This window comes from Cellulosimicrobium cellulans, assembly GCF_024124905.1.
In the GTDB taxonomy this organism is placed as follows: Bacteria; Actinomycetota; Actinomycetes; order Actinomycetales; family Cellulomonadaceae; genus Cellulosimicrobium; species Cellulosimicrobium cellulans_G.
In genome coordinates, this window is record NZ_JAMXST010000001.1 from 115344 (window position 1) to 229042 (window position 113699).

The window sequence follows — 113699 nt, forward strand, 5'->3', positions numbered from 1 at the left end:
TCACCCAGCAGGTGCTCGACGCGATCAGCGTCCCGTTCGTGTCCATCATCGACACGACGGTCGACGCCGCCCGGGCGCGGGTCGCGGACCTGCGCGCGGTGGGGCTGCTCGCGACGGCGGGGACCGCGGCGTCGGGCGTCTACCAGGACGCCTTCGCGCGTCACGGCGTCGACGCGCTCGTCCCGGACGAGGCCGACCAGGCGCTCGTCTCGCAGATCATCTACGAGCAGGTAAAGGCCGGCCGGCCGGTCGACATCGAGACGTTCCGCGCCGTCGCGGGGCGGCTCGTCGAGCGGGGTGCCCAGGTGATCGTGCTGGGCTGCACGGAGCTGTCGGTCGTCGCCGTCGACCACGACCTGCTCGCCGACCCGCTCTACCTCGACTCGACCGACCAGCTCGCCCGCGCGACCATCCGTCGCGCGGGGCACCGCGTGCGCGCGGGCTGACCAGGCCTCGACCTCGGCGGACCAGGCCTCGACCTCGGCAGCGAGGCTCGACGCGGGGTCAGCCGAGCTCGCTCGTGCCCGAGTACAGGTGCAGCACCGGGACGTGGAGCTCCTCGCGCGCGCGGGACGCCCAGTCGGTGTGGAACGTGTCCTCGACCGCGTGCGGGTAGGTCACGACGACGATCTCGCGCACGCCGTCCGCGGCGACGGCCTTGTGCAGCGCGGGCAGCGGGTCGTCGTCGACGACGGCGCCGTCGGCCTCGCGGCCCGCCGCGCGCAGCTCCGCGACGCTGCGCTCGAGCTGCTCGCCCGCCGTCGCCGTGGCCTGGACCGGCGAGGGCTCGCGACCGAGGACCTCGTCCCACGCCTCCTTGAGCTCGCCCACGCTGAGGTGGTCGATGATCCCGGAGATCACGTTGCGCTCGGTGTCCGCGGGCACGAGCACCCGGTAGGCGAGCTGCTCGCCCTCGTGCAGCGACAGGATGTGCTGCACGTCGGCCGGGTTCAGCGTGTCTTCGGTCAGGACGAGGATCGTGTCGGTCACGCGGGTCAGCCTATCGGCAGGAGCCAGCGCGCGGCGGTCGTACCGGCGGGGGAGCCGGGCCGGTCCTCGGGGCTGTGCAGCAGGTGCGCGAGGCGGGCGCCCCGGGGCGGGAGCGCCGTCGTGCCCGACGGCGCCGCCCCGGCCACGATGCGGCCCGGGCCCTGCCCGACGACGCTCGGCGTCGTGGTGACGCACAGCTCGTCGACGAGGTCCGCCGCGAGCAGGTCGCCCAGCAGCGTCGGCCCGCCCTCGGTGAGCACGCGGGCCAGCCCGCGCTCGGCGAGCGCGGCGAGCCCCGCGGCGAGGTCGACGGCGGCTCCCGGCGCGTGCCCGTCCCGCGTGCCCGCGGCGTCCTGCCCGACGACGAGCACCCGGTCCGCGGGCACGTCGCCCGTCGCCGTGGTCGCCCCGGCGGGGCCGGTCAGCACGAGGGGCGGCCGGTCGCCGCGGGCGAGGGCCTCGGGGACGCGGCCGGTCCGCGTCACGATCGCGAGCTCGAGCGGCGCGTCGTGCAGGTGCCGCAGCCCGCGCGGCCGGTCGAGCGCGGTGTACCCCTCGGCACGGGCCGTCCCTGCGCCGACGAGCACGACGTCGGCGAGCGCGCGCAGCACCCGGAAGACGCGCCAGTCCGCGTCGTCGTTGATCGACCCCGAGCGGTGGTCCGGACCCCACGCCGCGCCGTCGACGCTCGTGACCATGTTGGCGCGCACGACGTGCGCCCCGCGCGTAGGCGGGCCGTACGCGTAGAGCGCCGCGAGGCGTTCCTCGCGCGGGTCGGGCGGCAGGTGCTCCGCGGCGGGCAGGAGCACGTCGAGCGGGGGCAGGTCCGTGCGTCCCGCGGGTGGCCTGGCGGGTGCCGCAGGGGGCTCGTCGGAGGGTGCCGTGGTGGAGGTCACAGCGGCCAGGCTAGCCGCAGGCGTAGGCTGGATCCTCGTGACTGCGCCCGTCGCCGGTGGCGCCTCGGCCCCGGCAGCCCTCCCCGGCACCGCCCGCGCGTCGGCCCCCGACGCGACTCCCGACGCGCCCGGACGCACGCGCGCCCTCGCGGACGTTCGACCGTCCGTCCCGCCCGCGCGACTCCTGGCCGACCTGCTGCCGCCGCGGCACTTCGCCGACGCCCGCTTCTCGACCTACCGCGCGAACCCCGCGTACCCGAGCCAGGCGCGCACCGTCGCGCGGCTCGAGGAGGTCGCGGCCGCCGTCGCCAAGCCCGCGCGCAAGGGGCTCTTCGGCACCCGGAAGCAGACCGCGCCCGCGGTGTACATGGACGGCGGCTTCGGCGTCGGCAAGACCCACCTCCTCACGTCGCTCGCGCACGCCGTGGGCCTCGACGTGAGCGCCTACGGCACGTTCGTCGAGTACACGAACCTGGTGGGCGCGCTCGGGTTCCAGGCGACGGTCGACGCGCTCGCGACGAAGAAGCTCGTGTGCATCGACGAGTTCGAGCTCGACGACCCGGGCGACACCGTGCTCATGTCGCGCCTCCTGCGCGAGCTCGCCGACCGCGGCGTCGCGCTCGCGGCGACGTCGAACACGCTGCCCGAGGCGCTCGGCGAGGGCCGCTTCGCGGCGGAGGACTTCCTGCGCGAGATCCAGGCGCTCGCGGCCCGGTTCGAGGTGCTGCGCGTCGACGGCGAGGACTACCGCCACCGTGCGGTCGTCACCGACTCCGCCCCGCTGCCCGAGGACGCGGTGCGGGCCGCGGCCGTGGGCCGCACCGGCACGACGCTCGACGCGTTCGACGACCTGCTGGCGCACCTCTCGCACGTGCACCCCAGCCGTTACCGCGCGCTGCTCGACGGCGTCGAGGTCGTCGCGCTCACCGGCGTGCACACCGTGACCGAGCAGTCCGCCGCCCTGCGCCTCGTCGTCCTCGTCGACCGCCTCTACGATCGCGACGTGCCCGTGCTGCTCGCCGGGTCGGGCGACTACACGGGGGAGCGGAGCCTGTTCACGGAGGAGATGCTGCGCGGCGGGTACCGCAAGAAGTACTACCGCGCGCTCTCGCGCCTCGGCGCGCTCGCCGAGGACGGCCGCGCGGTCGCGCGCGCCTCCGCCTGACGGCCGGCCCGAGCGGGCACGTCGCCGCCCGGGCGGCTCATGTCGCGGCGAGGCGCTTCTTCTCGACCTCGATGTCGAAGTCGGCCGGGGGCCAGCCGAGGTCGAGGCGGCGCAGCGCGTCGAGCAGGAGCTCGCTCACCGCGAGGCGCGCGAACCACTTGCGGTCGGCCGGGACGACGTGCCACGGCGCGACCTCGGTGCTCGTCCGGTCGAGGACGGCCTGGTAGGCCTCCTGGTACGCGGGCCACTTCTGGCGCGAGTCGACGTCGTTCGGGTTGTACTTCCAGTACTTGTCCGGCCGCTCGAGGCGCTCCATGAGCCGCGCGCGCTGCTCCTCGTAGGACACGAGCAGCGCGACCTTGACGATGGTCGTGCCCGCCGCGACGACCTCCTCCTCGAACCGGTTGATCTCGTCGTACCGCGCCTCCCAGACCTCCGGGGGCACGAGCTCGTCGACGCGCGCGACGAGCACGTCCTCGTAGTGCGAGCGGTCGAAGACGCCGATGTACCCGGGCGCGGGCAGCGCCCTGCGGATCCGCCACAGGTAGTCGTGCTCGCGCTCCTCGGGCGTCGGGACGCCGAACGACCGGTGGGCGACGCCCTGCGGGTCGACGAGCCCGACGACGTGCCGCACGATGCCGCCCTTGCCCGCGGTGTCCATGCCCTGCAGCACGAGCAGGACCGAGCGCGACCCGCCCGAGCGGCCCTCGGCGAACAGGCGCTCCTGCAGCTCGGAGAGCTCGTCCGCGTGCCGCGCGACGAGCGCCTTGCCGGCCGCCTTGTCGCCGGCGAACCCCGGCGTGGACCCGCGGTCGAACGCCGCGAGGTCGAAGCCGGCGGGCACGCGCAACGACTCCGTGGGAGCGACCTCCCAGTCGGCGTCGAGCGCCGGCACGGATCCTGAGCCGGACCGCGCGCCCTTGCCGTGCTTCTTCTTCGGCTTCTTCGTCGTCGACATGGGCGTGAGCGTAGTCACACCCAGGACAGGACGGCGACCGAACGCGCGGGCAGGTCCACGTGGCGCCGGTGCACGGTCGTCTCCGGGTCCCACGCCGCGAGCAGGCGCGGCGTGCCGCCGAGCGCGAGCCGGAGCCGACGGCGCTCCTCGCCGAGGTTGACCGCGACCGCGACGGTCCGACGGTCCACGACGAACGCGGGACCGCCGCGCGGCGCCGACGCCGACGCCGTCTCCTCGCCCGAGGCGTCGTCGTCCACGCCCCCGGGGCCGTGCACGCGCACGACCGAGAGGTCGCCCGAGCGGACGTCCGGCCGCGCCCGCAGCGCCACCAGCGTCCGGTACCAGGCGAGCAGGCGCGCGTGCTCGCCGCGGTCGCGCTCGGACCAGTCGAGGACGCTCGCGTCGCGGGTCGCCGGGTCCTGCGGGTCGGGCACGGGCGCGCCGTCGCCCCACCCGTGGTCGGCGAACTCCGCGGCCCGCCCGCGCCGGACCGCCTCGGCGAGCTCCGGCTCGACGTGGTCGGTGAAGAACTGCCACGGCGTCGACGCGCCCCACTCCTCGCCCATGAAGAGCAGCGGGGTGAAGGGCGAGACCAGGACGAGCGCCGCGGCCACGGCGAGCCCGCCGCCGTCGAGCGTGGCCGACGTCCGGTCCCCGGACGCGCGGTTGCCCACCTGGTCGTGGTTCTGGGAGCTCACGACGAACGCGTGCCCGTCGGTCCCCGCCGGGACGGGGTGGCCCCAGGAGCGACCGCGGAAGGTGGAGAACGTGCCGTCGTGCACGAACACGCCCGTGAGCGCCTTGCGCAGCACCGCGACGGAGCCGAAGTCGACGTAGTAGCCCTGCCGCTCGCCCGTGAGGAGCGCGTGCACGGCGTGGTGGACGTCGTCGGCCCACTGGGCGCGCATGCCGCGACCGCCCTGCTCCACGCCCGTCACGGTCGCCGGGTCGTTCTCGTCCGACTCGGCGACGAGCGTGAGCGGGCGCCCCAGCTCCTGCTCCACGCGGTCGACGCGTCGCGCGAGCTCCGCGAGCAGGTGCGTGGGGGAGTCGTCGACGAGGGCGTGCACGGCGTCGAGGCGCAGCGCGTCGACGTGGAACTCGACGAACCACCGCTCGGCGTTGTCGATCACCCACTCGCGCACCTCCCGGCTGCCCGGCCGGTCGAGGTTCACCGCCGCGCCCCAGGGGGTCGTGTGCGCGTCGGTGAAGTACGGGCCGAACTCCGGCAGGTAGTTGCCCGACGGCCCGAGGTGGTTGTAGACGACGTCGAGCACGATCGCGAGGCCCCGGGCGTGGGCGGCGTCCACGAACCGCTGCAGGGCGCGGGGCCCCCCGTACGGCTCGTGCACCGCGTACAGGTGCACGCCGTCGTAGCCCCAGCCCCGCTCGCCGCCGAACGCCGCGACCGGCAGGAGCTCGACCGCGCCGACGCCCAGGTCGACGAGGTGGTCGAGCCGGTCGATCGCGGCGTCGAGCGTGCCCTGCGGCGTGAACGTGCCCACGTGCAGCTCGTAGACGACCTCGCCCCGCACGTCGCGGCCCGCCCACGCGTCGTCGGTCCAGGCGTACGTCGCGTCGAACGTGCGGCTCGGACCGTGCACGCCGTACGGCTGCCACGGGCTGCGGGGGTCGGGCCGGCCCGGTCCGCCGTCGACCGCGTAACCGTAGTCCGTGCCCCACGGCAGCTCGTGGTCGTAGCCCCACCACCCGGGCACGTGCGCCCCCACGAGGCGCAGCGGGAGCCGCTGCGCGCCCTCGAACGTCCCGGAGCCCGGCTCGGGCAGGAGCAGCTCGACGCTGCGCGCCGTCGGCGCCCACACGACCGGCCGCGGCCCGGGCACCGAGAGCATGGGGGTCGACCGAGGCGGGGGGACGCGAGGTGGCGGGATCCCGGGCACCGGGCTCGTCGGGTCGGTCGTCATGGCGCGTCCCCCGCGGGCTCCCGGGCCTCGCGCGGGCTCGCGACGGCGACGGCCGCCGCGTCGTCCTGGTCGACGAGGAGCGCGACCGGCAGGTCGGCGAGCAGGTCGGCCACGCGCACCGTGCCGGACGCGTGCTCCCGCCCGGTGAGCACGTCGACCCACGCCCCCGTGTCCGGGGGGAGCGCGACGACGTGGTCGCGCCACCCGCCCAGCCGGTCGACCGTGCCGGCCAGCCGCGTGGCGACGGTCACGACGCGCGCGACGTCCGCCTCACCGCGGCCCCGCGCGGTGCGCGCGAACGCGAGCGCGCACGGCGTCGACGACGCGACGGGCGCGTACCCGGCGCCGTCGCCCACGAACGCGCCGGCCAGGGCGCGGCGCAGCCGCAGCGCGCGCGCCGTGACGAGCAGCTTCTCGTCCGCGAGCGTGCGTGCGGGGGCCCCGCCGTCGAGCCGCTCGAGCCGCTCGGTCAGCGCCCCGACGTCCACCGGGCGGCGGTTGTCGGGGTCCACGAGGGTCGGCGCGTACGACTCCGCGCCCTGGTACACGTCCGCGACGCCGGGCGCCGTGAGCCGCACGAGCGTGATCCCGAGGCTCGCGGCGCGCAGCTCCTCGCGGTGGTCGCGGGACCACCGGGCGAACGCGCGGGTCACCGCGGGGTCGGCGAGCGCGCGCCGCGCGAGGTCCGCGACGGCCTCCTCGTAGGCGTCGTCCGGGCTCGTCCACGACGTCGCGACCTTCGCCTCGCGCAGCGCCTTGCGCAGGTAGTCGACGAGGCGGTCGGGCGCGATCGACGCGCCGGACGGGCCGTCCGACGCGCCGTCGGCCGGGTCGGCCTCGGCGCCCGCGTCGGGCAGCCACGTCCCCGCGACCGTCTGCCACAGCAGGTTCTCCGCGAGGCCGTCCACGAGCGCCCCGCGGTACGGGGCCGTCGCCGCGCGGACCTCGTCGACGAGCCGCGACCAGCCCGCCGCGTCCTCGGACAGCACCCCGAGCGCCGCGCGCGTGTCCTCACCGCGCTTGGTGTCGTGCGTCGACCCCGCCGTGAGGGCGTGCGGCGTGAGCGCGGCGAACCGCTGCGCGAACGCGTGCCAGTCGTGCACGCCGAGGCTGAACCGGTCCGGCTCGCCCCCCACCTCGCACAGGCTCACGAGCTCGGTCCACCGGTAGAACGCGGTGTCCTCCACCCCCTTCGCCGTCACCGCGCCGCAGACCTGCTGGAACCGCACCACGAGCTCGTCGCGGCGCGCCTCGCGGCGCCGACCCGCGCTCCCGACCTCCCGGCCCAGCACGAGGTCGACCACCACGTCGAGCGTCTCCGCGCGCTGCGGGTCGAGGCGGGCCCGGGCGCGCGCGGCGGCGTCCTCGACCGCACGGACCGCCTCGTGCCGTGGCGGGGTGCCCGGCACCACGTAGGCCCGGTACCGGTCGAACGCGACGAGCAGCTCGCGCAGGCACTGGTGCAGTCCGCGCCACGTGTGGTCGCGCAGGCGCGGGTCGTCGTGGCAGACGGCGGCCGCGAGGTCGGTCAGGCGGTGCAGCTCCGCGTAGAGCGGGCCCGCGACGACCTCGCGCTTCGCCTCCTCGACGAGCGCCCCCAGCCCGCCCGGCACGGCGCCCGTGAGGCGGGTCATCACCGCGTCCAGACCGGACCGGCCGCCGGGGTCGACGAAGAGCTGCTGCAGCCGCCACGCGACGTCGTAGCCCGTGGTCCCCACCGTCGCCCAGTCCGGGGGCACCTGCTCCTCGCCCGCGAGGATCTTCTCCACGACGACCCACGCGCCGTCGGTACGGTCGGCGAGACGCCGGAGGTACTGTGCCGGGTCGGCGAGGCCGTCCGGGTGGTCGATGCGCAGGCCGTCGACCGTGCCGTCCGTGACGAGGCCGAGCACGAGCGCGTGCGTCGCGTCGAACACCTCCTCGTCCTCGACCCGGACTGCGACGAGCGACCCGACGTCGAAGAAGCGCCGGTAGTTGAGCTCCTCGTCGCCCACGCGCCAGTACGCGAGGCGGTAGTGCTGACGCTCCACCAGCTCGGTGAGCGGCAGGTCCTCGGTGCCCGCCCGCACCGGGAAGACGTGGTCGTAGTACCGCAGCACGGGCCGCGGCCCCGGCGACCCGGGGACCTCGACCTCGTCGACCGTGATCTCGCCCGCCGCGAGCACGTCGCCCAGGCGCGCGCCGAGGACCGGCATGAGCACAGCGCCCTCGCCCGCCGACCAGTCGACGTCGAACCACCGGGCGTACGGCGAGTCGGCGCCGTCCTCGAGGACCGACCACAGCGCGTGGTTGTGCCACGCGGGCGTCGGCACCGCCATGTGGTTCGGCACGACGTCGAGCACCAGGCCCAGGCTCGCCGCCCGGGCGCTCGCGGCCAGGCGCCCCAGACCCTCGCGCCCGCCCAGTTCCGCGCTCACGCGCGTGTGGTCGACGACGTCGTAGCCGTGGGTCGAGCCGGGCGCGGCCTGGAGCACGGGGGAGAGGTAGAGGTGCGTGACCCCGAGCGACGCGAGGTAGGGCACCTGGCGCGCGGCGTCGTCGAACGTGAGGCCGGGGCCGAGCTGCAGGCGGTACGTCGAGACGGGGACGCGGGGCGGCGCGCCGGGCGTGCCGACGTCGGGCGTGGCCGTCATCGCAGCGGGGGCCGGGTCAGGACGATGACGCTGCGGCCCGTCACGGAGACCGTGTCGCCCGGGCGCAGGGCGTCGCCGACGTCCACCGTGCCGTCGGTGTCCAGCACGACGTCCCACCCCTCGCCGTACCGCGCGGGCGGCACGGTGAACTCGAGCGCGTCGGAGTGGGCGTTGAGCAGCAGGAGGAACGAGTCGTCGACGATCGGCTCGCCGCGCCGGTCCTTCTCGGGGATCGCGTCGCCGTTGAGGAACACCATGACGGTGCGCGCGTAGGCGTGGTCCCAGTCCTGCTGGTCCATGCGCGAGCCGGTGATGTCGAGCCACTCGATGTCCGGCAGCTCGTCGTCGACGGTCCCGGAGCCGCCGCGGCCCAGGAAGAAGCGCCGCCGGTGCAGCACGGGGTGGTCGCGCCGCAGCCACACCACGCGGCGGGCGAAGTCGAGCAGCGCGGCCCGCTCGTCGTCGAGGCCCTCCTCGCCGCCCCAGTCCATCCACGTGATCGCGTTGTCCTGGCAGTAGCCGTTGTTGTTGCCGCCCTGCGTGCGCGCGATCTCGTCGCCGTGCGCGAGCATGGGCACGCCCTGGGAGAGCAGGAGGGTCGCGAGGAAGTTGCGGCGCTGGCGCGCGCGGAGCTCTCGCACCTCGGGGTCGTCGGTCGGCCCCTCCGCCCCGCAGTTCCAGGACCGGTTGTGGCTCTCGCCGTCGTTGTTGCCCTCGCCGTTGGCCTCGTTGTGCTTCTCGTCGTAGGACACGAGGTCGTTGAGCGTGAAACCGTCGTGCGCGGTGACGAAGTTGATCGACGCGATGGGCTTGCGACCGCTGTGCTCGTAGAGGTCTGACGAGCCGGTGAGGCGGCTCGCGAGCTCGGGCAGCGTGGAGGGCTCGCCGCGCCAGAAGTCGCGCACGGTGTCCCGGTACTGCCCGTTCCACTCGGTCCACAGCGGCGGGAAGCCGCCCACCTGGTAGCCGCCGTCGCCGAGGTCCCACGGCTCGGCGATGAGCTTGACCTGGGAGATCACCGGGTCCTGCTGGACGATGTCGAAGAAGGCCGAGAGGCGGTCGACCTCGTGGAACTGCCGGGCCAGGGTCGCCGCGAGGTCGAAGCGGAACCCGTCCACGTGCATCTCGGTCACCCAGTACCGCAGCGAGTCCATGATGAGCTGGAGCACGTGCGGCGAGCGCATGAGCAGCGAGTTGCCCGTGCCCGTGGTGTCGAAGTAGTGCGCCTCGTCGCCGTCGACCAGGCGGTAGTACGCCTTGTTGTCGATGCCGCGGAAGCTCAGCGTCGGGCCCAGGTGGTTGCCCTCCGCGGTGTGGTTGTAGACGACGTCGAGGATGACCTCGATGCCCGCCTCGTGCAGGGCCTTGACCATGGTCTTGAACTCCATGACCTGCTGCCCGCGCGTGCCGTACGCCGCGTACCCGTTGTGGGGCGCGAAGAAGCCGATGGTGTTGTAGCCCCAGTAGTTCGACAGGCCCTTCTCGACGAGCGTGGGGTCGTTGACGAACTGGTGCACCGGCATGAGCTCGACCGCCGTGACGCCGAGCGTCACGAGGTGCTCGACGACGGCCGGGTGGGCCATGCCGGCGTACGTGCCGCGCAGGTCGTCCGGCACGTCCGGGTGGAGCATCGTCATGCCCTTGACGTGCGCCTCGTAGATGACGCTGTCGTGGTAGTCCCGGTTCGGCGGGCGGTCGTGACCCCAGTCGAAGTACGGGTTGATGACGACCGAGACCATCGTGTGCCCGGCCGAGTCGTCGTCGTTGAGCGGGGGAGCGGGCGGGGGCGCGTCGTCCGCGTCGGCGCCCTCGGGTGCCTCGTCCGCCGGTGCCGCGTCGCCGGCGTCGGCGAAGCGGTAGGAGAACAGCGACTCGTCGCCGTCGACCTGTCCTTCGATCGCCTTCGCGTACGGGTCGAGGAGCAGCTTGGCCGGGTTGCACCGGTGACCGTTCGCCGGGTCGTACGGCCCGTGCACGCGGTAGCCGTAGCGCGTGCCGGGGCCCTTCCCGGGCAGGTAGACGTGCCAGACGTGCGCGTCCACCTCCTCGAGGTCGACGCGCGTCTCGGTGCCGTCGTCGCCGAGGAGGCAGAGCTCCACGCGCTCCGCGACCTCGGAGAACAGGGCGAAGTTCGTCCCCGTCCCGTCGTAGGTGGCGCCGAGCGGGTAGGGGTGGCCGGGCCAGGTCTGCATGCCCCTGAGGATTCCACGCATCCCGGGTCGCTGTCGTCGCAGACGACGCCCGACGCCGGGTGACGACGGACACTCGCCATCAAATAGTGTGCCAAGCGCCCATGGGTCCCGCGGCTCGGCCCGCGCTCGTCTCACCGCCCCAGCCAGGAACGGGTCTCCACGACGACGCGGCCGCGGACGGTCGTGCATCGGGGCGTCGGACCTGGTAGACCCGTGCCATGAGCACCCACGCAGACCACCGCGACGACCTCAACGAGTCGGACGTCGCCTCCGCACGACTGTCCCCGCGCCGCGAGGAGGAGGGGGAGGCCGTGGGCGACGTGCTGACCGGTGGGGACGTGACCAAGGCCCCGCAGTCGCTGTCGGAGAACGAGCGCCGGCCGATCGACGGTGCGTCGTCGGGTACGTCCTGGGACGACCCCGACGAGCTCTGATCGTCAGTCGACGCGCGGCAGCCGGTCGGCGTCGACCGGGATGAGGCGGGGCATCCCGGCGGGGGCGACCGCGCTGAGCGCGAGGTAGCGGGCCTCCGCCCGATGGAGGCGGATGTGCTCGTCGACGGTCCAGTCCGGGCCGTTCGTGAGCGACATGCCGCACGAGCAGTCGATCGCCACCCGCCCGGCCCCCTCCTCGCGGACCTGCCCGATCGTGACGTGCGCGGACCGCGCGTCCGCCTTCGCGCGGCGCATGCTCGCGCTGACGGGTTCGGGGCGCGTGGCCTCCGGCGACGGGTTCGGGGCGGGTGCGGCACTCACAGGTCCCGAGCCTAGACGGCCCCGTCGCGCTGCCGCGCACGCACGGTCGCCGCGCGCCGACCGTGCGGGCGCCGGACCTGCTCCCCCTCAGTGGGTGTGCGCGATCCCGAGGGCGTGCGCCCGCTCGTGCTCCCGCTCGGCGGCCTCGCGCGCGGCGATGCGCGCCCGGACCTCCTCGCGACGGAGCGGAGGCACGGTCGACGGCGGGTTGCGGCGCTCCGGCAGCTCGCCGAGCAGCCGCGCGACGACGGCCGTGACCTCGTCGACCGCGCGCTCGAACGGCTCCTGGGTCGCGGCGCTGGTCCGCTGGATCCCGGTGACCTTCCGGACGAACTGGCGTGCGGCCGCCTCGATCTCCTCGTCCGTGGCAGGGGGCTCGAGGCCGCGCAGGGTCGTGATGTTCCGGCACATGCCCTCGACGCTACGTGCGAGCGAGGAGCATCACAAGGGCGGCCCCGTCAGGCGAAGCGTGCGGTGACGGCAAGCGTCTCCCCGACGTCGACGCGGACGTCCGCGAGCCGCACGCCCGGGGGCAGGTCGGACACGAGGTCGACCCGGTGCCCCTCCGCCTTGGCGAGCTCGCCGCGCGCGGCCAGGAGCAGCGCCGCGACGACGGGGTTGCGGCTCGACAGCTCGAGGTCCCGGACGGTGAGCACCATGTGCGCGTCGACCTCGGCGGTCCCTGCCGCGCGCACGCTCGCGGAGAGGATGCCCTTGCGGACCCGGGCGAACCCGCGGAGCGTCACGCTGCGAGGCCCCGCGGACTCGAGGTCGACGTCGAGCGACGCCAGCGTGAGGCCGAGGTTCTGGAGCTCCGTCGCCACGAGGCGCCGGGCGGTCTCGACGAGGGCGTCGCGGGGTGCGGCGACGCGGACGTGGCCGCTGAGAGGCGCGGCGTCGTCCGGCTCGACGGGCTCGATCCCCAGACCGCCGGCGGTGTCCTCGACCCAGCGGAACCGCAGGCCCTCGGCCTCCGCGACGACGTCGACCGGTACGTCCTCGACGAGGAGGGGGTGCGCGTCGACGCGCACCCGGCGCAAGACCGCGTCCTCGCGCGCCCGCACGTCCTCGACGTCGCGGGTCTCGTGCCCGTCGGTCGAGGCGCGCTCCGCGCCCGGAGCGGCTCCCTGGCCTCCGACGCGCACGCGGACCCCTGTCAGGTCGACGTCGAGCCGGGAGACGTCGGGGCCGTCGAGCTCGGCGTCGAGGCGGGCCCGGTCGGCACCCTCGACGGTCGGCCCGAGCAGGTCGAGCAGGGCGGGGCGCAGCCGGGCGCGGAGATCGACGGAGGTCGTGGGTCGCGGGGCGGCGCCGAACGGCAGCACGTCGTGGGCGGGGCTCAGGTCGGGCATGGGCCGAGGGTAGTGGACGACGAAGGCCGCCCCGGGGAACCGGGGCGGCCTTCGAGCCGGTGGGCGATACTGGGATCGAACCAGTGACCTCTTCCGTGTCAGGGAAGCGCGCTACCGCTGCGCCAATCGCCCGGGGTGCTGCACTGCTGCGAGGTGGAGATGGGATTCGAACCCACGTATACGGCTTTGCAGGCCGCTGCCTCGCCTCTCGGCCACTCCACCTTGAGACGCGTCCTCTCACGCTCCCGGAGGAGTAGGTTAGAGAGTGGGCCTCCGAGCGGATGACGGGACTCGAACCCGCGACCCTCACCTTGGCAAGGTGATGCTCTACCAACTGAGCCACATCCGCGCGGCCGGTCCTGCGAGAGCTCTCGCGAGCCCTCCGGTGTTCCGGCGCGAAGCACATACTAGCCGACTTCCGACCTGAACCGTGCATCCGGTCCGGGAGGCGGTCGGCACGCGAGAGGCCGCTCCGGACGGTGCCGGGGCGGCCTCTCGCAGGTGCTCGTGGGCGATACTGGGATCGAACCAGTGACCTCTTCCGTGTCAGGGAAGCGCGCTACCGCTGCGCCAATCGCCCAAAGGGTGGTGCTGTTGCGAGGTGGAGATGGGATTCGAACCCACGTATACGGCTTTGCAGGCCGCTGCCTCGCCTCTCGGCCACTCCACCGCGACCTGCCCTCCGCCGCCGCGAGGGCGGACGGAGAGTGGGCCTCCGAGCGGATGACGGGACTCGAACCCGCGACCCTCACCTTGGCAAGGTGATGCTCTACCAACTGAGCCACATCCGCGCGGCCGGTCTCTGGAAGGTGTCGAGGAATCGCTTCCTGCTGCCCTCCGGCGTTCCGGCGCGTCCCAGACATTAGTCCACGTTCGCGCCCGGCGTCCAACCGGCGCCGTCCCGTGCGCGTCGAGTTCGACCCGGGCGCCGGGCGAGCGGCGCACTGGCGGTCGGTAGCGTGGTCCCGTGCCAGGACCTGGGAGAACGTCGTCGAGGCCGGGGCTCGCCCTCTTCGCGGACCGCGCCGCCACCGGCGCCGTGGAGGTCGTCGACCTGTGGCGCGAGCCGGAGCGGCTCGCCGACGACGGGCCGTGGTTCGTCGTGGCGGACTTCGACGCGCCGGCCCGCGGCGGGCGGGCGCGCGCGTGGCGGTTCGCCGAGCGCGTCGACCCGGCCGCGCTCTCCCGGGACGGCGGGGGCGCGTGGCGCGGACCTGCGCCGTCGGGCTGGACGAGCTCGATGGACCGGGCCGCGTACGAGGCCGCGGTCGCCCGGGTGCGCGACGAGGTCCGCGAGGGCGAGGTCTACCAGGCCAACGTCTGCCGTGTGCTGTCCGCCCCGCTCGTCGACCCGGACGCGGGCGAGCCGGACGCCCTGGCCCTCGGGCGGCGTCTGGCCCGGGGGAACCCGGCGCCGTACGGGGGCGTCCTGCACGTCCCGGCGAGCTCCGGCGTCGACCCGGTGTGGGTCGTGACGGCGTCGCCCGAGCTCTTCCTCCGCGTCGCAGGCGGGACGGTCACCTCCGGCCCCATCAAGGGGACGGCCCCCGCCCCGGACGGGCTCACCGCCAAGGACCGGGCGGAGAACGTCATGATCACCGACCTCGTGCGCAACGACCTGCAGCGCGTGTGCGACCCGGGCACCGTCGAGGTCACGGACCTGCTCGCGGTCGAACCCCACCCCGGCCTGGTGCACCTCGTGAGCACGGTCACCGGCCGCCTGCGTCCCGGGTTACGCTCCGGCGCGTCGCTGTGGCCGGCGCTGCTCGACGCCACGTTCCCGCCCGCGTCGGTGTCCGGTGCCCCGAAGTCGTCGGCGCTCCGGATCATCGACGCGCTCGAGCCCGTCCCACGCGGCCCGTACTGCGGCGCGGTCGGCTGGGTCGACGGCGACGAGGCGGTGCTCGCGGTCGGGATCCGGACCTTCTGGTGGGCCGACGGCGTGCTCCGGTTCGGCACGGGGGCCGGGATCACGTGGGGGAGCGACCCGGCGCGGGAGTGGGAGGAGACCGAGCTCAAGGCGCGGCGCCTCGTCGGCCTCGCCTCCGGCACACTGGACCCATGAGCCCCGCTGCCGCCACGACGCCGACGTCCGACCGCCCGTCCGGGAACCTCGTGATCTGGGCCGACGGACGTCTCGTCCGCCCGGGCGAGGAGGCGCTGAGCGCCGTGGACCACGGCCTGACGGTCGGGGACGGCGTGTTCGAGACGTGCGCCGTGTTCGACGGGCGGGCCTTCGCGCTCACCCGCCACCTGCGCCGGCTCGCGCGGTCCGCCGCGGGTCTCGGCCTCGACGCGCCGGACGAGCAGCGCGTGCTGGACGGCGTCGCGGCCGTCCTCGCCGAGGCCGACGCCCGGACGCGCACGGGGGCGGGCGACGTCGGCCGCCTGCGCATCACCGTGACCGCGGGCATCGGCCCGCTCGGGTCCGGCCGGACTCCCGGCGCGCAGACGGTCGTCGTCGCCGCGGGACCCGCGACCATCAGCCCCACCGGCCGGGCCGTGCGCTCGCCGTGGACGCGCAACGAGCGGTCCGCCGTCGCCGGGCTCAAGACGACGTCGTACGCCGAGAACGTCGTCGCGCTCGCCGACGCCGTCGCGCGGGGCGGCGACGAGGCGCTCCTCGCCAACACCGCGGGCGACCTGTGCGAGGGCACGGGCGCGAACGTGTTCGTCGAGCGCGGGGGCGAGCTCGTCACGCCGCTCCTGGCGTCCGGGTGCCTCGCCGGGATCACGCGCGAGCTGCTGCTCGAGTGGGCCGCGGAGGACGGGCTGCCCGTGCGCGAGGCCCGCCCCGGAGAGCTGCCGTTCGCGGTGCTCGACGAGGTGACCGCAGGGGACGCCGCGCTGCTCCTCACCGGCTCGGTCCGCAACGTCCAGCCCGTGACCTGGCTCGACGGCGTCGACGTGGCGGCCGGGGAGCTGTCGCTCGCCGCGCGCGAGCTCTTCGAGCGGCGCCGTCGCGAGCGTCTCGACCCCTGATCCGGGCCGGTTTTTCGATACGGTCCGTTTCAGGCTAGTATCGACCACGCACTCGGGCGATTGGCGCAGTGGTAGCGCGCTTCGTTCACACCGAAGAGGTCACTGGTTCGAACCCAGTATCGCCCACCCGAGATCAAGGCCCGGAACCGTATGGTTCCGGGCCTTTGTCGTGTCGAGGACGTGCGTCAGGGCGGCCGGTGGACAGGCCGACGCGGTAGCCTGGCGCTCCGCACGACGACGCACCGTCGTCGTCCGACGATGGCCCGGCGCCGCCGCTGAAAGGCGCCTCACGATGAACGACCTCACCTGGGGAGCTCCCGTACCGCGCCGATGAGCGGCGCCAAGTCCACGCCGCGCGAGTTGCGCCGCGCCCGCCGGTCGTCCCGGCACGGTTGCTGGGGATACCTGGTCGTCGCGCCGTTGTGGGTCGCGTACGACGCCAACCTCGGAACCCTCCTGCGCACGTGCGACGCCGTGGGGGCGTGTCTCGCCGTGCCGCGCACGCCGCACTACCGGCGGGCGCTCGCCGTGGGCGACACGCTCAAGGGACGACGTCTGTGCCTCCACCGGGTCGCGCCGTCGAAGGAGGGGTGGCTCGACGCCGAGCAGGCCGCCGGGAAGCGGCTCGTCGCCGTCGAGCTCGCCGAGGGCGCGACGCCGCTGCCGCGGCTCGGTCCGGCGCGGGAGCCGACGGTGCTGCTGCTCGGGCACGAGCGGCACGGCGTGCCGGACGACGTCCTCGCGCGCGACGACGAGTGCGTCGAGATCCCGATGGCGGGCTGGGGCGCGAGCCTCAACGTCGCGGTCGCGGGCAGCCTGGTGCTGTACCGCCTGGCGGGCCTGGCGTGAGAGCCCGGGCGTGCGGTGCGAGCGGCGGGGAGGGCTCCTAGGGTTCCGAGCATGTCGAGCAGGGGGTCGTACGTCCTGGCGTCCGTGTCACGCGCGGTGCGCACCGTCGAGCTGGTCGCCGAGTCGGGGGCGATGCGCCTGGCCGAGCTGGCGTCGTGTCTCGGCGTGAGCCGCCCGGGGGCCTTCCGCATCGCGCAGACCCTCGTCGCGCACCGCTGGCTCGTCCAGGGCACGGACCGCCGTTACCGGATCGGACCCGCCGTGCGGGCCCTCCCCGTAGACCCGGGACCGGGTCCGGCGGAGGGTTCGGCGCGGCGTCCGGGACGCTCGACCGACGCCTGAGATGCCGAGGCCGTCTTGCCATCTGAGCCGAGGCGTCGGTGGGAGCGGGTGAATGTTCGCGACAAATCGCACGTGCATGCCGGAGATAGCGTCGATACCGGACGAAGCGGCCAGTTCTGGACAGATGTCCAGCCTGCGAGCCGCCCGGGTGCCGGGCAGGCTGCCCGCATGCTCTGGGTGACGGTCGGCTGGGTACTGGTCGTCCTCGGCGCAGCGACCGCGATCGTCCCCGCGGGACGTGCCCGTCGCCGTGGCGCGACGGGCGCCGAGGGCCTCGCCATCGGGTGCGGCGGAGGCCTCGCACTGTGGGGAGTGGTCGTGGTGGTGGTCGTCACGGTGCTCCAACGACCCTGACGGCGGCCGGTCCCCCTCCTTGTGCAGGGGGCAGGGAGGTGGACCGGTCACCCTCGCAGGGCGGCGACGAGCCGCCGCGCGTCGGCCTCGATGCGGTCGAGCACGCGGCGGTAGACGTCCTCCGACCGCCCGTAGGGGTCCTCGACGTCCGGGGCGTCGCGCTCCAGGTCGAGGCTCGCGCGCGCCCGGGGCGCGGCGGCGGCGACGTCGGCGAGCCGCGCGGCGTCGTCCGCCCCGGGTGCGCCAGCTCCCAGCCGTTCCGCGATCGACGCGAGCTCCGTGAAGAGGAAGGTCCGCCGGAGCGCCGACGGCGCCAGCTCGAGGACCGCGGCCCGGTGCTGGCGCGTCATCGTGAGCACGAGGTCCCCGGAGCGGACCAGGTCCTCGGTGAGCGAGCGGGCGACGAAGCCCGACGGGTCGAGGCCGCGGTCCGACAGGAGACGGGCCATGACGGGCGCGACGGGTGCGCCGACCACGGCGCCCGTCCCGGCGCTGGCCACGACCACGGAGTCGTCCAGCGCGGCACCAAGCACGAGCTGTGCCGCGGGCGACCGACAGATGTTCCCGGTGCAGACGACGAGGACGGAGAGCACGCTTCAGACCTCCTGGCGACCGCGGGTCTGGGTAATGTAGCGCGAGCGGCGGCCCGCACCGGAGCCGTCGCGTCGGGGGCGAGTCGCGGGGGGCGGCATGGTGCACGACGGGTGGGGTCCACGGTGGGCAGGGGCCGCGACGCTGGTCGCGCCCTCCGCACGACCGGAGCCAGGACGAGGTCGTCCTGCGGCACGGCGACCGTCCCGCCGAGCGCCCTCTCCGCGGCGGCGCAGGCGCGTCGCCGTGGCCGGCGGGATCGCCCTCGTCGTGGCGCTGGCGTGGTCCGCGTGGCTGGTCACGGACGTCCTGCGCGCGCGTGCCGCACTCCAGGACGTGGCCTCCACCCTGCCCGCCGTGCAGGAGCACGTGCGGACGGGCCGGGACGCCGGGGCGGCGATCGACGACGTCCGTCGGTCCGCACGCGTCGCGGCGTCCGCGACGCACGGCCCGCACTGGACGGTCGCCCGCGCGCTGCCGTTCGTCGGCGACGACGCGCGAGCCCTCGGGGAGGCCACTGGCGCTGTCGACCGGGTCGCTCAGGACGCCCTCCCGCGCCTCGCGGACGCCGTCGCCGTCGCGTCCCCGTCGGCCCTCGCGCCGACCGCCGGCGCCGTCGACCTGGGGCCTCTCCGCGCGGCGCGCGACGACGTCGTCGCCGCGGACCGCGCGGTCGTGGCGTCGTACGAGACCGTCGCGGGCATCGACACCTCCACCCTCGTGAGCCCGCTGGCCGCCGCGGTGGACGACCTGCGCGAGCAGCTCGGCGGCGTCGCCTCCCAGACGGCGACCGCCGCGCGCGCGGTCCAGCTCGTCCCGCCGATGCTCGGCGCCGACGGCGTGCGGGACTACCTCGTGCTCGTCCAGAACAACGCCGAGCCGCGCGCGACGGGCGGGATCGCCGGCTCGGTGCTCCACCTCCGGGCGGACTCGGGCGCCGTCGAGCTCGTGGAGGTCCGTCCGGGCAGCGCGCTCGGCGCGTTCCCGGAGAGCGTGGTCGACCTGAGCGGCTCCGAGGCCGCGCTGTTCGGCGACGACCTCGGCAGGTACATGCTCAACGTCACGTCCACCCCCGACTTCCCGCGCGCCGCACGCGTGGCGCGCGAGGCCTGGTTGCGGCAGACGGGTGCGGAGATCGACGGCGTGGTCGCCGTGGACCCCGTGGCCCTCGCGGGGGTGCTCGGCGGCGTCGGGCCGGTCGAGGTCGCGACGCCGGGCGGCGGGACGCTCCGGCTCACGACGCAGGACGCGGCCGCCTACCTGCTCCACGGCGTCTACGTCGACCACGCGGACCCGGCGGAGCAGGACGCCGTGCTGGCCCTGGTCGCCCGCGAGGTGCTCGGCTCGCTGACCACAGGGGAGGGGGACGCTGCGGCGCTCGTCGACGCGCTCGCCGGGTCGGCCCGGGACGGTCGTCTGCTCGTGTGGTCCGCCCGGGCCGCGGAGCAGGACCTCCTGGCGGGCACGGTCCTCTCCGGCGAGCTCGAGGGCCGCCGCACCGACCCCGCGGGCGGTCCGACGTCTCCCGTCGTCGGGGTCTACCTCAACGCGACGACCGCGTCCAAGACCGGCTACTACCTCGACTCCACCGTGGCGGTCGACGACGTGACGTGCCGTCCCGACGGCTCCCAGACCTTCACGGTGCACGTGACGCTCGCCTCCACGCTCACCCGCGCGGAGGCGGCAGAGCTGCCCGAGTACGTCCTCGGAGCCGGAGGGGACGGCACGATACGGACCAACCTGCTCGTCTACGCGCCGCAGGGCGGAGGGATCCGCGGGGCGTCGACGGGCGAGGGCGAGCCCGGGCTCTTCGCCCAGGTGCACGACGGGCTCGTCGTCGGAGCGCGGTCGGTCGCGCTCGCGCCAGGGGAGTCCGCGACGTACGAGTACGAGGTCGTCAGCGGCAAGAACCAGCGCGGCAGTGTTTCCGTGAGGAAAACTCCCGGTGCCAGGAACGAGACGACGGCCCTCCCGGCTGTCGGGTGCGGCACGGGTGTGTTCTCCTGAGGGAGCACGGCGGGGGCACGTGCGACGGCCGACGTCCGTGACGTCGGCCGACCGGAGGCCCCCGCGCCCGACGACGAAGGCAGGGGGCCTTTGACATGAAGCTTCGACGCGCAGCGACCACGCTGCTCCTCGCCGCGGCGCTCGCCGCGGCACCGGCCGTCGCGTCCGCCTACGAGGCGGACGAGTACGAGGTCGGCGTCTCCACCGCGACGCCCGAGGTCGGCGAGACGTTCACCGTCACGGTGGGCGGACCGGCCGGGAACCCGACGATCACGCTGACGATCTCGTCGCCTGACGTCCCGGACGCCGCCATCTCGATCGCCGGGACGAAGGCGCTGACCAAGGACACCGTCGACGGCTTCGCGTCGTTCGCGGTGACGCTCTCCGAGCCGGGGACCTTCTCCCTGGTGGCGACCGACGCGGACGGGACCGTGCTGTCGAGCCAGCAGATCGTCTCCGTCCCCGCCTCCGACGGGGCCGGTGGCACGGGCTCGGGCGGCGACTCGGCGGACGGCGCGGGCGACGGGACCTCGGGCGGCCTCGCCGAGACCGGGTCCGACGACGTGCTGCTGCTCGGCGGCGCCGTCCTGCTCGTCGCGGGTGGCGCGACGGCCGTCCTGGTCGCGCGCAGCCGACGCCGCTCGGCGGGGACCAAGGCCTGAGCCGGGCACCCGTCCTCGACGACGGGTGCAGCGCAGGCACACCGGTCGCCCGGCGACCGGCCGCCGCCGTGACGACGACGTCCGGACCCGCGGCGGAGAGTTCGGCAGACCGTCGGAGACGGCGGCGTCCGGCACGCCCTGAGGGGCGGTCGCGCGCCGGCGGACCGTCGGGGCTGCGTCCACGGACGTCGCAGGGGGCACCATGACGTTGGAGAAGGATCACGAGGTCGACGCCGTCGATCTCGAACGGACGGGACGGCCGGTCACGACGCCGTCCTTCGACACCGGACAGCTCGTCCGTATCGCCCTCGGCGCCTATCGGCGCCCGGGCTGGAAGCCGCGGCTCGCGCGGCGTGTCGCCGCCGTCGACGCGCTGGCGGTGGGCGCCGCCATCGCGACGGCGTACCTCGTCCGGTTCGACGGGATCGGCGGGACCGTCCTGGACGCCCGGTACGTCGCCATCTCGGTCGGCCTGCTCGTGATCTGGTGGTGCGCGCTGCGGGTGGCGTTCTCGCGCGACAGCCGGAGCCTGGGCTCCGGCGCGCCCGAGTACGCGCGCGTCGTCAACACGACGATCGGGGTGTTCGGGATGGTCGCGATCGCGGCGTACCTCGTCCGGTACGACCTGGCCCGAGGGTACGTCGCCATCGCGCTGCCCGTCGGCCTCGTCCTCCTCCTGCTGGGGCGGTGGGCGGTGCGGCGCCGACTGGTCCGCCTCCGCAGGCGCGGCCGTTGCCGGTCGCGGACGCTCGTCGTCGGCGGTCGCGACGGGGCCGCGCACCTCGTGGAGAGGCTGCGCGAGGCGGCGGACAGCGGCTACCAGGTTGTCGGCGCGTGCGTCCCGGGAGGCGCGGTCGAGCCGCACGAGACGGTGGCGGGCGTGCCGGTGGTCGGCGAGGTGAGCGACACCGCGCGCCTCGTCGAGCCGCTGCGGGCCGACACCGTGATGGTCACGGGGTCCGACCTCGTGACGCCCCGGACCGTCAAGCGGCTCGCGTGGGACCTCGAGCCGTGGGGAGCCGACCTCGTCCTCGCGCCCGCGCTGACCGACGTGGCGGGACCACGCATCCGGACCCGGCCGGTGGCGGGGCTGCCGCTCCTGCACGTCGAGGCGCCCGGGTACTCCGGCCCCCAGCACGTGCTCAAGCGCGCGTTCGACGTGGTCGGCGCGCTCGGCCTCCTCGTGCTCTTCTGCGTCCCGCTCCTCGTGACGGCGCTCGCGGTGCGGCTCACGAGCCACGGTCCGGTCCTGTTCGCGCAGGAGCGCGTCGGGCTGCGCGGCGAGCCGTTCACCGTCCTCAAGTTCCGCTCGATGGTCGTCGACGCGGAGTCCCGGCTCGAGGACGTCCTCGGCGCGGGCAACGTCGGCGTGTTCTACAAGCCCAAGCAGGATCCTCGGGTCACCCGGGTGGGTGCGTTCATCCGCCGCTACTCGATCGACGAGCTCCCGCAGCTCTTCAACGTGCTCGGGGGCTCGATGAGCCTCGTCGGACCTCGTCCGCAGGTCTCGCTCGAGGTCGACCAGTACGACGACGAGATCGGCCGGCGGCTGCTGGTCAAGCCCGGGCTCACCGGGCTGTGGCAGGTCTCGGGCCGCAACAACCTCACGCTCGAGGAGAGCGTGCGGCTGGACCTGTACTACGTCGAGAACTGGACCGTGACCGGGGACCTCCTCATCCTGCTGCGGACGCTGCGAGCGGTGGTGGGGCGTGACGGTGCGTACTAGGCCGAGGGTGGCGATCACCCAGCCCTACGTCCCGGCGTACCGGGAGCGCCTGTTCGCTCTGGTCGTGGAGGGGCTCGACGAGCGCGGGGTCGACGCGCACGTCTTCTACGGGGGCGACCTCGAGCAGATGCGGCGCCGTCGCGGACGGGGCGACATGGTCGAGGCGGCCTGGGCCACCGAGGTGCCCGTGCGCGTGGTGCGCGTGGGCCCCGGGGGGCGGCACCTGGTCCGTCGCGTGGTCCCGACGGAGTGGCGTGACGCGGTGCTCGTCACGGAGATGCAGGCGGGCAACCTCGACGCACTGGCGGCCGCCCTGCGCGGGAGGCCGTACGTGACCTGGGGCCACGGCGCCTCCTACACCGCCGACGAGGTGACGCTCGCAGGGCGATGGGAGGCCTGGCTGAACCGCCGCGCGCGGCACGTCCTGACGTACACCGAGGCAGGACGTCGTCACGTCCTGGAGACGGCACGGGTCCCGGCGGACCGCGTCACGTCGTTCGGCAACAGCACCGACACGCGCACGCTGCGGCGCGAGCGGTCCGCCCTCGACGATCGGGACCTGGCCGCCTACCGCGACGCCGTCGGGCTGCCGGGGGATGCCCACGCCGCGCTCCTGCTGGGGGCGCTCAACGAGCACAAGCTGCCGGACCTCGTCGTCGGGACCGTGCGCGAGGCCCTGCGTCGGGACCCCGACGTCTGGCTCCTCGTGGCGGGCGACGGACCCGCTCGGCGGGTCTTCGAGGACCTGGCCGCCGAGACGGGCCGCGTCGTGGTGCTGGGGCAGGTCGACGCACGGGGGACCGCGCGCGCCGCCGCGGTGTCGCGGCTGCTGCTGAACCCGGGTCGGGTGGGGCTCGTCGCGGTCGACGCCCTCGCGCTCGGGCTGCCCGTCCTGACCAGCGACGTCGGTCGCCACGCCCCGGAGATCGAGTACCTCACCGAGGGGTCCGACCTCTTCACCGTGCCCGGGACGCCGTCGGACCTTGCCGCCGCGTGGCTGCGCCTCGCCGCGACGGACCGTCCGGCGGGGGCCGCAGGCGAGGTGCCGTCGACGGAGGCGGCCGCCGAACGGATCGTGCGGTCGGTGCACGAGGTCGTGAAGGAGGCGGCATGAGGGTCGTCCACTACTACGCGCGGTTCCTGGCCCACCCGTCCGGCGTGACCGACTCCGTCGAGAACTGGGTGCGCCTGGCGCGCCGCGCGGGATACGAGGCGGTGGTGCTGTGCGCGAGCGTGCCGGCACCGCGAGAGGTGCCGGAGGACCTGCGGGGGAGCGTGCGCACCGTCACGCACCTCGGGCGGGGACGCACGAGCTGGGTACCGACGGGCCTGGCGAGCGAGGTGCGGCCCGGGGACGTCGTCTACCTGCACGAGGGCTGGGTCGTGAGCAACGTCGTCGCGGCGCGGAGCGCCCGGGCGCGCGGCGCGGTCGTGGTGCTCATGCCGCACGGCGTGTACGAGCCGGGCATCACGTCGCGCCTGCGCGACGTGGCCGGCGCCCGGCGGGCCGCCGAGGCGTCCGTCGTGCGCCGTGTCGACTGGCTGCACGTGTTCTACCCGTCCGAGCGCCGCCTCGCGGACGCCGTCGCGCGCGGCCGGACCGCGCCGGCGCTCGTGCTGCCCAACGGCGCACCGGCGCCCGAGGAGGTCCCTCGCTGGGTCGGAGCGGGTGACTACTTCCTCTGGATGGGGCGCCACGACCCCGACCACAAGGGGATCGACAACCTGCTGCGCCGCTGGGCCGAGCTCCCGGCGCCGCGTCCGCGCCTCGTGCTCGCGGGACCCGACTTCCGGGGTGGTCGCGAGCGGACCGCCCGACTGGTCCACGAGCTCGGCCTCGACGGGACCGTCGATCTGCGCGGCAACGCGCGCGGGGAGGAGAAGTGGCGGCTCATCACGGGTTGCCGCGCCTACCTGCACCCCTCTCGCTGGGAGTCGTGCAGCATCACGCTGCTCGAGATGCTCGCCGCCGGGGTCCCGACCGTCGTCTCGTCGACGATCCACGCGGCGGGACCGCTGCGGTCTGCGGGCGCGGCCGTCGTCGCCGACTTCGCCCGCCCCACCGGTCTGCTGGGGCCGCTCGACGAGGTCGACGGGAACCGCGACCTCGGCCACCGCGCCCGGGAGTGGACGGAGGGCTCCGCCACGTGGGAGCGGGTGGGCGCGGAGTACCGCGGCTGGCTGAGCAGCCTCGAGGAAGGAGCGGTCCGATGATCGTGGTGGTCGACCCGGGAGCGGCGTCGACGAACGTCGGCGACCGGATCATCTCGGAGGCAGTCGACGCGGAGCTCGTCGCGCCGCTGCGCGAGCGGGGCACCGAGGTCGAGCTCGTGCCGATGCACGGAAGGCTCGACGCGACCCATCGCGCGGCCCTGCGCGGCGCCCGGTCGGTGGTCGTGTGCGGGACAAACCTGCTATCCGACCACATGCGCTTCCGTCGCGCGTGGCACTGGCCCGCCGCCGACGTCGACCTGTGCCGGGGGCGGCTGACGTTCCTCGGCGTCGGCTGGTGGCAGTACCAGCGTGCGGGGATCGACCCGGCCTCGGGGGCGTGGTTGCGGTCCCTGGCCGGGGACGTGCCCTGGGCCGTGCGCGACGAGTACTCGCTCGCGAAGCTGCGGCGAGCGCGCGTGCCCGCGGTGCACACGAGCTGCCCGACGCTGTGGGGCGTGGAGAAGCAGACGCTCCCGTCCGACGAACGGCGCGTCGTGGTGACGTTCACGGACTACAGCCAGGACCCGCTGGCCGACCGGAGGCTCGTGCGGGCGCTCGCCGAACGCTTCGACGAGGTGCTCTTCTGGCCCCAGGGCCCCGGCGACCGCGAGTACGTCGACGGTCTCCGGGCCGGCACGGGCACGATGCTCGGCCCGCGCCTCGAGGACTTCGACGCGGTGCTCGACGCACCGGGGACGGCGTACGTGGGGCTCCGGCTCCACGGCGGCATCCGAGCGATGCAGCGGGGCGTGCCCACCCTCGTGCTGTCGATCGACAACCGCGCGCGGGAGATCGCGCGTTCGGTCGGCCTGCGAGCGCCCTCGCGCCACGCGGCACGGCGCTACCAGGAGGACCTGCGCTCGGGCGAGGTGGTCCGCATCGACGTCCCGCGGGACGCCGTCGACTCCTGGCGCCGCCGATGGGGGATCGAGCGATGACTCGCGGGCGACCGGAGGCGACGGCCGTGCTCGACGGGCCGGGGCGGACCGTCGCGGACTGCGACCCTGTGGCCGACTTCGTGCTCGTCACCGACGAGCGGGCGTGGCACGAGGCAGCCCGAGCAGGCCTGGACCCCGTGGCCACGCACCTGCGGTTCAGCGTCACGGACCGCCGATCCGACGCAGCGGCTCGCCTCGGGCGGTTCGTCATGCCCTGGCGCTGGCGCCGGACCATCCTCAACGCGGGCATCGGGGTCGTGTACTGGAGGCGGGGCGCCCCGCTGGCGCCCCGGGTGGGCGCGCTGCTCGCAGGAAGCCGGGTCGTGAGGCTCGACGCATGACGCCTCCCGACGTGCTACGGCGGTCCCTCGCGGTCCCGGCGGCCCTGACCCGTCCGCTCGTCCTCTCGCAGGCCGCGGCCAGCGCGGCGGGTGCGGCGGTCGTCCTCCTGGGTGCCTGGCACATGGAGCCGGACGAGTTCGCGAGCTTCAGCCTGGCTCTCCTCGTGCTGAACGTCGGAACCGGGCTGGTGCGGAGCGGGCTCTTCCAGCCCGCGCTCATCGAGCGGCGGACGGACCCCCACGCCGTCGTCCCCCTTCGCTACGTCGCCGCCGCCGCGGGGACGGTCGTCGTGCTCGTCGCGGCGGCGGACCTCGCCGTGACCGTGCTCGGCGTGGGCGGCGCGACGCTGCTGGGGGTCCTCAGCGTCGCGCCGGTCGTCCAGGACTGGCTGCGGTTTCGTTGCATCGGCCAGGGACGCAACGGGGCGGTTGCGGTCTCGGACGGTATCCGTCTCCTGCTCGTGCCCGCCGTCCTCGTCGTCGCCGGTACGGCGCAGCCGCTCGTCGCCTTCTACGCGGTGTGGTGCGCAGGCTACGCCGTGGCGGCGGTCCCGCTCGCGCTGGCGGCACACCGCGTGCCCCGCTTCTCGCGGTACTCGGTGTACGGGACGCGGGCTCGCTCCCAGGCGTGGGAGTTCCTCGTCGCCCAGCTCGCCACGACGGTGCCGCTCCTCGTGCTCGGCGCGCTCTCCGTGAGCGCGAGCGTCGGCGCGTTCCGGCTGAGCCAGACGCTCTACGGTCCGGTGAACGTGCTCTTCGCGGCCGTCGCGCTGAACCTGCTCTCGGACGCGGTCAGCGAGACCGGCCGGCCCGACGACGCCACCCTCGTCCGGCGCGGACGGCGCCTCGGCCTGCTGTCCGCGGGCGGGGCGACCGCGCTCGGCGCGGTGCTCGTGCTCGTCGCCGTGGCGGGGGCGGTCCAGCCGTCCGGCATCGAGCGCGGGGAGCTCGTCGTCGCGCTCGCGGCGGTCGGCTGCTTCGCAGCCTGCGGCGGGCTCGTGGGACCGCACCTCGTCGTCATGCGGATCTTCAAGGCGCAGTCCGTCGTGACGCGCGCGCGGGTCGGCATGGTCGCGGTGACCTGGTGCGGGTTCGTGATCGGATATCTGGTCGGAGGGCCATTCGTGAGCCTCGTCCTGGGATTCGTCCTCGGAGGGATCGGATATGTCGTCTTCTTCCTTCCCGCGGCGGCGCGGACCTATCACGCGGTGGGCTTGTCACGCATGAATGCGGTGCGGCCCCGTGGTCATTGCGCGGTCCATTCTCCTTTCCGGGACGGAGAGGGCACGGAGCGCGTCGGGAGGGCAGGGCGCGCGTCGTCTCCCGGCGCCGGCACCTCGCGCGGTTCGAGATCGGGGTGAGCGGTGCGTCGCGCACTCCCGGCGTGCCGTCGCGGCTCGGCGGGGCGGCGTCGTCGGCGGCCCCGTGGGTGGTTCGGGTAGCGGCGGAGAGATGGGCAGGAGATGACTGATGCATGACCAGTTCTCGGTGACCGAGGAACCGGTGGGGGTCCTCCCGCCAGGAGCGGGACGAGTCGCCGGCCGCCCTCCGGGCGGGCGCGCCCGCAGGGCGGCGAGAGCTCCCCGCGACGTCGAGGTCGTCCACGAGGGTCGCGACGGGTCGCGCGACCCCGTGCTGGCTCTCGCGCGGGTGCTCCTGTACGGCGGTCTCGTCCTCGTGTCGCTCATGGTGCTGCGGGTGGGCGGCGGCATCACGGTGGGAGACGTCGTCCTCCTGGCCAGTCTCGCGCTGTGCCTCGCGGCCATAGGCCGACAGCCCACGCCGCACCCGTACGGCGCCTGGGCGTTGCCCGCCGCGGTGCTGCTGGTGGTCGGGGGCTGCCTCGCGACGGCGGGCTCTCCCGCGCCGACCGAGAGCCTCGTCAGCCTCGTCCGCGTGCTGTACGTCGCGCTCGTTCTCCCGTGGCAGCTCGCGGTCCTCCTCGACGACGAGCGGCGGCTGCGGCGGGGCCTCGTCGCCTTCGGCGTCGGGGCGGCAGCATGCTCCCTGGGGGCGCTCGTGCAGTTCGCGCTCGGCCCGGGCGCGATCCCGGGAGGGGTCGTCACCACCGCAGGCCGCTACACAGGGTTCACCGGCCACGTCAGCGACACCGGTGCCATCGCGTCGCTCGCGGTCGTCATCGGCCTGTCCGGGCTGACGCGCGGCCTGGGAGGGCTCCAGCGGCTCCTGCTCGTGGGCACCGCTCTCTCGGGAGTCGTGGGTCTCGTGCTCAGCGGCAGCGTGAGCGGAATGCTGGCGGCCGTCCTCGGCAGCACCGCCCTCCTGCTCCTGCGCGGTATCCCTGTCGGGCGGGTCGCCGTCGCGGCCGTCGTCGCCGGTGCGGCGCTCTGGTTCGCGGGCGGCGTGCTCGGCGAGACGCAAGGCGCGCTGCGGCCGGCGGAACGGGTCGAGCAGGTCCTCGGGCTGTCGGGCGGGGACGCGTCGCTCAACACCTCGGCGTCCCGGTGGGACACCATCGTCCTGGGGTGGCGGGGCTTCCTGCAGGACCCGGTCAGCGGGGCCGGTCTCGACGCCCGGTCCTCCCTCGTCGTCGACACGCTGGGGGTGCACAGCCTGCCTGTCGCGGCGCTCTACCAGGGGGGTGTCCTGTTCGCGGCGGGCCTGCTCGGCTGTCTCGTGGTGGCGGCGGTGCGCGCCGCGCGGGCCGTGCCCCGGACGGCGCTCCAGGCCCGCGTGTACGCGGTCGGCGTCACGGCGCTCGCGTTCAGCGCGACCGCGCCGAGCATGTACAACCGCTACCTCTGGGTGCCGGTCGCTCTCGTCGCCGCCGCGGTCGCGCTGGGGCCGGGCGTCGGTGCAGGCCGAGGTGTCCGGGGTGCCGGGGCTCAGCGGGCGTAGGCGCGCTCCAGCGCGTCCGCGACCGCGTCCATCGAGTAGTCCCTCCGGACGAGGTCGCGCGCGCGGCGGCCCGCGTCCTGGGCGAGACGGGGGTCGTCGAGGAACCGTGCCACAGCGGCGGCGAGGTCGTCGACGCCCTCGCCCACGACCGCGCCCGCCGCGGCGCGCTCGACCGGTTCCGCGAGCCCGCACGTGCGCGTCACGACGACGGGGACCCCGCACGACATCGCCTCGAGGACGCTCATGGGGAACGGCTCGTCGACGGACGGCAGGACGTAGAGCGACGCGCGCGCGAGCCGGGCCGTCGTGCGCTCGGGAGGCAGCGCCCCCTCCCAGACGACCCGCCCGCGGACGCCCGCCGGGAGTGCCGCGATCCGGTCGCGCACCGCGGCGCCCTCGCCCTCGTCCGGACCGACGATCCGGAACCGGGCCTCGCGGAACCGCGGCGCGAGACGGGCCGCGGCGTCGACGAAGGCGACGGGCCGCTTACGGGGGTGCAGGCGGGCGAGGAACAGCACCTCGGGATGGTGGTCGGGTGGCTGCGGGTCGCTCGTCCCGCCCGCCGGCACGCCGTTGACGAGCCGCTGGATGCTGACTCCCGGGCCGAACAGCGTGCGGAGGCCGCCCTCCTCGACGGGGGTGAGGGCGAAGCTCGTCGACGCGCGAGCCATGACGCGGCGCGTGAGGACCGCGTCGAGGGGCGCCGCGAGTGGGTGCGGGGACGGCATCACCATGCCGTGCGTCTGCGTGACGTAGGGCTTGCCCGACCGGGCCCAGGTGACCGCCGCCGGCAGGGTGACGAGGTCGCGCGCCAGATGGAGGTGCGCGACGTCGGCACGAGCCCCGCGGGCCCGGATCCACCGCACCATCGAGGGTGCGGCGAGCCCCGCGAACCCCGCGCCCGGCGCGGCCCGGACGGCGGGGAACGTCACGACCGGCACGCCGTCCCACGTCGTCGGGAGCTCGTCGAAACCTGCCGCAGCGGCGACGAGGATCGCGTCGTGACCTCGTGCACGCAGCGCCCGGATCTGGTTGGTCGCGACGCGGACGGGACCCCCGTACGCGCCGTCGGGGGTGAGGAGCGTGGCCACGTGCAGGACCCGCAGGCGTCGGCCGGCCATCTCAGAACCGCGTCCGGTCCGAGAGCGACCGGCCGTCCCAGACACGGCCGTCGGGCACGTCGCCGCGCACGACCGACCCAGGTGTGACGAGCGCCGAGCGCCCGATCCGCGTACCGCCGAGGACGACGCACCGTGCGGTGACCCACGCCCCGGGGCCGACGTGCACGGGGGCCGTCACGAGCCCCATGTCGGTGCGGTGCCGGTGGCTCCCCGTGGTGAGGAACGTGTCCTGCGAGAGCACGGCGTCGTGCCCGATCCAGACGTGGTCCTGGTTATGGATCCACACCCCTTCACCGATCCAGCAGTTTGCCTCCACGTGAAGTTTCCATGGGAAGCGGACGCGCGTGCGCGGGCGGAAGACGACCCCGGCTCCGATGTCGGCGCCGAAGGCGCGCAGCACCGCGACGCGCAGGCGCGAGCTGACCTGCCAGGGGTTCGACACGAACAGGATCTCGGCGGCGCCCCACAGGTAGACGAGCGCACTCGGGCGCCCCCAGGAAGTCCTTTCCCCGGGCGCCTCGGCGAGCGGGATCACGCGGACTTCCTGGCGCATTTTCTGCGATGTCATCTGCCCCCCAGCGAATCGGCCCGAACGTCGTTATCGTACGTGCGTGAGCATCTCGGGAATGCGCGTCCTGGTGATCGGCGCCAACTACGCACCTGAACCTACCGGAAATGCGCCCTACACGTCGGCGCTGAGCCGCGCGCTGGCTGCTCGCGGGGCGCGGGTGAGCGTACTCACGACCTTTCCGCACTACCCGGAGTGGCGTGTCCGTGCGGGCTACCGCGGGTGGTCCCGCCGGGAACGGGTCGACGGCGTCGAGGTGCTCCGTCTGCGCCACTACGTACCCCGGTCGCCCAGCTCCGTGCGCCGCCTCCTCGCCGAGCTGAGCTTTGGGGTGCGGTCTGCGACGACGCGTTGGCCCGACGCCGACGTCGTCCTGCTCGTCTCACCGTCGCTCTTCGCGGCGGCCGTCGCGATGCTGCGGCTCCGCACCGGGCGTGCGCGCAGGGCGGCGCGCGCCGACGCGCCGGGCGTCGTGCTCTGGACCCAGGACCTCTACTCGCTCGGTGTCGAGGAGACCGGGGCGGCCTCGGGCCGCGTGGCTCGCCTCGTGGGTGCCGTCGAGCGCTGCGTCGCCCGCGGTGCGGACGCGGTGGTGGCGATCCACGAGCGCTTCGCGCGCCATCTGGGCGAGTCCCTCCGGGTCGATGCCGCCGCGCTGCGCGTCGTGCGCAACTGGACGCACCTCGCGCACGACGCGGTGCTCCCGGACCGCGCGACCGTACGCGCCGCCCACGGGTGGGGAGACGACGAGACGGTCGTGCTCCACGCCGGCAACCAGGGGGTGAAGCAGGGTCTCGAGAACGTCGTCGAGGCGGCGCGTCTGGCAGACGCGCAGGGTGCGCGGGTGCGGTTCGTGCTCCTGGGCGACGGGAGCCGTCGAGCCGCGCTCGAGTCGGCCGGGCGCGGGGTGCTCCGCCTGCAGTTCGTCGACCCCCTGCCCGACGCGGAGTTCCGCGCCGCGCTCGCGGCCTCCGACGTGCTGCTCGTCAACGAGCTCGCGGGACTCGCCGAGATGTCCGTGCCGAGCAAGCTCACGTCCTATTTCGACGCGGCCCGGCCCGTGCTCGCGGCGTCGTCCGAGGGCTCGACGACGGCGGCCGAGCTGCGCGCATCCGGTGGCGGCGTCCGCGTCGACCCGCAGGACCCGCAGGCGCTCGTCGACGCGGTGCGGGCGCTCGCGGCCGACCCGGGTCGTCGCGACCGTCTGGGATCGGCGGGTCGCCGCTACCGCGACGAGACGCTCACGGAGGACGCCGCGGTCGACGCGTTCGCGACGGTCCTCCGGCAGCACGCACGCGGCCCGCGGGGGACCCGGGCCAGGACCACCACCGCAGGCACCACCACGACACCAGGAGCGACCGCGACCGCGGGTGTCGTGCCGCCCGACGGCGCGGCGCGCGTCCCGGGCGTCGCACGTACCTAACCACCGACGGCAGCGCCGCTGCACGACTCAGGGGGAAGCATGAAGAAGGCACTGATCTCGGGGATCACGGGGCAGGACGGCTCGTACCTCGCGGAGCTCCTGCTCCGCAAGGGGTACGAGGTGCACGGGCTGATCCGCCGCGCCTCGACGTTCAACACGGCGCGGATCGACCACCTCTACCAGGACCCGCACGAGGAGGACGCGCGGCTCTTCCTGCACTACGCGGACCTGTCCGACGGCGCGCGCCTCGTGTCGCTCATCGCGCAAATCTGCCCGGACGAGGTCTACAACCTCGCGGCGCAGTCCCATGTGCGGGTCTCGTTCGACGAGCCCGAGCACACGGCGGACACCACGGGGACGGGGGCGATCCGCCTGCTCGAGGCGGTGCGCCTGGCGGGCGTGGAGACGCGCTACTACCAGGCGTCGTCGTCCGAGCTCTACGGCGCCACCCCGCCGCCGCAGAACGAGACGACGCCGTTCCACCCGCGCTCGCCCTACGCGGCGGCCAAGCTCTACGCATACTGGATCACGAAGAACTACCGCGAGGCCTACGACATGTTCGCGGTCAACGGGATCCTCTTCAACCACGAGAGCCCGCGCCGCGGCGAGACGTTCGTGACCCGCAAGATCACGCGCGCCGTGGCGGCCATCCAGGCCGGTCGTCAGGAGCACCTGTACCTGGGCAACCTCGACGCCGTCCGTGACTGGGGGTACGCGGCCGAGTACGTCGAGGGCATGTGGCGGATGCTGCAGGCCGAGCGGCCGGACGACTACGTCCTCGCCACGGGGATCGGGCTGTCGGTACGCGACTTCCTCCAGGAGGCGTTCGCCCACGCGGGGCTCGACTGGGAGCGGCACGTGCGGTTCGACGAGCGCTACCTGCGCCCGACGGAGGTCGACGCCCTCGTCGGCGACCCCAGCCGGGCGCACGTCGACCTCGGGTGGAAGCCGACCGTCGACGGGCGCGAGCTCGCGCGCATCATGGTCGACGCGGACGTCGAGGCCCTGAGCCACGCCGGGTCGCCGTGGATCGACCGGGTCGCGCTCGCGACGTGGGACGCGGCATGACGACGCCCGACGAGCGCGACCTCGTCCGCCACGAAACGGCGCCGCTCGACCGGGACGCCGTCTTCTACGTCGCCGGCCACCGCGGCCTGGTCGGCTCGGCGATCTGGCGCCGGCTGGAACGGGCGGGGTTCTCCCGGCTCGTGGGGCAGACCTCCGCGGAGCTCGACCTCACCGACCGCGACGCCGTGCACGACTTCTTCCGTGCGCACCGCCCGCGCTACGTCGTCCTCGCGGCGGCGAAGGTCGGCGGGATCATGGCGAACGCGGCGTACCCGGTCGACTTCCTCAGCGAGAACGTCCGCATCCAGGTGAACGTCCTCGACGCCGCGCGGACGTCCGAGGTCGAGCGGCTGCTGTTCCTGGGCTCGTCGTGCATCTACCCGCGGCTCGCGCCGCAGCCCATCGTCGAGGAGGCGCTGCTGACGGGGCCCCTCGAACCGACCAACGACGCCTACGCGATCGCGAAGATCACCGGCATCCTGCAGGTCCAGGCGGTCCGCCGCCAGGACGGGCTGCCGTGGATCTCGGCCATGCCGACGAACCTCTACGGACCCGGCGACAACTTCTCGCCGACCGGGTCGCACGTGCTGCCCGCGCTGATCCGGCGCTACGACGAGGCCGTGCGGACCGGCGCCCGGGAGGTGACGAACTGGGGGACGGGGTCGCCACGGCGAGAGCTCCTGCACAGCGACGACATGGCCGACGCGTGCCTGCACCTCCTGGAGCACTACGACGGCCCCGTCCAGGTCAACGTCGGCACCGGGCAGGACGTCACCGTCCGCGAGCTCGCCGAGACGGTCGCCGACGTCGTCGGGTACGACGGCGCGACGCGCTGGGACACGTCGCGGCCGGACGGCACGCCGCAGAAGCTGCTCGACGTGTCCCGGCTGCGCGCGAGCGGCTGGGAGGCGAGGACGGGGCTGCGCGAGGGGATCGAGCGGACCGTGGCGTGGTACCGCGAGCAGGCCGGGCGGGTCCGCGCGTGACCCCGGTGCGGGTGGAGGTGCCCAGGCTCGCGACGTGCGGTGCCCTGTGCGAGATTGAGGCGGTCGTGGGTGGACGCTCAGGGGGAGCGGCCCGGTGAGGGGGACGACGATGGAGCTCAGGGACTACCTCGTCCTGCTGCGCAAGAGGTGGGTCACGATCGTGGTCGTCGGGGCGCTCGGGCTGGCGCTCGCGGGCGCGTACTCGCTCCTGACGACGCCGACGTACTCCGCCCGGTCCCAGGTGTACGTGTCCGTGCAGGGCTCCGACTCCACGACGGACCTGCTGCAGGGGTCGAACTTCACCGTGCGCCAGGTCAAGTCGTACATCGAGCTCGTGACGAGCCCGCGCGTCCTGGACCCCGTGATCGAGGAGCTCGGCCTCGCGGACGACGCCGGGTCGCTCGCGCAGCGGGTCCGCGCCGACTCGCCGCTCGACACGGCGCTCATCAACGTCACGGCGACCGACGAGTCGCCGCAGCTCGCCGCCGAGATCGCGAACGCGACGGCCCGGTCGCTCGCGGCGGTCGTGGGGGAGCTCGAGACCCCGGTCGGGGGCGGCGACTCGCCCGTGCAGATCAGCACGGTCCGCGCGGCGTCGGTGCCGACCTCCGCCGCGTCGCCGAACGTCCGGCTGAACCTGGCGCTGGGGCTCGTCGTCGGCCTCGTGCTCGGCGTCTCGGTGGCGGTCGTGCGCGAGCTCCTGGACACGCGCGTCCGGTCCACGTCGGACGTCGAGGACGTGACGGACGCCCCGGTGCTGGGCGTCGTCGGGTACGACGAGGAGGCGCCGGAGCACCCGCTCATCGTCCAGGAGTCGCCCCAGGCCGTCCGGGCGGAGGCCTTCCGCAGGCTGCGCACCAACCTGCAGTTCCTCGAGCTCGGCCCGGCCGCGCGCACGTACCTCATGACGTCGGCGCTCCCCGGCGAGGGCAAGACCACCACCAGCATCAACCTGGCCATCACGCTCGCGGACGCGGGTCAGCGCGTCGTCCTCGTCGACGCGGACCTCCGGCGGCCGTCGGTCGCCCGGTACCTGGGGGTCGAGGGCTCGGTCGGGCTGACGACGATCCTCATCGGGAAGGTGGGCGTCGAGGACGCCCTGCAGCCCTGGGGCAACGCCAACCTCGACGTCATCGCCTCCGGGCAGATCCCGCCGAACCCGAGCGAGCTGCTCGGGGCGGCCCCGATGACGCAGCTCCTGGACCGGCTGCGGGCCGACTACGACGTGATCGTGATCGACACGCCCCCGCTCCTCCCGGTCACCGACGCGGCGATCCTCGCGAAGGGGGTCGGCGGCGCGATCGTCGTGGTCGGTGCCGGCACCGTGCACCGGGACCAGCTGGAGACCGCGCTCTCTGCTCTGGTCACCGTGGGCGTCCCCCCGCTGGGGATCGTCGTCAACCGCGTGCCGGTGCGGGGCCCCGGTGCGGGCGCGTACGAGTACGCCTACCAGGAGTACACCGCGGACGAGCCCGGCGCGTCCGCGGGCACGACGCGCCGCGGGGCCCGGGGTCGCGCGGGCGGGGCGCGTCGGCACGCGCGTCGGCCGACGCCGCAGGGCGCCACCGCGCCGGCCGTCCCGGGTGCGTGGGCGCGCGTCGGCGCCGAGGAGCCGGGACGGGTCGCCCCGTCCGACGGTGCGGCAGACGGTGCGGCACCGGACGCCGCACGAGGGGACCGGGACGCCGCGGACGAGCCGGCGGTCTCGGTCGGCCGTCGCGTCCGTGCGGGGACCTTCGACGAGGTGGTGCTGCCGAGCGAGCGGCAGTGAGGAGGGCGGCGCTGCCCCGGTTCGCCGGTCGCACGCAGCGCCACGGACGGGACGCCGGGTGGCCGGCGGCGACGAGCAGGGGGAACGGCATGAGGATCTCGGTGATCGGCTGCGGCTACCTGGGCGCGGTGCACGCGGCGTGCATGGCGACGCTGGGGCACGACGTGGTCGGGGTGGACGTCGACGCCCGGAAGGTGGGGTCGTTGCGCGACGGGCGGGCGCCGTTCTACGAGCCGGGGCTCGACGGGATGCTCGCGGAGGCGCGGGCCTCCGGACGGCTCACCTTCACGACCGACCTCGCCGCGGCGGCCGACGCCGAGGTCCACTTCGTGTGCGTGGGGACGCCCCAGCGCGCCGACTCGTACGCCGCCGACCTGTCGTCCGTCGACGCAGCCTTCCGGTCGCTCGTGCCGCACCTCGACGCGGACGCGGTCGTGGTGGGCAAGTCGACGGTCCCCGTGGGGACGGCCGCGCGGCTCGCGGACGAGCTCGCCGCGGTCCGTCCCACCGCGACGCTCGTCTGGAACCCCGAGTTCCTGCGCGAGGGGTTCGCCGTCCAGGACACGCTGCGACCCGACCGGCTCGTCTACGGCGTCCCGGACGACGCGGCGGGCGCTCGTGCGGTCGAGGCGCTCGACGCGGTCTACGCCGCGGCCCTCGGCGAGGGTACGCCGCGGCTCGTGGTCGACCGGGCGACGGCCGAGCTCGTCAAGGTCGCGGCGAACTCGTTCCTCGCCACGAAGATCTCCTTCATCAACGCGATGGCGGAGCTGTGCGAGGTCGCCGGGGGAGATGTGACGCTCCTCGCCGACGCGATCGGCCTCGACGAGCGGATCGGGCGGCGCTTCCTCAACGCCGGGCTCGGGTTCGGCGGCGGCTGCCTGCCGAAGGACATCCGCGCGTTCATGGCACGGGCCGAGGAGCTGCACGCCGACCCCGCCGTCAGCTTCCTGCGCGAGGTCGACTCGATCAACCTGCGCCGGCGCGAGCGCATGGTCGACCTCACGGTCGGCGTGCTGGACGGGCGTCCGCTGGCCGGCGCGCGCGTCGCCGTCCTCGGTGCGGCGTTCAAGCCGGACAGCGACGACGTCCGCGACTCGCCAGCGCTCGACGTCGCGGAGCGGCTGCACCACCGGAGCGCGCGCGTGGTGGTGACCGACCCGCGCGCGCTGGCCAACGCGCGCGCCAAGGCCCCCTCGCTGGGCTTCGCCGAGACCGTCGAGGAGGCGGTGGACGGTGTGGACGCCGTGCTGGTCCTCACCGAGTGGCAGGAGTACCGGGACCTGGACCCGGGCAAGCTGTACGGCCTCGTGGCGGCCCCCCGCGTGGTCGACGGCCGCAACGCGCTCGACGCGACCGTGTGGCGCGAGGCGGGGTGGACGTACCGCGCGCTCGGCCGGCGGTGAACGGCGGCCCGGCGGCACGCGCCGGTTCCGGGCCCCGTGCCGGAGCGCGTCGGCTCGCGGCGCTGGTGACGACGCTCGCGAGCCTGTCCCTCGGGGCCTGCGCGCCGGGCCACGACGGTGGGCGCGGGGCTCCGAGCGCCGACGACCCCGCGGCGGCCCGGCCCTGGGAGCCGACGGAGTACGCCGCCCGGCTGCTGGCGGAGACGCAGGAGGAACGCGACGAGGCGGGGGTCCCCCGGCTGGAGGAGAGCGGCTGCGCGACCGAGCAGGCGCTGTCCCGTGCCACGGCGCTCGTCGGCGCCCCGCTCGAGCACGCCCCCCTCGACGAGGTCGTGACGGACTGCGCTCCTGCGAGCGGCACCGCGGCGGAGAACCTCAGCCGGGCCAGCGCCGCGCCGGCCGCGGTCGTCGACGCGTGGATGGGGTCCCCCGGGCACCGGGCGAACCTCCTGGACCCGACGCTGACGTCCGTCGGGATCGCGTGCGTCGCGGACGCCACCGAGGGCGCCGGCGGTCTCGTCTGTGCCCAGGTGTTCCTCGGCTGACCGGCGACCCGAGCCAGGTCCGCACGCCCTTGACCCCTCGACCGCCGCGTCCTATCGTCTGTTTTCAACAGGTGATGAATTCGACCGCGTGCCGGGGCGCGGTCAGGGCCGGGGAGGCATCGTGCGCGCGATGGTCGTCAAGGAGTTCCGCGAGCTGCGCCGGGACCGGCGCACGGTCGCGATGCTCGTCGGGATGCCGTTGCTCCTGCTCGTCGTGTTCGGGTTCGCGGCGAACTTCACGGTCGAGACGCTGACCGTCACGGCCGTGGGCCCGGGTGCCGAGCAGGCGGTCGCCGCGATCGAGGCGAACCCGGCCGCCGCCGACGCGCTCGACGTCGTGAGCGTCGACCCCGCGGGGACGGACGCCGACGCCCGCGCGGCGCTGCGCGACGACCGCAGCGACGTCGCGGTCGTCGCGCCCGCACCGGGGGACGACCGCCCGACCGTCTACGTCGACGGGTCCAACCTCTTCGCCGCGCAGTCGGCGAAGGTGCTCGTCGCGTCCCTCGGGGACGCCGTGGACTCGGAGATCCTCTTCAACCCCGACCTCGACACGTCGTGGGTGATGGTGCCCGCGCTGATCGGCCTCATCCTCACGTTCATCGGGACGATCATCACGTCGATCGGGCTCGTCAAGGAGCGCGAGGCGGGGACGTTCGAGCAGCTCGCGGTGATGCCGCTCGGCCCCGCCGCGGTGATCCTCGGCAAGATCACGCCCTACTTCCTGCTCGCCTGCCTCGACATGGTCGCGGTGACGCTGCTCGGGATGTGGATCTTCGACGTGCCGTTCGCCGGACCGGTGGCCCCGTTCGTGGTGGGAGCCGCGCTGTTCCTCTTCGTCGTGCTCGGCATCGGCGCGCTCATCTCCACCGTGTCGCAGACCACCGGGCAGGCGGTGCAGGTCGCGCTCATGACGATGCTCCCGCAGGTGCTGCTCTCGGGCATGATCTTCCCGCTCGACGCGATGGCGGCAGGGGTGCGCTGGATCGGGTACCTCCTGCCCCTCACGTGGTTCACCGAGGTCTCGCAGGGCGTGATGGTCCGCGGGGCGTCGTGGTCCGCGCTGTGGCTGCCGCTCGCCGTGCTCGCGGTGATGGCCGTGGTCGTGTTCGGGATGGCCGTCCTGCGGCTCTCGCGCGAGCTCTCGCCCGCACGGGAGCACCGCCGACGCCGCGCGGACGCGCTCGCGGCCGTCGCACCCACGACGAGCGGGACGGTCCGGTGACCTGGGGCGCACGCGGTCTCGACGTCACCTTCCGCCCCGGGCGCGGGCACGTGGTCCGCGCCCTCGCGGGCGTGGACCTCGACCTCCCGCGCGGACAGGTCACCTCGGTCGTGGGCGGCGACGGCGCCGGCAAGACCACACTGGTACGCGCGCTGCTCGGGCAGGTGCCGGTCGCCGGCGGCACCGTGGACGTCCCGGCCCGCGACCGGGTCGGCTACCAGCCGTCGTCGAGCGGCGTGTGGCCCGGGCTGACCGTGGCGGAGAACGTCGAGCTCGTCGGCGACGCGTACCGCATGCCGGCCGCGCGCCGGGACCGGCGCGCGGACGAGCTGCTCGAGCGCGCGGGGCTCGCCGAGGCGCGGGACCGGCTCGGGGCGCAGCTCTCCGGGGGGATGCGGCAGAAGCTCGGCGTGTGTCTCGCGATGCTGCACGAGCCGGAGGTCCTGCTCCTCGACGAGCCGAGCACCGGCGTCGACCCGGTGAGCCGCGTCGAGCTGTGGCGGCTCGTGGCCGAGTCGGCGGCGTCCGGCGCAGCCGTCCTCGTCACGACGACCTACCTCGACGAGGCCGAGCGGGCGGCCGACGTCGTCGTCCTCGACGCGGGCACGGTCCTCGCCGCGGGGACGCCCGACGACGTGCGCGCCGCCGCCCCCGGCCGGATCACCGTCGCGTCCGTCGCGCCCGCGGGCGCGGCCGACCGGTCGTGGCGACGCGGCCGGACCGTCCGCACCTGGTGGCCCGACGGCTCGTCCTCGCCGACCGGGGGTCCCGTGGACGCCGACCTGGAGGATGCCGTCGTGGCCCTCACGCTCGGTCGCGGCGCGTACGGCACGCCCGGCGCCGAAGAGGCGCACGGCACGGACGACGCCGCCCGCGACGCGGTGGGCCCGGCGCCGCACGGCCCGGGCTGGCTCGCCGCCGGGGCGGACGCTCCCCTCGTGCGGGTCGACGGCGCCGAGCGGCGGTTCGGGGACGTCGCGGCCGTCGACGACGTCTCGCTCGTCGTGCGCCCCGGCGAGGTGGTGGGCCTGCTCGGCGCGAACGGCGCGGGCAAGACGACGCTCCTGCGCATGGTCCTCGGCCTCGACCGGCTCGACGGCGGGCGGGTCGAGGTCCGCGGCGCACCGCCGGACCGCGCGGGCCGCCGGGCGGTCGGCTACGTCCCGCAGGGCCTCGGGCTCTCCGGCGAGCTGAGCGTCGAGGAGAACGTCGAGTTCGTGGCGGCGGTGTACGGGGTGCGGGACGTGCCGACGCTGCCGCCGGCGCTCGCGGCCGTCCGCCGTCGGCCCGTGGCGGAGATCGGGCTGGGCCGCCGGCGCCAGCTCGCGTTCCACTGCGCCCTGCTGCACGCGCCACGCCTGCTGGTCCTCGACGAGCCGACGTCCGGCGTCGACCCGCTCGCGCGGGCGCGCGCGTGGGACGCGATCCACGCGCAGGCGGACGCGGGCGTCGGGGTCCTGGTGACGACGCACTACCTCCGGGAGGCCGAGCAGTGCGACCGCCTGCACGTCCTCTCGCGCGGACGCTCCGTGGCGTCGGGGACCGTCGCCGACGTCGTCGGTGGGCGCGAGGCGGTCGTCGTGCGGTCCCGGGAGTGGCAGGCGGCGTTCGCGGCGCTCGACGCCGCGGGCCTGCCCGTCATGCTCGACGGCCGGGCCGCGCGCGTCGCGGGGACGACGCTCGCGACGGTCCGGGACGCGCTCGCCGCGGCGGGCGTGGTCGCGACCTGCGACGTCGTCCCGGCGACGCTCGAGGAGACCATGGTGCTCGTGGACCGCGCGGCCACGACCCGGGCGGGAGCGGCGTGACGGGCCGGCGGGGGCGGCGCCCGGGCAGGTCCGACACGCGGTCCGACGTCCTGTCCGCCGCGCGGGACGCGTTCGCGGAGCACGGCTACGACCGTGCGACCGTCCGCGACATCGCGGCCCGGGCGGGCGTGGACGCCGCCATGGTGCACCACTGGTTCGGGACGAAGGAGAAGCTCTTCCAGGCAGCCGTCGACGTGCCCTTCGACCCGCAGGAGCTCCTGCTCGACGGTGCGCCCGACGACACGGCGCGACTGGGGGAGCACGTCGTGCGCACGCTGCTGCGCGCCTGGGACTCCCCGCGCGGCCGGGTCGCCCTCGCGCTCCTGCGCTCGGCCACGAGCTCCGAGCGGGCGGCGCGCATGCTGCGCGAGTTCGTGCTGGCCCGGGTCGTGCGGCCGACCGTCGCGCGGAGCGAGGCGGACCCGCACCGGGCCGCGTGGCGCGGCGCGCTCATGGCGAGCCAGCTCGCAGGGCTCGTCGTGGCGCGGTACGTGCTCCGGGTCGAGCCGCTCGCGGGGTCTCCCGCGGAGACCGTGGTGCGGGCGGTCGGGCCCACGATCCAGGGCTACCTCACCGGTCCGCTCCCGGGCGTCGTCGCCGAGACCGCTCGTGGCAGCGGGAACGTTGAGATTTCAACTGAGAGGCATGTTGCGCCGTAGGTGGTCTGTCTGTAGGTTGAGGCCCGCCGGCCGAGGCTCGGCGCGGGGCCAAGCGCGCAGGGGGAGCTTGGCGTCGAGCCACGGCGGCCCGTCTCAGACGCCCACGAGGACGCGGGTCGTCCCCTCCCGGTTCGTCCGGTCGCGCAGCGCACGACCCAGCCGGCGGAGCGCGTCGTCGTCGGCGAGGAGCCCGGACCAGTCGTCCGGGTCGTCGCTCGGGGCGTCACCCCGGGTCTTGCGGATCGCGGCGACCTGGAGCTGGTAGGCGAGGATCACCTCGCGCGGGCTCCCGGGCACGGCGATCCGGACGTGGTCCACGTCGTCGCGGCGCGAGTGGAGCGCGAGCGTGGTGAGCCCGTCGAAGATCTCGATGGTCCGGTGGTACTCGTCCACCGCGGCGCTCGAGCCGCGCAGGCCGCCGTCGCCCACGACGGCGCGGAGGAACGTGTGGAGGTAGCCGAGGTCGCGTCGGCGCTCGCGCGCGAACGCGGCGGACGACGCGAGCTGGCCCACGATGCCGGCGGTGAGCAGGACCGTGGCGGCGAGCACGAGGTACCGCGTCCGTAGGCCGAGGACCAGGTACGGCTCGGTGCTGCCCGGCTCGTGCTGCACCATCGCCACGAAGCTGACGACGGCCCACACGACGGCGACGACCGCGCCCGCCCCCGCCACGTCCATGCCCCAGCGCAGCCGCAGCGGCCGGTCCGAGCGCGTGCGCAGGCAGGAGACGGCGAAGGTCGCGGTCGCCGTCAGGAACGTCCCGTAGTAGAGCGCCCAGTAGCCCCACATGAGGGGGCGGTCGTGGACCTGCGCGTCGAGGTCGTGGGTGGCCCACGGTCCGCTCGCCGCCGCGAGGGCGACCAGGGCGGTCCCCACGGCGACGGCCGCGAGCGCCACGTGCCGGGTGCGCGGAGCCCGGCCGGTGGTCGCGCTGTAGGCCCACACGCCGACGAAGAGACAGCCGATGACGAGCGCGACGTGCTTGGCGACCTCGTGCGTCCCTCCGGGGGCGTGCTCCTTGAGGAGGTCGGCCACGACCGGCGCCCGCAGCGCGTTCGCGACCGCGACGAAGCCCAGGCCGAGGGGGAGGGCCGCGTCGGCGCGCGTGCGCGCGCGCAGGCCGGTCCACACGGCCGCGGTGGCGAAGAGCGCGACGGCGAGGACGTCGAGGGCGTGGTTCACCGGTACAGCTCCAGGGACGTGAGCCGGGTCCCCGAGCTGCCGTGGGACGCGATCGAGATCATGAGCTCGCTCGCGAGGCGCTCGACGCGCAGCTCGTCGGGGTCGTCGTACCCGTCGCGGCACGCGCCGACGCGGGGGGCGCCCGCAGTGGCGGAGGCGTCGAGGACGTGCACGAGCTCGTGCGCGACGACGTGGTCGCGGTGCGGGCCGGGCAGGGTCTGGCGCGCGTCGACGAGCACGAGGTCGCGCTCGGGGAAGGCGAGCCAGAGCCCGCTCACGCCGGGGCCGAGGTCGCCCTCGACGACCTCGAGGGGCCGGCCGCGTACCGCCGCGACCAGACGGCAGGCCTCCTCGAGGCTGCGTGCGCGGTCGAGTCCCGCGGCGCGCAGGAGGTCATCCACGGCCGTCGTCCGACGCGGGCGGTGTCACGGGAGGCAGCTGCTCCAGGCGTCGCACGCGGTCGACGATCTCGATGATCGCCCGGACGTTTTCGGGCGACAGGCCCTGGGCGCGCAGCGCGAACTGCTCGACGCCTTCGTCGGCGAGCGCGGCCCGGAGGCGGTCGTCGGGGTTCTCCTCGGGGTCGACGAGGCTGCCCGTGCTCACGTGGAAGAACGCGGCGATGCCCTCGACGACGCGCAGGCTGGGCGAGGTGCGGTGCCCGCCGCGCAGCGCGCTGAGGTACGCCTCGTTGATCGAGTACCCGCGCTCCGTCATCCACTGAGCGGCCTCGCGGTTGGTCACGGGCCGTCCGCCGCGCCCGCGGGCGAAGAGCTCGTTGAGCCGCCGGCGGAAGACCCGCGCCGTCCGCTCGCCGGGTGCCACGTCGTCGTCCATGGCGACGATTGTGACAGGCCGCGGCACGTGGCGGCACGGGCGCGGTGCGCGCGGCCGACGTCGCGGCTCCCGTCGCGGGGCGCCGCGGGCGCGGGTAGCGTTCCGGACGGGCGCGGGACGGTCCGACGCCCGGGCGCGGGACGCGCGCACCACCACCCTCGAGGGAGCCGACATGAGCGAGCAGACACCGAAGGACGAGGGGGGCCTCGGCGACCTTCTCGGCAAGGCGAAGGAGTTCCTCACCGACGACCGGATCGACGACGTGGCGGAGAAGATCAAGTCCGTCGCCCCGGACTCGGTCGACCAGCACGTCGACACCCTGGCCGAGAAGGCCAAGGAGGCGAACGACTGACCTGCGGGTCGGTACGATCGAGGGGCGCCGTCCACGACGGCGCCCTTCGTGCTGTCGGGCAGGGCCCGCCGGCCGCAGGACCTCGACCGGGCGCGCGCCGCGCGCCTCCCGCCAGCAGATCGGAGCACGGACGTGTCTGACGTCGTCTCGTCACCCCTCACCATCACCCTCGACGCCGAGGAGACCACGGTGACGACGGGCACGACGGGGACGGACCTGTTCGCCGCTCGTCGCGACGTCGTCGTGATCCGCGTCAACGGCGTCCTCAAGGACCTCGACACGCCGGTCGCCGACGGCGACGTGGTCGAGGGCGTGACCGTCGACTCGCCGGACGGGCTCGCGGTGCTGCGCCACTCGGCGGCGCACGTGCTCGCCCAGGCGGTCCAGCAGGTCAACCCGGACGCGAAGCTGGGCATCGGCCCGCCGATCACGGACGGCTTCTACTACGACTTCGACGTCGAGACGCCGTTCACGCCGGAGGACCTCAAGGCCCTCGACAAGGCGATGTCGCGGATCGTCAAGGAGGGCCAGACCTTCCGCCGCCGGGTCGTGACCGAGGACGAGGCGCGGGCAGAGCTCGCGCACGAGCCGTACAAGCTGGAGCTCATCGGGCTCAAGGGCTCCGGCACCGCGGACGACACCGAGGGCGCGAGCGTCGAGGTCGGTGGCGGCGAGCTGACGATCTACGACAACGTGCGCGGCGCCGGGCGCGAGAGCGAGACGGTGGTCTGGAAGGACCTGTGCCGCGGCCCGCACCTGCCGAGCACGCGCCTGATCGGCAACGGCTACCAGCTCATGCGCTCGGCCGCGGCCTACTGGCGCGGCAGCGAGAAGAACCCGCAGCTCCAGCGCATCTACGGCACGGCGTGGCCGACGAAGGACGAGCTCAAGGCGTACCTCGAGCGACTCGCGGAGGCGGAGCGGCGCGACCACCGCCGGCTCGGCAACGAGCTCGACCTGTTCTCCTTCCCGGAGGAGATCGGCTCGGGCCTGCCGGTGTTCCACCCCAACGGCGCGACGATCCGCATGGAGATGGAGGAGTACTCGCGCAAGCGGCACGTCGAGGCCGGCTACTCGTTCGTCAGCACGCCGCACATCACCAAGGCGAACCTGTTCCAGACGTCGCGCCACCTCGACTGGTACGCGGACGGGATGTACCCGCCGATGCACCTCGACGAGGAGCTGGACGACGAGGGCAACGTCAAGCGCGCCGGCCAGGACTACTACCTCAAGCCCATGAACTGCCCGATGCACAACCTCGTGTACCGCTCGCGCGGGCGGTCGTACCGCGAGCTGCCGCTGCGGCTGTTCGAGTTCGGCACGGTGTACCGCTACGAGAAGTCGGGCGTCGTGCACGGGCTCACGCGAGCGCGCGGCTTCACGCAGGACGACGCGCACATCTACACGACGCGCGAGCAGATGCGCGACGAGCTGAGCTCGCTCCTGTCGTTCGTGCTCGACCTGCTGCGCGACTACGGGCTCGACGACTTCTACCTGGAGCTGTCGACGCGCGACCCGGAGAAGTCGGTGGGCGACGACGCGACGTGGGAGGAGGCGACCGAGGTCCTGCGCCAGGTCGCCACGGAGTCGGGCCTCGAGCTCGTCGCGGACCCGGGCGGTGCGGCGTTCTACGGCCCGAAGATCTCGGTCCAGGCGAAGGACGCGATCGGCCGCACGTGGCAGCTCTCGACGATCCAGCTCGACTTCTTCGAGCCGGAGCTGTTCGAGCTCGAGTACACGGCGTCCGACGGCACGCGCCAGCGTCCGGTCATGATCCACCGCGCGCTGTTCGGCTCGATCGAGCGGTTCTTCGGCATCCTCGTCGAGCACTACGCGGGCGCGTTCCCGGCGTGGCTCGCGCCCGTCCAGGTCGTCGCCGTCCCGGTCGCGGAGCCGTTCAACGACTACGTGGCCGACGTCGTCGCGCAGCTCCGGGCCCAGGGGATCCGCGCGGAGGTCGACTACTCCGACGACCGCTTCGGCAAGAAGATCCGCAACGCGAGCACGCGCAAGGTGCCGTTCGTCCTCATCGCGGGCGGCGAGGACGCCGAGGCGGGCGCCGTGTCGTTCCGCTACCGCGACGGCCGCCAGGACAACGGCGTGCCCGTCGCGGAAGCGGTCGAGCGCATCGTCACCGCCGTCCGCGACCGCGTCCAGGTCTGACGGCGCGTGAGCGACGAGCGCACGGGGTCGCCCGGCGCGGCCGACGCGGCCGCGCCGGGCGGCGCCCCCGACCCTGCCGACGAGGCGACCGTGGAGCTCCCGGACTCCCACCCGCGGTTCGACGACGGCCTCGACCGGCTCTGGACGCCGCACCGCATGGTGTACATCGGCGGGCAGGACAAGCCCGCGGACGACTCGCGTGGTCAGTGCCCGTTCTGCCGCATCCCGGACCGGTCGGACGAGGACGGGCTCATCGTCGCGCGCGGCGAGACCGCGTACGTCGTGCTCAACCTCTACCCGTACAACCCCGGCCACCTCATGGTCGTGCCCTACCGCCACGTGTCGGACTACACGGACCTCACCGAGGCGGAGACGGTCGAGGTCGCGCACCTCACGCAGACCGCGATGCGCGTCGTGCGCGAGGTGTCGGGACCGGACGGGTTCAACCTGGGCATGAACCAGGGCGCCGTCGCCGGGGCCGGCATCGCCGCGCACCTGCACCAGCACGTGGTGCCGCGCTGGGCGGGCGACGCCAACTTCCTGCCGATCGTCGCGCAGACCAAGGCCGTGCCCGAGCTCCTCGGCGACACGCGGGCGCGTCTCGCCGCCGCCTGGCCGGACCTCGCGGGGCCGGGCGGAGCGGGTGGCCCCGCGGACGGGGAGGGTGCCTGATGTTCGGACGCCTGCGCGCGCTCACGACCCGTCTGTTCACGCCGCTCGCCGCGCTCCTGCTCCGCCTGGGCGTGAGCCCGGACGCGGTGACGGTCGCCGGGACCCTCGGCGTCGTCGTCGGCGCCCTCTGGCTCTTCCCGACCGGACACCTCTTCGCCGGGGTGATGGTCGTCATGGTCTGTGCCTTCGCCGACGTGCTCGACGGCGTCATGGCGCGCCGCGCGGGCCGGTCCGGCCCGTGGGGCGCGTTCCTCGACTCGACGCTCGACCGGCTCGCGGACGCGGCCGTGTTCGTCGGCCTCACCCTGTGGTTCGTCCGGGCGGACGACCCGCGCCTGACCCCCGACCTCGCTGCCTGGGGGACCGGCGTCGCGCTCGCGTGCCTCGCGCTCGGCGCGGTCGTGCCCTACGCCCGCGCCCGGGCCGAGAGCGTCGGCATGACGGCACAGGTCGGGATCGCGGAGCGTGCCGACCGGCTCGTCGCCGCGCTCGTCGCCGCTGGCATCGTGGGCCTGGGCGTCCCGCCCGTCGTGCTCGTCGTCGTCCTCGGGCTGCTCGCGCTCGCGAGCGCGGTCACCGTCGTGCAGCGGGTCGCCACCGTGCGCCGCCAGGCCCTCGCGCTGGTGGCCGCACGCCCCGAGGAGAAGGAGGACGGTCGCTGATGGCCCTCGACGCCGGCAAGGCGTTCACGTTCGCCTGGCGCAACGCGCGCAAGGTCCCCGAACCGGTCCTGCGCGGGCTGTTCACCGCGATCGCCGACGTGACGTGGCTCCTGCGCGGCGGGGGAGTGCGCCAGCTCGAGCGCAACCTCGCGCGCGTGCGCCCCGAGCTCGCGCCGCGGGCCCTGCGCCGGCTCTCGCGCGCCGGGATGCGCTCGTACATGCGCTACTACCGCGAGGCGTTCACGCTGCCCGCCTGGGGCCCCGAGCTCGTCCGGGCCCGGGTGCGGGTGGTCGGGCTCGACAACCTCGCGCCGCACCTCGACGGCGACCGGAGCCCGGTGCTCGCGCTGTCCCACCAGGGCAACTGGGACCTGGCGGGTGCGTACGCGACGCCGAACATCGCGCCCGTGCTCACGGTCGCGGAGCGGCTCGAGCCGGAGGAGCTGTTCGAGGAGTTCCTCGCGTTCCGGAACTCGATCGGCCTCGAGATCCTCGCCCTCGGCGACGGCGACGTCTTCCGCGACCTCGTCCGCGGGGCGAGCAGGCCGGGACGGATCATCCCGCTGCTCGCGGACCGCGACCTCACCCACCGTGGCGTCGAGGTCGACCTGTTCGGCCACCGCGCGCGCGTCGCCGCCGGCCCCGCGGCGCTCGCCGTGACGACCGGCACGCCGCTCGTCCCCGCGGGCATCTACTACGAGCGCCTCCACGGTGCGCGCCGACGCGCCGCGCGGTCGCCCTGGGGCCTCGTCATCCGCTTCTTCCCGAGGGTCGAGGTCGCGCAGGACGTCCCCCGCGCCGAGCGGGTGGCCGCCGCGACCCAGGGCTGGGTCGACGCGCTGAGCGTCGCGATCCGCGAGCACCCCGAGGACTGGCACATGCTCCAGAAGGTGTTCGTCGACGACCTCGACCCCGAGCGGTACGCCCGGACCCGGGTCGCGGCGGGCGAGCAGGACGCGGAGCGCGCCGCATGAGCCTGCGCGTGGGGATCGTGTGCCCCTACTCCTTCGACGCGCCCGGCGGGGTCCAGTTCCACGTCCGCGACCTCGCCGAGGCGCTCATGGCCCAGGGGCACGAGGTCTCCGTCCTCGCTCCCGCGGACGACGACACCCCGGTCCCCGAGTACGTGACGCCCGCAGGAGGCGCGGTCCCGGTCCGGTACAACGGCTCGGTCGCGCGCGTGACGTTCGGGCCGCGCACCGCCGGCCGGGTCCGCCGCTGGCTCGAGGCGGGCCGCTTCGACGTGCTCCACATCCACGAGCCGGTGAACCCGTCGCTGAGCATGGTCGCGCTGTGGATCGCGCAGGGCCCGATCGTCGGGACGTTCCACACCTCCATCGTGCGCTCGCGCGCCCTCCAGGTCGCCTACCCGCTCGTCCGGCAGAGCCTGGAGAAGATCGACGCCCGCATCGCGGTCTCGGAGGACGCGCGCCGTACGCTCGTCGACCACCTCGGCGGGGACGCCGTCGTCATCCCCAACGGGGTGTACGTCGACACGTTCGCGTCCGCGACCGCGAACCCCGCGTGGCAGGGGACGCCCGACGCGCCCACCATCGGGTTCCTCGGACGCCTCGACGAGCCGCGCAAGGGCCTGCCCGTGCTCGCGGCGGCGATCCCGGCGATCCTCGAGAAGGTCCCGGGCGCACGCTTCCTCGTCGCCGGACGCGGCGACGACGGCCGTGAGGCCGCGATCGAGGCGCTGGGGGTGCACGCCGCGTCCGTCGAGTTCCTCGGCGGCGTGAGCGACGAGGACAAGGCGAGCATGCTCGCGTCCGTCGACCTGTACATCGCGCCGCAGACCGGCGGGGAGAGCTTCGGCATCGTGCTCGTCGAGGCGATGAGCGCCGGCGCGTGCGTCGTCGCGAGCGACCTCGGCGCGTTCCGCCGCGTGCTCGACGACGGCGCCGCGGGCGCGCTGTTCGCGGTGGGCGACCCGGACGCGCTCGCCGCCGCGGTGCTCGACGTGCTCGCCGACCCGCCGCGGCGCGACGCCTACCGCGCTCGGGCGAGCGAGTTCGTCCGGCGCTTCGACTGGTCCGCCGTGACCGCGCAGGTGCTCGCCGTCTACGAGACGGTGCTCGCGGCGTCCGAGGCGGTCATCCCGGTCCACGAGGACCCGCGTTCGCGCCGGGGCGGTCGCCTCCTGGGCCGGGCGCGCGACGACGAGGGGGCCCGCCCGTGACCTGGTCCGAGATCACCGTCCTCGTCCTCGTGGTCGCCGCGCTCGTGGCGTGGGTCCTGTGGGTCGCCGCGTCTCGGCTCGACCGGCTCCACCGCAAGGTGATGGCCTCGCGCCTGGCGCTCGACGCGCAGCTCGTGCGGCGTGCCTCGGCCGCCGTCGACCTGGCGGCCTCCGGCGAGCTCGACCCGGCCAGCTCGATGCTCGTCGCCGAGGCCGCGCACGCCGTCCTGGACGACGACGACGACACGCGCCGGCTCGCGGACCAGGTGCCCGGCCTGGCGGGCGGCGAGGGGCCCCGGCCCCGACGCCTCCTCGGCGGCATGGCCGAGTCCCGCGCCCTCGCCGAGAGCGACCTCACGGCCACGCTGCGCTCGGCCCTCGAGGACGCCGACGACGTCGCCGAGCTCCGGTCGGGTCCCGTCGGCGACGAGCTCCTCGGCACGCTCTCCGCGGCCTGGTACCGCGCGCAGCTCGCGCGGCGGTTCCACAACGAGGCCGTCGCGCAGGCCGAGCGGGTGCGGCGCAAGTGGTGGGTGCGCCTGTTCCACCTCGCCGGGCACGCCCCGATGCCGGCGACCGTCGAGCTCGACGACGCCGCACCCGACGCCCTCGTGCGCCCGGCCGCGTCCGCCACGACGCCGGACTGACCCCGTGCCGGCGGGTGTCAGCGCGCTCCGCGCGAGCCCCGGCGGCCCGGTCGGGTGGACGCCCCGGCGATAGGATGGGAGCGCGTGGGAGCATGTGCCGTCGAGCCTGTTCGACGGCGTCCGCGCGCGTGCGCGCGACGTTCCCCTGACCTGAAGGTGTGAGGTACCGGTGACCAACGTGGCCGACCAGAACGTCCCTGCCGAGAGCGCCCCGGGCGCCGCGACCGCGGAGGGCGCCGGCGCCGTCGGCACCGCCAAGGTCAAGCGCGGGATGGCCGAGATGCTCAAGGGCGGCGTCATCATGGACGTCGTCACGCCCGAGCAGGCGAAGATCGCCGAGGACGCCGGCGCGGTCGCGGTCATGGCCCTCGAGCGCGTCCCCGCGGACATCCGTGCGCAGGGCGGGGTCTCGCGCATGTCCGACCCCGACATGATCGACGGCATCATCGAGGCCGTCTCGATCCCGGTCATGGCGAAGGCCCGCATCGGCCACTTCGTCGAGGCGCAGGTCCTCCAGTCGCTCGGCGTGGACTACGTCGACGAGTCCGAGGTGCTCACGCCCGCCGACTACACCCACCACATCGACAAGTGGCAGTTCACGGTCCCCTTCGTGTGCGGGGCGACGAACCTCGGCGAGGCGCTGCGCCGCATCGCCGAGGGCGCGGCGATGATCCGCTCGAAGGGCGAGGCGGGCACCGGCGACGTCTCCAACGCGACGACGCACATGCGCACCATCCGCGCCGAGATCCGCCGCCTCGCCTCGCTCCCCGAGGACGAGCTGTTCGTCGCGGCGAAGGAGCTCCAGGCGCCGTACGACCTCGTCCAGGAGGTCGCCGCCACGGGCAAGCTGCCCGTCGTCATGTTCACCGCGGGCGGCATCGCGACGCCGGCGGACGCCGCGATGATGATGCAGCTCGGCGCCGAGGGCGTCTTCGTCGGCTCCGGCATCTTCAAGTCCGGCAACCCGGAGCAGCGTGCCGCCGCGATCGTCAAGGCGACGACGTTCTACGACGACCCGGACGTCGTCGCGAAGGTCTCGCGCGGTCTGGGCGAGGCGATGGTCGGCCTCAACGTCGACGAGCCGGCGCGGTCGATCCAGTTCGCCGAGCGCGGCTGGTGACGGAGCGCGCCACGGGCCTGCCGTCCGTCGCCGTGCCGGCGACGGACGGCTGACGCGCGCGCATGGCCGAGGCCGCCGGAGCGCCGTCGTCCCTGGGACCCGACTGGGTTCTCGGGGACGACGGGCTCTACTTCCGTCGGGGCGCCCGCGTCCTGCTCCTCGACGACGCCGATCGGATCCTCCTGGCCCGCGGGCACGACGTGGACCAGCCCGAGCGCTCGTGGTGGTTCACCATCGGCGGGGGCGTCGACCCCGGTGAGAGCGACCGCGACGCGGCGCTGCGCGAGGTCCACGAGGAGACCGGGATCCGGCTCGACCCGGACGCGCTCGTGGGTCCGGTCTACACGCGCAGCGCGATCTTCGACTTCTACCGCCGGCACTGCCGCCAGGACGAGGTGCTCTACCTCGCGCGCACGGACGGCACCACCGCCCGCGGCGAGCTGAGCCGGGACGGGTGGACCGACGTCGAGCACGACGTCGTCGACGAGATGCGCTGGTGGTCGCTCGACGACCTGCGCGGCGTCGAGATCGAGGTGTTCCCCGAGGGCCTGGCCGACCTCGTCGCGCCGCTGCTGCGCGGTTGGGACGGCGTCACGCACCACCTCGGGACCGCTCGCGAGGACTGAGGTCCGGGCCGACGCGGCAGTCCCGCCGCGGCGCGCGAGTGCCTGCCCGGTGCTACGGACGACGGGCGACGACCCGCCACACGATCCCGCCGACGAGGAGCCCCAGACCGAGGACCGCCCCGCCGATCGCGACGAACCACAGCAGGATCGTGCCGCCGACCGTCGCGAAGAACTCGCCGAACTGCCAGCCCTCGGTGACGACGAACGTCGCCCCGGGGGACGCGTCGCCCTGGGCGACGGCCACGGTGCACGTCTGGGCCGACGGCGAGGTCACCTCGGCGACGGTCGTCGCCTCGTGCGAGCCGAAGCCGGAGCTCCCGGAGACGGAGGGGTGCCGCACGTCGAGGTCGCCGTCGGGGCAGGTCACGGTGACGTCGTCGGCGTCGAATCCCTCGGCGCCGATCGGCACGACCGCCCACACGCTGTACGGTCGACCGCCCGAGAGCGCGACGTCCGCCTCGCCCGGGACGTCGCCGGAGGCGAGCGCGGCCGAGCCGGGGGCGCCCGTGCTGTCGACGACGCCCGTCGGCAGCGCCCGCAGGAAGGTCGTGGCGCCCAGGACGCCGGCGACGAGCGCGACCACCAGCAGGACCGCGCCGACCACGATCAGGACCGTCGCGCCGCGCGTGCTCCGCGGCGGACGGGGCGGGAGACCGGGGTACGGGACCGAAGGACCGGGATACCCGGACGGCGGCTGGGCAGGATACGGCGGTGTCGGTCCGGGGCCGGGCGGAGTGGTCACGACGGCGAGGCTAGCAACCGGCGTGGCGGGGTGCGGGCGGCGACGGACGTATCATTCCCGTTCGTGACGATCACGATCGGAGTCCTGGCGCTGCAGGGCGACGTGCGCGAGCACCGCGCCGCGCTCGAGGCCGCCGGCGCGCGCACGGTCGGCGTGCGGCGCCCCGAGGAGCTCGCCGCGGTCGACGGGCTCGTGCTCCCCGGGGGCGAGTCGACCACCATCGAGAAGCTCCTGCGGATCTTCGAGCTCGACGAGCCGCTGCGCGCACGCATCGCCGAGGGCCTGCCGGTCTACGGCTCGTGCGCCGGCATGATCCTGCTCGCGGACCGCATCCTCGGCGGCACGGCCGACCAGCGGACCATCGGCGGGCTCGACGTGACGGTCCGGCGCAACGCGTTCGGCCGGCAGGTCGACTCGTTCGAGACGGACCTCGCGTTCGCCGGCATCGCCCCCCAGGACGGCGGTCGCGCCGGGGCCGAGGGGGCGGGCACCGTGCACGCGGTGTTCATCCGCGCGCCGTGGGTCGAGGAGGTCGGCCCGGGCGTCGACGTGCTCGCGCGCATCCCCGACCACGAGGCGCCCGGCATCCCCGCGGCCGCCGCCGGTAGGATCGTCGCAGTCCAGCAGGGATCGCTGCTCGCCACCTCGTTCCACCCGGAGATCTCCGGGGACGCGCGCGTGCACGAGCTGTTCGTCAGAATCGCGAAGGGGTAGGAACGCATGTCAGGGCACTCCAAGTGGGCCACGACCAAGCACAAGAAGGCGGCCATCGACGCCAAGCGCGGCAAGCTCTTCGCGAAGCTCATCAAGAACATCGAGGTCGCGGCGCGCACCGGCGGCGGTGACCCCGCGGGCAACCCGACGCTGTTCGACGCCATCCAGAAGGCGAAGAAGTCGTCGGTCCCCAACGACAACATCGACCGCGCCGTCAAGCGCGGCTCCGGCACGGGCGCCGACGCCGTCGACTACCAGACGATCATGTACGAGGGCTACGGCCCCAACGGCATCGCCGTGCTGGTGGAGTGCCTCACGGACAACAAGAACCGTGCGGCCTCCGAGGTGCGCCTCGCCTTCAGCCGCAACGGCGGGAACCTCGCCGACCCCGGCTCGGTGTCGTACCTCTTCTCGCGCAAGGGCCTCGTCGTCGTGCCGAAGTCGGACGGCGTGACCGAGGACGACGTCATGCTCGCCGCGCTCGAGGCGGGCGCCGAGGAGGTCACCGACTCCGGCGAGGTCATCGAGGTCCTGTGCGAGGCGAGCGACCTCGTCGCCGTGCGCACGGCGATCCAGGAGGCGGGGCTCGAGTACGACTCCGCCGACTCGATCTGGCACCCGTCCATGGAGGTCGAGGTCGACGCCGACGGCGCGCGCAAGATCCTGCGCCTCATCGACGCGCTCGAGGACAGCGACGACGTGCAGAACGTCTACGCGAACTTCGACGCGTCGGACGAGGTCATGGCGGAGCTCGAGAACGACGACTGACCGCTGGGTTCGCCCGAGGTGAGGTCTGGTCGCCCTGGGTGCGGGGTGGGTGGGACGCGCGCGGTCTACCATCCGCCGCTCGTCCCTCGCGGCTCCCGCCAGGCCCGCCACGACCGCGCGCGTCCCACCCACCCCGCCGGTGTCGGCTCACCTCGGTGCGTGCCCGCGAGGCGGCGAGGTTCCGTCGTCGGCTCGTGGGAGGCTAGCGGGGTGCGCGTTCTCGGTGTGGATCCTGGGCTGACCCGGTGCGGCGTCGGGGTGGTGGACTCCGCGCGGGGGCGGCGGGCCGAGCTCGTGGCCGTCGGCGTGATCCGGACGGACCCGGACCTCAGCGTGGACCTGCGGCTGCTGCGGATCGCGGAGCGGCTCGACGCGTGGTTCGAGGAGCACGTTCCGGACGTCGTCGCGGTCGAGCGCGTGTTCGCCCAGCACAACGTCGGGACCGTGATGGGCACGGCCCAGGCCGCGGGTCTCGCGATGGTCGGCGCGGCCAAGCGCGGCGTCCCTGTGGCGCTGCACACGCCGTCCGAGGTCAAGGCCGCGGTCACGGGGAGCGGGCGCGCGGGCAAGGAGCAGGTCCAGCGCATGGTCGCGAGCATCCTGGGGCTCGCGGAGCCGCCGAGGCCCGCGGACGCCGCCGACGCGCTCGCGCTCGCGATCTGCCACCTGTGGCGACCCTCGGGCGCGCTCCAGGGCGGCGAGCGGCACGAGCTGACGCCGGCGCAGCGCGCCTGGGCCGCGGCCGAGCACGCGGCGAAGGCCCGGCGGGCACCGCGCTGACGGCGCCCGTGTCGGTCGGCCCGGGCGTGGGCGCACCTTGCTAGAGTGACCGCGGTCGTACGGGTGTTCGACACACCTTCTCGGCGCCGTCCGCGGTCGTCGCGCCGGCGGACCATCGGACCAGGTCGGCGGAGCCGACCGGGAGAGGAGCCTGGGTGATCGCGTCGCTGAGCGGAGTCGTGGCGAGCGTCCAGCTCGACCGCGCCGTGCTCGAGGTCGGGGGAGTGGGCTACCTCGTGCACGCCACGCCGGCGACCCTCGCGGGCCTGCGCGTGGGCGAGGACGCTCGGCTCGCGACGAGCCTCGTGGTCCGCGAGGACTCCTTCACCCTCTACGGGTTCGCCGACGACGACGAGCGGACCGTCTTCGAGACCGTCCAGACCGTCAGCGGCGTCGGGCCGCGGCTCGCGCTCGCGATGCTCGCGGTGCACACGCCCGACGCCCTGCGACGCGCCGTGGGAGGTGGCGACATCGCCGCCCTGGTGCGTGTCCCCGGCATCGGCACCAAGGGCGCGCAGCGGATCGCGCTCGAGCTGGGCGACAAGCTCGGGCCGCCCACCGGGGCCGACGCCCCCGAGGCGGGCGCGCCGGCCACCGGGACCGGCCCGCGCCCGGTCGACGACCGTCGGGACCAGGTGGTCGAGGCGCTCGTCGGGCTCGGCTGGAACCTCAAGGCCGCGGACGACGCCGTCTCCACCGTCCTCGCCGAGGCCGGTGTCGACGTCGTCGAGGCGCCCGACGTGGCCGGCGCGCTGCGTGCCGCGCTGCGCGTCCTCGGCGGACCGAGGGGCTGACCGTGGCGAACTTCGACCAGGTGGGCGTGGACGGCTTCGGCGGGGACGGCACGTTCTCGTCCGAGCGGATCGTCGCGGCGGGAGCGGACGACCTCGAGCGCGCCGCCGAGGCGGCGCTGCGCCCCCGCAGGCTCGAGGAGTTCGTCGGGCAGGCCGTCGTGCGCGACCAGCTCTCGCTCGTGCTCCAGGCCGCGCTCGCCCGCGGGAGCTCGCCGGACCACGTGCTGCTGTCCGGGCCACCCGGGCTCGGGAAGACGACGCTCGCCATGATCATCGCGGCGGAGCTCGGGACGTCGCTGCGCGTCACGTCCGGGCCGGCGATCCAGCACGCCGGGGACCTCGCGGCCGTCCTGTCCTCGCTCGAGGAGGGCGAGGTGCTCTTCATCGACGAGATCCACCGCCTCGCGCGCCCCGCAGAGGAGCTCCTCTACATGGCGATGGAGGACTTCCGGGTCGACGTCGTCGTGGGCAAGGGCGCGGGCGCGAGCGCGATCCCGCTCTCGCTGCCGCCCTTCACCGCCGTCGGCGCCACGACGCGCGCGGGCCTGCTGCCCGCGCCGCTGCGCGACCGGTTCGGGTTCACCGGGCACCTCGACTTCTACTCGAGCGAGGAGCTCGAGCGCGTGCTCTCCCGGTCCGCCGGGCTGCTCGGCGTCGTGCTCGACCCGGACGCCGCGCGCGAGATCGCCGGTCGCTCGCGGGGCACGCCCCGCATCGCCAACCGCCTGCTGCGGCGCGTGCGCGACTGGGCGCAGGTCCGCGGCGACGGGAGCATGGACCTCGCGGCCGCGCGCGCAGCGCTCGAGGTCTACGAGGTGGACCCCATCGGCCTGGACCGCCTCGACCGGGCGGTCCTGACGGCCCTGTGCACGCGCTTCAACGGCGGCCCGGTCGGGCTGACGACGCTCGCCGTGACGGTCGGCGAGGAGGCGGAGACGGTCGAGACGGTCGCCGAGCCGTACCTGGTGCGCGAAGGTCTGATCGGACGGACTCCCCGGGGCCGGGTCGCGACGCCCGCCGCCTGGGCGCACCTGGGGCTCACGCCGCCGCGCGAGGGCGGCACCCTGTTCGACGCCTGACGGCGGTCCCGTCGGGAGCCCGGAGGCGAGCCCGTCCGCGCGTCCGGCGCGCGTCCCGTGACGACGGTCACAGGTGCGCCGAACGTGGTCCTAGAATGGGTGGGGCCCGAGCGGGCGGAACTCCCCGGCGGGACGGCTCGTTGGTGAACCGTGCGCGCACGCCTAGACTGCGCGCAGATCCCGCACAGAACAGGACACGAGACTCCGTCATGGATATCAGCTTCATCCTCATCCTCGCCCTCGCGGCGGGCGCGATGTTCCTCATGACCAGCCGCACCCGCAAGCAGCAGCGCGAGGCCCAGAACTTCCGGGCGAACCTCGCCCCCGGGCAGGAGGTGATGACGGGTTCCGGCATGTTCGGCACGATCGTCGACGTCGACGAGGACGCCGACGTCATCACGATCGAGTCGACGCCGGGCAACCAGTCCCGGTGGCTCCGGGCCGCCATCGCGAAGCTCGTCGACCCGCCGGTCGAGCCCGAGGAGGAGGAGTCGGCGTCCGACGAGGCGACCGACGGCGACGCGCTCTACGGCAGCGCGCCGTCCGGGTCCAAGGAGGACGTCGACGACCTCGTCGTCCCCGACGACCTGTCCGGCCTGACCGGCGGGCCCACGGACAAGGACCGTGACCGTCGCGACGAAGGCACCGAGAGCAAGTGACCGTGCGCCGGTCGCCCCGAGCGACCGGCGCCTGACCTGGTCGGCCTCCCGGCCGACCGCACGAGAAGAGACAGACAGTTGGCCAACTCCAGCACGCGCCGTTCCCGGCCCGTCCGGACGATCGTCCTGTTCCTGCTCCTGAGCGTCGTCCTATTCGGCGTGCTCTTCGCAGGGACCAAGACGGACGGCCGCTCGGCGGACAACCCGGGAGGCGCCTCCTTCGCCCCTGCGCTCGCGCTCGACCTCGAGGGCGGGACGCAGATCGTCCTGCAGCCCGTGACGGAGGACGCGTCCGCAGTCACCCCCGAGACGATCAACCAGGCGATCAACGTCATCCGCCAGCGCATCGACGCGCAGGGCGTCTCCGAGACGGAGATCACGAGCCAGGGGCGCGACAAGATCGTCGTCGGCATCCCGGGCCAGCCGTCCCAGGAGACGATCGACCTCGTCAGCGCCTCGGCGCAGATGCGGTTCCGGCCGGTCCTCGCGGTCGGCATGCCGACCGCGACGCCCGCCGAGGACGCGACGGGCGACGAGGCGGCGACGGAGGAGAGCGCGGATCCCGCGACCGAGTCCGCGGACCCCGCGACCGACGAGGCGACGGACCCCGCGGCGGACGAGGCCACGGACCCGGCTGCTGACGAGGCCACCGATCCCGCGGCGGACGAGGCGACGGACGCCCCCGCCGACGACGCGACGACCGGGACCGACACGGAGGCGACCCGCCCGGAGAACCCCAGCGACCTGGCGCAGATCACGCCGGAGCTGCAGGCGGAGTTCGACGCGCTCGACTGCACCCTGCCGGAGAACCAGGTCGGCGGCGACAGCGGCCCGACCGACTCCGCGTTCGTCTCGTGCGCCGACGACGGCTCGGCCAAGTACATCCTCGGCCCGGTCGAGATCGAGGGCACCGACATCTCGAACGCGAACTCCGGCCTGCGCGTCGGGCAGAACGGCGTCGTCACGAACGAGTGGGTCGTCAACCTCGAGTTCGACTCCGAGGGCACCAAGGAGTTCCGCGAGGTCACCACGCGCCTCACGTCGCTGCCGGCCCCGCAGAACCAGTTCGCGATGGTCCTCGACGGGCTCGTCATCTCCGCCCCGGTCTCCCAGGCCGTCATCCCCGACGGCAAGGCGGAGATCTCCGGCAGCTTCACGCGCGACTCGGCCGCGACGCTCGCCAACCAGCTCAACTTCGGCGCCCTCCCGCTGACGTTCGAGGTGCAGAGCCAGGAGCAGATCTCGGCGACGCTCGGCAGCGAGCAGCTCCAGAAGGGCCTCATCGCCGGAGTCATCGGTCTGCTGCTGGTGTTCATCTACTCGCTCTTCCAGTACCGGATGCTCGGGTTCCTCACCATCGCGTCGCTCATCGTGGCGGGCGTGGTCACCTACCTGACCATCGCGCTCATGTCATGGGGGATCGGCTACCGGCTCTCCCTGGCGGGCGTCGCGGGCCTCATCGTCGCGATCGGCTTCACCGCGGACTCGTTCATCGTGTACTTCGAACGCATCCGCGACGAGCTGCGCGACGGGCGCACGCTCCAGCAGGCGGTCTCCAAGGGCTGGGGGCGTGCCCGCCGCACGATCCTCGCCGCGAAGGCCGTCAACCTCATCTCCGCGATCGTGCTCTACTTCCTCGCGGTGGGTGGCGTCCAGGGCTTCGCCGTCACGCTCGGTCTCACGACGATCATCGACGTCGCCGTCGTCTTCTGGTTCACGCACCCGGTGATGGAGCTCGTCGCGCGCGTCCCGTTCTTCCGGGACGGGCACAAGTGGTCGGGCCTCTCGCCGGACCGGCTCCAGACCCGCGGACCGCGCTACGTGGGCGCGGGGAAGGTGGTCGGGCCGGGTCAGCCCGCCGACCGTCGCACCCCCACGGCCGCGCAGGAGCCCACCGGTGCGAAGGGCGAGGACGAGCTCGTCCTCGCCGGCTCCGCCCCGCGGACGCCGGCGCGCACCGAGGACGGACGACGACTGACGATCGCCGAGCGGCGCGCGGCCGAGCGTCGCGCGGCCGCCCAGGAACCGGCACCCGGTGGAACGGACGGGCCGGCGGACGCCGCGCCGTCCGCCATCGACGGTGAGAACGAGGAGAACCGCTGATGGCCGCCCGTAGCTTCGCGCAGTGGGGCAACGACCTCTACACGGGGCGCAAGTCCTACCCGATCGTCCAGCAGCGCAAGCGCTGGTTCATCGTCGTGGGCGTCCTCAGCCTGCTGTCCGTCATCGTGATCGCCGTCCAGGGGCTCAACCTGGGTCTCGACTTCCGCGGCGGCTCGGAGTTCACGGTCACGAGCATCACGGACAAGTCGCAGGAGCCGGCCGTCGACGCCGTGCACTCGGTCGCGCCCGACGCCGAGCCGCGCGTGTCGAGCGTCGGCGAGAGCGCGCTGCGCGTCCAGACCGCCGAGCTCGCCGACGAGGACCAGGTCAACGCGGTGCGCCAGGCGCTGGCGGACGCCTACGGCGTCGACGTGAACGAGGTCGCGAGCGCGTTCGTCGGCCCGACCTGGGGCGCCGACGTGTCGTCGCGCGCGCTGTGGGGCGTCGTCGTGTTCATCGGCCTGGTCGCGGTCTTCATGGCGATCTACTTCCGCGCCTGGCGCATGTCGCTCGCCGCGATCATCGCGCTGCTCGCCGACCTGCTCATCTCGGCGGGCGTCTACGCCGCGGTGGGGTGGGAGGTCACGCCGTCGACGATCATCGGGTTCCTCACGATCCTGGGCTACTCGCTGTACGACAAGGTCGTGGTCTTCGACAAGGTCCGCGAGAACACGGCGGGCATCCTCGACCAGACCCGCAGCACCTACGCCGAGCGGGCCAACCTCGGTGTGAACCAGACGCTCGTCCGGTCGATCAACACCGGTGTGGTCGCGCTGCTCCCGGTCGCGGGCATCCTCTTCATCGGTGCCTTCGCCCTCGGTGCGGGGACGCTGCGGGACATCTCGCTCTCGCTCTTCGTCGGCATCGCCGTGGGCACCGCGTCGTCGATCTTCCTCGCGACGCCGCTCGAGGTCTGGCTCCGCACGCGGGAGCCGGCGATTGCCGCGCACACGCGCAAGGTCGAGGCGCTGCGCGCCGAGCGGCTCGCGGACGCGGGCGAGGAGTCGGACGACGACGCCGTGCTCGCCGCGGCGGGCGTGGCGGGTCACCGTCAGCTCCAGCCGGGCGAGCACCTGGGCAACAAGGCGCAGCCGCGTCGCCGTCGTCCCCGATGACGGACCTGCACCACACGCCGACCGGCGAGGTGGACGGCCTGCGGGCCGTCGGCCTCGCCGGTCTCGGCGCACAGCGGGCCTCCCGCGTGCTCGAGCTCGTCCGCGCCGTGCCCGACTACCCCGGGCCCGGCATCACGTTCCGCGACATCACCGGGCTCCTCGCCGACGGCGCCGCCTTCGGGCACGTCGTCGAGGCGCTCGGGGACGTGGCCCGCGCGGCGGGCGGCATCGACCTCGTCGCGGGCATGGAGGCGCGGGGCTTCCTGATCGGAGCCCCGCTCGCGACGCACCTGGGCGTCGGCTTCGTGCCGCTGCGCAAGGCCGGCAAGCTGCCGCCGCCGACGGACGCCGTGACCTACGACCTCGAGTACGGCACCGCGACGATCGAGCTCCGGTCGGGAACACTGCCGCCCGGTGCGCGTGTTCTGGTGGTGGACGACGTGCTCGCGACCGGGGGCACGGCGGCCGCGGGCGCCGAGCTCGTCGAGCGCGGGGGAGGCGTCGTCGTCGGCCTCGCGTTCCTCCTGGAGCTCGAGGGACTGGGTGGTCGGGAGCGGCTCGCGGGCCGCGACGTGACCACGCTGGTCCACGTCGAGTCGTAGGATTGCCACTCCGGTCGTCTCGGCTGGTCGCCGACACGGTGTCGGCGATCGCCGGCCTGCGGAAGGAGGCGCGCATGAGCGAGAACACCCGGACGTCGCGCGCCCCGGAGAAGGCGGGCGCGCAGCCCGCTCCCGGCGCGGGCGGTTCCGGCGGTCGCGGGGTGCGGTCGCGCCTCGTCCGCTTCGGTGCCCGACCGAACGCGGGCAGCCCCGCGCTCGAGCCCGTGCTCCAGGCCGTCCGCACCAACCACCCCCGGACCGACCTCACGGTCATCGAGCGCGCCTACGAGACCGCGGAGCGCGCGCACCGGGGGCAGCTGCGCAAGAGCGGCGACCCGTACATCACGCACCCGGTCGCCGTCGCGACGATCCTGGCCGAGCTCGGCTTCGACGGGTCGACGCTCGCCGCCGCGCTGCTGCACGACACGGTGGAGGACACCGACTACTCCCTCGCGCAGCTCACCGAGGAGTACGGCGAGGAGATCGCCATGCTCGTCGACGGCGTGACCAAGCTCGACAAGGTGACGTACGGGGACGCCGCGCAGGCCGAGACGGTGCGCAAGATGGTCGTCGCCATGGCGCGCGACATCCGCGTGCTCGTCATCAAGCTCGCCGACCGTCTGCACAACGCGCGCACCTGGAAGTACGTCTCGTCGTCGTCGGCGGGCCGCAAGGCGCGCGAGACGCTCGAGATCTACGCGCCGCTGGCGCACCGCCTCGGTATGAACACGATCAAGTGGGAGCTCGAGGACCTGTCCTTCCAGGCCCTGTACCCGAAGGTCTACGACGAGATCGTGCACCTCGTGGCGGAGCGGGCCCCGGCGCGCGAGGAGTACCTGGCCGTCGTGCGGGAGCAGGTCACGGCGGACCTGCGCAGCGCGAAGATCAAGGCGACCGTCACCGGCCGGCCCAAGCACTACTACTCGATCTACCAGAAGATGATCGTGCGCGGGCACGACTTCGCGGAGATCTACGACCTCGTCGGTGCGCGCGTCCTCGTGGACAGCGTCCGGGACTGCTACGCGGCGCTCGGCGCGCTGCACGCGCGGTGGAACCCCGTGCCGGGGCGGTTCAAGGACTACATCGCGATGCCGAAGTTCAACATGTACCAGTCGCTGCACACGACGGTCATCGGCCCCGGCGGCAAGCCGGTCGAGATCCAGATCCGCACGCACGAGATGCACCGGCGCGCGGAGTACGGCGTCGCGGCGCACTGGAAGTACAAGGAGACCGCCAAGTCGGGCGGGAAGACCGCGAAGGACGACACCGCGGCGAACGACATGCGGTGGCTGCGCCAGCTCGTCGACTGGCAGCGCGAGACGGCGGACCCCGCGGAGTTCCTCGACTCGCTGCGGTTCGAGATCGGCGGCGCCGAGGTCTACGTCTTCACGCCCAAGGGCGACGTCATGGCGCTGCCCGCCGGCTCGACCCCGGTCGACTTCGCGTACGCGGTGCACACCGAGGTCGGGCACCGGACCATGGGCGCGCGCGTCAACGGGCGCCTCGTGCCGCTCGACTCGACGCTCGAGAACGGCGACTCGGTCGACGTCCTCACCTCGAAGTCGGAGAACGCGGGCCCGAGCCGGGACTGGCTCGCGTTCGTCAAGAGCCCCCGCGCGCGCAACAAGATCCGCCAGTGGTTCTCCAAGGAGCGCCGTGAGGAGGCCGTCGAGCACGGCAAGGACGCGATCGCCAAGGCGATGCGCAAGCAGAACCTGCCGATCCAGCGCCTGCTGTCGCACGAGTCGCTCGTCGCGCTCGCCAACGAGCTCCGCTTCGCCGACGTCACGGCGCTGTACGCCGCGATCGGCGAGGGGCAGGTGTCGGCGGCGAACGTCGTCTCCAAGCTGGTCCAGGCGATGGGCGGCGAGGAGGGCACGGTCGAGGACGTCGCGGAGACCGCGCGCCCCGGGCACACCGCGCGCCGCGTGCGGACCGGCGACCCGGGAGTCATGGTCAAGGGCGTCGACGACATCTGGGTCAAGCTCGCCAAGTGCTGCACCCCCGTCCCGGGCGACGAGATCATCGGGTTCATCACGCGCGGCCAGGGCGTGAGCGTGCACCGCGCGGACTGCGGGAACGTCGTCGGGCTGCGCAACCAGCCGGAGCGCATCGTGGACGTCTCGTGGACCACCGGCAGCAACGCGATGTTCCTGGTCCAGATCCAGGTCGAGGCGCTCGACCGGGCGCGCCTGCTCTCCGACGTCACGCGCGTCCTGTCCGACAACCACGTGAACATCCTCTCGGCCACCGTGTCGACCTCGAACGACCGCGTCGCGATGTCGCGCTTCGTCTTCGAGATGGCCGAGCCGGCGCACCTCGCGCAGGTGCTCAGCGCGGTCCGCAAGGTCGACGGCGTGTTCGACGTCTACCGCATCACCGGGACGAAGGCCGCCGAGGCGACTCAGCTCCCGGCCTGACCCGGAGCCGCCCGCCCGTGCAGCGCGGCATCCCGGAGCGGCGCCCCGGCCGCGTCGTCGTGCCGCGCCGCGCGCCCGGTGGCAGCATCGGCACATGGACCTGCCCGTGATGCCTCCCGTGCTGCCCATGCTCGCGAAGTCCGTGCCGGCGGTGCCCGAGCCCGACGCGGTCGAGGGCGGGTACGTGTACGAGCCGAAGTGGGACGGGTTCCGCGCGATCGTGTACCGCGACGGCGACGAGGTACGGCTCGACAGCCGCAACGCGCGACCGATGGAGCGCTACTTCCCGGAGGTCGTCGAGGCGGTGCGTGCGGCGCTCCCGGCGCGCTGCGTGGTCGACGGCGAGATCGTCGTCGCGCGCGGCGGTCGCCTCGAGTTCGAGGTGCTGCAGCAGCGCATCCACCCGGCGGCGTCCCGCGTGCGCCTCCTCGCCGAACAGACGCCGGCCGCGCTCGTCGTCTTCGACGTGCTGGCCCTCGGCGACGACGACCTGACGGGTCAGCCGCTCGCGCGCCGCCACGAGGTGCTGGACTCCCTCGGCCTCGACGGCCCGGACGTGCACGCCACCCCGCGGACCCGCGACGTCGCGGTGGCGCGCGACTGGTTCGACACGTTCGAGGGGGCGGGCCTGGACGGCGTGGTCGCCAAGCCGCTCGACGGGACGTACCAGCCGAACAAGCGCGCGATGCTCAAGATCAAGCACGGGCGCGAGGCGGACGTCGTGCTCGCCGGGTACCGGCTGCACAAGACGTCGACGCCCGCGAAGCCGCTGCTCGGGTCGCTGCTGCTCGGCCTGTACGACGACGCCGGCCAGCTCCAGTTCGTGGGCGTCGCCGCGTCGTTCCCGGCGGCGCGCCGGGCGGCGCTCGTCGCCGAGCTCGCGCCGCTCGTCGTCGAGCCGGGCACGCCGGAAGCCGACGCGCACCCCTGGTCCGGCTGGGAGAACCCCGCGGGCGAGCGGATGCCCGGCGCGGTGTCGCGGTGGAGCTCCGGCAAGGACCTGTCGTTCACGCCGCTGCGCGTCGAGCGCGTCCTCGAGGTCGCGTACGACCACATGGAGGGCACACGGTTCCGGCACACGGCCCAGTTCCGGCGCTGGCGCGACGACCGCGACCCGTCGTCGTGCACGTACGACCAGCTCGAGGAGCCGGTCAGCTACGACCTCACCGACATCCTGCCAGGCGCTCCCGGCGTCGTCTGACGGGTGGGTCGTGCCGCGGCCGGGCGTCGGGACGCTCGGGGCTAGGCGCGGGGCCGGTCGCGATCCTTGCTCGGTTGGACGCGCTTGGGCTCGCCCGGCATCTTCGGGTACTCCGGGGGATAGGGGAGATCGCCGAGCCCGTGCTCGGCCTCGTCCCTCCGGGACAATTCGAGCGCTGCCTCGAGCGACGCCCCCGCGTCGTCCCGGTCGGCGCGCAGCGGCGCGAAGAGGTCGCCGACCTCGGCGAAGCGCGCGGGCATCGACAGCACGTCGAAGTCGTCCGGGTGGACGTCGCCGAGCTCCTCCCAGCGCAGCGGCGCCGAGACGGTCGCGCGCTGGTTGGAGCGGATCGAGTACGCCGAGGCGATGGTGCGGTCGCGCGCCATCTGGTTGTAGTCGACGAAGATCTTGGCGCCGCGCTCCTCCTTCCACCACTTGGTGGTGACCTGGTCGGGGAGGCGACGCTCGAGCTCGCGCCCGATCGCGATCGTCGCGCGCCGCGCGGCGACGAAGTCCCACTCGGGCGCGATCGGCACGAAGACGTGGATGCCGCGGCCGCCGGACGTCTTCGGGTAGCCGGGCAGGCCCAGCTCGTCGAGCAGCTCGCGCAGGTGCGGCGCGACGCGCACGGCGTCGTCGAAGTCGGTCCCGGGCTGGGGGTCGAGGTCGATGCGGAGCTGGTCCACGGCCTCGACGTCCTCGCCCCGCACGGGCCACGGGTGGAAGGTCAGGGTCCCCAGGTTCGCGGCCCAGGCGACGACGGCCAGCTCGGTCGGGCACACCTCGTCGGCGGTCCGCCCGCTCGGGAAGGCGATGCGGGCGGTGCGCACGTAGTCCGGCGCGCCCTTGGGGACGCGCTTCTGGTAGAACGCGTCGCCGGTGTTGTCGGTGCGCGTGCTCATCCGCGCACCCTCGAACACGCCCTTGGGCCAGCGTTCGAGCGTCGTCGGACGGTCGACCAGGGCGCCGAGGATCCCGTCCCCGACGCTGAGGAAGTACTGCACGACGTCGAGCTTGGTCACCCCGCGGGCAGGGAAGACGACGCGGTCCGGGCTCGTGACGCGCACGGTCCGGCCGCGGACGTCGAGCTCGACGGGAGGGGTCGTGGCTGCGGCCATGCCGACCAACCTAGACCGGGTCGTCCTCCCCGGCGAGCAGGAGCGCGAGGGTGCGCCGTGCCTGCGGCCGTCCGGCCCACCGGTGGCGCAGCTCGAGCGACCGGGTCGCGACCCGCGGCTCCAGCCCGCACACGTCGCGCAGCCGGCGGAGGGTCGTGAGCGCCTCGGCGGGCTCGCAGCGCGTGGCGACGTCCAGGGCGGTCCGCACGACCGACGTCACCAGCACCCCCGCGACCAGGGTGCGGTCGTCGCGCAGCACGTGGGACTGGCGCGGGGCCCGACCCGTGAGCGGCGCGGGACGGTGCCGACCGGGCGGGTACACGACGTCGAGCACGCGCGGCGCGGTCGACCCGCACAGCACCCAGGCCGCGGCGCTCCCGGCGAGGACGGTCCCCGGCGGGACGAGGTCACGGACGGCGAGCGCGCGGAGGGTCGGCGTGTCCGGCACGAGCGCGGGCGCGGCGACGTCGCCCCAGAGGAGTCGGAGCGCACCGGACCGTACGAGGTCCTGGAAGGCCGCGTGCCCACCGACGTCGGCGGGCACGACCAGGAGCCCCACGTCGGTGCTGCGGGGCGCGAGGAGGCGCGCCAGGGTCGCGGCGGCTCCGGCAGCGGGTGCGGCGGTGCGAGGGGCGGGAAGCATGCGCACACCGTGCACCATCGGCCCGGGCACGCGGAAGGGGCCGGCGCTCGCCTGTGGACGAGTGCCGGCCCCTCCGGACCGAGCAGCAGAAGGACGGCGCGTCAGCCGCGCGAGTCCTCCGCCGCGCGCACGACCTGCTCGAGCCAGGCGCGGCGCGCGGTCAGCGCGGTCTCGAGATCCTTGACCGCGCGGGCGTCGCCACGGGACTGCGCGGCCGCGAGGTCCGCCTCGAGGCCCTCGATCGCCGCCTCCAGCTGCGCCGCGGCACCCTCGGCGCGCGCACGCGTCTCGGGGTTGGTCCGCGTCCACTGCGCCTGCTCGGCGTCGCGGACGGCGTTCTCGACAGCGCGCAGGCGACCCTCGACGCGCTGCAGGTCGCCGCGGGGCACACGGCCGGCCTCCTCCCACCGCTCCTGGAGGTCGCGCAGCGCGGCCTTCGCCGCCCCGAGGTCCTTGACCGGGACGAGCTTCTCCGCCTCGGTCAGGAGCGCCTCCTTGACCTCGAGGTTGGCGGCGTACTCCGCGTCCGTGGCCGAGTTCACCGCGTCGCGGGCCTGGAAGAACGTGTCCTGCGCGGCGCGGAACCGGGCCCACAGCGCGTCGTCGTCCTTGCGGCTCGCGCGCCCCGCGGCCTTCCAGCGCGCCATGAGGTCGCGGTACGCGCCGGCGGTCGGGCCCCAGTCGGTGCTCGACGAGAGCGCCTCGGCCTCGGCGACCAGCTTCTCCTTGGCGGCCTTGGCGGAGGCGTTGCGCTGCTCGAGCTCGGCGAAGTAGTGCCGGCGCTCCCGGTCGAACGCGGTCCGTGCGTGGCTGAACCGCTTCCAGAGGGCCTCCTCGCTCGCCCGGTCGATGCGCGGGCCGGAGCGCTGCGCCTCCTTCCAGCGGTCGAGCAGGCCGCGCAGCTCCTCGCCGGCGGGGCGCCACTGCATGCGGCTCGGGTCGGTCGCGGCGATCTTCTCGGCCGCCTCGATGATCTCGGTCCGCACCTCGAGGGCCGCGGCCTTCGCGGCGGCCCGCTCCGCCTCGAGCTGGCCGCGGCGCTCGGCCGCGGCACCGCGCAGCGACTCGACCTGCGCGCGCAGGCCGTCGAGGTCGCCGACGGCGGACGGCTCGGCGGTCTCCTCCGTCAGGCGGGCGATCGTCTGGTCGATCTCCTTGACCGACAGGTCCGTGCTCGTCAGCCGCGCCTCGAAGAGCGCGACCTTCGCCTGGAGGTCGAGGTAGCGCCGCACGTACAGCGCGAGCGCCTCGTCGGTGTCGACGCCGGGGAACTGACCCACGGAACGCTCGCCGGCGCTCTCGCGGACGTAGACGGTGCCGTCCTCGTCGACCCGGCCGAACTCGGCCGCGGCCTTCGCCGCCGCGGAGTCGTCGGCGAGCGCCGGGACGGCGGGCACCTCGGGCACGGCGGCCGACGCGGCCGGGGCGCCCCCTGCCGCGGGAGCGGGCTTGCGTGGCGGGCGGGGTACGGCCGAGGGCTTGGGGCGCGGGCCCGGCCGCGGGGCGGCGGGCTTCGCCGCAGCCGGAGCCTCAGCGGAAGGCGCGGTCTCGGCCTCGGCCCCGGTCTCGGCCTCGGCGGGTGCCGGGTCCTCGGCTGTCTCGGCGTCCTGCGCGACGGTGGTCGACGCGTCGCTGGGCTCGGTCCCGACGGCGGCCTCGTCCGTCGGCTCGGCGCCGGCGGCGGGCTCGTCGGTCGGCTCGGCGTCCGGGACGGGCGCGTCACCCGGCGCGCTCGCGGTCTCGGCGACGGCCGGCGCGGTCTCCTCGCCGCTCGGCGCGGAACCCGGCGCGTCGGCTGCCTCCGAGGCAGCGTCCGGCCGCTGCTCGGTGACGACAGGCTCCTCGGCGGGTTGCTCGGTCGTCGGCGCCTCGGCGGGCTCCTCGGCCGTGGGCTGTTCGGCCGCGGGGACCGGGGTCTCGGTCGTCGAGACCTCGCTCGCGTCGGTGCTCCCGGCGGAAGCGTCGGTGACGGCTGCGGCATCCGTCGTCTCCACGTCTGTCGCGTCGACCCGTCCGGTCTCGCTCGCCTCCGCGGGCTCCGGTGCCGGTGCGCTCGCCTGGTCCTTGGCGGGATCGCTCACTGGGTCTCAACTCCTTCGATGGTGACCGGGGTGGCGGGGGACCCGTCGCCGGATCCGTCCTGCGTCCCCGCGTCAGCGACTGCCTGGACGACGTCCAGGCCGGACGTGATGGTGCCGAACACCGTGTAACCACCCGCCGCGTCGGACGGGATGGTCGAGTCCTCGTAGACGAGGAAGAACTGGGAGCCCATCGACTCGGCGTTGCCGCCCTGGCGCGCCATGGCGACGGTCCCCGCGGGGTACACGTCGTCGGACGGAGGGTTCTCGATGGGGCCGAACGAGTAGCCCGGGCCGCCGGTTCCGGTGCCGGTCGGGTCGCCGCACTGGAGCACGTGGATGCCGGACGTGGTGAGGCGATGGCACGACGTGCCGTCGAAGTACCCGGACTCGGCGAGGGACACGAAGCTCGCGACGGCCTGCGGCGCGTCCGCTCCGTCGAGGGTGAGGGTGATGTCGCCCGCGCTCGTGGTGAGCGTCGACGTCCAGTCGCGCCCCTCGGCGGCGGAGGCCGGGGGCAGGGTGTGCTCGCCGGACGCCGACGGAGCGGTCGCGTCGCCGTCGCCGCCGGCGTCGGTGCCGGGTGCCTGGGTGGCGGACAGCGCCCACCACACGGCGACGCCGATCACGACGAGCGCCGCGACGACGCCGACGATCGACCAGGTCCGCTGGCGCTTCGCGCGGAGCTGGGCCACGTGGCGGTCCCACTTCTCCTCACGACGGCGCGCCTGCTCGCGCTCGCGACTCTTCGTCGACACCCCAGCTCCTTCGTCCGGCGCCGTCGTGGCGCGCACGGTCGACCCCGGTGCGGCCGCGGTCGGTACGGGACAGTCTAGGCACCGAGCGCCCTGGTGGCGGGTGGATTTGCCGCGCGCAGGTCACGGTCCGGTATCGACCGCTCCGGCCCCGCCCGGGCGCGAGCCCGTCGCCGGAGACCGGGCGAGGCGGCGCGGGCTACCCTCGGGCGCGTGGACCGACCCCGTGGCAACCCGCCCACGCCCCCGTCCGACGCCCCCTCCGACGAGCCCGGTGCCGAGCCCCGCGACGTGCCCGCCGTGACGGTGCGCGTCGTCGTGGCGCCCGTCTTCGGGACGAACTGCACGGTGCTGAGCGCCCCGGGCGGCGACTGCGTCGTGGTCGACGCCGGCGCGGGGGTGGCGGACGCCGTCGTCGCCTTCGTCGAGTCCGCGGGGCTCGTCCCGCGTGCCGTGCTCGCGACGCACGGGCACGTGGACCACACGTGGGACGCCGCGGCGCTCGCGGACCGGTTCGACGTGCCCGTCGTCCTGCACGTGGCCGACGCCTACCGGCTCGCCGACCCGTTCGGCAGCCTCGAGCACGGCTCGCCCACCGGCGACCGGGGCGCGCGCTCGCTCGTCTCCGGTCCGCTCGGCGCGGCCCTCGCCGCGGCCGGGGCCCGGCCGGAGGACTACCGCGAGCCGACCCGCGTGGAGACGTTCGACGTCGCGGCGGGTGAGGAGCGGGTGCTGCGCTGGGGCGACCTCGTGCTGCGCGCCGTCGGGGCCCCGGGGCACACCGAAGGGTCGACCCTCTACCTCGTGGGCGAGCCCGGGACGGGGATCGTGCTCAGCGGCGACGTGCTCTTCGCGGGCTCGGTCGGCCGCACGGACCTGCCCGGCGGGGACGGCGCGACGATGGCCCGCACGCTGCGCGACGTCGTCGGGCGCCTCGACCCCGCGTGGGACGTGCTGCCGGGCCACGGGCCCACGACCACGGTCGCGCGCGAGCTCGCGACCAACCCGTTCCTCGCGGCCTGACGTGCGCGGGCCGGCCCGTCCGTCGGCCGGGACGATGCGGACGACCGTGCCAGCGTCTGGGAAGATCTGACCCATGGCCAGGCCCACACCCCTCTCCGGTTTCCCCGAATGGCTCCCCGACGGTCGGATCGTCGAGCAGCACGTCCTCGACACCCTGCGCCGCGTGTTCGAGCTGCACGGGTTCGGGGGGATCGAGACGCGCGCGGTCGAGCCGCTCGACCAGCTCCTGCGCAAGGGCGAGACGTCCAAGGAGGTCTACGTCCTGCGGCGCCTGCAGGAGGAGGCCGGCGACGCCGACGACACCCGCCGGGACAAGGGCGACAAGCAGCTCGGCCTGCACTTCGACCTCACGGTCCCCTTCGCGCGCTACGTGCTGGAGAACGCCGGGCACCTCGCCTTCCCGTTCAAGCGCTACCAGATCCAGAAGGTGTGGCGCGGCGAGCGCCCCCAGGACGGGCGGTTCCGCGAGTTCACCCAGGCCGACATCGACGTCGTCGGCGCGGGCGAGCTGCCGTACCACTACGAGGTCGAGCTGCCGCTCGTCATGGCGGAGGCGCTCGGCGCGCTGCGCGACATCGGCGTGCCCGAGGTCCGCGTCCTGGTCAACAACCGCCGGGTCGCCGAGGGCTTCTACCGCGGTCTCGGGATCGACGCCGTGGACGAGGTCCTGCGCCAGATCGACAAGCTCGACAAGATCGGGCCGGAGAAGGTCGCGGGGCTCCTCGTCGCCGAGGCGGGCACCACCCCGGAGCAGGCCGAGGCGTGCCTCGCGCTCGCGGCGATCAGCGGGAGCGACACGGGCGTCGTCGACCGCGTGCGGGCGCTCGCGGCCGAGCACGGCGTGGTGAGCGATCTGCTCGAGACGGGTCTCGGCGAGCTCGGCGCGCTGGTCGAGGCGGCGAGCGTGCGCGCCCCGGGCGTCGTCGTCGCCGACCTCAAGATCGCGCGCGGGCTCGACTACTACACGGGCTCGGTCTACGAGACCGTGCTCGTCGGGCACGAGCAGCTCGGGTCCATCTGCTCGGGCGGCCGGTACGACACGCTCGCGTCCGACGGCGCGAACACCTACCCCGGGGTCGGCCTGTCGATCGGCGTGTCCCGCCTCGTGTCGCGCCTGCTCTCGGCGGGCCTGGTCCGGGCGACGCGCTCCGTGCCGAGCGCCGTCGTCGTCGCGGTGACGAGCGAGGAGACGCGCGGCGCGTCCGACGCCATCGCGACCGCGCTGCGGTCGCGGGGCGTCCCGGTCGAGGTCGCGCCCGCCGCCGCCAAGTTCGGCAAGCAGATCCGCTACGCCGACCGGCGCGGGATCCCGTTCGTCTGGTTCCCGGGGCGCGTCGAGGAGGACGGGACGCGCTCGCCCGACCAGGTCAAGGACATCCGTTCGGGCGAGCAGGTGGACGCCGACGCCGCGACGTGGGCGCCGCCCGCCGAGGACCTGCACCCGCGGGTGGTGCCGGCGGGCGATTGACGGACCGACCGGACGGCGTGCGGGGCGAGGGGAGGCGCGACGACGTGGCGGACGCGGTCGAGCTCGCCCTGCCGTTCGAGGGCACGTGGCTCGTGCAGAACAGCCCGGCGCGGCGCGTCCCGAGCCACGGGACGCACCTGTTCGCCACGACCTACGCGATCGACTTCGTCGCGGTCCGCGGCCGCCGCACCGCGGACGTGCGCGACTGGCGCACCGCGCTCGGCACCGAGCCGCCTGAACGGTTCCTCGGCTTCGGCCTGCCCGTCCTCGCGCCCGGCGCGGGCACGGTCGTCGCGGCGCACGACGGCGAGCGCGACCACGAGGCCCGGCGCTCGCCGCTCGCGCTGCTCGGGTACGCGCTCACGCAGGCGTCCCGGGCGCGTGCCGGCGGCGCGGCGCTCGCGGGCAACCACGTGGTGCTCGCGCTCGACGTCCCGGGCGTGTTCGTGGTCCTGGCCCACCTGCGTCGCGGGTCGGTCGAGGTGCGCCCCGGGCAGCGGGTGGGGCCGGGCGACGTGGTGGGTCGGTGCGGGAACTCGGGGAACTCGACGCAGCCGCACGTGCACGTGCAGGCCATGGACGGGCCCGACGCGCACGTCGCGCGCGGCGTGCCGCTCGCGTTCCGCTCCTATCGCGAGCACGGGCGTGACGGCGGCGTCCGTGCGGTCGCGCTCGGGGTCCCGGGCGAGGGGACGGTCGTCGAGCCCGCGTGAGGCTGCTCGCCCGTTGGCCGGTCGATCGGTCGGCCGGGTTCGCCCGGGAGCGTCGGCGGCGGTGTCGCCTCAGGCAGTGAGCGCGCCGATCCCGGTCACCCACCCCCCGTGGACGCCCGCCGCGACCACCGCGCCGGCGACGGCCAGGACGGCGCCTGCCGCGACGACGTCGGGCACGCCGAGCGGGACGGGCCGTGAGGACGTCCGGGGTCCGGAACCCAGCCCGCGCGACTCGAGCGCGACCGTGAGCCGCTCGGACCGGCGCACCGCGCCGACGAGGAGCGCGAAGGCGGCCGCACCGAGCGACCGCGGCGACCGAGGGAGCGTGCCCCGGCGCCGCCGGGGGTCGCGGACCGCCTGGGCGCAGCGGATCGTGTGCCACGCGTCGGGGAGCTCGACGAGGAGCCGGTGCGCGGCGAGCACCGCGAACGTCCAGGTCGCGGGCAGGCGCGCGTGCTGGTGCAGGCTCGTCATGAGGCGGACGGGGTCGGTCGTGAGGACGAGCGCGAGGGACAGCGCGCCGACGAGCAGGGTGCGCAGCGCGAGCGCCGCGCCGATCGTCAGCCCGTCCGCGCCGACGGTGAGCGGACCCAGCGGGACGGCGTCGCCCCCGGGCCGGGTGGCGACGTTGACGACCAGGAGGCTCGTCGCGAACACCGCGAACGGGACGTGGGCGAGCGCGAGGGTCCGCACGGGGACGCGTCCGAGCGTCAGCAGCGCGGTGACGGTGAGCACCCAGCCGATCGTCGGGGTCACCGGGTCGGTGACGAGGAGCGCGGCCGTCGAGACGACGAGCACCGTCGCGAGCTTGACCGTCGGGTTCCAGCGTTCGAGCGCGGTCGGGCGGGGGCCGGTCACGGGGCGACCTCCGCGGCGACCGCGGCCGTGGGCGCGAGTCTCGCCGTCCCGGGATCGGCGCCCGGCACGACGTCGTGCCGGGCGTCGAACGCCGCGTCGAGCGCGCGGACGAGCGCCCCCGGGTCGACGCCGCGACCGCGGCCTACGCGCGCCCACCAGTCGAGCAGCGGGGGTCGGCGCAGGCCCGCCAGCGCGCACAGCGCGTCGTCGGCGAGGACCGCCGACGGCTCCGCGACCGTGGCGAGCGTGCCGTCCACGACCACGGCGACCCGGTCGGCGAGCGCCGCGACGAGCGAGAGGTCGTGCGAGACGACGACCACGGCGCCGCCCGCGTCGGCGCGCCCCCGCAGCACGTGGGCGACCGTGGCGGCCTGGGCCCGGTCCAGCCCGAACGTGGGCTCGTCGGCGAGGAGGACCGGCGGGTCCAGGACGGTCGCGGTCGCCAGGGACAGGCGCCGCTGCTCGCCGCCCGAGAGCCGGTACGGGTTCGCGTCGGCGAGGTGCGCGAGCCCGAACGCGGCGAGGGTCCGGGCCACGCGCGCCTCGACGTCGTCGACGCGGGCGAGCCGGGCCGACCAGGCGACCTCCTCGCGCACCGTGCGGGCGACGAGCTGGTGCTCGGGGTCCTGGAACACCATCGCGACGGGCTCGCCCGTCGCGGTCGCCACCTCGCCCGTGGTGCGCTCGAGCCCGGCCAGGCCGCGCAGGAGCGTCGACTTGCCGCCCCCGTTGGGACCGACGACGGCGAGCACCTCGCCCGCGCGGACGTCCAGGTCCACACCGCGCACGACGGCCGGGTCGTCGCTCCGGGACCGCCCGGCGCGGAGTCCGCTGCGGCGGACGGAGAGACCGCGCGCCCGGAGCGCGACCGGTCGCGCCGTGCCGGACGGGGGCCGGTCCGTGGTCGTCGAGCGCGACGGCGAGGACCGCACGAGGTCGACCAGCCAGTCGTCCGTCCCGGGGGAGCCGAGCGCCCCGGGCGCGCCCGCCTGCTCGAGGCGGACGGCGAGGGGTAGCCAGCACCCCAGCCCGGAGAGGTCGTGCGCGTGCTCGCGCAGGACGCGGTCGGTGGGGCCGTGCGCGACGACCCTGCCGTCGCGCCCGAGGACCAGGGTCGCGTCCGGCAGCGCGCCCAGGTCGTCCAGGCGGTGCTCGACGAGCACGACCGAGCGGTGCCGCGGCGCGGCGTCGTCGCCGCCGTCGGGTCCGGGGCGGCGCGCGAGGCCGGCGACGAGGGCCCCGACGTCGTGGGCGGCGGCGGGGTCCAGCAGCGCGGTGGGCTCGTCGAGGACGAGGAGCTCCGGCTCGGCGACGAGCGCCGCGGCGACCGCGACGCGCTGCGCCTCGCCGCCCGACAGCGCGTGGGTCGCGCGGTCGTGCAGGTGCGCGGCGCCGACGGCGGCGAGCGCCGCGGTCGCGCGGGCGTCCGTGGTGCGGGGGTCGGCGCCACGGTTCTCGAGCGCGAACCGCAGCTCCTCGTCCACGCGCGCCAGGCAGAGCTGGTCGCCGGGCCGCTGCTGGACGAGGCCCACGCGGGCGGCGAGCACGGGCGGCGGCACCTCGCGCGGGTCGGCGCCGGTCACGCGGAGGCCGCCCAGGACGACGCCCGGGAGGGTGTGCGGGACGACGCCGACCAGCGCGCGCAGGAGGGTCGACTTCCCGCACCCGGACGGGCCGAGGACCAGCAGGCTCGTCCCGGCCGGGACGGTGACGTCGACGCCGTCGAGCACCCGGGTGCCGTGGTGCCCGAGGTGCACGGTCACGTCGGCGGCGGTGACAGCGTCGCGCGCGTGCGCGGTCACGTCAGCCACGTGCGCGGTCGCCTCACCCACGGCGGGCCGCGCCGATCGCGAACGCGTCGAGGGCGCCCGTGCGGGCGAGGGCGTCGCCGAGGAGGCGGGCCGCGAGGCCGCACAGCACAACGCACGACACGACCTGGATCCCGAGCCGGAGCATCGCGTAGTCCTGACCGATCCAGCCGAAGCGCACGGCGTTGAAGGCGAACGTGACGAGGGCCGCGCTCACGCCCGACGCGACGAAGACCCACCATCCGAACCGGCGGTAGCGCGTGAGCGCGAACGGCAGCTCGGCGCCGACGCCCTGGACCAGGCCCACGACGAGCAGCAGCGGCCCCGCGGGGGACGCGAGGAAGACGACCTCGACGAGCGCGGCGAGGGTCTCGGCAAGGATGCCGACCCCCGGCTTGCGCACGATGTACGTGGCGAGCGGGCCGACGACGATCCACGCGCCCGCGAGGACGTTCGCGGCGAGGTCCGCGAGGGGGCCCATCGCGAGCTGGAGCGGGGCCCAGAGCTGGACGAACGCCCAGTACACGAACCCGAAGACGACGCCGAGGACGGCGACGAGCACCGTCTCGTGGAGCGTCAGCCCGCGGCGCCGTGCGGGGCGCCCGGTCGGGCGGACCGCGAGACCGGGCACCCCGCCGGCCGACAGGTCGGCCGGCACGCCGGCCGATCCGGTGGGCGGCTGGTCGGTGGGTGCGGCGGCGGTCGGGGTCGCCTGCTGCGGGGTGGTGCGGGGCTCGGCCATGCGGGTTCCCTCCGTCGGGCCCCCGGGGCGAGGGGTGCACGACGGAGCGCCACTGCGGCGCCCCGCGCGCACGGCCGGGCGCGAGGCGCGCACGGGCACGAGCGCGCAGGGGACGGTGACGTCGGCCCTGCTCCCTTCGCTGGTACGAACCAGATCAGGTTCCACGGGTCTGCAGGTGGGACGGGTGTCCGGCCTGCACTCTCAGCGCTCGTGCGCTCCCCGGGGGCGTTCGGCCCGACCCTAGGCCCTCGGGGCCACGCGGACAATCCCGGCGTCTCAGCCCGCGGGACGGGCCCTGGGCCGCCCGTGCACCGGCCCTGCGCAGGGTGCGGGTCGCCGCTGACGCGGAGCAGGCGTCCCCCGGGGAGGACGGCGGGGCTTGACCTGAGGATCGAACACCTGTTCGAATGTGCGGGTGAGGTGGGACGGACAGGCGCTCGGCGCGGACGACGGCGCTCTCCCGGGGCTGGAGCGGGCGGGCCTCGTGCGCAGCGTGCGCACGCCCGACTTCGCGGGCATCACGTTCCACGAGGTGACGGCCAAGAGCGCGCTGTCGAAGGTCCCGGCGATGTCGCGCATGCCGTTCCGCTGGACGGTCAACCCGTACCGCGGGTGCAGCCACGCCTGCTCCTACTGCCTCGCGCCGTCGACCCCGGTGCTGCTCGCCGACGGCACGCAGCGACCGATCGGCGAGCTGCGGGTCGGCGACGAGATCGTGGGGACCGCACCGCACGGCGCCTACCGGCGTTACGTGCGCACGCGCGTGCTCGACCGCTGGACCACCCGCAAGCGCGCGTACCGTGTGACCCTCGCGGACGGCACGCGCCTCGTCGCGAGCGGTGACCACCGGTTCCTCACCGAACGGGGCTGGCGCCATGTCGTCGGCGGGGCCGGGCGCCGCGCCCACTTGGCGCTGGGCGACGTCCTCGTCGGCCCGGGGGCGGCCGCGCTCGCGGGCGGCCGGGTCGCGCTCGAGGGCCGGGACGTCACGGGCGACGAGGCGCTGCGCGTCGACTCGCTCGAGGCGCTCGACGGGCCGGGGGAGGAGACCGAGCTCGTCGACATCACCACCGGGACGCGGGACTTCGTCGCCGCCGGGGTCGTGAGCCACAACTGCTTCGCCCGGCCCACCCACCAGTACCTCGACCTCGACGCGGGCGACGACTTCGACCGCGAGGTCGTGGTCAAGGTGAACGTCGACGAGGTGCTGCGCGCCGAGCTCGCCCGCGCGTCGTGGGGCCGCGAGCCCGTCGCGCTCGGCACGAACACGGACCCCTACCAGCGGGCCGAGGGGCGCTACCGCCTCATGCCGGGCATCATCGACGCGCTCGCGGGCTCCGGCACGCCCCTGTCGGTCCTCACCAAGGGCACGCTCCTGCGCCGCGATCTGCCGCTGCTCGCCGACGCCGCCTCGCGCGTCGAGGTCGGGGTCGGCGTCTCGCTCGCGCTGCTGGACCCGACGCTCCAGGCGAGCGTCGAACCCGGCACGCCCTCGCCGCGCGCCCGCCTCGACCTGATCCGCGCGGTCCGCGAGGCGGGCCTGCCGTGCGGCGTCATGGTCGCGCCGGTGCTGCCGTGGCTCACCGACTCCACGCGCGCGCTGACAGACCTGCTCGACGCCGTGAAGGACGCCGGGGCCACGGGGGTCACCGTGCTGCCGCTGCACCTCAAGCCCGGCACGCGCGAGTGGTACCTCGGTTGGCTCGCGCGCGAGCACCCGCGGCTCGTCCCCGGCTACGAGCGGGTCTACGCCCGTGGCGCGTACGCCTCGAAGGCGTACCGCTCGTGGCTGTGGGACCGCGTGCGCCCGATGCTCGAGGCGCGCGGCTTCGCGGTGTCCGGCCACCGCGGTCCCGCGGGCGTCGAGGGGCGGTACCGCCGGGGCGAGCTCGGCGGTCTCGGGGACGGTCACCGCGACCCGGGGCCGCCGACGGACGGCGCCTACCCGAGGGGGAGCCTCGCCGGATCGCCTCAAGAATCCGACCGGCGTGGCCACGACGGCGCGCTCGCGGGCATGCCGGTCGACGGCGGGGGTCTGGACGTCGTCGGCGGGGGAGTGGAGCAGGTCCTGTTCTGACCTGGTGGCACCGTCCGGGCGACACCGCGACCGCGACGCCGGCGCGCGTCCGGCGGCCGGGTCAGGAGGGCTGGTCGCGGTGCGGGACGGCACCGACACGGACGATGTCCGTCCGTGCCACAGCCCGGTCCCTGAGGTCGGCCCGCGCCACCCGGGCGGGGTCGGCCAGGTACGCGGCGAGCGCGTCGTCATCGGGCATCTCGATGACCTGCACCTCGGTCGGCAGCGACGCCTCCTGACCGGGCAGCGCGCGCACGCGCGACAGCACGCGCCCGCCGTGCGCGGGTACGAGCGCGAGGACGTCGTCCTCGTACTCGCTCAGCAGGTCGGCGCTGCCCTCGGTGGGCCACAGCATCACGCACAGGGTGATCGGCATGGTCGGCACGCTACGCCGCCGCGCCGGCGGGATCGTCAGCCGTCCGCGAGGCGCGCCGGGAAGCCGCCCGTCGCGACCGGGCCCCAGCGCGTGATCGTCAGGCGCACGAGCGACTTGCCCTGCGTCACCATGGCCTCGCGGTACTCGTCCCAGTCCGGGTGCTCGCCGCTGACGGAGCGGTAGTAGTCGACGAGCGGCTCGACGGACTCGGGCAGGTCGATCACCTCGGCCTCGCCGTCGACCTGGACCCACGGGTCCGAGAAGCGCTCGCCCAGCGAGAGCAGCGACGCGCGCGGGTCGCGACGTACGTTGGCCGCCTTGGCGCGCTCCGGGTACGTCGACACGACGACCCGGCCCGCCTCGTCGACTCCGTACGTGACCGGACTGAGCTGTGGCCGCCCGTCGGCGCGCGTCGTGACGAGGACGCCGTCGTGCCGGGACCGCAGGAACTGCTCGAGCTCGTCGCGCTCGACGCGCCGGTTCGTCGCGATGGTGCGTGCCACGATCACCCCTTCTGTGCGGGCGGCGGGCCGGTCGGCGCGCGCCGGTGCCGCCGGCCCGGACGCACGACACGGTCGGAGCGCTGGTGGAGCGGCGGCACCGCCACGGTATCCGGTCGAGCAGCGCGCCCGCCCGCACTAGACTCGTCCGGACGCGCGCCCGCCCCGGGAGCGCCACCCCCACCGCCCACCTGGAAGGAACCCTCCGTGCTGCGCACCCGAACGGCCGGCTCACTGCGGGCCGAGCACACCGGTCAGACCGTCACCCTCACGGGCTGGGTCGACCGTCGGCGCGATCACGGAGGCGTGGCCTTCATCGACCTGCGGGACGCGTCCGGCATCGCCCAGGTCGTCATCCGCGACGAGGCCGTCGCGCACCCGCTGCGCAACGAGTTCGTCCTCCAGGTCACGGGCGAGGTCTCGCGCCGACCCGACGGCAACGAGAACGCGGCCCTGCCCACGGGCGAGATCGAGGTCGTCGCGAGCGACGTCGTCGTGCTCAACACGTCCGAGGCGCTGCCGTTCCAGGTCTCCACGGCGCTCGCGGACACCGAGACGATCGGCGAGGAGGCGCGCCTCAAGCACCGCTACCTCGACCTGCGCCGCCCCGCGCCCGCGCACGCGCTGCGCCTGCGCGCCAAGGTCAACCAGGCCGCGCGCCGCGTGCTCGACGCGGAGGAGTTTGTCGAGATCGAGACGCCGACGCTCACGCGCTCGACGCCCGAGGGCGCGCGCGACTTCCTCGTGCCGGCACGCCTCGCGCCCGGCTCCTGGTACGCGCTGCCGCAGTCGCCGCAGCTCTTCAAGCAGCTCCTCATGGTCGCGGGCATGGAGCGCTACTACCAGATCGCGCGCTGCTACCGCGACGAGGACTTCCGCGCCGACCGGCAGCCCGAGTTCACGCAGCTCGACGTCGAGATGAGCTTCGTCGAGCAGGACGACGTCATCGCGCTCGCCGAGAAGATCCTCGTCGCGCTGTGGGAGCTCATCGGGTACACGATCCCGACCCCGATCCCGCGCATGACGTTCCACGACGCCATGCGCCTCTACGGGTCGGACAAGCCGGACCTGCGCTTCGGCAACCCGCTCGTCGAGCTCACGGACTACTTCCAGGACACGCCGTTCCGCGTGTTCCAGGCGGAGTACGTCGGCGCGGTCGTCATGGCGGGCGGGGCGTCGCAGCCGCGCCGCCAGTTCGACGCGTGGCAGGAGTGGGCCAAGCAGCGCGGCGCTCGCGGCCTCGCGTACGTGACGTTCGGCGAGGACGGCACGCTCGGCGGCCCCGTCGCGAAGAACCTGTCCGACGCCGAGCGCGAGGGTCTGCGCGACGCGACCGGCGCGCAGCCGGGCGACGCCGTGTTCTTCGCCGCGGGCAAGACGTCGGACTCGCGCGCGCTGCTCGGCGCCGCGCGCCAGGAGATCGCGAAGCGCACGGGTGCCATCGACGAGGACGCCTGGGCGTTCGTCTGGATCGTGGACGCGCCGCTGTTCAAGCCGACGGGCGAGGACGACGACGTCGATCTCGGCAACTCCGCCTGGACCGCCGTGCACCACGCGTTCACGTCGCCCACGCCCGACTGGGTCGACACGTTCGAGCAGAACCCGGGCGAGGCGCTCGCGTACGCGTACGACATCGTCTGCAACGGCAACGAGATCGGCGGCGGCTCCATCCGTATCCACCGCCGCGACGTGCAGGAGCGCGTGTTCGACGTCATGGGCATCGGGCCCGAGGAGGCGCAGGAGAAGTTCGGCTTCCTCCTCGACGCGTTCAAGTTCGGCGCGCCGCCGCACGGCGGGATCGCGTTCGGCTGGGACCGCATCGTCGCGCTGCTGACGAAGTCGGACTCGATCCGCGACGTGATCGCCTTCCCGAAGTCGGGCGGCGGGTTCGACCCGCTGACGCAGGCGCCCGCGCCGATCACGCCCGAGCAGCGCAAGGAGGCGGGCGTCGACGCGAAGCCCGTACCGAAGAGCGACCCGGGCGAGCCGACGCCGGAGGCGTGACGACCCGCACCGCGCGCGAGGGCGCGCCGACCCGCGACGACCGGGTCGGCGCGCCCTCGCGCGTCGTACCGAGCCTCGGCCGCTGGGCGGACCACCCGGTCGTCCGGGCGGAGCGGGACGGCTGGGACGTCCTGGACGTCGTGGCGCGCGACGACGCGCTCGTCGTGCGTCGCGCGTTCGACGCCGGGTCCGCCGCGCTGTCGGGCCTCGGCACGCCGACGGGGGTCGCGGACCTCCTCCTCGACCGGCCGGACCTGGCCGCCGGGGTGGTGCGGTCGTCGCTCCCGCGCGGGACGACGACGGCCGCGGCCGCCCTCGGCGGTCGCACCGGTCGCGCGGTCCCCGAGCACCTGCGCGCGGAGCCCGTCTCGCGCTGGGACTGGTTCACCGCGACGTCCGAACCGCCCGCCCAGCCGGGGGAGCAGCGGGTCGTGGCGCTCGACGGCGACGAGGGTCGCGCCCGCGTGCGTGCCGTGCTCGACGTGGCGAACCCGTCGGCGGAGCTCGACCCGTCCGAGCCCGGGACCCGCTGGTGGGGCTGGCGGGACGAGACGGGGACGGTCCGCAGCGTCGCGGGTGCGCGGCGCTCGGGGCCGGGCGTCCCGTGGTCGCTCGGTGGTGTCGCCACGGATCCCGCGGCGCGCGGCCGGGGTGCGGCCCGGGCCGTCGTGGCGGTCGCGACGCGGGCGTGCCTGCACGACGAGGGGATCGTCGTGCTCGGCATGTACGCCGACAACGACGCCGCCCGCCGCGTCTACGCCGCGCTCGGGTTCGTCGTGACGCAGGAGTTCGAGTCGCGCCGCTGAGGGCGTCGTCCGGCGGCGCTGTCCGCGCGGACGCTCAGTGCGTGATCGCGAGCTTGCGGTGCACCCAGCGCAGGGGGCGTGGCGCCCACCAGTTGAACCGGCCGAGCAGCGTCATCGTCGCGGGGACCAGGAGCAGGCGGACGATCGTCGCGTCGATGAGCACCGCGACGGCGAGCGCGAACCCGACCTCCTTGATGACGAGGAGGACGCCGAAGACGAAGCCCGCGAAGACGACGATGATGATCGCCGCCGCGGACGTGATGATCCGCCCGGAGCGCTGGAGCCCGAGGCGCACGGCCTCGTCGTTGGGATGGCCGGCGTCGTAGAGCTCCTTGACGCGCGCGAGCAGGAACACCTCGTAGTCCATCGCGAGGCCGAACGCGAACGCGACGACCAGCGCGACCACGTAGGTCTCGATCCCGCCGACCGAGGAGAAGTCGAGCAGGCCCTCGAGGTGCCCGTCCTGGAACACCCACACGAGCACGCCGAGCGAGGCTGCGAGCGAGAGCGCGTTCGTGAGCAGCGCCTTGACCGGCACGACGACCGATCCCGTCATGAGGAACAGCAGCACGAGCGTCGCGCCGACGACGATCCCGACGGCCCACCACACGCGCTCGCCGAGCGCGTCGAGGAAGTCGACCTGCCCGGCCGCCTGCCCGGTGACCCACACCTCGAACCCCGGGTCGGTGGCGCGCACCTCCCGCACGACCGACACCGCCTCCGGCCCGCCGGCGTCGTCCGCGTCGACGTGCACGCCGACGACGGCGTAGTCGCCGAGCGGTGCCGCGGGGTCGACGCTCGCGACGCCGTCGAGCCCCGCGACCTCGTCGGCCCACGCCTGGGCGTCCTCGACGCTCGCGTCGACCACGGCGACGACCTGGGCGCTCTCGCTCGACGGGTACTGCGCCGCGAGCTCGTCGACGAACTCCCGCTGCGGGGACCCCTGGGGCAGCAGCTCGATGCCCGAGTTGCGCATGTGCAGGCCGAGCACGGGCAGCGCGAGGACGACGAGCACGACGACCGTCGTCAGCAGCACCCACACCGGGTGGCGCTGCACGCGCGCGGCGAGGCGGGAGAAGGCACCCTCGTCGGACTGCACGTCCGCGGTCCGGGCGAGGACGCGGCGCAGGCCGGGGATCCGGCCGAGGATCCCCGGCTTCGCGAGGCGGCGGCCGGAGAACGCGAGGAGCGCGGGGACGAGCGTGAGCGCCGTCGCCACCGCGACGAGGACGACGCCGAGGCCGCCCGCGCCGACCGACCGCAGGATGTCCGGGCGGAACACCATGAGCCCGGCGATCGAGATCGCGACCGTGAGCGCCGAGAACGCGACCGTGCGGCCCGCCGTCTCCATCGTCCGGATCAGCGCCGCGTGGACCACGCCGTCCCCGCGCCGTCGGCGCAGGGACGGGTCGTCGCCGGCGGCGACCAGCCGGTGCAGCTCCTCCCGGAACCGCGACACGACGAGCAGCCCGTAGTCGATCGAGAGCCCGAGCCCGAGCAGGGTGACGACGTTGACCACGGACGCGTCGACGTCGAGCACGTACGTGAGGCCCAGCAGCACGCCCAGGCCCGTCCCGATGGACGCGACGGCCCCCGCCATCGGCATCGCGGCGGCGAGGAAACCGCCGAAGACGAGCACCATGATGAGCAGCGCGACCGGCAGCGCGACCTTCTCGCCCGTCGTCAGGTCCTCCTCGACCTGCCCCGTGATGGCGTCGACGATGAGCGCGTTCGAGCCCACGAGGCCCGTCGCGTCCCCGGCCGCGTCCGGAGCCGCCGCCGCGAGGACGCCAGGCACCGCCTCGAGCTGCTCGACGACGCGCTCGGCCACGGCGTCCGTGCGCTCGGCGTCGAGGTCGGTGCGCAGCGTCACCACGGTGAGGAACCCGTCCCCGTCGCTCGCGACGAGCGACTGCGCGGCCGGGTCCTCGACCCCGCCGGGGATCACGTAGGGATTGATGACCGTGTCCACGCCCTCGATCGCCACGAGGTCCGCGTTCACCTCGGTCATGGCCTCCACGACCTGCGCGTCCCCCGGGTCGACCTCGCTCACCAGCAGCGTGATCTCGGGACCGCCCTCGTCGTTCTCGGCGAGGATCTCGGTCGCGCGCTCGCTGTCCGAGCCGGGGATGGAGGGCGCCCCCGTGGTCACCCGGTCGAACACGCTCTCCCCGTGCACGCCGAACAGCGCGAGCGCGAACCCGAGCCCGGTGAGGACGACCCACACGACGACCGTGAGGCGGGGATGGCGGGCGACACGACGACCGAGGCTCGAGAACACGAGCGCCAGCATCCCATCCGTCCGCGCCGCGTGTCAGATCCCTCGCGGCGCTGTGGACGACGTTCACCCGACCTCCCCACGCCGGCGGCGTCCGGGCGCGTGGGCGGCGGTGCGTAGGCTCGGGGCATGTCCACCGGTGATCTGTTCGGCGGCGACCTCTTCGGCGCCGCCACCTCCGGCGCGCAGGGCACGCCGCGACCCGGACCGGGGGCCCCGCTCGCCGTGCGCATGCGTCCCGCCGCCCTCGACGAGGTCGCGGGCCAGGCGCACCTGCTCGTCCCCGGCTCGCCCCTGCGGCGCCTCATCGAGTCGGACGCGTCCGGCGGCCGGGCCGCGCCCGGCTCCGTCATCCTCTGGGGCCCGCCCGGCACGGGCAAGACGACGCTCGCCTACCTCATCGCGACCGCGTCCGGCCGCCGCTTCGTCGAGCTCTCCGCCGTCACCGCGGGCGTCAAGGACGTGCGGACCGTCGTCGAGGACGCCCGCCGCCGCCTCGCGACCGGCGGCGAGGAGACCGTCCTGTTCATCGACGAGGTGCACCGCTTCTCCAAGTCCCAGCAGGACGCGCTCCTGCCGAGCGTCGAGAACCGCTGGGTCACGCTCGTCGCGGCGACCACCGAGAACCCGAGCTTCTCCGTGAACTCGCCCCTGCTCTCCCGCTCGCTCCTGCTCACGCTCCAGCCCCTCGGGGACGACGACGTCCGCGCCCTCGTGCGCCGCGCCGTCGCCGACGACCGGGGGCTGGGTGGTCTCGTCGCGCTCACCGACGAGGCGGAGGACCACCTCGTGCGCCTCGCGGGCGGCGACGCGCGCAAGGCGCTCACCGTGCTCGAGGCGGCGGCCGGCGCCGCGCTCTCCGACGCCCCGGTCCCGGCCTCCGTGGCGGCCTCCGAGGACGCGACGACCGACGAGGACGGCGAGCCCGGCCCGGCGGACGGCTCGCCGGTGAGCGTGGACCTCGAGGCCGTCGAACGCGCCGTGGACGTCGCCGCCGTGCGCTACGACCGCGACGGCGACCAGCACTACGACGTCGTGTCCGCGTTCATCAAGTCGATGCGCGGCTCCGACGTCGACGCCTCCCTGCACTACCTCGCCCGCATGATCGCGGCGGGGGAGGACCCGCGCTTCATCGCCCGGCGCATCGTCATCGCCGCCGCGGAGGACGTCGGCATGGCCGACCCGTCCGCGCTCCAGACCGCCGTCGCCGCCGCCCAGGCCGTCCAGCTCATCGGCATGCCCGAGGGACGGATCGTCCTCGCGGAGGCCGTCGTGCACCTCGCGACCGCGCCCAAGTCCAACGCCGCCTACCTCGGGATCGACGCGGCGCTCGCGGACGTGCGCGCCGGGAAGGCCGGGTCCGTCCCGTCGCACCTGCGCGACGCGCACTACCCGGGCGCGAAGCAGCTCGGCCACGGCACCGGGTACCGGTACGCGCACGACGCGCCCCACGGCGTCGCGGCGCAGCAGTACCTGCCCGACACGCTCGTCGGGTCGCGGTACTACACGCCGACCGACCGCGGGTACGAGCGCCAGGTCTCCGACCGCCTCGGGCGGATCCGGGACATCCTGGCGCAGGACGAGCCGGCGCGCTGACCCGTCGGGGGATCGCCACCCGGGCGTGCGGTAGACTTCTCAGGTTGCCTTCACGGCGACCACCTGGGACCTCGGCCCCGACCCGCACTCTCCCTCGGAGAAGCGCGCGGTCCATCGGCTGGTCCCGCACCCGGACCCGTACTCCCGGGACCAGGTGTGACGTCAGTACCCACACGACAGGAATGAGATATCGCTGTGACGTCTGTCAAGCGTTCGCGCCGCCAGGTCCGCCTGAGCCGCGCCCTGGGCATCGCCCTCACCCCGAAGGCCGTCAAGCACTTCGAGAAGCGCCCGTACCCCCCGGGTGAGCACGGCCGCGCCCGCCGCCGCACCGAGTCGGACTACGCGGTCCGTCTCCGCGAGAAGCAGCGTCTGCGCGCCCAGTACATGCTCCGCGAGAAGCAGCTCGCGCGTGCGTACGAGGAGGCCCGCAAGGACAAGGGTCTGACCGGTGAGGCGCTCGTCGAGAACCTCGAGACCCGTCTCGACGCGCTCGTGCTGCGCGCCGGCTTCGCCCGTACCATCCTGCAGGCGCGCCAGGCGGTCACGCACCGCCACATCCTCGTCGACGGCAAGATCGTGGACCGCCCGTCGTTCCGCGTGAAGCCCGGCCAGACCCTCCAGGTCAAGCCGAAGAGCCAGGCGACCACGCCGTTCCAGGTCGCGGCCGCGGGCGCGCACCGCGACGTCCTCCCGGCCGTCCCGGGCTACCTGGACGTCCAGCTCGAGAAGCTGAGCGCGATCCTCACGCGTCGCCCGAAGCGCGCCGAGGTCCCCGTGCAGTGCGAGGTCCAGCTCGTCGTCGAGTACTACGCTCGCTGACCCTCGCTCCGGACGCCTCGCTCACCGCTTCGTCGGCGAGCGAGGCGTTCGTGCGTCCGGACCGGTGCGCGCGCCCCACCGCGGCGACGGCGTCGTCGTGTCGTGCCCGACGGCGGTCCCCGCCCTGGTGCGGGTAGTGTTTCGCGGAGTCGTGGGCACGTCCGCGAGGACCCCGCGACGAGGAGGACCGTCCCGCGCACGACGCGCGACGTCCGTGCACGACGCACCCTGACTGGCACTGGAGGAAGAATGTCCCTGGGAGACGTGGCCGGCCTCATCGCAGCCATCGCGTTCGTGCTGCTCGTCGGCCTGCTCGCCGTGCCGCTCCTCAAGCTCGGCCGCGTGCTCGACGAGGCGCGCGCGAGCATCAAGGAGGTGACGGACCATTCGGTCCCGATCCTCGACGAGGCCGCGACCACGGTCGCCACGACCAACAGCCAGCTCGTCAAGGTCGACACGATCACGACGTCGGCCGCCCAGGTGAGCGAGAACGTGTCCGCGCTCACGGGGCTGTACGCCGCGACGTTCGGCGCCCCGCTGGTAAAGGTCGCCGCGTTCACCTACGGCGTGCGCCAGGCGGCCGCCCGCTCGTTCGGCCGACGCCGTTCGTCGGACGGCACCGGACGTGCCGAGGGATCGCGCTGATGCGCCGCGTCTTCTGGATCGGCGTCGGGGTCGCGATCACGGTCGTGGTCGTCGTCCGCGGGAAGAAGATCCTCGCGCGGTACGCACCCGCGTCGCTCGTGGACCAGGCGACGGAGCAGGTCAACGGTCTGGGCGAGAAGGTCGTCGAGATCGCCCGCGACTTCCGCACCGAGTTCACGCTCGCGCGCGACGCGCGCGAGCAGGAGCTCATGGCGGCGCTCCTCGCGGAGGGCCAGGAGGACCCGGACGTCGTCCGAGCGCGGCGCGCGGCCGGCCGCCACACGCGCCCGGCCGCGGGAGACCCCAGCCCGTTCGACGACACGGACGACGTCGAGGACCTCCTCGGCTACTCCTTCTAGGACCCGCGCGGCCCGGCCGCCGCGACCCACAGCAAGCACCCCGCACGACCCACCGACTGCCCGAAGGACATCATGCGCACCGCCGAGATCCGCAAGCGCTGGCTCGACTACTTCGCCGACCGCGACCACACCGTCGTGCCCTCGGCGTCGCTCGTCTCCCCGGACCCGTCCACGCTGTTCACGATCGCGGGCATGGTCCCGTTCATCCCGTACATGACGGGCGAGCAGACCCCGCCCTGGGACCGCGCGACGAGCGTCCAGAAGTGCGTGCGCACGCTCGACATCGACGAGGTCGGCAAGACGACCCGTCACGGCACGTTCTTCCAGATGAACGGCAACTTCTCCTTCGGTGACTACTTCAAGGAAGGCGCGATCACCTACGCGTGGGACCTCGTCACGGGTTCGCGCGAGGAGGGCAAGTACGGGTTCGACCCGGAGACCGTCTGGGTGACCGTCTACCACGACGACGACGAGGCGCGGCAGCTCTGGAAGCGCATCGCCGGCCTGCCGGACGAGCGCATCCAGGCCCGCGGGAAGAAGGACAACTACTGGTCCACGGGCCAGCCCGGTCCCGCCGGCCCGTGCTCGGAGATCTACATCGACCGCGGCCCGGAGTTCGGTCAGGAGGGTGGCCCCGTCGTCGACGAGGACCGCTACCTCGAGATCTGGAACCTCGTGTTCATGCAGTACGCGATCGACGACGTGAAGTCCAAGGAGGAGTTCCGGATCGTCTCGGAGCTCGCGCGCAAGAACATCGACACGGGCATGGGCCTGGAGCGCGTCGCCTACCTGCTCCAGGGCAAGGACAACCTCTACGAGATCGACGAGGTGTTCCCCGTCATCGCGGCCGCCGAGGCGCTCTCGGGCCGGCGCTACGGCGCGAACCAGGAGGACGACGTGCGCATGCGCGTCGTGGCCGACCACGTCCGCTCGGCGCTCATGATCATGAGCGACGGCGTGCGTCCCTCCAACGAGGGTCGTGGCTACGTCCTGCGCCGCCTGCTCCGCCGCTCCGTGCGCGCGATGCGCCTGCTCGGCGTCGAAGACCGCGCGATGCCCGCGCTGCTCCCCGTGAGCCGCGACGCGATGGCGCCGTCGTACCCGGAGGTCGCGACCGACTTCGAGCGCATCTCGAACGTCGCCTACACGGAGGAGGACGCGTTCCGCCGCACCCTCACCTCGGGGACGACGATCCTCGACACGGCCGTGTCGAAGGCGAAGTCCGCGGCGGGGACCGGCGGGGTGCCGGTGCTCGGGGGCGACCAGGCGTTCGCGCTGCACGACACCTACGGCTTCCCGATCGACCTCACGCTCGAGATGGCCGCCGAGCAGGGCGTCCAGGTCGACGAGAAGGCGTTCCGCGCGCTCATGACCGAGCAGCGCCAGCGCGCCCGCGCCGACGCGCTCGCCAAGCGCTCGGGCGGCGTGGACACGGCGGCCTACGAGTCGCTCGCGTCGGAGCTGTCCGCTCCGGTGGAGTTCCTCGGCTACACCGAGTCCTCGGCCGCCGTGCGCGTGGCCGGGCTGCTCGTCGACGGCGTGCCCGCGCCCGCCGCGACCGCGCCCGCCGACGTCGAGGTCGTGCTCGACCGCACGCCGTTCTACGCGGAGGCCGGCGGCCAGCTCGCCGACCACGGCACGATCGTGCTCGACGGCGGCGCGACCATCGAGGTCGACGACGTCCAGCGCCCGATCAAGGGCCTGTCGGTGCACCGCGGCCGCCTCGTCGAGGGGACCGCGGCGCTCGGCGACCCGGGCACCGCGACGATCGACCGTGACCGTCGCAAGGCGATCAGCCGCGCCCACTCGGCGACGCACATGATCCACAAGGCCCTCCAGGAGTCGCTCGGCAAGGACGCGACCCAGGCCGGGTCGGAGAACGCGCCGAGCCGCATCCGGTTCGACTTCCGGCGCTCGTCCGCCGTTCCGGCGGGCGCGCTGTCGGAGATCGAGGAGCGGGTCAACACCCAGCTCCAGGAGAACCTCGAGGTCACGGACCAGCTCATGCCGATCACCGAGGCGCGCGCGCTGGGCGCGATGGCGCTGTTCGGCGAGAAGTACGGCGACGTCGTGCGCGTCGTGTCGATCGGCGGCGACTGGTCGCGCGAGCTGTGCGCGGGCACGCACGTGCGGCAGACGGGCCAGCTCGGCCTCGTCACGCTGCTCGGCGAGTCGTCGATCGGCTCGGGCGTGCGTCGCGTCGACGCCCTCGTCGGCGACGGCGCGTACGGCTTCCAGGCCAAGGAGCACGCGCTCGTCGGCCAGCTCACCGGTCTGCTCAACGTGCGGACCGAGGAGCTCCCGGACCGCGTGGGCGCGCTCGTGTCGCGCCTGCGCGACGCGGAGAAGGAGCTGGCGCAGCTCCGGCAGTCCCAGCTCCTCGCGGTGGCGGGCACGCTCGCCGCGGGTGCGGAGCTCTCGGGCGGCACGCGCGTCGTCGTGCACGACGCCGGCGAGGTCGCCTCCGCGGACGACCTCCGTGCGCTCGCGCTCGACGTGCGCGGCCGCCTCGGCGAGTCCGAGCCGGCCGTCGTGGCGGTCGGGGGGGTCGCGAAGGACCGCCCGCAGGTGGTCGTCGTGACCAACGCGTCGGCCCGTGCCGCGGGCCTTCGCGCCGGCGTGCTGGCCAAGGCGGCCGCCCAGACCCTGGGTGGTGGTGGCGGCGGCAAGGACGACATGGCCCAGGGCGGCGGCACGGACGTGTCGGCGCTGCCGGCCGCCCTCCAGGGCGTGCGCGACGGCGCCGCGGCGGCCGCGTGACGGCCGTCCCTCCACCGCCCGGTGACGACGGGCGCGTCCCCCTCCCGCGGGGGGCGCGCCTCGGCGTCGACGTGGGCAGCGTGCGCGTCGGCCTCGCGGCGAGCGACCCCGACGGGCTCGTCGCGACCCCCGTCGAGACGCTCGCGCGCGACACGAAGTCCGGGGCTGCGGTCCCGGCGGACGTCGCGCGGATCGCCGCCGAGGCCGACGAGCGCGGCGCCCGGGTGGTCTACGTCGGCCTCCCACGGCACCTCTCCGGTGGCGAGGGTGCCGCCGCCCAGGGGGCGCGGGCGTACGCTGGACTCGTGGCACGCGCCGTCGCGCCGGTGCCGGTCCACCTCGTCGACGAGCGGATGACGACGGTCAGCGCGCACCAGGCGCTGCACGCGTCGGGGCGCGCCGGTCGCAAGCACCGGAGCGTCGTCGACCAGGCAGCCGCCGTTATCATTCTGCAATCCGCTCTCGACGCCGAGCGGGGCGCGGGGGCGCGCGCCGGAGAACCTGTAGACCCGACAGGAGACCACCGACCGTGACCGACCTGTTCGAACGGCCCGCCGTCCAGGGCGAGCAGCAGCCCGCGCGCTCGTCGCGCTCGGAGCAGCGCGCCCGCCGTGCGGCGAAGAAGCGACGCCAGCGCCGGCGTCGCCGCGCCCTCGTGGTGCTGCTCGTCTCCCTCCTCGTGGTGGGCGGCGCGGGGTACCTGCTGCTCGACAACGCCTCCGACCTCTTCGGGTTCGACAACCCGCTCGAGGCCAAGGACTTCGAGGGCCCGGGCACCGACCCGGTCGACGTCGTCATCGAGCCCGGCTCGACCGGCCGCGACATGGGCGCGGTGCTCACCGAGGCCGGCGTCGTCGCCAGCTCGGCGGCCTTCGCGAAGGCGTTCGAGGAGAACCCGAACGCAGGGAAGATCCAGCCGGGCACCCACACGCTGCTCCTCGGCATGTCGGCCAAGGACGCCGTCGCGCGTCTCGTGGCGAACGACTCGCGGGTCGAGACGAAGATCACGATCCCCGAGGGCAGCACGGTCGCGCAGATCCTCGAGAAGGCGTCTTCGGTGACCGACATCCCGGTCGCGGACTTCGAGGCGGCGATGGCGGACACTGCCGCAACCGGCCTTCCCGCCGAGGCGAACGGCAACTACGAGGGGTGGCTCTTCCCGACGACGTACGTCCTCGAGCCCGAGGACAAGAACGCGCTCGGGATCATCCAGGGCATGGTCAGCCAGACGCTGATGAAGCTCGACGAGCTCGGCGTCGCACCCGAGGACAGGGAGGCCGTCCTCATCAAGGCGTCCCTCATCGAGCGGGAGGCCGGCCGCGACGAGGACCGGCCCAAGATGTCGCGAGCGATCGAGAACCGACTCGCGACGGGGATGCCGCTGCAGATCGACGCGGCGGTCGCCTACGGCACGGGCAACCCTCCCGGGTACCAGGTGACCCCCGAGGACACGCGCGACACGTCGAACCCGTACAACACCTACGCGCACAACGGGCTCCCGCCGGGTCCCATCGCGTCCCCGGGCGCGCCCTCGATGCAGGCGGTCCTCAACCCTGAACCGGGCGACTGGCTGTTCTGGACGACGGTGAACTACGACACGAAGGAGACGCGCTTCGCGGTCACGCTCGCCGAGCACAACCAGAACGTCGAGGCGCTGAAGCAGTGGCTCGCGGAGAACGGCGGGTGAGCGCCGCGCGCGCTCCGCGACGGGCGGCCGTCCTCGGCCACCCCGTCGCCCACTCGCTGTCCCCGGTGCTGCACCGGACCGCGTACGAGGCGCTCGGCCTCGACGGCTGGTCGTACGAGGCGATCGACACGACCGAGGAGCAGCTCCCGGCGCTGGTCAACGGGCTCGACGCGTCGTGGGCGGGCCTGAGCCTGACCATGCCGCTCAAGCACGCCGTGATCCCACTGCTCGACCACGTGGACCCGCTCGCGAACGTCGTCGGCGCGGTGAACACGCTCGTCGTGCAGGCAACGGGCGGGCGGCGCCCGACGTTCGTCGGGACGAACACCGACGTGCACGGTCTCGTCGCCGCGTTGCGTGAGGGACTGGGGGAGCGGGGCGCCCGGACTGCCGTCGTGCTCGGCGCGGGCGCGACCGCCGCGTCCACGCTGGCCGCGCTCGCCGAGCTCGGCTGCACCGCGCCGACGGTCCTGGTGCGCTCGCTCGGGCGCACGGGCACCCTCCAGCGCGCCGCGCACCGCATGGGCGTCGAGCCGCGGTTCGAGATCCTCGACTCGTCGCCCGCGCTCGTCGCCCGCCTCGGGCAGGCCGACGTCGTCGTCGCGACCCTTCCGTCGCGCGCGGCCGACCCGGTGGCCGACGCGCTGGCGCAGGCGGCCCCGCGCGTGACGGGAGTGCTGCTCGACGTCGTCTACGACCCCCGTCCCACGGCGCTCTCGGCCGCCTGGGCTGCGGCGGGAGGCATCGTCGTGGGCGGCGAGCGCATGCTCCTGCATCAGGCGGCCGAGCAGGTGCGCCTCATGACGGGAAAGGTGGCCCCGCTCGCCGCGATGGACCAGGCGCTCGAGGCCGCGCTCGGCGTCGCGGCCTGACGGCCGGTCGGAGACCGTCGGACAGGGTCGCGCGCGCCGGACGCCGCTGTCAGGCGATCGCGTACGCCCGGAGCGCTGCGTCGCCGAGCACGGCGGCGACCCCCGCCCCGACGACCATGAACGGGCCGAAGGGGACCGCGGTGTCACGGCGCGCGCGCCGCGTGACGACGAGCGCGAGCGCCCACACGCCGCCGAGCACGAACGGCAGGACGAGACCGGCGACGAGCTCACCCCACCCGAGCCAGGCGAGCGGCGTGCCGAGCATCCCCGCGAGCTTCACGTCGCCGAAGCCGAGGCCCGGCGGGTAGGCGATCCGGAGCGCGGCGTAGGCCCCGAAGCCCAGGAGGCCGCCGGCGACGGCACGGCCGAGGGCGGCGCCGTCACCGGTGCCGACCGCGCCGGCGCCGATCAGGAGCACGGACGCGAGCCAGGACGGCAGGACGATCACGTCGGGCAGCCGGTGCGTGCGCGCGTCGACCACGGCGACGACCGCTCCGGCCGCGGCCACGAGCACGAGGGCCGGCGTGGCCCACGACGGACCCGACCACCACGCCGCGCCGGCCGCGGCGAGCCCCGCGAGGACGGCCCCGAGCCGCCCGGCGATCCGGAGCTCGCGGACGAGGTCGTCGCCCCGGCGTCGCACCCAGGGCGGCTCGTCGTCGGCCGTCACACGCTCGACCGCCTGCGGTGCGGCGACCCGCGCCGACGTGCCGTCCGTCGTCGTCCCGTCCCCCTGCTGGACCATGCGCGGCACCGTAGCGTGCCCGCCACCGCGCGCGCCGCCGTCGTCCACAGCGCGCCGGACGGTGTCTCCGCCTCCCCGATCCCCGGGTGTCGGCCGCCCGGGACCTCGTCGGCGACCGCCGGTCCGCACTGCGGGCGCCCGCCGGGACGTGGGTGCCGACGTGGGAGGATGGCGATCATGCTGCGTTGGTTGACATCGGGTGAGTCGCACGGTGAGGCGCTGGTCGGGATCCTCGACGGGCTGCCTGCGGGCGTCGAGCTCACGACGGACGACGTGAAGGCCGCGCTCGCGCGCCGTCGCCTCGGGTACGGGCGCGGGTCGCGCCAGAAGTTCGAGCAGGACGTGCTGCGTGTCCTGGGCGGGCTGCGCCACGGCGTGACCCAGGGTGGCCCGCTCGCGCTCGAGATCGCGAACTCCGAGTGGCCCAAGTGGGTCGACGTCATGTCCGCGGACCCGGTGCCGCCCGAGGCGCTGCTGGTCGACGCCGGCACGGGCGACGCGCGCGAGATCGCGCGCAACCGGCCCCTCACGCGCCCGCGCCCCGGCCACGCCGACCTCGTGGGCATGCGCAAGTACGGCTTCGACGACGCCCGCCCCGTGCTGGAGCGCGCATCGGCGCGCGAGACGGCGACGCGCGTCGCTCTCGGCGCGGCGGCCGCGAAGTTCCTCGAGCAGGCGCTGGGCGTCCGCCTCGTGTCGCACGTCGTCGGCATCGGTCCCGTCGAGGTCCCCGAGGACGCCGCGGTGCCGGGGCCCGACGACGTCGCCGCGCTCGACGCCGACCCGGTGCGCTGCTTCGACGCCGCCACGTCCGCGGCGATGGTCGCCGAGATCGACGCGTGCCAGAAGGCCGGTGACACGCTCGGCGGCGTCGTCGAGGTCCTGGCCTACGGCGTCCCGTCCGGGCTCGGCACCTACGCGCAGAGCGACCGGCGCCTCGACGCGCGGCTCGCCGCGGTGCTCATGGGCATCCAGGCCATCAAGGGCGTCGAGGTCGGCGACGGCTTCCGCACCGCGCGCCGCCGCGGGTCCGCCGCGCACGACGAGATCGAGCGCGGCGCCGACGGCCTGATCCACCGCCTGAGCAACCGCGCGGGCGGCGTCGAGGGCGGCATGTCGAACGGCGAGGTCGTGCGCGTGCGCGCCGCGATGAAGCCCATCTCGACGGTGCCGCGCGCGCTCGCGACGGTCGACGTGGTCACGGGCGAGGTCGCCAAGGCCCAGCACCAGCGCTCGGACGTGTGCGCGGTCCCGCCGGCGGCGGTCGTCGCCGAGGCGATGGTCGCGCTCGTGCTCGCGGAGCAGGCGCTCGAGAAGTTCGGCGGCGACTCCGTCGCGGAGGTCCGCCGCAACGCCGAGGCCTATCTCGCCGCGATCCCGGAGCTGCAGCGCTGATGACGCCCGTCCCTCCGGGCACGCGCCCGGTCGTCGTCCTCGTCGGCCCGCCCGGCAGCGGCAAGTCGACGGTGTCGCGCCACCTCGCGGACCTGCTGGGCCTCGCGCAGCGCGACACGGACACCGACGTCGAGACCACGGCGGGCAAGCCCGTCGCCGACATCTTCGTCGACCACGGCGAGCCGCACTTCCGCGAGCTCGAGCGCGAGGCCGTGACGACGGCGCTCGCGACCCACGACGGCGTGCTCGCCCTGGGCGGCGGCGCCGTCCTCGACGAGCACACCCAGGCCGCCCTCGCGGCGTACGTCGCGGCGGGCGGCGCCGTCGTGTTCCTCGACGTGAGCCTCGCGCACGCGGCCCCGCGCGTCGGGCTCAACCAGTCCCGCCCGCTGCTCCTGGGCAACCCCCGCGCGCGGTGGGCCGCGCTCATGGAGGCGCGGCGTCCCGTCTACGAGCGGGTCGCGACGCTGCACGTCGTCACCGACGCGCGCACGCCCGCGCAGGTCGCCCAGGAGATCCGTGCGCACCTCGCGGGCGGCGCCGACGCGGACCGCGCCGCGGCGCCCACCCCCGCCGACACCCCGGCCGAACAGGAGAACGCGTGAGCGACACGACCCCCGTCCCCGACGCCCAGGCTGGCACCCGGGCAGCCACCGAGCCCGTCGTCGGGCCGGCCGACGCGCAGCCCGCCTCCGTCCCGACGCGCGTGCGGGTCGCCGGGGACCAGCCGTACGACGTCGTCGTGGGACGGCACCTGCTCGGCGAGCTGCCCACCATGCTCGGCGACCGGGTGCGCCGCGTGCTCGTGGTCCACCCCGCGGCCCTCGCCGCGACGGCGGAGGTGATCCACGAGGACCTCAAGGCGTCGGGGTACGAGGCGTACGTCGCGGAGGTCCCGGACGCGGAGGAGGCCAAGACCGCGCAGGTCGCGGCGTTCCTGTGGGGCGTGCTGGGGCAGCTGGACTTCACGCGCACGGACGCGGTCGTGACGGTCGGCGGCGGCGCGACGACCGACCTCGGCGGGTTCGTGGCCGCGACCTGGCTGCGCGGCATCCGCGTGGTGCACGTGCCGACGACGCTGCTCGCGATGGTCGACGCGGCGGTCGGCGGCAAGACGGGCATCAACACCGCGGAGGGCAAGAACCTCGTCGGGTCGTTCCACCCGCCCGCGGGCGTGCTGTGCGACCTCGCCGCGCTCGAGTCCCTCGGGCGCTGGGACTTCGTCGCCGGCATGGCGGAGGTCGTCAAGACGGGCTTCATCGCCGACGAGCGCATCCTCGAGCTCGTCGAGGAGCACGCGGACGCGCTGAGCGCGTGGGGCACGCGCCCGACCACGGACGAGACGTGGGCCGTCGTCGCCGAGCTCGTCGAGCGCTCGATCGCGGTCAAGGCGCGCGTCGTGGGGGAGGACCTCAAGGAGGCCGGCCTGCGCGAGATCCTCAACTACGGGCACACGCTGGGCCACGCGGTCGAGCTCACGGAGCGCTACCAGTGGCGCCACGGCGCGGCCGTGTCCGTCGGCATGGTGTTCGCGGCGGAGCTGTCGCGCCTCGCCGGGAAGCTCGACGACGCGGTCGTCGAGCGGCACCGCGCGATCCTGGGCTCGCTCGGGCTGCCGCTCACGTACCGCGGCGACCGCTGGGAGCAGCTCCTGTCCGCCATGCGCCGCGACAAGAAGTCGCGCGGCGACCTCCTGCGCTTCGTCGTGCTCGACGACGTCGCGCGGCCCACGCGGCTCGAGGGCCCGGACCCGACGCTCCTCGCTGCGGCCTACGCCGAGATCGCGGCCGACGCGCCGGTGGGACGCGGCCCCGTCGCGCTCTGACGCGGCGCCCGGGGAGCGCCGCGGGGAGCCCGGAGCCGCTCACGCCCACAGGCCGCGTGCGCGGAGCACGTCGCGCAGCAGGTCCGCGCGGTCGGTGACGATCCCGTCGACCCCGAGGTCCAGCAGCCGGTGCATCGTCGCGCGGTCGTTCACGGTCCACGCGTGCACCGCGACGCCCGCCCGGTGCGCGGCCCGGACGAACCCCGAGTCGACGACGCGCACCCAGCCCCCGCGCACGGGGACCTGGAGGCAGTCGACCGAGCGCGCCGCGAGCCGGGCCAGGGCGTCGGTCCGCGCCCGCCCGGCGAGGAACATGCCCAGGACCGCGCCCCGCGCCCCCGACACGGTGACGGGGCGCGAGAGCCGTGCCACCGTCGCCTCCCGGCGCGACGCCGCGAACGACGCGACGCACACGCGGTCGTGCGCGCGCGTGCGCTCGATCGCCCGCGCGACCGGCTCGGCGGCCGCCGCCGACTTCACGTCGACGTTCACGCGCAGGTCCGGCCACGTGCCCAGCACGTCCTCGAGCGACGGCACGGGCTCGGTCCCGCCGATCCGGGCCGCGCGCACGGTCCGCCACGGGAGGTCGGCGACGAGCCCGCGCGCGTCCGTCGTGCGGTCCAGCGACGCGTCGTGGAGCGCGACCGCCACGCCGTCCGACGTCGCGTGGGCGTCCGTCTCGACGTACCGCAGCCCGAGGTCGCGGGCGGCGGCGAAGGCCGCCATGGAGTTCTCCAGGCCCGCGCGCGAGAAGCCGCGGTGCGCGAGCGCGACGAACGGCGCCTCCAGGTAGCCGCCGGTGCGGCCCGCGGCGACGCTCACGCCGCGACCCGCACGACGCGCTCGTCGAGCCAGCCGGCGAGGGCCCCCAGGTAGCTCGCGCGCGGCCCGTCGGCGGAGAGCGTGAGGTCGTGCACCGCGCCGGGGACGACGAGCTCCGTCACGTCGCGCCCGAGCCGCGGGGCGAGCCGGGCGATCTGGGCGACGTCGAGCACGGTGTCGCTCGCGTCGAGGTCCCGCTCGCGGTCCGGGCTCGTCGGGTCGTCCGTCCCGGACCGCTCGGCCCGGGCGACGAGCACCGGGCACGCGACCTCCAGGCCGCGCGCCACGCGCGCGTGCCCCTGGCGCACCGCCCGCAGCCAGCCGGCCCGCACCGGCACGCCCTCGGGGCGCTTGAGCGTGGTGTCGAAGGTCCACCGGCCGCCCCGGTCCGCGAGCAGGTGCCCGGTGTACGCGGAAGGCCCCGCGCTGACGACCGTCAGCGGGCTCCACGGCCCGACGGCGTCCAGCACCCGCGTCCCCACGGTCCGCTCGACCCACGACGCGCGCAGGTCGAGGAACGGGCTGTCGAGCACGAGCGCGTCGCACCCGCCCCCACCCCGGTGAGCGTGGGCCCACAGCGCCGCGACGAGGGCGCCCGTCGAGTGCGCGTGCACGACCACCGGGCCCGGCGTCCGCCGCGCGGCCGCGACCGCCACGCCGAGGTCCGCCGCGGTCTCGCGCAGGTCGTCCACGTAGTGCAGCACCTGCCCGGGGCGCAGCGACCGGCCCGCCCGCCGCAGGTCGACGCCCAGCGCGTCCCACCCCGCCTCGGCGAGCGCCCCGACGACGTGGTCCTGGAAGACGTAGTCGTTGTAGCCGTGGACGAGGACGACCGTCCCGACAGGTCGGGCTGGCCGGTGCGCGCGCCGCACGAGCGTCAGGACCGGCGGGACCGCCTCGCGCGCGCTGCCCGGGGTGGCGACGCCCGGCAGCCGCGGGGCCGGGAGCCCGAGCGACTCCCACCCCTCGACCAGCGCGTCGGGCTCCCAGCGGGCACGGGTGGCGGCGACGAGGCTCACCCCGCCAGCGTGCCCGACGGCGCCGGCCGCCGCGCGTCGAGAAGCCCGTCGCGTGCCGTGGGCCCGACCACGGCACGAGCACCCACGCGCCGCGCCCCGCGGCGCCGCTAGGCTCGGGCGCCATGGAACGCGTGCTGGTCCTCAACGGACCCAACCTCGGCCGGCTCGGAGTCCGCGAGCCGGAGATCTACGGCTCGGCGTCGATGGCCGACCTCCAGGAGTCCGCCCTCGCGTGGGGGAGCGCGCTCGACCTCACGGTCGACGTGCGGCAGACCGACGACGAGTCCGAGCTGGTGGGCTGGCTCCACGAGGCCGTCGACGCCCGCGCCCACGTGGTGCTCAACCCGGCCGCGTTCACGCACTACTCCTACGCCGTGCGCGACGCCGCGGCGCAGGTCACGACCTCCGGCCTCCTGCTCGTCGAGGTGCACCTGAGCAACCCCGCGGCGCGCGAGGCGTTCCGCAGCCACTCCGTCGTCGGCGCGGTCGCCACGGGGACGATCGCGGGGTTCGGGTTCGACTCGTACCGGCTCGCGCTCGAGGCGCTCGCGGCCCGGCTGCGGGGCTGACGCGGCGCCCTCACGTGCCGACCGTCGGCCTTGATCCCTCTCTCTCAAGCCCCCATGCTTGATTCCACCCTCTCAAGGGTCTAGCCTGGATCATATGTTCGTCCTCACCGTCGACCAGCGCGGGAGCACGGGCCACCCGGACCGGGTGCCCGAGGTGCTCGCGCGCCTGGGCGAGCTCCTCGACGGCCGCCCCGGCGTCGTGGTCCCGTTCGACCGGACCGTGGGCGACGAGGTGCAGGGCGTGCTCGACGACGCCGGCACCGTGGTCGAGGTCGTGCTGGACCTGCTGCGCGACGGCGGCTGGAGCGTCGGCGTCGGCACCGGGAGCGTCGACGAGCCCCTGCCCGCGGTCTCGCGCGAGGCGTCGGGAGAGGCGTTCGTGCGGGCGCGCGAGGCGGTCGAGCAGGCCAAGTCGCGCGCGGCAACGGCGCCCGTCGCCGTCCGGGGCGAGCCGTCGGCGCGGGCGGCCGAGGTCGAGGCCCTCCTGCGCCTCCTCGCGGCGGTCGTGGACCGGCGGACCGCGCCGGGGTGGGAGGCGGTCGACACGCTCGCGCGCGTGGGTGGCACCCAGAAGGATGTGGCCCGCGCGCTCGGGGTCTCCGAGCAAGCGGTGAGCCAGCGGCTGCGCGCCGCGCTGTGGCCCGAGGAGGCGGCGGTGCGGCCCGTGGTGGCGAGGCTGCTGGGCGAGCTCGGGGCGAGCCGACGGGGTGAGCCGTCGGAGGATCTGCGGGAGGGCGGGAGATGACGGACCCGGTGTCGGTCGTGCTGGTCGTGCTGGTGTGGGTCGTGGCGCTCGCGGTGAGCGTCCTCGGCGGAGGGACCGTGACGCAGTGGGTGCTGCGCGCCGCTGCCCGCTCCGGCGACCCGGCCCGGGCGGGCTCCCGGCGGGCGGGGCGCGCGAGGTCGCGGGCCGCCGCGGCGGACCCCGCCTCCGTCCCGGTCCCCCCGCCGCCGCCTCCCGCGACGGGACCGATCGGGACCGAGGCCGTGAAGGCGCTGCGCGGTGGCACGTGGATCGGGATCCTCGAACGGTTCGCCATCACCGGCTGCCTCCTCGCTGGGGAGCCCGGCGGGATCGCCTTCGTCGTGGCGATCAAGGGCCTCGGGCGCTACCCGGAGCTGCGGGAGCACCCGGTCGCGTCCGAGCGGTTCGTCATCGGCACGCTCGCCTCGATGTGCTGGGCGGCGACCGTGGGCGTGGTCGCGAACGCGGTCCTCGTCGCGCTCCGGTAAGATCGTCAAGGCCCATTTCCGCATCCCGTCCTCGAGGACCCTGTCGTGCCGTCCCGGCACGCGGCTCCGCGTGGGGCGGAGACCGCAGACCCTCCGACAGGAAGACGAACGTGGCGACCACCAACGACATCAAGAACGGCACCGTGCTGCGACTCGACGGCCAGCTGTGGACCGTGATCGAGTTCCAGCACGTCAAGCCCGGCAAGGGTGGCGCGTTCGTCCGCACCAAGATCAAGAACGTCATGACGGGCAAGACGATCGACAAGACGTTCAACGCCGGCCTCAAGATCGAGACGGCCAACGTCGACCGCCGTGACTTCCAGTACCTGTACCAGGACGGCGCGGACTACGTGTTCATGGACACCTCGACGTACGACCAGATCACCGTGGGTGCCGAGATCGTGGGCGACGCCAAGGACTACATGCTCGAGAACCAGAACGTCCTCATCGCGTCGAACGACGGCCAGCCGCTCTACATCGAGCTGCCCGCCTCGGTCGTCCTCGAGATCACGTACACCGAGCCGGGCCTCCAGGGCGACCGCTCCACGGGCGGCACCAAGCCGGCCACGCTCGAGACGGGCGCGCAGATCCAGGTCCCGCTCTTCCTCGAGCAGGGCACCAAGGTCAAGGTCGACACGCGCGACGGCTCGTACCTCGGCCGCGTGAACGACTGACCGCCGGCACGACGGGCTGACGACACACATGGCCGCACGCACCAAGGCGCGCAAGCGCGCGCTCGACGTCCTCTTCGAGGCGGAGCAGCGCCAGGTGGACCCGGCGACCCTCCTCGCGGAGCGCGTCGCCGACCCCGGCACCGCGCAGACCGCCCTGCCGCAGTACGCGGTCGACATCGTCGAGGGCGTGCTCGCGCACCGCGACCGCATCGACGAGCTGATCGAGACGTACTCCCACGGGTGGACGCTCGAGCGGATGCCGGCGGTCGACCGGGCCCTGCTGCGCATCGGCGGCTGGGAGATCCTCTTCAACGACGACGTCCCGGACGTCGTCGCGATCGACGAGGCCGTCGACCTCGCGCGCTCCCTGTCGACCGACGACTCGCCGTCGTTCGTCAACGGGCTGCTCGCCCGCATCGTCGAGATGAAGCCGACGATCACGGCCTGAGCGCTCCACGGCCCCGCTGCGGGCCGGCGCGACCCTCGACGCGGCGTCGGTCACAGGTGTGACCGACGCCGCGTCTTATCCGGCGGGACGCGTACCCGCCGCCGCGGCCCGCGGCGGTAGGGTGGGTGACCGTCAGACATCCTTTAAGGCCCGTCCCGTGAGGCGGGGAAGGAGGTCGCCGGACATGAGCTCTGGCGCTGCTGTGCCCACACCACCCCCATCGACCTCGGAGACGACGCCCGAGGCCGGGACCGTCGTCCTGACGGCCGCCGACATCTCCCGCGCGCTGACGCGCATCGCCCACGAGATCGTGGAGCGCAACAAGGGGGCCCACGACCTCGTGCTCCTCGGGATCCCGACGCGCGGCGTCCCGCTCGCGACGCGGCTCGCCGAGCGCCTCGCCGCGATCGAGGGGACGCCCGCAGACGGCGCGCCGGACCCGCACGCCATCGTCGGCGAGCTCGACGTGACGATGTACCGCGACGACCTGCACCGCCACCCGACGCGCACGATCGGCGCGACGCGCCTGCCCGCGTCGGGCATCGACGGCAAGGTCGTGGTCCTCGTCGACGACGTGCTGTACTCCGGGCGCACGATCCGGGCCGCGCTCGACGCGATCAGCGACCTGGGCCGTCCCCGCGCGGTGCAGCTCGCGGCACTCGTCGACCGCGGTCACCGCGAGCTGCCGATCCGTCCGGACTTCGTCGGGAAGAACCTGCCGACGTCGACGTCCGAGCGCGTCAGCGTGCGCCTCGCCGAGGTCGACGGCGCGCCCGCGGACGGGTCCTCCGCGGACGCGGTCGTGATCCGGTCCGCCACGACCGGGACGGAGGCCCCCGCATGAGGCACCTGCTGTCCACCCAGGACCTCGCCCGCACCGACGCGGTGCGCATTCTCGACACGGCCGCGCAGATGGCCGCGACGCAGGCGCGCGAGATCAAGAAGCTCCCGACGCTGCGCGGGCGCACGGTCGTCAACCTCTTCTACGAGGACTCGACGCGCACCCGCATCTCGTTCGAGACCGCGGCCAAGCGCCTGTCGGCCGACGTCATCAACTTCTCGGCCAAGGGCTCGAGCGTGTCCAAGGGCGAGTCGCTCAAGGACACCGCGCTGACCCTCCAGGCGATGGGCGCGGACGCGGTCGTCGTGCGGCACCAGGCGTCCGGCGCGCCGCACCTGCTCGCCCACGCGGGCTGGCTCGACGCCGCCGTCCTCAACGCCGGCGACGGCACGCACCAGCACCCGACCCAGGCGCTGCTCGACGCGTACACGCTGCGCCGCCACCTGTCCGGGACGGGGCTCACCGCCCCCGGCGCGAGCGGCCCGGACGACGCGGCCGCGCGCGGCGCGGGCCTCGACGGGCGCCACGTGGCGATCGTCGGGGACGTGCTGCACTCGCGCGTCGCGCGCTCCAACGTGCACCTGCTGCACACGCTCGGTGCGCGCGTGACGCTCGTCGCCCCGCCGACGCTCCTGCCGGTCGGCGTCCAGACGTGGCCGTGCGCGGTCTCCTACGACCTCGACGCGACCCTCGCCGGCGACACCGCGCACGGCGGCCCGGACGCCGTGATGATGCTGCGCGTGCAGCGCGAGCGCATGAGCGGCTCGGGTGCCGGCGGGGGAGCGTTCTTCCCGAACCCCCTCGAGTACAGCCGCAAGTACGGGCTCGACGCCCGGCGCCTCGGGCTGCTCGCCGAGCACGCGATCGTCATGCACCCCGGCCCGATGAACCGCGGGCTCGAGATCTCCGCGCAGGCGGCGGACTCGCCGCGCGCCGTCATCGTCGAGCAGGTCGCGAACGGCGTCGCCGTGCGCATGGCCGTGCTCTACCTCCTCCTCGCGGGCAGCGACGAGACCGACGCCGCCCCGGCCACGGCCGTCCCGCACCCGCCCGTCCAGCCTCCCGTCGTCGAAAGGGTCCCCGCCTCGTGAGCAGCGCCGCAACCACCACGTACGTCCTGCGCGGCGCGCGCCCGCTCGGCGGCGACCCCGTCGACCTCGTGCTCTCCGGCGGCGTGATCGCCGAGATCGCGCCGGTCGGTGCCGCGCGGGCCGGGTCCGCGGACGACGAGACGGTGGTCGTCGACGCGACCGGCCTCGTCGCGCTGCCGGGCCTGGTCGACCTGCACACGCACCTGCGCGAGCCGGGCCGCGAGGACGCCGAGACGATCGAGTCCGGCACCCGCGCCGCCGCGGCGGGTGGGTTCACCGCCGTGCACGCCATGGCGAACACGACGCCCGTCGCGGACACGGCCGGCGTCGTCGAGCAGGTGTGGCGCCTCGGGCGCGACGCGGGCTGGGTCGACGTGCACCCGGTCGGCGCCGTCTCCGTCGGCCTCGCCGGCGAGCAGCTCGCCGAGCTCGGCGCGATGGCCGACTCCGCCGCGCGCGTGCGCGTGTTCTCCGACGACGGCAAGTGCGTCGACGACCCGATCCTCATGCGCCGGGCGCTGGAGTACGTCAAGGCGTTCGACGGCGTCGTCGCCCAGCACGCGCAGGAGCCGCGCCTCACCGAGGGCGCCCAGATGAACGAGGGCGTCGTCTCTGCCGAGCTCGGCCTCGCGGGCTGGCCCGCGGTCGCCGAGGAGGCGATCATCGCGCGCGACGTGCTCCTCGCGGAGCACGTGGGCTCGCGCCTGCACGTGTGCCACCTGTCCACCGCGGGCTCGGTCGAGATCGTGCGCTGGGCCAAGGGCCGCGGGATCGACGTCACGGCCGAGGTCACGCCGCACCACCTCGTCCTCACCGACGACCTGGCGCGCGGCTACGACCCGACGTTCAAGGTCAACCCGCCGCTGCGCACGGCCGCGGACGTCGAGGCGGTGCGCGAGGGCCTGGCCGACGGCACGATCGACATCGTCGCGACCGACCACGCGCCGCACGCGCGCGAGGACAAGGACTGCGAGTGGGCGGCGGCAGCGTTCGGCATGACCGGCCTGGAGACGGCGCTCAGCGTCGTCCAGCAGACCATGGTCGACACCGGCCGACTCACGTGGGCCGACGTGGCGCGCGTGCTCTCGAGCGCGCCTGCGCGCATCGGCCGCATCGACACCGGCGCGCGCGCCCAGGGCCGCCCGCTCGAGGTCGGCGAGCCCGCCAACGTGACGCTCGTCGACCCGGCCGCGCGCCGGGTCGTCGACGGTGCGGGGCAGGTCACGGCGAGCACCAACACGCCGTTCCAGGGCCGCGAGCTGCCCGGCGCCGTCGTCGCCACGTTCCTGCGGGGGCGCGCGACCGTGCTCGACGGCGCACCCGTCCCGGCACCCGCGGACGCGCAGGGGGTGGGGGCGTGAACCTGCCCCAGCCCGTCGCGGTCGGCATCTGGGTCGTCCTCGGCGTCGTCCTCCTGACGCTCGTCCTCGTCGGCCGCCGGCGCCTCGTGCGTCGCTCGGCCGGCGTCGTCCCCACGCCCCCGGCGGTGCCCGCCGAGGCCGCGCGGGGTGCCGTGGTGCTCGGGCCGCTCGACGCGCTCTACGTGTCCAGCACGCTCGCGGGCGACTGGCTCGCCCGCGTCGGGGCCCACGGGCTCGGCGACCGGTCCCAGGCCCAGGCCACCGTGCACGACGGCGGCCTGCTGGTCGAGCGCAGCGGCGCCCCGGACCTGTGGGTGCCCGCCGCCGCGGTCGGGGGCGTGGCCCTCACGCCCGGGATGGCCGGCAAGTTCGTCGGCAAGGAGGCCATCGTCGTCGTGACGTGGACCGTGCCCGGGGAGCCGGTCCCTGCCGACGCGCCCGAGGCTCCGGCGAACCCCGAGGTCCGGCTCGACACCGGCCTCCTGCCCCGCCACGACCACGACGTCGCGCGCCTCCTGGAGGCCGTCCGCGGCCTCGCCGGACGAGCCGACGCCGACCGCGACGAACCCGTCGCCGCCGGCACGCACGAGCGACGACCCGGGGCGCCGAGCGGCGCCGCCCCCGCAGACCCCGCAGACCCGGCGCCGACGCGCGAGAGCGCGGCCCCCGGCACCGACGAGAACGACGAGGAAGCACCGTGACCGCCCCAGTGAACACAGCGACCACCCTGGCCTCAGCGACCGCACCGCCCGCCGAGCGGGCCCTGATCGTCCTCGAGGACGGGACCGTGCAGACCGGGCGCGCCTACGGCGCGCGCGGCACCACGGTCGGCGAGATCGTCTTCAACACCGGCATGACCGGCTACCAGGAGACGCTCACCGATCCCTCCTACCACCGGCAGATCGTCGTCATGACGGCGCCCCACATCGGGAACACCGGCGTCAACGACGAGGACCCCGAGTCGGGCAAGATCTGGGTCGCCGGGTACGTCGTGCGCGACGCGGCCCGCCGCGCGTCGAGCTGGCGCGCGCAGCGCACCCTGGACGAGGAGCTCGCCGCGCAGGGCGTCGTCGGCATCAGCGACGTCGACACGCGCGCCCTCACGCGCCACCTGCGCGAGCTCGGCGTGATGCGCGCCGGCATCTTCTCCGGCGACGCGCTCGTGCGCGACGGCTACCCGCGCACCGTGGAGGACCTCGTCGCCGAGGTGAAGGCGGCGCCCGCGATGGCCGGCGCCGACCTCGCGCGCGAGGTGAGCACGGACACGGCGTACGTCGTCGAGCCCTTCGAGGGCACGACGCCCGACGGCGAGCCCGTCGCCACCGTCGTCGCCGTCGACCTCGGCATCAAGTCCATGACGCCGCAGCGCCTCGCCCAGCGCGGCGTGCGCGTGCACGTGGTCCCCGCCGCGTCGACGATCGAGGACATCGAGGCGTACGCGCCCGACGGCGTGTTCTTCTCCAACGGCCCGGGCGACCCCGGGGCGGCGACGCACGAGGTCGAGCTGCTGCGCGGCGTCCTGGACCGCGGCACCCCGTTCTTCGGGATCTGCTTCGGCAACCAGATCCTCGGGCGCGCCCTCGGGTACGGCACGTACAAGCTCGCGTACGGACACCGCGGCATCAACCAGCCCGTCATGGACCGCCGCACCGGCAAGGTCGAGGTCACCGCGCACAACCACGGGTTCGCCGTGGACGCGCCGCTGGACGGCGAGTCCGTCGCCCCGCACGACGGCGGCCGCTACGGGCGCGTCGTCGTGTCCCACGTCGGGCTCAACGACCAGGTGGTCGAGGGGCTCGAGTGCCTCGACCTGCCCGCCTTCTCCGTCCAGTACCACCCCGAGGCCGCGGCCGGCCCCCACGACGCCGCGTACCTCTTCGACCGCTTCGTCGAGCTCATGGCGTCCCGACGCGCTCAGAGCTCCGCAGCCGCCGACCAGAACACCAAGGAGAGCTGACCGTGCCTCGCAGAACCGACATCTCCAGCGTCCTGGTCATCGGGTCCGGCCCGATCGTCATCGGCCAGGCGTGCGAGTTCGACTACTCCGGCACCCAGGCGTGTCGCGTGCTCAAGGAGGAGGGCCTGCGGGTCGTCCTCGTGAACTCGAACCCGGCCACGATCATGACCGACCCCGAGTTCGCCGACGCGACGTACGTCGAGCCCATCACGACCGAGGTCCTCACCTCGATCATCGCCAAGGAGCGCCCCGACGCGCTCCTGCCCACGCTCGGCGGGCAGACCGCGCTCAACGCGGCGATCGCGCTCGACGAGGCGGGCGTCCTCGCCGAGTACGGCGTGGAGCTCATCGGCGCGAACATCGAGGCGATCCAGAAGGGCGAGGACCGCCAGCAGTTCAAGGACGTCGTCGAGAAGTGCGGCGGCGAGTCGGCGCGCTCGGTCATCGTCCACACGGTCGACGAGGCCGTCGCGGCCGCGGGCGACCTCGGCTACCCGATGGTCGTGCGCCCGTCGTTCACGATGGGCGGCCTCGGCTCGGGCTTCGCGTACGACGAGGAGGAGCTGCGCCGCATCGTCGGGCAGGGCCTGCACTACTCCCCGGTGACCGAGGTGCTCCTCGAGGAGTCGATCCTCGGCTGGAAGGAGTACGAGCTCGAGCTCATGCGCGACAAGCACGACAACGTCGTGGTCGTGTGCTCGATCGAGAACGTCGACCCGGTCGGCGTGCACACGGGCGACTCGATCACGGTCGCGCCGTCGCTCACGCTCACGGACCGCGAGTACCAGAAGCTGCGCGACATCGGCATCGCGGTCATCCGCGAGGTCGGCGTCGACACGGGCGGCTGCAACATCCAGTTCGCCGTCGACCCGGACACGGGCCGCGTCATCGTCATCGAGATGAACCCGCGCGTCTCGCGCTCGTCGGCGCTCGCGTCCAAGGCCACCGGGTTCCCCATCGCGAAGATCGCGGCGAAGCTCGCCGTCGGCTACACGCTCGACGAGATCCCCAACGACATCACGCAGGTCACGCCGGCCTCGTTCGAGCCGACGCTCGACTACGTCGTCGTCAAGGTGCCGCGCTTCGCGTTCGAGAAGTTCCCGGCCGCCGACCCGACGCTCACGACGACCATGAAGTCCGTCGGCGAGGCCATGGCGCTCGGGCGCAACTTCACGGAGGCGCTCGGCAAGGCGCTGCGCTCGATCGACAAGGGCGGCTCGGTCTTCCACTGGGACGGCGACCCCGTCTCCGGCGCGGACCTCGACGAGCTCCTGGTGCGCATCGCGCGCCCCACGGAGAACCGGATCATCGGCGTCCAGCAGGCGCTGCGCGCCGGGGCGAGCGTGGAGCAGGTGTTCGAGGCCACGAAGATCGACCCGTGGTACCTCGACCAGATCCAGCTGGTCAACGAGGTGGCGGCGGCCGTCGCCGACGCGCCCGCGCTCACGGAGGACGTGCTGCGCGAGGCGAAGAAGCACGGCCTGTCCGACGCGCAGGTCGCGCGCCTGCGCGGCATGGGCCCGGCGGGCGAGGCCACGGTGCGCGAGGTGCGCTACGCGCTCGGCGTGCGCCCCGTCTACAAGACGGTCGACACGTGCGCGGCCGAGTTCGCGGCCCGCACGCCGTACCACTACTCGTCCTACGACCTCGAGACCGAGGTCGCACCGCGCGAGCGCGAGGCCGTGATCATCCTCGGCTCGGGCCCCAACCGCATCGGCCAGGGCATCGAGTTCGACTACTCGTGCGTGCACGCGGCGCTCACGCTGCGCGAGCGCTACGAGACGGTCATGGTCAACTGCAACCCGGAGACGGTCTCGACCGACTACGACACGTCCGACCGTCTCTACTTCGAGCCGCTCACGTTCGAGGACGTGCTCGAGGTCTACCAGGCCGAGCTCGCCGCGGGGCCGGTCAAGGGCATCATCGTGCAGCTCGGCGGGCAGACGCCGCTCGCGCTCGCGCAGCGCCTCGCGGACGCGGGCCTGCCGATCCTCGGCACGAGCCCCGAGGCGATCGACGCCGCCGAGGACCGCGGGGAGTTCGGCCGCGTGCTCGTCGAGGCGGGCCTGCCCGCCCCGGCGTTCGGCACGGCGCGCTCGCTCGACGAGGCGAAGGACGTCGCGGCCGGCATCGGCTACCCGGTGCTCGTGCGCCCGTCCTACGTGCTCGGCGGGCGCGGCATGGAGATCGTCTACTCGGCCGAGCAGCTCACGGGCTACGTCGAGCGTGCGCTCGCCGCGGCCGCCGCCGAGGACCGCACGGCAGGCACGCTGCCCGCGCCGCTGCTCATCGACCGCTTCCTCGACGACGCGATGGAGATCGACGTCGACGCGCTCTACGACGGCACCGAGCTGTTCCTCGGCGGCGTGATGGAGCACATCGAGGAGGCGGGCATCCACTCCGGCGACTCGGCGTGCGTCCTGCCGCCCGTGTCCCTCTCGGAGCAGGAGATCGAGCGGATCCGCCGCTCGACCGAGGCCATCGCCCAGGGCGTCGGGGTGCGCGGCCTGCTCAACGTGCAGTACGCGCTCGTCTCCGACGTGCTGTACGTCCTGGAGGCCAACCCGCGCGCGTCGCGCACGGTGCCGTTCGTCTCCAAGGCGACGGGCACGTCGCTCGCGAAGGCCGCGGCGCGCGTCATGGCGGGCGAGTCGATCGCCGAGCTGCGTGCGGCGGGCGTGCTGCCCGCCGACGGCGACGGCGGCACGCTCCCGCTCGACGCGCCGATCGCGGTCAAGGAGGCGGTCCTGCCGTTCAAGCGCTTCCGCACCGCGGACGGCGTCGTCGTGGACACGGTGCTCGGCCCGGAGATGCGCTCGACGGGCGAGGTCATGGGCTTCGACCGCGACTTCCCGCACGCGTTCGCCAAGTCGCAGGCCGCCGCGTTCGGCGGGCTGCCGACGTCGGGCCGCGTGTTCGTCTCGGTCGCGGACCGCGACAAGCGCTCGATCGTCTTCCCGGTCAAGCGCCTCGCGGAGCTCGGGTTCGAGATCCTCGCGACGGACGGCACGTCGAGCGTGCTGCGCCGCAACGGCATCGCGTCGCGCGTGGTGCGCAAGTTCTCCGCGGGCCGCGGCGCCGACGGGGAGCCGACGATCGTCGACCTCATCACGGCCGGCGAGGTGGACATGGTCATCAACACCCCGTCCGGCCAGGGCGCGCGCGCCGACGGCTACGAGATCCGGGCCGCCACGACGGCGGCCGACAAGCCGATCGCGACGACGGTCGACCAGCTCGCCGCGGCGGTGCAGGGCATCGAGGCGGTCCTCGCGGGACCGTTCGCAGTGGCCAGCCTCCAGGAGCACATGGCGGGCGAGGGCCTGACGGCCGGCGTCACGCTGCCCGCCGCCGCGGAGCGGGTGGGCGCGTGAGCGCGGGCTTCGGCGCGCGGCTCGCTGCCGCGACGGACGACCACGGGCCGCTGTGCGTCGGGATCGACCCGCACCCCGGCCTGCTCGCGGACTGGGGCCTGCCCGACGACGCCTCCGGGCTGCGCGAGTTCGGCCTGCGGGTCGTCGAGGCGGTCGGCGGGCGCGTCGCCGCGGTGAAGCCGCAGTCGGCGTTCTTCGAGCGGCACGGGTCGCGCGGCGTCGCGGCGCTCGAGGAGGTCCTCGCGGCGGCCCGTGCGGCGGGCACGCTCGCGATCATGGACGCCAAGCGCGGCGACATCGGCTCGACCATGGCGGCGTACGCCGACGCGTACCTGCGCGACGGCTCCCCGCTGGCGGCGGACGCGCTGACGGTCTCGCCGTACCTCGGCTTCGGTTCGCTCCAGCCCGCGGTGGACGCCGCCCTGGAGACCGGGCGCGGGCTGTTCGTGCTGTGCCTCACCTCGAACCCCGAGGGGGCCGAGGTGCAGCACGCGCGCCGCGGCGCCGGGGCCGACGTGGAGTCGGTCGCGGCGCACGTGGCGCGCGAGGCCGCGCGGCTCAACGCGCCCGTCGTCGAGTCGGGCGACGCGCTCGGACCGGTCGGGCTCGTCGTCGGTGCGACCATCGCCGACGCCGCGGCCCGCACCGGCACGGACCTCGCGGCGGTGCGGGGCCCGCTCCTGGCCCCCGGCGTGGGTGCGCAGGGCGCGGGAGCGGCCGAGCTCGCCGCCGTGTTCGGGGACGCGCGGCGCCAGGTGCTCGCGTCCTCCTCGCGCGGCGTCCTGCGCGCCGGACCGGACGCCGACGCCCTGCGCGCCGCGGCGCGAGCGGCCACGGACGAGGCGGCGCAGGCCCTGCGCGGCTGAGAGACCGACCCGGGCGACGGGGTCGGCACCTGCGGGTGCCGGCCCCTCCGTCGTTCCGGGACGTGGTCGGCGAGGGTCCGGGCACGCTGGTCGTCGTCGTGCCGTGCGAGACTGCGCCCATGACCTCCCACGACACGTCCCACGACGCGGGCCCGCGCGGCTCCGGCACGCCCACGGAGGCGGCCGTCGCCGTCCCCGCACCCGAGGGCGCGGCCGTGCCGGGCGCGCTGGACGTGCCGGGCACGTGGAACGCGCGCGACGTCGGAGGCCGGGCGGTCCCGATCGGCCACGACGAGCCCCTGCGCACCGGCGTCCTGCTGCGGACGGCGAGCCTGTCGCGCCTGACCCCGGCGGGCCAGGCGGCGCTCTCCGACCTCGGGGTGACGACGGTCCTCGACCTGCGCGGGGACGACGAGTTCGAGCGCGACGGTGCGGACGCGGTGCCGGGCGGCGTGCGGGTGCTGCGCCGCGGCATGGACCCCGCGCAGGGCCTGCAGGCCGGGGGCGGCGGGGGAGCGTCGGCCGACCCCGCGGCGCTGATCGCGGGCCTGCTGGCGGCGGACGACCCGACCGCGGTCGCGCGCCGCATGATGCACGGCGTGTACGCGACGTTCGTCCAGGACCCGGGCATCCGCGCGACGGTCGGGCGCGTGCTCGGCGAGGTCGCGTCGTCGGACGGCGCCGCGGTCGTGCACTGCTCGGCGGGCAAGGACCGCACCGGGTGGGTGGTCGCCCTCGCCCAGTACGTCGCGGGCGTCGGGGAGGAGGACCGCCTGGCGGAGTACCTCGCGAGCCGGTCGGCCGTGGGTGGACTCGCCGCGCTCGTCCCGCCCATCCCGGGCCTGTCCCCGGACGCGCTGGCCCCGGTCCTCACGGTGGAGCCGGAGTACCTCGAGGCGGCGTGGGAGCTCGCCGCCCGCGAGCACGGGAGCGTGGACGGCTACCTCGTCGCGTGCGGGGTGACCACGGCCGTGCGCGACGCGCTCGTCGCGCGCCTCGTGGCGTCCTGACGGTCCCCCTCGGTCACCTCACGACGCCCCTCGCTGCGCCGACGGCGCGCGACGCGCCCTGCCCAGTCGTTGCCCGATCGGTCGAGGCTCGCTACTTTCGAGGGGTCGGCTCCGTGCGTCGGCGCAGGTCGCCCGGGTGATTCACCCGATTAGGGCTCCTCGTCGGGGCACGCCGGGACGACTGAGTGGGCCCATCCGCCTGACGACGAGTAGGTGACTTGCGTGGCACTTCCACCCCTGACCCCAGAACAGCGCGCGGCGGCGCTCGAGAAGGCCGCAGAGGCCCGACGCGTGCGCGCCGAGGTGAAGAACAGGCTCAAGTACTCCCAGGGCTCCCTGAAGGAGGTCATCGAGCGCGGGCAGACGGACGACATGATCGGCAAGCTCAAGGTGGTCTCGTTGCTGGAGTCCCTGCCCGGCGTGGGTAAGGTGAAGGCTCGGGCGATCATGGAGGAGATCGGGATCGCCGAGACACGTCGTGTCCGCGGCCTCGGCCCCCACCAGTCCGCGGCCCTCATCGAGAGGTTTGGCTGACATTTCCGCGCACCCGTCCGACCCGACGCCGCACGCCCCCGCCGAGGGGACGTCGGCGTCGGTGGTCTCACCCGGCCCCGCCCGCCTGACCGTCCTTGCCGGCCCGACCGCCGTGGGGAAGGGGACGGTGTCGGCGGACATCCGGGCCCGGTACCCGGAGGTGTGGCTGTCCGTGTCCGCCACCACGCGCGACCCGCGGCCGGGGGAGGTGGACGGCGTCCACTACCTGTTCGTCGGCGCCGACGAGTTCGCCCGCATGGTCGCGGACCGGGAGCTGCTCGAGTGGGCGGTGGTGCACGGTCGCAACAGCTACGGCACGCCCCGGCGTGCGGTCGAGGAGAAGCTCGCCGCGGGCGTGCCGGCGCTCCTGGAGATCGACCTCCAGGGCGCCCGCCAGGTGCGGGCCTCGATGCCCGAGGCGCGCTTCGTGTTCCTCGCCCCGCCGAGCTGGGACGAGCTGGTGCGCCGGCTCGTCGGCCGCGGCACGGAGGACGCGGAGGAGCGCGAGCGTCGGCTCACGACGGCGCGGGTCGAGCTCGCGGCGGAGTCGGAGTTCGACCACGTCATCGTCAACGACGAGGTGCACCGCGCGACGGACGAGCTCGTGCGCGTCATGGGGCTCGAGCCCCGGCCCGTCGTGGGCGGGACGGGTGACGCCGCGCGGTCGGCGGATCCCGCGCCGCCCGAGCGCACCGAGCAGCACACTCAGCAGCACACCGAGTAGACTGTCCTGCGGTGCCCGCGCGCGGGCCCGCTCCCCGGTGGGCCGCAGGCCCGGTCCGCGGACCCGGCGACTGCCCGGGGCCGCGCCGCCCGGCCCCGGACGGAGCGGTCGGCGCGCCGCCGCCATCGACCAGCTGCAGCCGTCGGCTGCAGACCCTTGAACCCACGGAGCGAACTGTGTCCGGAACCGTCGCCGCCCCCGAGGGCATCACCGACCCGCCGATCGACGACCTGCTGGAGCACGTCGACTCGAAGTACGCGCTCGTCATCTACTCGGCCAAGCGCGCGCGCCAGATCAACGCGTACTACTCGCAGCTCAGCGAGGGCCTGCTGGAGAACGTCGGGCCGCTGCTCGAGACGCGCAACCAGGAGAAGCCGCTGTCGATCGCGATGCGCGAGATCAACGCGGGCCTGCTGACGATCGAGGCCGAGCCCGACGAGGCCGACGAGGCCTGAGCCCGTACGCCGCGCCCCTCACGACGAGGGCGCGGCGTTC

108 protein-coding genes, 7 tRNA genes and 1 riboswitch (1 of these 116 only partly in view) are annotated in these 113699 nt (G+C 74.7%); of the genes, 80 read left to right on the forward strand and 35 right to left on the reverse strand.

What is annotated here, in order from left to right:
• A protein-coding gene (locus NHH00_RS00455) for an aspartate/glutamate racemase family protein (RefSeq protein WP_253049191.1) crosses the window boundary here: on the forward strand, positions 1–446 show its 3' portion. The gene continues 295 nt to the left of window position 1, outside the view; the window shows 446 of its 741 coding nt (coding positions 296–741); its start codon lies off the left edge, out of view; its stop codon occupies positions 444–446.
• A gap of 58 nt (positions 447–504) precedes the next feature.
• Here the strand turns inward: NHH00_RS00455 and NHH00_RS00460 are convergent, their stop codons facing one another.
• Entirely contained in the window at positions 505–990 is a 486-nt protein-coding gene (locus NHH00_RS00460) for a hypothetical protein (protein ID WP_253049193.1), read from the reverse strand.
• Between the two features lie 5 nt (positions 991–995).
• On the reverse strand, positions 996–1886 hold the full coding sequence (locus tag NHH00_RS00465; protein ID WP_253049195.1) for a dihydrofolate reductase family protein: 891 nt from the start codon (positions 1884–1886) through the stop codon (positions 996–998).
• Between the two features lie 37 nt (positions 1887–1923).
• On the opposite strand from NHH00_RS00465, the gene zapE reads away from it, so the two are divergent.
• Positions 1924–3051: a cell division protein ZapE gene (zapE, locus tag NHH00_RS00470; protein ID WP_308202238.1), complete on the forward strand. Its 1128-nt coding sequence runs from the start codon at positions 1924–1926 to the stop codon at positions 3049–3051.
• A gap of 37 nt (positions 3052–3088) precedes the next feature.
• On the opposite strand, the gene NHH00_RS00475 is transcribed toward zapE, so the two are convergent.
• The 4 genes from NHH00_RS00475 to glgX form a co-directional block, all read right to left on the reverse strand.
• Positions 3089–4009 carry a PPK2 family polyphosphate kinase gene (locus NHH00_RS00475; RefSeq protein ID WP_253049197.1) on the reverse strand — a complete coding sequence of 307 codons (921 nt, stop codon included), beginning with the start codon at positions 4007–4009 and terminating at the stop codon, positions 3089–3091.
• Between the two features lie 14 nt (positions 4010–4023).
• Positions 4024–5862, reverse strand: a complete 1839-nt coding sequence (treZ, locus tag NHH00_RS00480) for a malto-oligosyltrehalose trehalohydrolase (protein ID WP_253049199.1) — start codon at positions 5860–5862, stop codon at positions 4024–4026.
• A 68-nt stretch (positions 5863–5930) separates the two neighbouring features.
• Positions 5931–8567, reverse strand: a complete 2637-nt coding sequence (gene treY, locus NHH00_RS00485; protein WP_253049203.1) for a malto-oligosyltrehalose synthase — start codon at positions 8565–8567, stop codon at positions 5931–5933.
• Positions 8564–10759 carry a glycogen debranching protein GlgX gene (gene glgX, locus NHH00_RS00490; RefSeq protein WP_253049205.1) on the reverse strand — a complete coding sequence of 732 codons (2196 nt, stop codon included), beginning with the start codon at positions 10757–10759 and terminating at the stop codon, positions 8564–8566. The genes treY and glgX overlap by 4 nt, the downstream gene beginning before the upstream one ends.
• 218 nt (positions 10760–10977) lie before the next feature.
• On the opposite strand from glgX, the gene NHH00_RS00495 reads away from it, so the two are divergent.
• Complete coding sequence (locus NHH00_RS00495; protein WP_253049206.1) at positions 10978–11193, forward strand: hypothetical protein; 216 nt, start codon at positions 10978–10980, stop codon at positions 11191–11193.
• A 3-nt stretch (positions 11194–11196) separates the two neighbouring features.
• Here NHH00_RS00495 and NHH00_RS00500 read toward each other — a convergent pair whose 3' ends face one another.
• From NHH00_RS00500 to NHH00_RS00540, 9 genes are all read right to left on the reverse strand, one after another.
• The gene (locus tag NHH00_RS00500; RefSeq protein WP_253049208.1) at positions 11197–11514 is read right to left on the reverse strand and encodes a hypothetical protein; all 318 of its coding nucleotides are present in this window, start codon (positions 11512–11514) and stop codon (positions 11197–11199) included.
• An 87-nt stretch (positions 11515–11601) separates the two neighbouring features.
• Positions 11602–11925 carry a DUF2277 domain-containing protein gene (locus tag NHH00_RS00505; RefSeq protein WP_253049210.1) on the reverse strand — a complete coding sequence of 108 codons (324 nt, stop codon included), beginning with the start codon at positions 11923–11925 and terminating at the stop codon, positions 11602–11604.
• A 47-nt stretch (positions 11926–11972) separates the two neighbouring features.
• Positions 11973–12866 carry a hypothetical protein gene (locus tag NHH00_RS00510; RefSeq protein ID WP_253049212.1) on the reverse strand — a complete coding sequence of 298 codons (894 nt, stop codon included), beginning with the start codon at positions 12864–12866 and terminating at the stop codon, positions 11973–11975.
• A gap of 60 nt (positions 12867–12926) precedes the next feature.
• Positions 12927–12998: transfer RNA gene (locus tag NHH00_RS00515), tRNA-Val, on the reverse strand.
• Positions 12999–13017: 19 nt separating this feature from the next.
• Positions 13018–13088: transfer RNA gene (locus NHH00_RS00520), tRNA-Cys, on the reverse strand.
• Positions 13089–13142: 54 nt separating this feature from the next.
• Positions 13143–13215: transfer RNA gene (locus tag NHH00_RS00525), tRNA-Gly, on the reverse strand.
• Between the two features lie 159 nt (positions 13216–13374).
• Positions 13375–13446 (reverse strand) — tRNA-Val (locus NHH00_RS00530).
• A 19-nt stretch (positions 13447–13465) separates the two neighbouring features.
• Positions 13466–13536: transfer RNA gene (locus NHH00_RS00535), tRNA-Cys, on the reverse strand.
• A 48-nt stretch (positions 13537–13584) separates the two neighbouring features.
• Positions 13585–13657: transfer RNA gene (locus NHH00_RS00540), tRNA-Gly, on the reverse strand.
• 176 nt (positions 13658–13833) lie between these two features.
• Here NHH00_RS00540 and NHH00_RS00545 point away from each other — a divergent pair.
• From NHH00_RS00545 to NHH00_RS00570, 6 genes are all read left to right on the forward strand, one after another.
• Positions 13834–14931: an anthranilate synthase component I family protein gene (locus NHH00_RS00545; protein ID WP_253049214.1), complete on the forward strand. Its 1098-nt coding sequence runs from the start codon at positions 13834–13836 to the stop codon at positions 14929–14931.
• Positions 14928–15848: an aminotransferase class IV gene (locus tag NHH00_RS00550; protein ID WP_253049215.1), complete on the forward strand. Its 921-nt coding sequence runs from the start codon at positions 14928–14930 to the stop codon at positions 15846–15848. The genes NHH00_RS00545 and NHH00_RS00550 overlap by 4 nt, the downstream gene beginning before the upstream one ends.
• Positions 15849–15902: 54 nt before the next feature.
• Positions 15903–15974: transfer RNA gene (locus tag NHH00_RS00555), tRNA-Val, on the forward strand.
• Between the two features lie 204 nt (positions 15975–16178).
• The gene (locus tag NHH00_RS00560) at positions 16179–16697 is read left to right on the forward strand and encodes a TrmH family RNA methyltransferase (protein ID WP_253049216.1); all 519 of its coding nucleotides are present in this window, start codon (positions 16179–16181) and stop codon (positions 16695–16697) included.
• A gap of 51 nt (positions 16698–16748) precedes the next feature.
• Positions 16749–17039, forward strand: coding sequence for a helix-turn-helix domain-containing protein (locus NHH00_RS00565; RefSeq protein ID WP_253049218.1), 291 nt, complete (start codon positions 16749–16751; stop codon positions 17037–17039).
• Positions 17040–17207: 168 nt separating this feature from the next.
• Positions 17208–17393, forward strand: coding sequence for a hypothetical protein (locus NHH00_RS00570; protein ID WP_253049220.1), 186 nt, complete (start codon positions 17208–17210; stop codon positions 17391–17393).
• A gap of 47 nt (positions 17394–17440) precedes the next feature.
• Here NHH00_RS00570 and NHH00_RS00575 read toward each other — a convergent pair whose 3' ends face one another.
• Positions 17441–17986, reverse strand: a complete 546-nt coding sequence (locus NHH00_RS00575; protein WP_253049222.1) for an arsenate reductase/protein-tyrosine-phosphatase family protein — start codon at positions 17984–17986, stop codon at positions 17441–17443.
• Positions 17987–18230: 244 nt separating this feature from the next.
• Here NHH00_RS00575 and NHH00_RS00580 point away from each other — a divergent pair, with 244 nt between their 5' ends.
• From NHH00_RS00580 to NHH00_RS00620, 9 genes are all read left to right on the forward strand, one after another.
• Positions 18231–19991, forward strand: coding sequence for a DUF4012 domain-containing protein (locus NHH00_RS00580; RefSeq protein WP_253049224.1), 1761 nt, complete (start codon positions 18231–18233; stop codon positions 19989–19991).
• A 95-nt stretch (positions 19992–20086) separates the two neighbouring features.
• Positions 20087–20653: a peptidase gene (locus NHH00_RS00585; protein ID WP_253049225.1), complete on the forward strand. Its 567-nt coding sequence runs from the start codon at positions 20087–20089 to the stop codon at positions 20651–20653.
• 202 nt (positions 20654–20855) lie between these two features.
• Positions 20856–22379 carry a sugar transferase gene (locus NHH00_RS00590; protein ID WP_253049227.1) on the forward strand — a complete coding sequence of 508 codons (1524 nt, stop codon included), beginning with the start codon at positions 20856–20858 and terminating at the stop codon, positions 22377–22379.
• A 7-nt stretch (positions 22380–22386) separates the two neighbouring features.
• Complete coding sequence (locus tag NHH00_RS00595) at positions 22387–23493, forward strand: glycosyltransferase (RefSeq protein WP_253049229.1); 1107 nt, start codon at positions 22387–22389, stop codon at positions 23491–23493.
• Positions 23490–24593 (forward strand): glycosyltransferase family 4 protein, encoded by a 1104-nt coding sequence (locus NHH00_RS00600; RefSeq protein ID WP_253049231.1) that lies wholly within the window; start codon positions 23490–23492, stop codon positions 24591–24593. The genes NHH00_RS00595 and NHH00_RS00600 overlap by 4 nt, the downstream gene beginning before the upstream one ends.
• A complete protein-coding gene (locus NHH00_RS00605) occupies positions 24590–25531 on the forward strand; it encodes a polysaccharide pyruvyl transferase family protein (protein WP_253049233.1) in 942 nt (313 codons plus the stop codon). The genes NHH00_RS00600 and NHH00_RS00605 overlap by 4 nt, the downstream gene beginning before the upstream one ends.
• Positions 25528–25872, forward strand: a complete 345-nt coding sequence (locus NHH00_RS00610; protein WP_253049235.1) for a hypothetical protein — start codon at positions 25528–25530, stop codon at positions 25870–25872. Before NHH00_RS00605 ends, NHH00_RS00610 begins: the two co-directional genes overlap by 4 nt.
• Complete coding sequence (locus NHH00_RS00615; protein ID WP_253049237.1) at positions 25869–27233, forward strand: hypothetical protein; 1365 nt, start codon at positions 25869–25871, stop codon at positions 27231–27233. The genes NHH00_RS00610 and NHH00_RS00615 overlap by 4 nt, the downstream gene beginning before the upstream one ends.
• 109 nt (positions 27234–27342) lie before the next feature.
• Positions 27343–28731 (forward strand): hypothetical protein, encoded by a 1389-nt coding sequence (locus NHH00_RS00620; protein WP_253049239.1) that lies wholly within the window; start codon positions 27343–27345, stop codon positions 28729–28731.
• Here the strand turns inward: NHH00_RS00620 and NHH00_RS00625 are convergent.
• On the reverse strand, positions 28719–29852 hold the full coding sequence (locus NHH00_RS00625; protein ID WP_253049241.1) for a glycosyltransferase: 1134 nt from the start codon (positions 29850–29852) through the stop codon (positions 28719–28721). The genes NHH00_RS00620 and NHH00_RS00625 overlap by 13 nt on opposite strands.
• 1 nt (position 29853) lies before the next feature.
• Positions 29854–30387, reverse strand: a complete 534-nt coding sequence (locus NHH00_RS00630; RefSeq protein ID WP_308202239.1) for an acetyltransferase — start codon at positions 30385–30387, stop codon at positions 29854–29856.
• Positions 30388–30463: 76 nt separating this feature from the next.
• On the opposite strand from NHH00_RS00630, the gene NHH00_RS00635 reads away from it, so the two are divergent.
• The 9 genes from NHH00_RS00635 (at position 30464) to NHH00_RS00675 (ending at position 41311) form a co-directional block, all read left to right on the forward strand.
• Positions 30464–31843 carry a glycosyltransferase gene (locus tag NHH00_RS00635; RefSeq protein WP_253049245.1) on the forward strand — a complete coding sequence of 460 codons (1380 nt, stop codon included), beginning with the start codon at positions 30464–30466 and terminating at the stop codon, positions 31841–31843.
• A gap of 39 nt (positions 31844–31882) precedes the next feature.
• Positions 31883–32911, forward strand: coding sequence for a GDP-mannose 4,6-dehydratase (gene gmd, locus NHH00_RS00640; protein WP_253049247.1), 1029 nt, complete (start codon positions 31883–31885; stop codon positions 32909–32911).
• Entirely contained in the window at positions 32908–33897 is a 990-nt protein-coding gene (locus NHH00_RS00645; RefSeq protein WP_253049249.1) for a GDP-L-fucose synthase family protein, read from the forward strand. The genes gmd and NHH00_RS00645 overlap by 4 nt, the downstream gene beginning before the upstream one ends.
• Before the next feature lie 109 nt (positions 33898–34006).
• On the forward strand, positions 34007–35668 hold the full coding sequence (locus NHH00_RS00650; protein ID WP_253049252.1) for a polysaccharide biosynthesis tyrosine autokinase: 1662 nt from the start codon (positions 34007–34009) through the stop codon (positions 35666–35668).
• 89 nt (positions 35669–35757) lie between these two features.
• Complete coding sequence (locus NHH00_RS00655) at positions 35758–37074, forward strand: UDP-glucose dehydrogenase family protein (RefSeq protein ID WP_253049254.1); 1317 nt, start codon at positions 35758–35760, stop codon at positions 37072–37074.
• 65 nt (positions 37075–37139) lie between these two features.
• Positions 37140–37619: a CAP domain-containing protein gene (locus tag NHH00_RS00660; protein ID WP_253049256.1), complete on the forward strand. Its 480-nt coding sequence runs from the start codon at positions 37140–37142 to the stop codon at positions 37617–37619.
• Positions 37620–37749: 130 nt separating this feature from the next.
• Positions 37750–38844, forward strand: a complete 1095-nt coding sequence (locus NHH00_RS00665) for an ABC transporter permease (RefSeq protein ID WP_253050680.1) — start codon at positions 37750–37752, stop codon at positions 38842–38844.
• A complete protein-coding gene (locus NHH00_RS20900; RefSeq protein ID WP_253049258.1) occupies positions 38841–40652 on the forward strand; it encodes an ATP-binding cassette domain-containing protein in 1812 nt (603 codons plus the stop codon). The genes NHH00_RS00665 and NHH00_RS20900 overlap by 4 nt, the downstream gene beginning before the upstream one ends.
• Complete coding sequence (locus tag NHH00_RS00675) at positions 40649–41311, forward strand: TetR/AcrR family transcriptional regulator (RefSeq protein ID WP_253049260.1); 663 nt, start codon at positions 40649–40651, stop codon at positions 41309–41311. Before NHH00_RS20900 ends, NHH00_RS00675 begins: the two co-directional genes overlap by 4 nt.
• Positions 41312–41404: 93 nt before the next feature.
• Here the strand turns inward: NHH00_RS00675 and NHH00_RS00680 are convergent, their stop codons facing one another.
• Genes NHH00_RS00680 through NHH00_RS00690 form a run of 3 tightly spaced genes read right to left on the reverse strand, consistent with a single transcriptional unit; the run spans position 41405 to position 43330 of the window.
• On the reverse strand, positions 41405–42493 hold the full coding sequence (locus NHH00_RS00680) for a hypothetical protein (protein ID WP_253049263.1): 1089 nt from the start codon (positions 42491–42493) through the stop codon (positions 41405–41407).
• Complete coding sequence (locus NHH00_RS00685) at positions 42490–42894, reverse strand: hypothetical protein (protein ID WP_253049265.1); 405 nt, start codon at positions 42892–42894, stop codon at positions 42490–42492. Before NHH00_RS00685 ends, NHH00_RS00680 begins: the two co-directional genes overlap by 4 nt.
• Positions 42887–43330 carry a hypothetical protein gene (locus NHH00_RS00690; protein WP_253049267.1) on the reverse strand — a complete coding sequence of 148 codons (444 nt, stop codon included), beginning with the start codon at positions 43328–43330 and terminating at the stop codon, positions 42887–42889. Before NHH00_RS00690 ends, NHH00_RS00685 begins: the two co-directional genes overlap by 8 nt.
• A 172-nt stretch (positions 43331–43502) precedes the next feature.
• Between NHH00_RS00690 and NHH00_RS00695 the strand changes: the two genes are divergently transcribed.
• The 9 genes from NHH00_RS00695 to NHH00_RS00735 all read left to right on the forward strand — a co-directional run bounded on the left by NHH00_RS00695 (position 43503) and on the right by NHH00_RS00735 (position 51754).
• Positions 43503–43682, forward strand: a complete 180-nt coding sequence (locus NHH00_RS00695) for a hypothetical protein (protein WP_141388065.1) — start codon at positions 43503–43505, stop codon at positions 43680–43682.
• A 132-nt stretch (positions 43683–43814) separates the two neighbouring features.
• Complete coding sequence (gene thrS, locus NHH00_RS00700; protein WP_374613744.1) at positions 43815–45845, forward strand: threonine--tRNA ligase; 2031 nt, start codon at positions 43815–43817, stop codon at positions 45843–45845.
• Positions 45846–45935: 90 nt separating this feature from the next.
• Complete coding sequence (locus tag NHH00_RS00705; protein ID WP_253050684.1) at positions 45936–46517, forward strand: HIT family protein; 582 nt, start codon at positions 45936–45938, stop codon at positions 46515–46517.
• Positions 46517–47179, forward strand: a complete 663-nt coding sequence (gene pgsA / locus NHH00_RS00710) for a phosphatidylinositol phosphate synthase (protein WP_253049269.1) — start codon at positions 46517–46519, stop codon at positions 47177–47179. The genes NHH00_RS00705 and pgsA overlap by 1 nt, the downstream gene beginning before the upstream one ends.
• Positions 47179–48153 carry a phosphatidylinositol mannoside acyltransferase gene (locus NHH00_RS00715; protein ID WP_253049271.1) on the forward strand — a complete coding sequence of 325 codons (975 nt, stop codon included), beginning with the start codon at positions 47179–47181 and terminating at the stop codon, positions 48151–48153. The genes pgsA and NHH00_RS00715 overlap by 1 nt, the downstream gene beginning before the upstream one ends.
• A gap of 2 nt (positions 48154–48155) precedes the next feature.
• Positions 48156–49361 carry a glycosyltransferase family 4 protein gene (locus tag NHH00_RS00720; RefSeq protein ID WP_253050686.1) on the forward strand — a complete coding sequence of 402 codons (1206 nt, stop codon included), beginning with the start codon at positions 48156–48158 and terminating at the stop codon, positions 49359–49361.
• Positions 49358–50008, forward strand: a complete 651-nt coding sequence (locus NHH00_RS00725) for a hypothetical protein (protein ID WP_253049272.1) — start codon at positions 49358–49360, stop codon at positions 50006–50008. Before NHH00_RS00720 ends, NHH00_RS00725 begins: the two co-directional genes overlap by 4 nt.
• A gap of 178 nt (positions 50009–50186) precedes the next feature.
• Complete coding sequence (pdxS, locus tag NHH00_RS00730; protein WP_308202263.1) at positions 50187–51128, forward strand: pyridoxal 5'-phosphate synthase lyase subunit PdxS; 942 nt, start codon at positions 50187–50189, stop codon at positions 51126–51128.
• A 62-nt stretch (positions 51129–51190) separates the two neighbouring features.
• Positions 51191–51754 carry an NUDIX hydrolase gene (locus NHH00_RS00735; protein ID WP_253049274.1) on the forward strand — a complete coding sequence of 188 codons (564 nt, stop codon included), beginning with the start codon at positions 51191–51193 and terminating at the stop codon, positions 51752–51754.
• Between the two features lie 52 nt (positions 51755–51806).
• Here the strand turns inward: NHH00_RS00735 and NHH00_RS00740 are convergent, their stop codons facing one another.
• On the reverse strand, positions 51807–52358 hold the full coding sequence (locus NHH00_RS00740) for a hypothetical protein (RefSeq protein ID WP_253049275.1): 552 nt from the start codon (positions 52356–52358) through the stop codon (positions 51807–51809).
• A gap of 201 nt (positions 52359–52559) precedes the next feature.
• On the opposite strand from NHH00_RS00740, the gene pdxT reads away from it, so the two are divergent.
• The 11 genes from pdxT (at position 52560) to NHH00_RS00795 (ending at position 64731) form a co-directional block, all read left to right on the forward strand.
• Positions 52560–53210: a pyridoxal 5'-phosphate synthase glutaminase subunit PdxT gene (pdxT, locus tag NHH00_RS00745; RefSeq protein WP_253049276.1), complete on the forward strand. Its 651-nt coding sequence runs from the start codon at positions 52560–52562 to the stop codon at positions 53208–53210.
• A gap of 6 nt (positions 53211–53216) precedes the next feature.
• Positions 53217–53978, forward strand: a complete 762-nt coding sequence (locus NHH00_RS00750) for a YebC/PmpR family DNA-binding transcriptional regulator (RefSeq protein WP_253049278.1) — start codon at positions 53217–53219, stop codon at positions 53976–53978.
• A gap of 210 nt (positions 53979–54188) precedes the next feature.
• Positions 54189–54758, forward strand: coding sequence for a crossover junction endodeoxyribonuclease RuvC (gene ruvC, locus NHH00_RS00755; RefSeq protein ID WP_253049280.1), 570 nt, complete (start codon positions 54189–54191; stop codon positions 54756–54758).
• Between the two features lie 155 nt (positions 54759–54913).
• On the forward strand, positions 54914–55552 hold the full coding sequence (gene ruvA / locus NHH00_RS00760; RefSeq protein ID WP_253049282.1) for a Holliday junction branch migration protein RuvA: 639 nt from the start codon (positions 54914–54916) through the stop codon (positions 55550–55552).
• A 26-nt stretch (positions 55553–55578) separates the two neighbouring features.
• A complete protein-coding gene (ruvB, locus tag NHH00_RS00765) occupies positions 55579–56631 on the forward strand; it encodes a Holliday junction branch migration DNA helicase RuvB (RefSeq protein WP_374614225.1) in 1053 nt (350 codons plus the stop codon).
• Positions 56632–56840: 209 nt separating this feature from the next.
• Positions 56841–57290: a preprotein translocase subunit YajC gene (gene yajC / locus NHH00_RS00770; protein ID WP_253049286.1), complete on the forward strand. Its 450-nt coding sequence runs from the start codon at positions 56841–56843 to the stop codon at positions 57288–57290.
• A 78-nt stretch (positions 57291–57368) separates the two neighbouring features.
• A complete protein-coding gene (gene secD / locus NHH00_RS00775) occupies positions 57369–59393 on the forward strand; it encodes a protein translocase subunit SecD (RefSeq protein ID WP_253049288.1) in 2025 nt (674 codons plus the stop codon).
• Positions 59393–60508, forward strand: coding sequence for a protein translocase subunit SecF (gene secF, locus NHH00_RS00780; protein WP_253049290.1), 1116 nt, complete (start codon positions 59393–59395; stop codon positions 60506–60508). The genes secD and secF overlap by 1 nt, the downstream gene beginning before the upstream one ends.
• Positions 60505–61110 (forward strand): adenine phosphoribosyltransferase, encoded by a 606-nt coding sequence (locus NHH00_RS00785; protein WP_253049292.1) that lies wholly within the window; start codon positions 60505–60507, stop codon positions 61108–61110. Before secF ends, NHH00_RS00785 begins: the two co-directional genes overlap by 4 nt.
• A 74-nt stretch (positions 61111–61184) precedes the next feature.
• Entirely contained in the window at positions 61185–63530 is a 2346-nt protein-coding gene (locus NHH00_RS00790) for a RelA/SpoT family protein (RefSeq protein WP_253049293.1), read from the forward strand.
• 94 nt (positions 63531–63624) lie between these two features.
• Positions 63625–64731, forward strand: a complete 1107-nt coding sequence (locus NHH00_RS00795) for an ATP-dependent DNA ligase (RefSeq protein ID WP_253049295.1) — start codon at positions 63625–63627, stop codon at positions 64729–64731.
• A 41-nt stretch (positions 64732–64772) separates the two neighbouring features.
• Here NHH00_RS00795 and ligD read toward each other — a convergent pair whose 3' ends face one another.
• The 4 genes from ligD to NHH00_RS00815 form a co-directional block, all read right to left on the reverse strand.
• Positions 64773–65849 carry a non-homologous end-joining DNA ligase gene (gene ligD / locus NHH00_RS00800; RefSeq protein ID WP_253049297.1) on the reverse strand — a complete coding sequence of 359 codons (1077 nt, stop codon included), beginning with the start codon at positions 65847–65849 and terminating at the stop codon, positions 64773–64775.
• 10 nt (positions 65850–65859) lie between these two features.
• On the reverse strand, positions 65860–66492 hold the full coding sequence (locus tag NHH00_RS00805) for a hypothetical protein (RefSeq protein ID WP_253049299.1): 633 nt from the start codon (positions 66490–66492) through the stop codon (positions 65860–65862).
• A gap of 101 nt (positions 66493–66593) precedes the next feature.
• Entirely contained in the window at positions 66594–68573 is a 1980-nt protein-coding gene (locus NHH00_RS00810; protein WP_253049301.1) for a DUF349 domain-containing protein, read from the reverse strand.
• On the reverse strand, positions 68570–69328 hold the full coding sequence (locus NHH00_RS00815; protein WP_253049303.1) for a peptidylprolyl isomerase: 759 nt from the start codon (positions 69326–69328) through the stop codon (positions 68570–68572). Before NHH00_RS00815 ends, NHH00_RS00810 begins: the two co-directional genes overlap by 4 nt.
• A gap of 210 nt (positions 69329–69538) precedes the next feature.
• On the opposite strand from NHH00_RS00815, the gene NHH00_RS00820 reads away from it, so the two are divergent.
• The 3 genes from NHH00_RS00820 to NHH00_RS00830 all read left to right on the forward strand — a co-directional run bounded on the left by NHH00_RS00820 (position 69539) and on the right by NHH00_RS00830 (position 72529).
• Positions 69539–70348: an MBL fold metallo-hydrolase gene (locus NHH00_RS00820; protein WP_308202240.1), complete on the forward strand. Its 810-nt coding sequence runs from the start codon at positions 69539–69541 to the stop codon at positions 70346–70348.
• A 73-nt stretch (positions 70349–70421) separates the two neighbouring features.
• Positions 70422–71816 carry a histidine--tRNA ligase gene (gene hisS / locus NHH00_RS00825; RefSeq protein WP_253049306.1) on the forward strand — a complete coding sequence of 465 codons (1395 nt, stop codon included), beginning with the start codon at positions 70422–70424 and terminating at the stop codon, positions 71814–71816.
• Between the two features lie 44 nt (positions 71817–71860).
• Positions 71861–72529 carry a M23 family metallopeptidase gene (locus NHH00_RS00830; protein WP_253049308.1) on the forward strand — a complete coding sequence of 223 codons (669 nt, stop codon included), beginning with the start codon at positions 71861–71863 and terminating at the stop codon, positions 72527–72529.
• Positions 72530–72598: 69 nt separating this feature from the next.
• Here the strand turns inward: NHH00_RS00830 and NHH00_RS00835 are convergent, their stop codons facing one another.
• Genes NHH00_RS00835 through NHH00_RS00845 form a run of 3 tightly spaced genes read right to left on the reverse strand, consistent with a single transcriptional unit; the run spans position 72599 to position 75937 of the window.
• Positions 72599–73387, reverse strand: coding sequence for an energy-coupling factor transporter transmembrane component T family protein (locus tag NHH00_RS00835; protein ID WP_253049310.1), 789 nt, complete (start codon positions 73385–73387; stop codon positions 72599–72601).
• Entirely contained in the window at positions 73384–75198 is a 1815-nt protein-coding gene (locus NHH00_RS00840; protein ID WP_253049313.1) for an ABC transporter ATP-binding protein, read from the reverse strand. The genes NHH00_RS00835 and NHH00_RS00840 overlap by 4 nt, the downstream gene beginning before the upstream one ends.
• Positions 75199–75211: 13 nt before the next feature.
• Positions 75212–75937 carry an ECF transporter S component gene (locus tag NHH00_RS00845; protein ID WP_253049315.1) on the reverse strand — a complete coding sequence of 242 codons (726 nt, stop codon included), beginning with the start codon at positions 75935–75937 and terminating at the stop codon, positions 75212–75214.
• Between the two features lie 112 nt (positions 75938–76049).
• A riboswitch (TPP riboswitch) is annotated at positions 76050–76169 on the reverse strand.
• A gap of 183 nt (positions 76170–76352) precedes the next feature.
• Here NHH00_RS00845 and NHH00_RS00850 point away from each other — a divergent pair.
• Complete coding sequence (locus tag NHH00_RS00850; protein ID WP_253049317.1) at positions 76353–78014, forward strand: Rv2578c family radical SAM protein; 1662 nt, start codon at positions 76353–76355, stop codon at positions 78012–78014.
• 61 nt (positions 78015–78075) lie between these two features.
• Here the strand turns inward: NHH00_RS00850 and NHH00_RS00855 are convergent, their stop codons facing one another.
• Positions 78076–78390, reverse strand: a complete 315-nt coding sequence (locus tag NHH00_RS00855; RefSeq protein WP_253049319.1) for a DUF1330 domain-containing protein — start codon at positions 78388–78390, stop codon at positions 78076–78078.
• Between the two features lie 35 nt (positions 78391–78425).
• Positions 78426–78893, reverse strand: coding sequence for a PPOX class F420-dependent oxidoreductase (locus NHH00_RS00860; RefSeq protein WP_253049321.1), 468 nt, complete (start codon positions 78891–78893; stop codon positions 78426–78428).
• Positions 78894–79097: 204 nt separating this feature from the next.
• On the opposite strand from NHH00_RS00860, the gene aspS reads away from it, so the two are divergent.
• Complete coding sequence (gene aspS, locus NHH00_RS00865; protein ID WP_253049323.1) at positions 79098–80894, forward strand: aspartate--tRNA ligase; 1797 nt, start codon at positions 79098–79100, stop codon at positions 80892–80894.
• Positions 80891–81700, forward strand: a complete 810-nt coding sequence (locus NHH00_RS20905) for a GNAT family N-acetyltransferase (protein ID WP_253049325.1) — start codon at positions 80891–80893, stop codon at positions 81698–81700. The genes aspS and NHH00_RS20905 overlap by 4 nt, the downstream gene beginning before the upstream one ends.
• 34 nt (positions 81701–81734) lie before the next feature.
• Here NHH00_RS20905 and NHH00_RS00875 read toward each other — a convergent pair whose 3' ends face one another.
• On the reverse strand, positions 81735–83981 hold the full coding sequence (locus NHH00_RS00875) for an MMPL family transporter (RefSeq protein ID WP_308202241.1): 2247 nt from the start codon (positions 83979–83981) through the stop codon (positions 81735–81737).
• A 126-nt stretch (positions 83982–84107) separates the two neighbouring features.
• Between NHH00_RS00875 and NHH00_RS00880 the strand changes: the two genes are divergently transcribed.
• The 8 genes from NHH00_RS00880 to NHH00_RS00915 all read left to right on the forward strand — a co-directional run bounded on the left by NHH00_RS00880 (position 84108) and on the right by NHH00_RS00915 (position 92719).
• The gene (locus NHH00_RS00880) at positions 84108–85574 is read left to right on the forward strand and encodes a replication-associated recombination protein A (RefSeq protein WP_253049329.1); all 1467 of its coding nucleotides are present in this window, start codon (positions 84108–84110) and stop codon (positions 85572–85574) included.
• A 195-nt stretch (positions 85575–85769) separates the two neighbouring features.
• Entirely contained in the window at positions 85770–86396 is a 627-nt protein-coding gene (gene rpsD, locus NHH00_RS00885) for a 30S ribosomal protein S4 (protein ID WP_047234514.1), read from the forward strand.
• Positions 86397–86645: 249 nt separating this feature from the next.
• A complete protein-coding gene (locus tag NHH00_RS00890) occupies positions 86646–87041 on the forward strand; it encodes a DUF948 domain-containing protein (protein WP_253049331.1) in 396 nt (131 codons plus the stop codon).
• Positions 87041–87400 carry a hypothetical protein gene (locus tag NHH00_RS00895; RefSeq protein ID WP_253049333.1) on the forward strand — a complete coding sequence of 120 codons (360 nt, stop codon included), beginning with the start codon at positions 87041–87043 and terminating at the stop codon, positions 87398–87400. Before NHH00_RS00890 ends, NHH00_RS00895 begins: the two co-directional genes overlap by 1 nt.
• 72 nt (positions 87401–87472) lie before the next feature.
• Positions 87473–90160: an alanine--tRNA ligase gene (gene alaS, locus NHH00_RS00900; RefSeq protein ID WP_253049335.1), complete on the forward strand. Its 2688-nt coding sequence runs from the start codon at positions 87473–87475 to the stop codon at positions 90158–90160.
• Positions 90157–90693, forward strand: a complete 537-nt coding sequence (gene ruvX, locus NHH00_RS00905) for a Holliday junction resolvase RuvX (protein WP_308202242.1) — start codon at positions 90157–90159, stop codon at positions 90691–90693. Before alaS ends, ruvX begins: the two co-directional genes overlap by 4 nt.
• A complete protein-coding gene (gene mltG, locus NHH00_RS00910) occupies positions 90690–91847 on the forward strand; it encodes an endolytic transglycosylase MltG (protein WP_253049338.1) in 1158 nt (385 codons plus the stop codon). Before ruvX ends, mltG begins: the two co-directional genes overlap by 4 nt.
• On the forward strand, positions 91844–92719 hold the full coding sequence (locus NHH00_RS00915; RefSeq protein ID WP_253049339.1) for a shikimate dehydrogenase: 876 nt from the start codon (positions 91844–91846) through the stop codon (positions 92717–92719). The genes mltG and NHH00_RS00915 overlap by 4 nt, the downstream gene beginning before the upstream one ends.
• Before the next feature lie 49 nt (positions 92720–92768).
• On the opposite strand, the gene NHH00_RS00920 is transcribed toward NHH00_RS00915, so the two are convergent.
• Positions 92769–93464: a prepilin peptidase gene (locus NHH00_RS00920; protein WP_253049340.1), complete on the reverse strand. Its 696-nt coding sequence runs from the start codon at positions 93462–93464 to the stop codon at positions 92769–92771.
• A 177-nt stretch (positions 93465–93641) separates the two neighbouring features.
• Here NHH00_RS00920 and aroC point away from each other — a divergent pair, with 177 nt between their 5' ends.
• From aroC to aroB, 3 genes are all read left to right on the forward strand, one after another.
• Positions 93642–94859 carry a chorismate synthase gene (gene aroC, locus NHH00_RS00925; protein ID WP_253049342.1) on the forward strand — a complete coding sequence of 406 codons (1218 nt, stop codon included), beginning with the start codon at positions 93642–93644 and terminating at the stop codon, positions 94857–94859.
• Positions 94859–95464 (forward strand): shikimate kinase, encoded by a 606-nt coding sequence (locus NHH00_RS00930; RefSeq protein ID WP_253049344.1) that lies wholly within the window; start codon positions 94859–94861, stop codon positions 95462–95464. The genes aroC and NHH00_RS00930 overlap by 1 nt, the downstream gene beginning before the upstream one ends.
• A 101-nt stretch (positions 95465–95565) precedes the next feature.
• A complete protein-coding gene (gene aroB / locus NHH00_RS00935; RefSeq protein WP_253050698.1) occupies positions 95566–96684 on the forward strand; it encodes a 3-dehydroquinate synthase in 1119 nt (372 codons plus the stop codon).
• Between the two features lie 39 nt (positions 96685–96723).
• Here aroB and NHH00_RS00940 read toward each other — a convergent pair whose 3' ends face one another.
• Together NHH00_RS00940 and NHH00_RS00945 are read right to left on the reverse strand one after the other, a co-directional pair.
• Positions 96724–97506, reverse strand: a complete 783-nt coding sequence (locus NHH00_RS00940; RefSeq protein ID WP_253049346.1) for a glycerophosphodiester phosphodiesterase family protein — start codon at positions 97504–97506, stop codon at positions 96724–96726.
• Positions 97503–98525, reverse strand: a complete 1023-nt coding sequence (locus NHH00_RS00945; RefSeq protein ID WP_253049348.1) for an alpha/beta hydrolase — start codon at positions 98523–98525, stop codon at positions 97503–97505. The genes NHH00_RS00940 and NHH00_RS00945 overlap by 4 nt, the downstream gene beginning before the upstream one ends.
• 122 nt (positions 98526–98647) lie before the next feature.
• Between NHH00_RS00945 and NHH00_RS00950 the strand changes: the two genes are divergently transcribed.
• The 16 genes from NHH00_RS00950 to rpoZ all read left to right on the forward strand — a co-directional run bounded on the left by NHH00_RS00950 (position 98648) and on the right by rpoZ (position 113659).
• Positions 98648–99094, forward strand: a complete 447-nt coding sequence (locus NHH00_RS00950) for a type II 3-dehydroquinate dehydratase (protein ID WP_141388149.1) — start codon at positions 98648–98650, stop codon at positions 99092–99094.
• A gap of 94 nt (positions 99095–99188) precedes the next feature.
• Positions 99189–99839: a SatD family protein gene (locus NHH00_RS00955; protein ID WP_253049350.1), complete on the forward strand. Its 651-nt coding sequence runs from the start codon at positions 99189–99191 to the stop codon at positions 99837–99839.
• Positions 99836–100327 carry a hypothetical protein gene (locus NHH00_RS00960; protein ID WP_253049352.1) on the forward strand — a complete coding sequence of 164 codons (492 nt, stop codon included), beginning with the start codon at positions 99836–99838 and terminating at the stop codon, positions 100325–100327. Before NHH00_RS00955 ends, NHH00_RS00960 begins: the two co-directional genes overlap by 4 nt.
• Before the next feature lie 110 nt (positions 100328–100437).
• Positions 100438–101001: an elongation factor P gene (gene efp / locus NHH00_RS00965; RefSeq protein ID WP_021482610.1), complete on the forward strand. Its 564-nt coding sequence runs from the start codon at positions 100438–100440 to the stop codon at positions 100999–101001.
• Positions 101002–101029: 28 nt separating this feature from the next.
• Positions 101030–101449, forward strand: a complete 420-nt coding sequence (gene nusB / locus NHH00_RS00970) for a transcription antitermination factor NusB (protein WP_253049354.1) — start codon at positions 101030–101032, stop codon at positions 101447–101449.
• A 184-nt stretch (positions 101450–101633) separates the two neighbouring features.
• A complete protein-coding gene (pyrR, locus tag NHH00_RS00975) occupies positions 101634–102293 on the forward strand; it encodes a bifunctional pyr operon transcriptional regulator/uracil phosphoribosyltransferase PyrR (RefSeq protein WP_253049356.1) in 660 nt (219 codons plus the stop codon).
• Positions 102290–103381, forward strand: coding sequence for an aspartate carbamoyltransferase catalytic subunit (locus tag NHH00_RS00980; protein ID WP_253049358.1), 1092 nt, complete (start codon positions 102290–102292; stop codon positions 103379–103381). The genes pyrR and NHH00_RS00980 overlap by 4 nt, the downstream gene beginning before the upstream one ends.
• Entirely contained in the window at positions 103378–104742 is a 1365-nt protein-coding gene (locus NHH00_RS00985; RefSeq protein WP_253049360.1) for a dihydroorotase, read from the forward strand. Before NHH00_RS00980 ends, NHH00_RS00985 begins: the two co-directional genes overlap by 4 nt.
• Positions 104739–105443 carry a PH-like domain-containing protein gene (locus NHH00_RS00990; RefSeq protein ID WP_253049362.1) on the forward strand — a complete coding sequence of 235 codons (705 nt, stop codon included), beginning with the start codon at positions 104739–104741 and terminating at the stop codon, positions 105441–105443. Before NHH00_RS00985 ends, NHH00_RS00990 begins: the two co-directional genes overlap by 4 nt.
• Positions 105440–106699 carry a glutamine-hydrolyzing carbamoyl-phosphate synthase small subunit gene (carA, locus tag NHH00_RS00995; RefSeq protein WP_374613774.1) on the forward strand — a complete coding sequence of 420 codons (1260 nt, stop codon included), beginning with the start codon at positions 105440–105442 and terminating at the stop codon, positions 106697–106699. The genes NHH00_RS00990 and carA overlap by 4 nt, the downstream gene beginning before the upstream one ends.
• A 2-nt stretch (positions 106700–106701) precedes the next feature.
• Positions 106702–110070: a carbamoyl-phosphate synthase large subunit gene (gene carB / locus NHH00_RS01000; RefSeq protein WP_253049364.1), complete on the forward strand. Its 3369-nt coding sequence runs from the start codon at positions 106702–106704 to the stop codon at positions 110068–110070.
• Entirely contained in the window at positions 110067–110936 is an 870-nt protein-coding gene (pyrF, locus tag NHH00_RS01005; RefSeq protein ID WP_253049366.1) for an orotidine-5'-phosphate decarboxylase, read from the forward strand. Before carB ends, pyrF begins: the two co-directional genes overlap by 4 nt.
• A gap of 119 nt (positions 110937–111055) precedes the next feature.
• Positions 111056–111946 carry a tyrosine-protein phosphatase gene (locus NHH00_RS01010; protein WP_253049368.1) on the forward strand — a complete coding sequence of 297 codons (891 nt, stop codon included), beginning with the start codon at positions 111056–111058 and terminating at the stop codon, positions 111944–111946.
• Between the two features lie 222 nt (positions 111947–112168).
• Positions 112169–112480: an integration host factor, actinobacterial type gene (gene mihF / locus NHH00_RS01015; protein ID WP_021482878.1), complete on the forward strand. Its 312-nt coding sequence runs from the start codon at positions 112169–112171 to the stop codon at positions 112478–112480.
• Positions 112481–112541: 61 nt separating this feature from the next.
• A complete protein-coding gene (gene gmk / locus NHH00_RS01020; RefSeq protein ID WP_253049370.1) occupies positions 112542–113204 on the forward strand; it encodes a guanylate kinase in 663 nt (220 codons plus the stop codon).
• Between the two features lie 176 nt (positions 113205–113380).
• A complete protein-coding gene (gene rpoZ, locus NHH00_RS01025) occupies positions 113381–113659 on the forward strand; it encodes a DNA-directed RNA polymerase subunit omega (RefSeq protein ID WP_047234226.1) in 279 nt (92 codons plus the stop codon).
• The last annotated feature ends 40 nt before the right edge of the window (positions 113660–113699 follow it).

What these genes read in the sequence shown, in the direction of transcription:
- NHH00_RS00655 (WP_253049254.1), top strand. Translation starts at nt 35,758, where the DNA reads ATGAGGATCTCGGTGATCGGCTGCGGCTACCTGGGCGCGGTGCACGCG.
- alaS (WP_253049335.1), top strand. Translation starts at nt 87,473, where the DNA reads ATGCGCACCGCCGAGATCCGCAAGCGCTGGCTCGACTACTTCGCCGAC.
- pyrR (WP_253049356.1), top strand. Translation starts at nt 101,634, where the DNA reads ATGAGCTCTGGCGCTGCTGTGCCCACACCACCCCCATCGACCTCGGAG.
- pgsA (WP_253049269.1), top strand. Translation starts at nt 46,517, where the DNA reads ATGTTCGGACGCCTGCGCGCGCTCACGACCCGTCTGTTCACGCCGCTC.
- treZ (WP_253049199.1), bottom strand. Translation starts at nt 5,862, where the DNA reads ATGCTCTCGGTGCCCGGGCCGCGGCCGGTCGTGTGGGCGCCGACGGCG.
- NHH00_RS00855 (WP_253049319.1), bottom strand. Translation starts at nt 78,390, where the DNA reads ATGCCGATCACCCTGTGCGTGATGCTGTGGCCCACCGAGGGCAGCGCC.
- NHH00_RS00735 (WP_253049274.1), top strand. Translation starts at nt 51,191, where the DNA reads ATGGCCGAGGCCGCCGGAGCGCCGTCGTCCCTGGGACCCGACTGGGTT.
- NHH00_RS00505 (WP_253049210.1), bottom strand. Translation starts at nt 11,925, where the DNA reads ATGTGCCGGAACATCACGACCCTGCGCGGCCTCGAGCCCCCTGCCACG.
- NHH00_RS00785 (WP_253049292.1), top strand. Translation starts at nt 60,505, where the DNA reads ATGACGGACCTGCACCACACGCCGACCGGCGAGGTGGACGGCCTGCGG.
- NHH00_RS00560 (WP_253049216.1), top strand. Translation starts at nt 16,179, where the DNA reads ATGAGCGGCGCCAAGTCCACGCCGCGCGAGTTGCGCCGCGCCCGCCGG.
- NHH00_RS00590 (WP_253049227.1), top strand. Translation starts at nt 20,856, where the DNA reads ATGACGTTGGAGAAGGATCACGAGGTCGACGCCGTCGATCTCGAACGG.
- glgX (WP_253049205.1), bottom strand. Translation starts at nt 10,759, where the DNA reads ATGCAGACCTGGCCCGGCCACCCCTACCCGCTCGGCGCCACCTACGAC.
- aroC (WP_253049342.1), top strand. Translation starts at nt 93,642, where the DNA reads ATGCTGCGTTGGTTGACATCGGGTGAGTCGCACGGTGAGGCGCTGGTC.
- NHH00_RS00980 (WP_253049358.1), top strand. Translation starts at nt 102,290, where the DNA reads ATGAGGCACCTGCTGTCCACCCAGGACCTCGCCCGCACCGACGCGGTG.
- NHH00_RS00880 (WP_253049329.1), top strand. Translation starts at nt 84,108, where the DNA reads ATGTCCACCGGTGATCTGTTCGGCGGCGACCTCTTCGGCGCCGCCACC.
- nusB (WP_253049354.1), top strand. Translation starts at nt 101,030, where the DNA reads ATGGCCGCACGCACCAAGGCGCGCAAGCGCGCGCTCGACGTCCTCTTC.
- hisS (WP_253049306.1), top strand. Translation starts at nt 70,422, where the DNA reads ATGGCCAGGCCCACACCCCTCTCCGGTTTCCCCGAATGGCTCCCCGAC.
- NHH00_RS00960 (WP_253049352.1), top strand. Translation starts at nt 99,836, where the DNA reads ATGACGGACCCGGTGTCGGTCGTGCTGGTCGTGCTGGTGTGGGTCGTG.
- NHH00_RS00790 (WP_253049293.1), top strand. Translation starts at nt 61,185, where the DNA reads ATGAGCGAGAACACCCGGACGTCGCGCGCCCCGGAGAAGGCGGGCGCG.
- NHH00_RS00950 (WP_141388149.1), top strand. Translation starts at nt 98,648, where the DNA reads ATGGAACGCGTGCTGGTCCTCAACGGACCCAACCTCGGCCGGCTCGGA.
- NHH00_RS00550 (WP_253049215.1), top strand. Translation starts at nt 14,928, where the DNA reads ATGAGCCCCGCTGCCGCCACGACGCCGACGTCCGACCGCCCGTCCGGG.
- ligD (WP_253049297.1), bottom strand. Translation starts at nt 65,849, where the DNA reads ATGGCCGCAGCCACGACCCCTCCCGTCGAGCTCGACGTCCGCGGCCGG.
- NHH00_RS00930 (WP_253049344.1), top strand. Translation starts at nt 94,859, where the DNA reads ATGACGCCCGTCCCTCCGGGCACGCGCCCGGTCGTCGTCCTCGTCGGC.
- NHH00_RS00585 (WP_253049225.1), top strand. Translation starts at nt 20,087, where the DNA reads ATGAAGCTTCGACGCGCAGCGACCACGCTGCTCCTCGCCGCGGCGCTC.
- NHH00_RS00955 (WP_253049350.1), top strand. Translation starts at nt 99,189, where the DNA reads ATGTTCGTCCTCACCGTCGACCAGCGCGGGAGCACGGGCCACCCGGAC.
- NHH00_RS00625 (WP_253049241.1), bottom strand. Translation starts at nt 29,852, where the DNA reads ATGGCCGGCCGACGCCTGCGGGTCCTGCACGTGGCCACGCTCCTCACC.
- NHH00_RS00895 (WP_253049333.1), top strand. Translation starts at nt 87,041, where the DNA reads ATGCGCCGCGTCTTCTGGATCGGCGTCGGGGTCGCGATCACGGTCGTG.
- NHH00_RS00615 (WP_253049237.1), top strand. Translation starts at nt 25,869, where the DNA reads ATGACGCCTCCCGACGTGCTACGGCGGTCCCTCGCGGTCCCGGCGGCC.
- NHH00_RS00605 (WP_253049233.1), top strand. Translation starts at nt 24,590, where the DNA reads ATGATCGTGGTGGTCGACCCGGGAGCGGCGTCGACGAACGTCGGCGAC.
- NHH00_RS00565 (WP_253049218.1), top strand. Translation starts at nt 16,749, where the DNA reads ATGTCGAGCAGGGGGTCGTACGTCCTGGCGTCCGTGTCACGCGCGGTG.
- NHH00_RS00495 (WP_253049206.1), top strand. Translation starts at nt 10,978, where the DNA reads ATGAGCACCCACGCAGACCACCGCGACGACCTCAACGAGTCGGACGTC.
- NHH00_RS00920 (WP_253049340.1), bottom strand. Translation starts at nt 93,464, where the DNA reads ATGGTCCAGCAGGGGGACGGGACGACGACGGACGGCACGTCGGCGCGG.
- NHH00_RS00665 (WP_253050680.1), top strand. Translation starts at nt 37,750, where the DNA reads ATGGTCGTCAAGGAGTTCCGCGAGCTGCGCCGGGACCGGCGCACGGTC.
- NHH00_RS00750 (WP_253049278.1), top strand. Translation starts at nt 53,217, where the DNA reads ATGTCAGGGCACTCCAAGTGGGCCACGACCAAGCACAAGAAGGCGGCC.
- yajC (WP_253049286.1), top strand. Translation starts at nt 56,841, where the DNA reads ATGGATATCAGCTTCATCCTCATCCTCGCCCTCGCGGCGGGCGCGATG.
- NHH00_RS01010 (WP_253049368.1), top strand. Translation starts at nt 111,056, where the DNA reads ATGACCTCCCACGACACGTCCCACGACGCGGGCCCGCGCGGCTCCGGC.
- treY (WP_253049203.1), bottom strand. Translation starts at nt 8,567, where the DNA reads ATGACGGCCACGCCCGACGTCGGCACGCCCGGCGCGCCGCCCCGCGTC.
- NHH00_RS00805 (WP_253049299.1), bottom strand. Translation starts at nt 66,492, where the DNA reads ATGCTTCCCGCCCCTCGCACCGCCGCACCCGCTGCCGGAGCCGCCGCG.
- NHH00_RS00510 (WP_253049212.1), bottom strand. Translation starts at nt 12,866, where the DNA reads ATGCCCGACCTGAGCCCCGCCCACGACGTGCTGCCGTTCGGCGCCGCC.
- NHH00_RS00600 (WP_253049231.1), top strand. Translation starts at nt 23,490, where the DNA reads ATGAGGGTCGTCCACTACTACGCGCGGTTCCTGGCCCACCCGTCCGGC.
- NHH00_RS00620 (WP_253049239.1), top strand. Translation starts at nt 27,343, where the DNA reads ATGCATGACCAGTTCTCGGTGACCGAGGAACCGGTGGGGGTCCTCCCG.
- NHH00_RS00845 (WP_253049315.1), bottom strand. Translation starts at nt 75,937, where the DNA reads ATGGCCGAGCCCCGCACCACCCCGCAGCAGGCGACCCCGACCGCCGCC.
- NHH00_RS00795 (WP_253049295.1), top strand. Translation starts at nt 63,625, where the DNA reads ATGGACCTGCCCGTGATGCCTCCCGTGCTGCCCATGCTCGCGAAGTCC.
- NHH00_RS00570 (WP_253049220.1), top strand. Translation starts at nt 17,208, where the DNA reads ATGCTCTGGGTGACGGTCGGCTGGGTACTGGTCGTCCTCGGCGCAGCG.
- NHH00_RS00650 (WP_253049252.1), top strand. Translation starts at nt 34,007, where the DNA reads ATGGAGCTCAGGGACTACCTCGTCCTGCTGCGCAAGAGGTGGGTCACG.
- NHH00_RS00890 (WP_253049331.1), top strand. Translation starts at nt 86,646, where the DNA reads ATGTCCCTGGGAGACGTGGCCGGCCTCATCGCAGCCATCGCGTTCGTG.
- NHH00_RS00715 (WP_253049271.1), top strand. Translation starts at nt 47,179, where the DNA reads ATGGCCCTCGACGCCGGCAAGGCGTTCACGTTCGCCTGGCGCAACGCG.
- NHH00_RS00610 (WP_253049235.1), top strand. Translation starts at nt 25,528, where the DNA reads ATGACTCGCGGGCGACCGGAGGCGACGGCCGTGCTCGACGGGCCGGGG.
- secF (WP_253049290.1), top strand. Translation starts at nt 59,393, where the DNA reads ATGGCCGCCCGTAGCTTCGCGCAGTGGGGCAACGACCTCTACACGGGG.
- gmd (WP_253049247.1), top strand. Translation starts at nt 31,883, where the DNA reads ATGAAGAAGGCACTGATCTCGGGGATCACGGGGCAGGACGGCTCGTAC.
- NHH00_RS00695 (WP_141388065.1), top strand. Translation starts at nt 43,503, where the DNA reads ATGAGCGAGCAGACACCGAAGGACGAGGGGGGCCTCGGCGACCTTCTC.
- NHH00_RS00475 (WP_253049197.1), bottom strand. Translation starts at nt 4,009, where the DNA reads ATGTCGACGACGAAGAAGCCGAAGAAGAAGCACGGCAAGGGCGCGCGG.
- NHH00_RS00645 (WP_253049249.1), top strand. Translation starts at nt 32,908, where the DNA reads ATGACGACGCCCGACGAGCGCGACCTCGTCCGCCACGAAACGGCGCCG.
- NHH00_RS00690 (WP_253049267.1), bottom strand. Translation starts at nt 43,330, where the DNA reads ATGGACGACGACGTGGCACCCGGCGAGCGGACGGCGCGGGTCTTCCGC.